Origin of the sequence: Janibacter indicus (genome assembly GCF_900176385.1) — a bacterium.
GTDB classification, from domain to species: domain Bacteria; phylum Actinomycetota; class Actinomycetes; order Actinomycetales; family Dermatophilaceae; genus Janibacter; species Janibacter indicus.
In genome coordinates this window covers 167469-280140 of sequence record NZ_FWXN01000004.1, presented here as the reverse complement: position 1 = coordinate 280140, position 112672 = coordinate 167469, and the positions used below count along the sequence as shown (strand labels likewise).

Below are 112672 nucleotides of genomic sequence, written 5' to 3'. Positions count from 1 at the left end.
CCGACCGCCTGGACCGCACGCACCATCCGCTGCAGCCCCACGGGGTCGGCAGCACCGACGAGCAGGAGCTCGTCGGCCGCATCGAGCGCGGTGAGCGTCGCCGCATTGCGTCGCGGCGCCGTCGTGTCGTAGCTCAGCTCCTCGTCGTCCTCGATGCCGAAGCCGCAGTCGAGGACGACGAAGGCCGCGAGCGAGCGGCACAGGTCGATGACCTGCTCGACGGCGGAGCTGCGCACCTCGGTCCACCGGGTCGGCGTCGGGATGCCGGTGACGACGCGGAAGCGGGGTGCGACCTCGACGGCCAGCCGCGCCAGCGAGGCCAGGTCGAGGGTGCCCAGCTCGGACGCGCGGGCCGCGGCCGCGATGCCGGGGGCCTCGTCGAGGACGCTCAGCAGCTGGGCGACGGACGCGCCGTAGGTGTCGAGGTCGACGAGCACGACGGGCTGGCCGAGACCCGCGAGCTCGCTCGCGAGGTTGACCGCGAGGGTGCTGCGGCCGGGCGCTCCGGTGGGGCCCCACACGGCGACCACCCGCCCACGCTGCGGCTCGGGCGTCTCGTCGGTGACGGGGACGATGGGCGCGGTCGGCGGGTCCTCCCCCGGCAGCGGCTCCCCCGCCCCCGTGACGAAGGGGGCGGACGCTGCGGTCGTCGAGGTGAGGACGTCGACGAGTTCCTCCCGGGGCGTGCCCGTGTGGACGTGGCGCTCGACGCCCAGCTGACGCAGGTGCCGCTCCTGGGCCTCCTGGCCGTCACGGCTGGCCCCGACGACCGCGACCCCGTGGGCGCGCAGGTGCGCGAGGGCGTCCCGGTCGAGCCCGCGCAGGTCGGCGGAGACGAGGGCGACGTCGCCGAGACCGGCGGACGCGGCGGCGAGCAGGTCGGCGAGGTCGACGCAGCGTCGGCCGACGGTGACGCCGGGCAGCTGGTCGACGACCTGGACCATGCTGCCCTCCCAGTCGTGGCCGAGGGCGGTGAGGACGGTGGTCGCCATCAGTCCTGGCTCTCCGGGCTGCCGGACTCGATGGCCAGCCGGATCGGGGTCTCGGCGGTGTCGAGGGTGAGCAGCTCGGGCACCCGGTCCTTGGGGACGACGATGATCACCGACGTCCGGCTGCTCGACCCCATGACCCCGCCGCCGCGTGGCAGGGAGTGGACCGTGGCCCGGCTGATGAACTCCTCGTACTGAGGCTCGTCGCCGGCGGGGGCGCCGTCCGCCCCCTTCGTCGGGGGTGCGGCCGTGAAGACGGTGACCCGCGAGCCCTTGACGAGGTTGCTCGTGTAGGCGGGGTCGACGTGCACGGCGACGCGCTGGACGTCGAGGTCGACGGGGTTGACGACCGCAGCGCGTGGCACGAGCTCGCCGGGGCGGACCTCGCGGTCGATGACGGCGCCGTTGGGCAGGCGCTCGTTGGACATGAGGTAGTCGCCCTGGGCGTCGCCGAGCTGGACGTCGACCCGCTCGAGGTCGCTCGTCTCGATCGTCTCGCCGGGGGTGAGCTGCTCGGAGGCGACCCACATGCCGACACGGTCGTCCGCGGCCCGCATCGCCAGCGCGCCGATGATGATCGACAGCAGGACCAGCAGGACCCCGACGAGCAGCCGGGTGTCCTTCCACGAGGGCTTGGTCAGGCGGCGGGCAGCGGGTGTGGGCAGGTCGCTCACGGCGGTCCTTCGAGGGTCGGGTGCGGCTGACCTGCATCATGCCCCGCGCGGGGCGACCGCGCGCGTCGTCTGTCCACAGGGCCTGCTCGGGAGCACGGCCTCCCGGTGGCAGACTGGCCCCATGCCGCGCAAGTTCGTCCCGCTCACCGAGGTCTCCGAGGTCCTCGGCGTCTCCGCCGCGCAGGCCTATGCCCTCGTCCGCAGCGGCGACCTGCCGGCGATCAAGGTCGGCGGTCGTGGCCAGTGGCGGGTCGAGGTCGACGAGCTCGACGCCTACATCGAGCGCATGTACGCCCAGACCCGCGAGTTCGTCGCCAAGGGCGGCCGCGAGGAGTGACCCGGCTCAGGCCGAGCCGACGACCGCAACCGCGGCGAAGGGGATGACCCGCTCGCCCAGCAGGTGCTCGGCCCGGCGGGGGCTGTCCAGCGGGTGCTCGGCGATGTCGAAGGCATCGGCACCGACGGCGTCGATCGTGCCGTGCACCGACCCGCCGTCGACGTCCACGACGACGACGGCCCGGCGGTCGCGGCTGATGCCGCGCAGGGCCGAGCCGATGCCGAAGCGGCGCGCCCTGGTGTCGTCGCGCGGGCGCCCCAGGCCCGAGATGCCGAGCACGGCAGCGGTCGCGACGAGCGACTGACGACCGGTGGGTTCGACGAGCAGCAGCCAGCCGTCACCACTGTCCTCGAGGACACCGCGCACGACGGTGGCACCCCGCAGCCGGACGACGAGCGCCGAGCCGGTGGCGCCGACGACCCGCTCCCCCAGCGTGATCTTGGAGCGCTCGGTGCGGGTGCGCTCGGCCACCTCGGCGTCGAGCTCAAGCCGTGCGCGGGCAGCCAGCTGCGCCTCGAGGTCGTCGAAGAGCCGGTCCCAGCGCACCGGCCCAATGTAGACCCTGTTGCCAACCTTCGTTTGACGTGGTTTGCTGTCAATCAACACCAAACGACATCGAATGATGCGTTTCGACATCAGACGAGCACGAGCGAAGGGGGACCCGGTGGCAGCAGGTCGAGCAGTCCGGGCACGCGAGGCACTCCTCGCCCTCGGCATCGGGTGCGCCCTGCCGGGAGGCGTGGCCCTCACTGCCGCGACCGCCACGGGCGCGCAGCGGCTGCTCGCGACGGCGGGCGCCCCCGGCGGTGACCCCGCCGCCGCGATCACCGGGCTCGCCGCCCTCGTGGCCGCCGGCATCGCCGGGTGGCTCACCCTCTCCCTCGCCCTCGTCCTGCTCGCCCGGCTGCCCGGGCGACTGGGGGCGCTCTCCCGCCGGGCACGCGACCGGGTCACCCCGGCGATCGTGCGCCGGTGGGCCGCGATCGTCCTGGGGGCCTCCGTCACGGCCTCGGTCCTGCCCGGCACCGCCGTGGCCGCGGTCCGGGTCGTCGACGCCAGCGAGCCCCCCGCGCCGGGGTGGCGCCCATCCCCCGGCGCGGGTGACGCCCCGTCCCCGAGCACCCGAGCCGAGAGCGCACCTGCTCCAGGGTGGCTCCCCAGCCCGACCACCTCAACCGGTGCCGGTCCGCGCGTGGCCGTGACACCCCCTTCGCCCGGGTGGACGCCGAGCCGGCCGCGCGCCCGACAGCGCACCGACCCGACGCTGCTCACCGGCCGCCAGCGCCCCAGCTCGACCCGCGAGGTCGTCGTGCGCCGCGGCGAAACGCTGTGGTCGATCGCCGCCACGCACCTGGGCCCGGGCGCGACCGACGCCGAGGTCGCCGCCGCCTGGCCGCGGTGGCACGCCGCCAACTCCGCCGTGATCGGACCCGACCCGCACCACCTGCTTCCGGGCACCCGCCTGACGCCACCCAGCCACGACCACGACCCGGGCACCGTCCCGGCCACGAGGGGGACCCCATGACCAGCACCGCACCCAGCGCCCCGCTGCGCGTCCTGCCAGCACCCCGGATCAGCCCGCCGGGAGTGCCGCTGCCCACCCACGCCGAGGGCGCCGCCGAGCAGGCGGGTCGGGCCACGCCCTACGTCCAGGACGCCCTGGCCGTCGACTTCGCCGCGGCGAGCGACGAGCAGATCTTCGGGCAGCAGGCCACCCGGGCCCGCGACCTGCCCGACCCACGCCAGTGGGCGGCACACATCGCCCAGGGGCTCGTCGAGGTCATGCACGGGGTCCGGCCGCCGAGCCAGGTGATGCGCTGGACGAGCCCAGAGGTCTACGCCGTCGTGGCCCGTCGCGGCTCACGCGCCGGCCGTCGTCGCACCTCGACCGGCGCGGCACACCGCACCCGGGTGCTGCGCGTCCACCTGTGCGAGCCGGCCGACGACATCGTCGAGGCCTCGGTCGTCCTCGTCGACGGCGGCCGGGTGCGCGCCCTGGCCCTGCGGCTGGCCGGGCGCGACCACCGCTGGGTCGTCCAGGCGCTGCAGGTCGGCTGAGTCGCCGGCGGCGACCGCGGTCAGCGGCCCTTCTTGGCCGCCTTCTTCGCCTTCTTGGCCGCGGCCCGACGCTCCGAGCGGGACCCACCGGAGGCGGACCCCCCTTCGTCGTGCTCCTCGACCCCGCCGTCCTCCGACGGCGCGGAGTAGTGCAGGTTGCGCTGACGGGGGCCGTCCTCGAGGCCCTTGGCGGTGACCTGCGGGCGAGCGGCCGGCTCACCGTCGGCGTCACCAAACATCTCGGCGGCGCTGCGGGGCTGGGTCGAGGACTGCGGCACCTCGGGCACCTGGACCTCGCTGTTGAAGAGGTAGGCGACCGACTCCTCCTTGATCGCCTCGTTCATCGCCTCGAAGAGCTGGAAGCCCTCGCGCTGGTACTCGACGAGCGGGTCGCGCTGGGCCATCGCACGCAGGCCGATGCCCTCCTTGAGGTAGTCCATCTCGTAGAGGTGCTCGCGCCACTTGCGGTCCAGGACCGAGAGCACGACGCGACGCTCGAGCTCGCGCGCGACCGGCTCGCCGAGCTCGGCCTCGCGGCGGTCGTAGGCCTCGTGGATGTCGGTGACGATCTCCTCGCGCAGGCTCGCGGCGGTCAGTCCGGCGCGGGAGCCGGCACCGTCGATGAGCTGCTCGGGCGTGACCGTCGCCGGGTAGATCGCCTTGAGGGCGGTGAAGAGACGGTCGAGGTCCCAGTCCTCGGAAAATCCGCCGGCCGTCTCGGCGTCGACGTAGCCGCTGACGACATCGGTCATGAAGAGGCGGATCTGCTCCTCGAGGTCCTCGCCCTTGAGCACCCGACGCCGCTCGTCGTAGACGACGGTGCGCTGGCGGTTGAGGACGTCGTCGTACTTGAGGACGTTCTTGCGGGTCTCGTAGTTCTGACCCTCGAGCTGGCTCTGCGCGCCCTCGATCGACTTGGTGAGCATCTTGCCGGCGATCGGCGTCTCGTCGTCGATCTTGGCCGTCTGCATGACCCGGTCGACGAAGCCGGCGTTGAACAGGCGCATCAGGCTGTCCTCGAGGGAGAGGTAGAAGCGCGACTCCCCCGGGTCACCCTGACGACCGGAACGACCGCGCAGCTGGTTGTCGATGCGGCGCGACTCGTGCCGCTCGGTGCCCAGGACGTAGAGACCACCGAGCTCGGTGACCTCCTCGTGCTCGGCCTCGACCGCCTTCTCGGCGGCGGCGAGCGCGTCGTCCCACGCCGCCTCGTACTCCTCCGGCGTCTCCTCCGGGTCGAGCCCGCGCTTCTTCAGCTCGGCGACGGCACGGAACTCGGGGTTGCCACCGAGCATGATGTCGGTGCCTCGACCGGCCATGTTGGTCGCGACGGTGACGGCGCCCTTGCGGCCGGCGTCGGCGACGATCGCGGCCTCGCTCTCGTGGTGCTTGGCGTTGAGCACCGCGTGCGTGATCTTGCGCTTGCGCAGCTCCTGCGAGAGGTACTCGCTCTTCTCGACGCTCGTCGTGCCGACGAGCACCGGCTGGCCGGTCTCGTGGCGCTCGGCGATGTCGTCGACGACGGCGTTGAACTTCGCCTGCTCGGTCCGGTAGACGAGATCGGCCTGGTCCTTGCGGATCATCGGCTTGTTGGTGCGGATCGGGACGACGCCGAGGTTGTAGATCGAGTTGAGCTCGCCCGCCTCGGTCTGGGCGGTACCCGTCATGCCCGAGAGGGTGTCGTACATGCGGAAGTAGTTCTGCAGGGTGATCGTCGCCAGGGTCTGGTTCTCGTTCTTGATCTCCACACCCTCCTTGGCCTCGATCGCCTGGTGCATGCCCTCGTTGTAGCGGCGGCCCGCGAGCATGCGGCCGGTGTGCTCGTCGACGATGAGGACCTCGCCGTTGATCACGACGTAGTCCTTGTCGCGGGTGAAGAGCTCCTTGGCCTTGATCGCGTTGTTGAGGTAGCCGATGAGCGGGGTGTTGACGCTCTCGTAGAGGTTGTCGATGCCGAGCAGGTCCTCGATCTTCTCGATGCCGGGCTCGAGGATGCCGACGGTGCGCTTCTTCTCGTCGACCTCGTAGTCGCCCTCGGCCTCGATGCCGCGCATGAGGTCGGCGCCGTGGCCGCGCTCGAGCTTGCGGACCATCTTGGCGAACTCGACGTACCACTTGGTGGGCTGGTCGGCGGGGCCGGAGATGATGAGCGGCGTGCGGGCCTCGTCGATGAGGATCGAGTCGACCTCGTCGACGATGGCGAAGTTGTGGCCGCGCTGGACGAGCTCGTCGGTGTTCCACGCCATGTTGTCGCGCAGGTAGTCGAAGCCGAACTCGTTGTTGGTGCCGTAGGTGATGTCCTTGGCGTACTCGGCACGGCGCTGCTCGGGGTTCATCGAGCCGAGGATCACGCCCGTCTCCAGACCCAGCGCACGGTGGACACGCCCCATGAGCTCGGCCTGGTACTCGGCGAGGTAGTCGTTGACCGTGACGACGTGCACGCCCTTGCCCTCGATGGCGTTGAGGTACGAAGGGAGGGTCGCGACGAGGGTCTTGCCCTCACCGGTCTTCATCTCGGCGACGTTGCCCTGGTGCAGCGCCGCGCCACCCATGATCTGCACGTCGAAGTGCCGCTTGCCGATCGTGCGGCGGCTGGCCTCACGGACCGCCGCGAAGGCCTCAGGAAGGATGTCGTCGAGCGTCTCGCCGTCCTTCAGGCGCTTGCGGAAGACATCGGTCTCCGCCCGCAGCTCGGCATCGGTCAGCTTTTCGAAGTCCTCCTCGATGGCGTTGACCTGGGCGGCGATGCCTTCGAGCCGCTTGACGGTGCGGCCCTCTCCGGCGCGGAGGATGCGCTCGACGATCTTCACGAACCTGAACTCCTGACGTGGTCGATCCGGGCACGGCACAGCGTCGCCGACCCAGAGCAGTCTGACCACAGGCTAATCGTTTGCGGGCCCGGTGACCGACCGGGCACTCTGACCCGGGTGAACGAGCACCCCGCCGACGAGGTTCCGCACGGCCAGTTCCCCGGCATCGTGCCGGTCCTCGCGGACGGTCACGTGCGGCTGCGGGCGATGACCGGTGCCGACCTCCCCTTCGTCGGGGTCGTGGACCTGCGCCCCGGCGAGCGGGAGGGGCTGCCGTGGGAGATCGGCTTCGCCCTGCACCCGGCGGCACGTGGACGCGGTTGAGGCCGCCGAGGCACCCGACGGATCCGTGGGGCCGGCGATCCACTGGGAACGCCTGGCGTGACCGACGCCGCCGGGTCGGCTCAGGCGCCGACGACCTCGCCCAGCCCCAGCCAGGTCGCCATCTGACCCATCTCCTCGGCGAGCTCGCGCCGGTCGTCGGCTCCCCCACGGCCGGGCTCCCACGAGATCTGGCGGGCCAGCAGCGCCCCGCCGGTGCGGTCGGCCTTGAGGTCGACCCGACCGACGAGTTCGTCGCCGAGGAGGAAGGGCAGCACGTAGTAGCCGTGGACCCGTTGCTCGGCCGGCGTGTAGATCTCGATCCGGTAGTGGAAGTCGAAGATCCGCTCCACCCGCGGCCGGCACCACACGAGGCTGTCGAAGGGGGACAGCAGCGCCCGGGCTTGCACGGCCCGGGGCCGACGCGCCTCGGCGTGCAGCCAGGCCGGCTCGGCCCACCCTCGGACGTCGACCGGTTCGAGCTCACCCGCGGCGACGAGCCGCTCGATCGCCGGACGCACGTGGACCCGCTTGAGCCGAAAGTAGTCGGCGAGGTCGGCCTCGGCCGCCACACCCATGGCACGCGCGGAGATGCGCACGAGCTCGGTGTAGGCCTCGTCGGCCGCGGGCCGCGCGGCGGGGTCGAGCCAGAGTGGCGCGTGGGCGGGCGGCACGACGCGCTCGAGGGCGGCATAGCGTCGCTCGAACTGCGAGGTCCGCCCGGCAGAGCTGATCTCGCCCGCCCAGAAGAGGTGCTCGAGGGCGTGCTTGACCTGCGACCAGTTCCAGCCCCAGTGCTCCTTGTCGCCCGTGCGCTCGTGTCCCAGCGCGGCCTCGATCTCCCGGGCCGTGCGCGGACGGCCGGCGCGGACCTCGGCGAGCACGGCCGAGACGACATCGGGCTGGTCGCGCGCGACCGCCTGCATGCCGCCCCACGACTCCTCCCTGGCCCGGCGCATCCGTGGGTGCTCCATGAGGGGCCAGGTGCTCGGCGGCAGCAGGCTGGCCTCGTGGGCCCAGTACTCGACGAGCCGCCGCGGCGCCCGGTCGCGCATGCGGTCGAGCAGGGCGGTGTCGTAGGGGCCGACGCGGGAGAAGACGGGCAGGTAGTGGCTGCGCGCGAGCACGTTGACGCTGTCGATCTGGATGAGCCCGACGGTGTCGACCACCCGCTGCAGGTCCCGCGTCGTCGGCTCCCGCTCCGGCCGCGGACGAGCCAGCCCCTGGGCGGCCAGGGCGATGCGACGAGCAGCGGCCGGGGTCAGTGTGCGCACGAGCCCAGACTGCCCCACCCCACCGACAACCGCGCTCGCTCGGCTGGCACGATCCGCGGGACGAGCTGGCGCGGGACGAGTCGAAGGGGGCCCGCCTCGCCCGTCACAAGCGCGGGCGAGGGCTCGGGGCGGCCCGACTCATGGAAAAGTCCGGACTGCCTGCTCGACGTGAGGTCGAAGACCAAGCGGTCCGGACTTTTCCTTAGGGCCGTCCGAGCCTTCGTCCGCGCCACCCGACCACGCGGGTCGTGCCGGACGAAGAGAGGCTCAGCGGACGGAGACGGGCTCGTCGACGCGGGTGCCGTTGACCGCGGCCCCGTCGACGGAGGTGCCGTTGACGGCGTCCTGGACGTCGAGGTGGATCACGCCGTAGGACCAGCCGCGCCGGCGGTAGACGACACTCGGCCGGTCGTTGTCGGAGTCGTGGAAGAGGAAGAAGTCGTGGCCGACGAGCTCCATGCGACGCACGGCCTCGGCGAGGGTCATCGGCGCCGACTCGTGGACCTTTTCGCGGACCTCGATCGGGCTGTCGCCGATCGTGCCGAACTGGTCGGGGGTCTCCTCGTCCTCGGTCGGCAGGTCGGTCTGCAGGGGCTCGGTGAGGTCGGCCGTCGCGGCGGCCACCGACGTGCGACGGCGGCCCCGCAGGACGTGCCGCTTGTCGTGGGCGCGGCGCAGGCGCTCGAGCAGCTTGTCGACGGCGAGGTCCACGGCCGCCTGACGGTCGTCGTGGCAGGCCTCGGCGCGGATGACCGGCCCCTTGGACCGGCAGGTGATCTCGACGCGCTCGCTGACCTTGGACTGCCGGGGGTTGGGCTCGTGACTCACCATGACCTCGATCCGCTGCACGCGGGGATCGAGCTGCGGCACCTTCGACAGCTTGCTGTCGAGGTAGTCACGCAGTCGGTCGGAGACGGTGACATGGCGTCCGGTGATGGCAATTTCCACGGAGTCCTCCTGGGGACGTCGGGTGGTGCTTGGGGTAAGCGCCTGGCGAGGGCCTCACAGCCGGGGCACCACCTCCCGTCGGGGCCCGGGGTCGTCCTCGGGCCGCCGCCCGAGGACGCGGAAGGCCCCTGCGTCTCTCCGGCCGTGCCGGTCGAACGAGGGACCCATGACGACACGTTAGTCCGAGCGCGGATGGAAAGATAGGTGAACGGCCGATGACCTGCGCGGGGTCACCATCGCGACGGCCAGGCGCACGTCGGCCGCCCCCGCGGCGAGCAGCGCGCGGTGCGCCTCGGCGAGCGTGGCACCGGAGGTCAGCACGTCGTCGACGACGAGGACGTGCCGACCGCGGACCCGGCGGGGGTCGGTCACCCGCATCGCCCCGTGGAGGTTGGCCCGCCGCGACGCCTGGTCGAGACCGGCCTGGTCGGCGGTGCGCCGGATCGTCGTCAGCGCCGTCGACACCTGCACGGTGGGCCCCACGACGCGGGCCGCCCGGCGGGCGAGCAGGAGCATGGGTTGATCTCCTCGTCGGCGGATCGCCGCCCGCGAGGAGGGCACGGGGACCAGGAGCACCGGCAGCCCTGCGGGCGGGGAGGTCGTGGCCAGCGCCCGGGCCACGGCATCGGCGAGCAGGCGGCCCATGGGTGCAGCCAGATCTCGCCGCCCCTCGTCCTTGAAGGCCGTCGCCAGCCGCGCGGCGACCCCGTCGTAGCGCAGCGTGCCGTGACACCCCGGCCAGCCGGCCGGGACGGGACGTGGCGCCAGGGGGCCGAGGTCGTCGAGGGCCAGGTCGGCCAGCTCGAGACGGCACCCGGGGCACAGGCCGACGTCGGGCGCACCACAGCCCGCGCACGTGCGGGACAGCACGAGGTCGACCGCCGCGCGCAGCACCCCACCGATCGCAGATCCCACGACGGCAGTCTTGCTCCGTCGTACGCCGGCGGTCGTCGGTGGTGACCTCCTGTGGACGGCGCGGGTCACTCCCTTCGGGCTGTGGACGAAGGGAGGGTCACACGCCTCCCGCAGCCACACCGGTGAGGGCGGGCAAGGACTGCCACCGCCCACCCGAGCGCTGGAACACCTTGTTCCCCTCGGTGATGAGCACGATGTCGCGCTCGTCGCCGGTGGTCGTGATCCGCGCGGCGCCGGGTCGCTCGGCCACCTCGTCGACCGTCCCCCCGACGTGGACGAGATAGGGCTGGAGCACCGACTGCTTGTCGCGCCGACCTATGACGGCCAGCGTCGTCGGGTCAACCCACACGGCATCGACCATCTCGACCAGCTGGGCGCCGACACGGAAGGTCTGCGGCGAGGTCTTGAGCGGCAGGCCGTTGGCCCGACGCACCACGCCGGCCACCTCGAGGGTGCTGCCGGTGCCCAGCGACTCCTCGGAGATCACCGCGATCCGGCTGCCCTCCGGTGACACGACGGCCGCGCGCACGAAGCGCCGACCCAGCCACGGGGTGGGGACGTGCTTGGGCGCCGAGGCCGAGGTGTCGTCGGTGTCGGCGGTGGCGTTGACGGCCCAGAGCCGGTGTCCCGTCTCGCGGCCCAGCCCCGAGCCGCCGACCCACAGCACCCCGAAGTAGTCGTAGCAGGGGCGGGTCATGTCGGCGGCGAAGGTCGGCACCGCGACGTGGGTGCCGTTGTCGCGGTATCGGGTCAGCTCGCGCCGGGTGCGGTCGAGCACGCCCAGCTCCTGACCGTCGAGGCGCGCACCCATGATCCGGGAGCCGTCAGGGATCGGCTCGAACTTCGTCGCGGCGGTGCGCATGTGCTGCTCGGAGACCGCGGACAGCCGGTCGCCGACCTTGACGACCTTGTCCTCGGCCCGGGCGAAGACCGACGGGGTGCCCGTCTGCGTGCGGTCGACGAAGCCGAGCTGCTCGGGCGTCGTCAGCGGTGCGTCGATCCCCAGCTCAAGGGCGTTGCCCGAGAGGGTGATGCTCACCTCGGTCGCCTGCGGCACGGACATCAGGGTGGCCACGAGCTGGGCCGCGAGCTTCTTGCGGGTCGTCGTGTCGTCGGCGACGGACTCGACGTCGAGGTCGACGCGGGCGACCCCGTCGCGCACCGGGACGGCGTCGACGACCAGTCGCGCGCCGTTGTCCGTGGAGACCGCGTCCTCGAGATAGTCGGGCACGCGCCCCAGCTGCGCCCGCACGAGTCGGGTCGCCAGCTGGTCCTGGGGGAACCACCGCTGGTCGACGACGAGGGTGTTCCACCCGATCGCCGGGTAGTGCACCGGGAAGTCGCGGAAGATGTAGCCGACCTCCTGGTCCTGCAGCAGGCGCCCGAACCCGTCCTCGAGCTTGTCGATGCGCCACTCGCCCTCGACCTGGGTCATCTCGAAGTCGAAGACCTCCCACAGGTTGGGCGGCGCGACGGTGTAACGGCCCTCGGTGTCGATGATCGCCGCGACATGGACCTTGATCCGGTAGGCATTGCGGCGTCCCTTGATGGGCCGCACCTCCGGCTCGCCGTCGTCGTAGATCACCGTCTGGCTGTCGGGGAGCCAGCCGCGGGCCATGGCGTCGGTGAGGTAGGAGCGGGTGATGTCGAGCCGCTCGCCGCTCGTGGCCCCGGCATGGAGGAAGCCGAGGATGATCTCGTCGGCGCTGGCGCCCTCCTCCGGGCGGTTGGGGATGCGGTTGAGGGGCACGGGCGGCTCACCGTCGACCTCGAGACCCGGGCGGATCGTCGAGTCGGTGCCGAGCCCGCAACCGGCCAGGGCGCCGGCCGCCGCGATCCCGAGGAAGCCCCGGCGGGACAGGTCGCCGGGGCTCATGCCTCGTCCCGGGGCAGGTCGCCCTCACGCGGGGTGAGCGGCAGCGGCGAGGAGGCCAACTGGCCACCTGCGGTGCGGGGCACGGTGAGCCGGAACCGCGACCCCTCCCCCGGCTCGCCCCACGCCTGCAGCCAGCCGTGGTGGAGCCGCGCGTCCTCGATGGCGATCGCCAGCCCGAGGCCGGACCCGCCCGTGGTCCGGGTGCGGGCCGGGTCGGCCCGCCAGAAGCGGTTGAAGACGAGGGAGGCCTCGCCGGCCTTGAGCCCGACTCCGTGGTCGACGACCAGCACGGCCGCGGCATCGTCGTCGGCGGCCACCCAGACGTCGACCGGACGGCCTTCGCCGTGCTCGATGGCGTTGACGACGAGGTTGCGCAGGACCCGCTCGATGCGCCGGGAGTCCACTTCGGCGACGGCGCTCTGGCCCGGCTGGCGGTGGATGGTGACCTCGCTGCCCCGCGTGTCGGCGATCGACGCCGTGGAGTCGACGACCCGGTCGACGATGGCGAAGAGGTCGACGGGGTCCTGCTCGAGGACGGCCGCACCCGCGTCGTAGCGGCTGATCTCGAGCAGGTCGGCGAGCAGCTCCTCGAAGCGGTCGAGCTCGTCGTGGAGCAGCTCGGCCGACCGGCCGGCGACCGGGTCCATCTCGTCGCGCGAGGAGTGCAGCAGGTCGGCCGCCATGCGGATCGTCGTCAGCGGCGTGCGCAGCTCGTGGGAGACGTCCGAGACGAAGCGCTGCTGCACCCTCGACAGCCCCTCGAGCTGGCGGATCTGGGTCTGCAGGTTGTCGGCCATGTCGTTGAAGGACTGCCCGAGCAGGGCGAGGTCGTCGTGCCCGCGCGCTGACATGCGCTCGTTGAGGTGCCCGGAGGAGAGCCGCTCGGCGGCGGCCGCGGCCCGACGGACGGGGGTGACGATCATGCTCGTCACGATGTAGGCGATGGCGGAGACGAGCGCGATGAGGAAGAGCGCACCGAGGATGAAGGAGCGCGAGATCGTGTCGAGGGTCGCCTCCTCCTGGTCCATGGGGTAGATCAGGTAGATGTCGTAGGTGCCGGCGCTCGGCAGCTCGACCTGCGACCCGACGACGACGGCCGGCACGGTGTCGGCCGTGGTGGCCGTGCCGGGCAGGTCGGAGCCGACGTCGTCGTGCGTCGGTCGCGCCAGCTCGATCGTCGTCGTCGACTGCCTCGTCGGGTCGGCCGAGACCGACTGGCGCAGCGAGCTCGGGACCGCCTCGAGGCTGACGTCGTCCGACTCCTCGGAGGGGATGCGCACGTCGGTCGTGTTGTTGAGGCTGCGGGTGAAGACGACGTAGCGGCTGTCGTCGCCGGCCGGCGCCTTGAGCGTGCTGTTGACGACGGTGTTGGCGAAGACCGACAGCTCGCCGGCCGCCGCGGCGCCGGTGTAGCTGTTGAAGCGGGCCTGGGCATCGTTGGTCAGGTCACGCGACTCGGCCTGGGCGCGGTTGATCCGGTCGTCGATCAGCCCGTCGGCGATCGAGCGGTACATCGTCAGGCTGATGATCGAGACGACGACGAGGCCGAGGATCAGGGTGCTCGTCACGACCCGGAAGCGCAGCGAGCGCCGCCAGTGCCCCACGAGCTGCTTGACCTGCCGCACGAGCCAGCCGTCGGTGGGCTGCTCGGGCTCGGCCGGCTGCCCGGCGCGCGCCGCGTCCGGGGCCCCGGCCTCCTCGGTGTCGAGGGCCGAGGTCATCGTCAGGACGGCCCTGCCTTGTACCCGACCCCGCGGACGGTGACGACGATCTGGGGGTTCTCCGGGTCGTGCTCGATCTTCGAGCGCAGCCGCTGGACGTGCACGTTGACCAGGCGGGTGTCACCGGCGTGGCGGTAGCCCCAGACCTGCTCGAGGAGCACCTCGCGGCTGAAGACCTGCCACGGCTTGCGGGCGAGCGCGACGAGGAGGTCGAACTCGAGAGGGGTCAGGCCGAGCGACTGGTCGCCACGCTTGACCGAGTGACCGGCGACGTCGATCGTCAGGTCGCCGATCGTCAGCCGCTCGGGCTCGGGCTCGTCGCCACGGCGCAGCCGCGCGCGCAGGCGGGCGATGAGCTCCTGCGGCTTGAAGGGCTTGACGATGTAGTCGTCGGCGCCGGACTCGAGACCGACGACGACGTCGACGGTGTCGGTGCGGGCGGTGAGCATGACGATCGGCACCCCGGACTCCTGCCGCAGCCGGCGGCAGATCTCGATGCCGTCCATGCCGGGCAGCATGACGTCGAGGAGCACGAGGTCGGGTCGCGACTCGTGGAAGGCGTCGATCGCCCTCGCACCGTCGCCCACGTGCGCGACGTCGAGGCCCTCCTTGCGCAGGACGATCCCGAGCATCTCGGCCAGCGCCTGGTCGTCGTCGACGACGAGGACACGTCCCTTCACGGTCTTGCCTTCCCACGGGGTGTGCAGCTGCCTGCTCATCATCACACAGGGGCCCGGCCGGCCCCGTGAGCCACGGCCGGTAGCCTCGGACCAGAGGTCCGGCGATCGGGCCTGCGGACGACGGAGCCGTACCCGCACCACGACACGACGAACTCATCGAGGAGTTGTCATGTCCTGGCTCGTGCTCGTCGTCTCGGGGATGCTCGAGGCCGTCTGGGCGGCGGCGCTGTCCGCGTCCCACGGCTTCACCCGCCTGCGTCCCACCCTGCTCTTCCCTCGTCGCCCTCGCCCTGAGCATGGGCGGCCTCGCCTTGGCCGTGCGCACCATCCCCATCGGCACCGGCTATGCCGTGTGGACCGGGGTCGGGGCCGCCCTCACGGTCACCTGGGCGATGGTCACAGGAGCCGAGACCTTCACCCCGCTCAAGGCCCTGCTGCTGATGGGCATCGTCGGCGCGGTCATCGGGCTGAAGCTGCTCCCTTCGCCCTCCGATGCCCACGACACCGGGCCAGCCTAGGCTCGATGGGTGACCACCCGGCCCGTCCCGATCAGCCTGCTCGACCGCTCACGCACCCGGGCGGGGGAGCCGACCGCCCTCGCGCTGCACGACACCGTGGAGCGCGCCCGCCGGGCGGGGTCATGCTGCCCAACCACCGGCCGATCGTCGTGGCCGAGCAGGCGAAGATGCTCGCCGCCCTCCACCCCGGCCGCGTCGACCTCGGGGTCGGGCGGTCGCTCGGCTTCACCGCGCCGGTCCGGGACGCGCTCGGCGTGCACGACTACGGCCCGGACGACTTCGCGGGCGACGTCAGCGCCCTGGCCGACCTGCTGGCCGATGCCGGTCCCGTCACCGCGATGCCGAAGGGGGTGCCCGCTCCCCCGCTCTTCGTCCTCGCGACCGGGTCGGGTCTGGCCGTCGCGGCGCGGCTGGGGCTGCCGGTGGTCGTCGGTGGGCCGCTGGTTCACGGTGATCTGACGCCGTTGGCGGACTACCGCGCCGCCTTCCGCCCGCGCCACCCCGACGACGCGCCGCGGGTGCTCGTCAGCGTCGACGTGCTGGTCGCCGACGCACCCGCACGCGCCCGCGACCTCGTGCTGCCCGAGGCCTGGGCCATGGTGGAGTCGCGCACGACCGGGGCCTTCCCTCCCCTTCGTCCGGAGCCTGCGCTGCGCCTCACCGCCCGCCAGCAGGAGCAGGTCGAGCGGCACCTCGACCAGGCGGTCCACGGCACCGCCGGCGACGTCGCCGAGCAGCTCACCGCGATCGTCGAGCGCACCGGCGCCGACGAGGTCCTCGCCTTCTCCTCCACCTACGACCGCGCCGCCCTGCGCGACAGCGACGCCGCCCTCGCCACGCTCCACCCCTGACCGACCGGGGGCCTGCGACGCTCCTGCGTCGTACCTCAGCCACCGGACGCAGCGAGGCCCGGAGACGGGTGTCTCCGGGCCCCGCTGTGACTGGGCTCAGTAGCGGTAGTGCTCCGGCTTGTAGGGCCCTGCGACGTCGACGCCGAGGTACTCGGCCTGACCCTTGGTCAGCTCGGTCAGCTCGACGCCGAGGGCGTCGAGGTGCAGGCGGGCGACCTTTTCGTCGAGGTGCTTGGGCAGGGTGGTGACGCTCGGCCGACCCTCCTCGTCGACGTACTCATCGGCCTTGTCGAAGAGCTCGATCTGGGCGATCGTCTGGTTGGCGAAGGAGTTGGACATGACGAAGCTCGGGTGACCCGTGGCGTTGCCGAGGTTCATCAGGCGGCCTTCGGACAGCACGATGATCGAGTGGCCGTCGGCGAAGGTCCACTCGTGGACCTGCGGCTTGATCTCGGTCTTGGTGACGCCGTCGATGCGGGCGAGGCCGGCCATGTCGATCTCGTTGTCGAAGTGGCCGATGTTGGAGACGATCGCCTTGTTCTTCATCGACGACATGTGCTCGGCGGTGATGACGTCGTAGCAGCCGGTCGTCGTGACGAAGATGTCGCCGTAGGTCGCGGCCTTGTCCATCGTCGTGACCTCGAAGCCCTCCATCGCGGCCTGGAGCGCGCAGATCGGGTCGACCTCGGTGACGACGACGCGGGCGCCCTGACCGGCGAGTGCGCTGGCGACGCCCTTGCCGACGTCGCCGTAGCCCGCGACGACGGCCACCTTGCCGCCGACGAGGACGTCGGTGGCGCGGTTGAGACCGTCGAGGACGGAGTGACGAGTGCCGTACTTGTTGTCGAACTTGCTCTTGGTGACGGCGTCGTTGACGTTGATCGCCGGGAAGAGCAGCTCGCCGGCCTCGGCGAGCTGATAGAGGCGGTGCACGCCGGTCGTGGTCTCCTCGGTGACGCCCTTGATGCCGGCGGCGACCGTGGTCCACTTCTGCGGGTCGGTCTCGAAGGTGCGGCGCACGAGCGCCTTGAAGACGCCGAACTCCTCGGAGTCCTCGTCGGTCGTGGGCGGCACCTGACCGGCGGCCTCCCACTCCTTGCCCTTGTGGACGAGCATCGTGGCGTCGCCACCGTCGTCGAGGATCATGTTGGGCCCGCCGTCGGCCCAGGTGAGGATCTGCTCGGTGCAGTCCCAGTACTCCTGCAGGCTCTCGCCCTTCCACGCGAAGACCGGGACGCCCTGCGGGTCCTCGGGGGTGCCGGCGCCGACGACGATCGCCGCGGCGGCCTCGTCCTGCGTCGAGTAGATGTTGCAGCTGGCCCAGCGGACCTCGGCGCCCAGCGCCGTGAGGGTCTCGATGAGCACGGCGGTCTGGACGGTCATGTGCAGCGAGCCGGCGATGCGCGCGCCCTTGAGCGGCTGGCTCTCGCCATATTCTTCGCGCAGGCTCATCAGGCCGGGCATCTCGTGCTCGGCGAGGCGGATCTGGTGACGGCCGGCCTCGGCGAGGCCCAGGTCGGCGACCTTGTAGTCGAAGGACACGTGAAAACTCCTGTGACAGGTGTGGGATCGGACCCGGCGCGACCCTTCTGGGCCTGTCGCGGGTCATCACCCACGCCGGCGCCGACAGTCTAGTGCCCGCGGTCCACCATCTTGCCCCAACCCTTGACGTTCTCGAACACATGTTCGATACTGGGTGGTGGGGAAAGGGGGCCGCGATGACGCAGCCGACGACAGCGTCGACCACTGACGACGAAGGGGGCGTGCTCGCGGGTCTGCGGGCGACACTCGCCGAGCTGTCGGGCACCGACGTCACCGGCCTGGGCGAGGCGGACCTCCTCGAGGTGGTCGCCGTGCTCGAGGAGGCGAAGGGAGCCGCGTCCGCGGTGCAGGCCCGAGCCACCGCAGCCTTCGTGGCCGACCGCGACGAGCGTGCCGGGCAACAGCGGGCCAGCGGTGAGATCACCCGACGTGAGGCCGCCGTCCTGCGCAGAGCTTCGCGGACCGAGGTCGCCCTGGCGCGACGTTGCTCCCCCGGCCAGGCCGACCGCCACGTGGGCGTGGCCCGCGCGCTCGTGACCGACCTGCCCCACACCATGGCCGCCCTGACCTCGGGTCGGATCAGCGAGTGGCGCGCCACCATCGTCGCTCGCGAGACCTCGTGCCTGTCCCCGGCCAACCGCCGCGAGGCCGACCGCCGCCTGACGAAGTGCCTGACCACCCTCGGTGACCGAGGTCTGGCAGCGGCCGCGCACCGCGCCTGCATCGACCTCGACCAGGCCGCCATCGTCGAGCGGCGCCGGCGCGCCGCAGCCTCCCGACACGTCTCTGCGCGACCGGCACCCGATGGCATGGCCCGGCTGAGCATCCTCGGCCCCGTCGTGCAGGTGGTCGGTGCCCTGGCCGCGCTCAAGTCCGCCGAGGCAGCCCGACGCACCGCCACCGGTGACCCGGTCATGGACGCCGAGCGAGCCGCCGACGAGCGCGGCGCGGGGGCGTGGCAGGCCGATACAGCGCTCGAGCTGTTGTCCGGACGAGCTTCCGGGCAGCCCCAACCCGTCGAGATCGGGATGGTCATGGACGCCGCGGTCGTCGACCCCACGCGTGGTCCGGGCGGCGGCCGGGGCGTCGGCGAGCGCGTCGAGGTCACCGGCTTTGGGGCCGTGCCCGCCGCGCAAGCTCGCGAGCACCTCCTCACCGTGTGCGCCGCCGAGGGCGACGATGGGGCCGGCACCTGGTTGCGCCGGCTGTGGACCGGGGCAGACGGACGCGACCTGGTTGCCATGACCTCCCGGCAGCGCGTGCACACCGGTGGGCTGCGACGCCTCATCGAGCTGCGCGACCAGACCTGCCGCATCCCGTGGTGCGATGCCCCCATCACCCAGATCGACCACGCCCTCCCCGCAGCACGCGGCGGACCCACCTCCGCGGGCAATGGTCTCGGGGTCTGTCAGCGCCACAACCTCGACAAGGAGGCCCCGGGGTTCACCGTCCGGATCGAGTCGACCGGCCTCGATGCAGACGGTCCCGACCCCGGCGGAGGGCCCCACGCGATCACGCTGTCCACGCCCACCGGGCGCACGGTCCATTCGCACGCGCCGCCGATCCTCGGCCACGGCCGAGACGTCCACACCACGTCCCGCGTCGAGATCCTCCTCGAGGAGTGGCTCAGGGCCGCGTAAGCGGGTCAGTGGGCCCCGGCGGTCTCCCCTTCGTCCTTGCCGAAGGGCAGCACGTGCATGACCGCCACGACGAGGGCGCCGACGAGCAGGCCGAGGATCGCCGACGCAACGGTGTTGGTCAGCCAGCCGAGCACGCCGCCGAGGGCGCCGGTCGCGTGGTGGACCTGCTCCTCGAGGTGGTGGACGAACTCGTAGGGCTGCGGGAGCCAGCCGGTCTCCTCGAGGCCGACGAGGATGATGTGGCCACCGACCCAGAGCATCGCGGCGACACCGACGACGGAGAGCACGGTGAGCAGCTTGGGCATGCCGGAGACGAGGCCCTGCCCGACGGTCTGCGAGAGGCCGGACTCGCGCCGGGAGAGGGACAGGCCGATGTCGTCCATCTTGACGATGAGCGCGACGGTCCCGTAGACGACGAGCGTGATGAAGACGGCGACGACGACCATCACGGCGAGCAGGTACCAGAAGGAGTCGTTGAGCCCCTCGTCGAGCACCGCCTTGAGCGAGATGACCATGATCTCGGCGGAGAGGATGAAGTCCGTCGTCACGGCACCCTTGACGATCGTGTCCTCGTCGCCGACCTGCTCCTCCTCCCCGGCGTGGTGGCCGTGGCCGGAGACCTTCTCCCAGATCTTCTCCGCGCCCTCGAAGCACAGGTAGGTGCCGCCGAGCATGAGCAGCGGGGAGAGCAGCCAGGGGATGAAGGCGTTGAGCAGCAGGATCGCGGGCACGATGAAGACGAGCTTGTTGCGCAGCGACCCGACGGTGATCCGCTTGATGATCGGCAGCTCGCGCTTGGGGTCGAGCCCCTCCACGTAGCGCGGGGTGACGGCCGTGTCGTCGACAACGACCCCGGCGGCCTTGACGCTGGCCCGGCCCGAGGCTGCGGCGACGTCGTCGATGGACGCGGCTGCGGCCCGCGCCAGCACCGAGATGTCGTCGAGCAGGGCGAAGAGACCGCCGCTCATCGCCGGGATCCGGTCATCGTGTGGGTCATGTGCACGGGGACAGCGTATGGGAGCCGGACGGTCGGTGCGCTCAGGCGAGCGGCGGCGACTCCACGTGGTCCTCGGGCGGGTTGAAGTCGAGCCCGAGCAGCGCATTTTCGACGACCTCGGTGAGTGCCGGGTGGATCCAGTACTGGCCACGGACCATGTCGGCGACCGGTTGGTCGAAGGCCATCATCTGGATGAGCGGCTGGATGAGGGTCGACGCCTGCGGGCCGACGAGGTGCCCACCGACCAGACGCCCGGTGCGACGGTCGGCGATGACCTTGCAGAGGCTCGAGGTGTCCTCCATCGCCCAGCCGTAGGCGGTGTCGCCGTACCGCTGCACCTTGACGCTGATGTCGAGCCCCTGCGCGCGGGCCTCCTCCTCGGTGAGCCCGACGGAGGCGATCTGGGGGTGGGTGAAGACCGCGGCCGGGACGGCCGTGTGGGTGTAGGACTGCAGGTCGTCGGGGTGGGCGAGGTTGTGGGCGACGACGCGCGCCTCGTGGTTGGCGACGTGCTTGAGCTGGAAGGGGGATGACGCGTCGCCCAGGGACCACACCCCGTCGGCGGTGGTCCGGCCGTGCTCGTCGACGACGACCCGGTCGTCGTCGTGGACCTCCACCCCGGCGACGTCCAGCCCCATGTCCTGGGTGCTCGGCCGGCGGCCCGTGGCCACGAGCACGACGTCGGTGTCGACCGTCGACCCGTCGGAGAGGGTGGCCGTGACGCCGCTGCTGGTCCGACGCATGTCGGTGACGGTGGTCCGGAAGCGCACGTCCCACTGCTCCGCCGCGGCCGCGGTGAAGGCCGCCGAGATGTCGCCGTCGAGGTGGCGCAGCAGGCGGTCTCCACGGGCGGAGACGACGACCTCGGTACCGAAGGCGGAGAAGACGTGCGCCATCTCCATGGCGATGTAGCCGGCCCCGACGACGAGCATCCGCGCCGGCAGGTCAGGCAGCCGCATCACGGTGTCGGAGGTGTGCAGCTCGACGCCCTCGCGCTCGGCGGCAGCCGCCAGCTCGTCGGGGATCACGGCGTGGGACCCGGTGGCCACGACCACCTGGCGGGCACGGACCTGCTCGGTCCCACCGTCGAGCAGCGCCACCTCGAGCTCGCGCGGCCCGGTGAAACGCGCCCGACCGCGCAGCAGGTGCACCCCTTCCTCGTCGCGGCGATAGGCCTCACCGGCCGCGGAGATCGGGTCGATCCGCCCGAAGACGCGGTCGCGCACGTCGGTGAAGCGCACCCGCTCGAGCGTCGCATCGACACCGAGCCGCCCCCCTTCGCGCACCGCGGTGGCGATCTCGGCGACGTGGACGTACATCTTCGTCGGGATGCAGCCAACGTTGAGGCAGGTACCGCCGAAGACGGCACCGCCCTCGATCATCGCGAAGGTGCGGTCCGACAGGTCGTCGGTGAGCAGGCTGTTGCCGGATCCGCTGCCGATGACAGCGATGTCGACGTCGATCACTCGGGGGCCTTCCTGGGCAGGTGGAGGTCGGAGATGCCGGGGGCGGTCGCGGGGTCGAGCCCGTGACCGATGGCGAGATAGGTGGCCGCGAAGTCGGTGAGCGCGACGAGCTCGGCGAGCCGCTCGAGCGGGTGGCCGGGCGAGGCCGTGTGCTCGAGGACCCGGACCCCGCTGGCCCCGGCGTGGTCGGCGACCGACTGTGCGGTGTTGTGCCGCTCGACCTCGCTCGGGCCGTCGCCGGTCGCCGGGACCGGGTCGCGCAGCAGGAGCAGCCCGAGCTGTGGACCAGCGGGGCCGTCGAGGTAGGGGTCGGCGAAGACGTCTCGCCCGCCGTCGGGCGCCTGCTGGCCACCGGCGTAGGGCCCGGACAGGCAGGCGACGACCTGGGCCGCCGCATCGGGCAGCCGGCCCCAGGTGGCGGGCGTGCGCGCCGTGCGGGCGAGCATCGCGCTCGTGCGGTGCGCCGCGACGCCCGTCACCGGTCCGTCGCCGAGGACGACGGGCGCCAGCTCGGACAACTCCAGGGCCAGGGTCTTGGCGGGGTTGACGAAGTACTCCGCATCGGGCCGGAAGCGCTCGGCCTGATCGTCGAGTCGGTCGGCCACGGCGGCGAGCACCTCGGGTGGGACCTCGGCGACCCCGCAGGCGGTGGCGGCGAAGAGCGCGGGGGTGACCAGCCCCCACATCGCCGTGCGCGAGTGCCCACCCGGTACCTCGACGGGCACGTGCACCCCGCGGGCGTGCGCGGCCGCATCGGCGAGCGGGCTGTCAGGAGCGCCGATCGTCAGCAGCTGGGCGCCGCGCCGGGCGGCTTCGCGCGCCTGGCGGACGGGGCCCTCGGCCCGCCCCGAGAGGGAGACTGCGATGACGAGGTCGAGGGTGCCGACCCAGCCCGGCAGCGGGCCGGAGCCGTCGGCGCTCAGCAGGACGGGACCGCTGCGCGAGACGAGCAGGTCGAGGACCGCGCCGACCGCCTCCGCTCCCCCGACCGCGGCGACGTGCACCGCCCGGGGACGGTCGCGCGAGATGCGGGCCAGGTCGGTCTCGGCGCAGACGGTGCGCGCCCGTCGCACCTGGGCTCCGGCGCCTGCCAGGGCCCGCAGCATGTCGGTGGTGTCGACGGCGCGACGGTGTCCCTCGTCGTCGAGCAGCATCTCGTCGAAGGGGGTCATGATCGCCTCAGCCCCGGGGCCGGGCCTCGTCGACGAGAAGGACGGGGATGCCGTCGTCCACCCGGTAGGCCAGACCGCAGTCGGCGCCGGTGCACACCAGCTCCGGGCCGGCGGCGCCGGTCTCGTCGCGCAGCTCGGCGCGGCACGCGGGGCAGCGCAGGATCTCGCGCAGCCAGGGCTGCATCGTGGACTCGCTCATGTCAGGCCTCTCGGATCGTCGTCAGGACATCGTCGCGCACCCGCGCCATCGTCGCCTCGTCGGCGGCCTCGACGTTGAGCCGCAGCAGCGGCTCGGTGTTGCTCGGGCGCAGGTTGAACCACCACTGCGGAGCGCCATCGGCACCGGGCAGGGTGACGGTGAGCCCGTCGAGCTCGTCGACGCTCGTCCCCTCGGTGGCATGCCGCGCTCGCACGACCTCGGTGACGGCGGCGGCGTCCGCGACGGTGGAGTTGATCTCGCCGGAGGCGACGTAGCGCTCGTAGGGCGCCATGACCTCGCTCAGCGGAGCGTCGCTCTCGCCGAGCGCGGCGAGCACGTGCATCGCGGCGAGCATGCCGGTGTCGGCGAACCAGAAGTCGCGGAAGTAGTAGTGCGCCGAGTGCTCCCCGCCGAAGACCGCGTCGTGCTCACTCATGTCGGCCTTGACGTAGCTGTGGCCCACCCGCGTGCGCACGGGACGGGCTCCCGCCTCGGCGATGATCTGCGGCACCGCGGCCGAGGTGATCGCGTTGTGCACGATCGCCACGTCCCCCGGGGCGCGCCCGGCGGCGACCTCACGGGCGATCTCGCGGCTGGCGATCATCGCGGTGATCGCGCTCGGGCTCACCGGGTCGCCGTGCTCGTCGACGACGAAGCAGCGGTCGGCGTCGCCGTCGAAGGCGATGCCGATGTCGGCGCCGTGGCTGCGGACCCGCTCCTGGAGATCGACGAGGTTGGCCGGGTCGAGGGGGTTGGCCTCGTGGTTGGGGAAGGTGCCGTCCAGCTCGAAGTACATCGGGTCGATCGTGAGCGGCAGGCCCGGCAGCCCCGAGTCGGTGCCGAGGACGGCCGGGACGGTCAGCCCACCCATGCCGTTGCCGGCGTCGACCGTGACCCGAAGGGGGCGGCAGCCCGACAGGTCGACCAGGCCGCGGAGGAAGGCCGCGTAGTCGGCGAGGACGTCGCGTCGGGAGATGGTGCCGGGGCGGACCCCGTCGAAGGCCGACACCCCGGCATCGAGGTGGGCCTGGGCGAGGTCGCGGATCTGCGCCAGACCGGACTCCTGCCCGACCGGGCGGGCGCCGGTGCGGCAGAACTTGATGCCGTTGTAGCGGGCCGGGTTGTGGCTCGCGGTGAACATCGCGCCCGGCAGCCCGAGCGCCCCGCTGGCGTAGTAGAGGCCATCGGTGCTGGCCAGCCCGATGAGGATCGCGTCGACCCCACGTGCGGTGATCCCGCGGGCGAGGGCGTCGACGAGCTCCGGGGAGCTGGGCCGCATGTCATGCCCGATGACGACCGCGGACGCGCCCTCCTCGAGGGCGACGACCGCGGCGAAGGCGGCACCGAGGGCGTGCGCCACGTCGATGTTGAGCTGCTGCGGGACGAGGCCGCGCACGTCGTAGGCCTTGACGAAGTCGGAGAGCGTGGTGGTCACCGCGCCAGCCTAGTTCGCCCGGCGGGGGCGTCGGGGGCGGGATCAGTCGCGGTCGCGCAGCACGCGCAGGTGGCCACGACGCCCGGTCTCGGTGACGCTCGTCGGCTCCGGTCGCGCGCTGGTGGCGACGTGCCGGGTGCGCTCGGAGTCGGTCTGGGGCTCGGGGCGGCGGCGCACGACCTCGGCGAGCGCGACGAGGTCGTCGTGGGTGGCCGGCGCCGGCTGGTCGGCGGCCAGCCGCACGACGTCCCAGCCGCGAGGAGCGGTGAGCCGGTCGGCGTGGTCGTCGCACAGGTCGTAGGCGTGGGGCTCGGCGTAGGTGGCGAGCGGGCCGAGGACGACCGTGGAGTCGGAGTAGACGTAGGTCAGGGTCCGCGCCGCCGGTCGCGGGCACGCGGCACGGGAGCACTGGCGAGAGACGGACACCCGTGCAGGCTAGGCCACGATCGCCGCGATGTGCGACGCCACGCCGTCGGCGCCCACCTACGATCGGGAGGGTGAGTCGTCATCGAGATCGTCGTGGCCGGGGCCTGCGCGGCCCGCTCGCGCACCCTGCCGTCCCGGCGATGGCGACCCGGGCGGAGGCCTTCGACGACCTCGTCATCGACACCGCACAGCGCTTCCGCGGCGTGCTCGGGCGCCGGTGGGGCGACGTGGAGTTCGCCGTCGAGGACATCCCTCCGTCGGACCCCGCCGGCTGGGAGGAGGGCGTGCCGCTGGCCCGGCTGTGGCCGGCACACGGGCCCCTGCCGGCGCGCATCGTCGTCTACCGCCGCCCCGTCGAGACGATCTCCCGCGGCACCGACCAGGCCGAGGTCGTCCACGAGGTCATGGTCGAGCAGGTCGCGCGCCTGCTCGGGGTCGACCCCGACGAGGTCGATCCGCCCCGCTGAGCCCAACCCTGCGAAGGGAAGTCAGCGGGCCTGGACGACCGGCACGTCGCGCACGGCGACGCGCGAGGGCAGCAGCGGCAGCGAGGCGGCCTGGGCCTCCTGGGCGCCGGGCGCGCTCAGGACGAGCGCTGCGGAGTGCACGCGTCCGCTCACCGGCCGCACCCACACGGCATCGGCCCGTCCCACCGGCAGTGCCTTGCTGCGCGCCTCGTCGAGGCTCACCTCCTCGGTGCTCACCTCACCGTCCCGGGAGACGAGCACCTCCACCTCGGCGGGACCGTCGGCCGCGGTCACCTCGACGAAGGTCCGGGCGTCGTCGGCGCTCGCGCTCGGCAGCGCCACCCCGGCCAGTCGCCCGATCGCGGGCGTGGCGACCGACCAGGCCATGTCGCTGCGCCCCTGCGTGCCCTCGGCCCGGGTCCAGGAGGCGGCGACGACGGGTTCGTCGGACTCGACGACCCAGGAGCGCATGCCGTCGGAGGTCTCGAGGTCGACGTCGACGACCTCACCGGCCGGGACGGTGACGACCTCGGCGCTGCGGGCGGCATCCTCGCTCAGCCGGCGGACCTGGACGACGGCGTCGCGATCGCCGGGAGCCGCGATGACCAGACCGCGGTCGGAGCCGTTGGCATTGCCCGGGAGGACCAGGCGCGTGCCCGGCTGCGCGGTCGGGCCCACGACGTCGACGCCTGCCGGGGTCAGCCCGTCGAGATGCTGGTCGACGATCACCGGGGCCACGAGACCGCCGGTCGTCGTCACGTGCACGGCCTGCGGCGCCTCGGTGCCGCCGAGGCTGTCGAGCAGCACGGTGCTGCGGCCGCCGGCCGGCACGACCACCGAGCGGTCCTTGGCGTCCCCGCCGCCATCGGCACCGAGGGCCTCGACCCGGGCGCTGACGGCATTGCCGCCCGGGTTGGTCAGGACGAGCCGCTCCTGCCGGCCGCGGTCGCCGCCGCCGGCGACGAGCCACGCATCGGCCGTGGGAGCGGCGCACGGGAGGGCGGCCAGACCCTGGACGTCCTCACCGGAGACGGTGAAGGACTCGGTCGCGACGAGGCCCGGAGCCCGCTCGCCGGTGCCCCGCACGCGCACCGACTCGGCGCCGAGCTCGTCGCGCGACACCTGCGTCGGGCCGCTCTCCGAGGAGTCCTTGGGGTCGGTGGCGCTCGCCTTCGACACCTCCTCGACGGTGATCCGGCCCGGGTCCTCCGAGGGGCTGACGACACCGTCGAGCACCTCGCCGGGAGCGGCCATCGCGTCGATCGCCCCCGTGACGTCGACGGCCGGGGAGTCCTCTCCCCCACCCGCGAAGGGGTCCCCCGCACAGTAGGAGGTCGTCATGGTGGTCGCAGCGCTCGACGCGCCGTCCGGGGCGGAGGTCGCCTCGGGCGCGGCCCCGATGCGGTCGGCACCGACCACGCCGGCACCGGCGACGACCGCGACGGCGAGCACCCGCGAGACCGGGGTCAGCCAGGGGCGGGATGGGCTCATCGGGCATCCTCCTCCTCGGGGTCGATCCGCCGCTCGGTCGGCAGGGCCAGGTAGAGGGCCAGGACGAGCGCGAGCCCCTGCCCGAGCTTCCACCACGGGTGGCCGGCCCCGAAGGAGACGCTCACCTCGTCAGTGCGCTCCGGCAGCTCGTAGGTCGGGACCGCGCTGTGCGTCTGGGCGGTGAGGAGGCGCCCGTCGGCGCGCACCTGCGCGCGATCGCTCCAGTCGAGCGACTCGGCGATGGTGAGCGTGTCGGCTCGGGGGACGGACACGTCGCCGGCGGTGTCGGCGTGCGGACCCTCGACGGCGACGGCCTCGCTGGTCCGCTCGGTGGAGACCCGCACGCGCGAGGGCACGGACTCACGGGTGAGGTCCGAGCGCACCGCCCAGGTCGTGGTCCCGGCGCTGGAGCCGAGTCGGCTCAGGCCCGGTGAGGCGTCGACGAGTCGCCGCTGGGCCTCGCTCGGCTCGACCACGACGAGGTGGGAGACGCCCTGCTCGGCGAGCACGTCGGCCGGCAGCTGCTGCCCCTCGCCGGCGCCGAGGAGCTGCGCGACGGCGGCGGCGACGTCCTCCTCCCCGGGCACGGGGGTCGAGCCGGCGGCCAGGTCGCGCACCAGGTCACCGGGCTCGGCCCCGACGAGGCGGTAGGTCACACCCTCACCGGCGGCCTCGACGACGAGGGTCCTGGCGCCCAGATCCCCCTCGGCAGCGGCGGTCGCAACGAGCGGGCGCGGGTCGCGCCAGGTCGTCAGCCCGTCGCCGTAGGAGTGCTGGCCGACGACGACCCCGCTGCCGACGGCCGCCACGGTCAGGCCGACCGCCGGCACGAGGAGCCACAGTCGACGGCCGGCACCACGCAGCCGGTCCGGCAGCGTGTCGGAGGCGAGGAGCACCGCGACGAGGGCACTGCCGACGAGCACGATCTGGCCGAGGCCGGCCCACGCGGTCACGGCGGCCCCCGGGTCCGCGGCACCGGCCGGACGGTGGCCGAGGACGAGGTGCGGCGCCCCGAGGGTCCAGGCCAGACCGACCAGACCGACTCCGGCGGCGACCCACGAGCCGGGGCGCCGGCCGGGCACGGCCAGGGCGAGGACCCCGAGGGCGAGGACCGCCGCGGTCCACCACGTCGTCGGGGCTCCACCGGGCAGCTGCCCCAGGGCGAGCCGGGTCGCGGGCGTCGCGATCTGCAGGTCGGTCAGGCCCCACCCGGTGAGCAGGCGGGCGGGCTGCGCCTGGAGCGCGAGCAGCCATGGCCCGGCGAGGACAAAGGGGGTGAGCGCGAGGGTGATCCCGCGGGCCCGACGGCGCGCGTCACCGACGAGGAGCAGACCGAGGCCGACGACGACCGTCACCACTCCGAAGACGGGGGCCACGGTCGCGAGCAGGGTCGCCCACAGCGCCGTGCGCACGGTGTCGCTGTAGGCGGTGTGACGGCGCGTCGCCCGCACGAGACCGGCGGCGATGCGCGGCAGCAGGACCAGCGCGAGGAGGGCACCGATCCTCCCTTCGCCCACGGCCAGCGCGGCCGGCGCAGTGGTCACCCACGCCAGGGCGGCCGCGGCACGCACCCACCGGTGCGTCGAGAAGGTGCGGCTGGCGCCCCAGGCGGTGGCCGCCGCGACCGGCAGGGCCGTGACGACGAGGAGGGCCAGGACGACGCCGGCGGGCGAGTGGCTCGCGCCGAGGCCGGGGAGCCAGGAGACGAGCGCCGACAGCCCGGCGAGCACGACGAGAGCGGGGCTCTGCTCGCCCGCGGCCCCCCAGCCCTGACCGTGCCAGCCGGTCCACCAGGCGTCCCAGAGCTGGCCGGCGGTCGCGCGACCGCCGAGCAGCTCGCCGCCGACCAGACCCGAGTCGACGCGGTGGCGCAGCTCGCCGGTGATGTGGCGGGCCGACCACGCGGACAGCCCCGCGGCGAGCAGGACGAGCCACAGCAGCGGGTGGGCGAACCACCCTCCCCTGCGCTCGACCTCGAGGGAGCGGGCCTCGACGCCAGGATCGCGCCCGACGCCGCTGCGGGCGTCGTCGACGATCCGACGACGGGCGTCGGCGGGGGTGACGAAGAGCGCGTCGAGGTCGGCGCGCGCGACCTCGCGCGGGGCTCGCCCCCGCAGCCGGGACCGGAGGGTCCGCAGGTCGAGAGCGGCGGGGATGCTCGCGAGCTCGTCGGCCCCCATGCCGGGGCGCTTGAGGACGACGAGCGCCAGCCCCGTGACGAGGCTGCTCAGCAGGACCCACAGCGCGAGCAGTGGCGCGGTCGCGACGTGCGCCCGGGTCAGCGCAGCCCGGCGGGCCTGACGCCGGTGCTCGTGGGACGGGTGCCGCTCGGCCGCCGTGGGCTGCACCGCGACGGCGGCCGTGGGGACGACGACGACCCGGCGGCCGGCCCGCTGCGAGCGCCAGCCGAGGTCGAGGTCGCCACCGAAGTCGCCCAGGGAGGGGTCGTGCCCGTCGAGCCGCTCGTAGGTGTCACGGTCGATGAGCAGCCCCTCGAGGGGCGCGGCGATGGCGTCGACGTCGGCGTCGTGCTGGCCCTGGTCGGTCGTGCCGGCCTCGGGGTGGGGGACGATGCGGCCGGAGCGGGTCACCTGCAGGCCCATCCGCACGAGGCGGCTCGGGTCGCGCTCGTCGACGAGCTTGGGTGTGGCGAGGCCGACGCCCCGGCCGCTGGCGGCGACGAGACGACGCAGCGCCTGCGGGTGCGGTCGGGTGCGCGAGGTGAGGACCCACACGAGGTCGTGGCCCACGTCGGCGCGGGGCAACCGGTCGATCATCGCCGGCAGGATCCGGCGGACCCCGCGTCGGGGGCCGAGGGTCGTGGTGAGGACCTCGATGTCGGCCTCGCCGACCGGAGCGAGGAGGTCACTCGTGTCGCCGAGTCCGTCGATCGCGCCGTCGACGAGGAGGATGCGGTCGGGCAGACGGTCCTGGGCGAGGAGGGCGCTCAGGACCTGCCCGGTCCCCTCACGGTCGCGCGCGACGACGACTGCGGTGACGGTCGCCGGGGGCGCCGTCGTCCGCCGAGAGGGTGTGGCGGTGGAACTCGCGGGGGTGGGCTGCGTCACGACCTCGCCGACAGTCAGACTGCGCGCTTCTTGAGCTTGCGTCGCTCGCGCTCGGACAGGCCACCCCAGATGCCGAAGCGCTCGTCGTGCTCGAGGGCGTACTCGAGGCACTCCTGTCGCACCTCGCACCCGACGCAGACCTTCTTGGCCTCGCGCGTGGATCCTCCCTTTTCGGGGAAGAACGCCTCGGGGTCCGTCTGGGCGCAGAGCGAACGCTCCTGCCAGGACAGCTCCGTGGATTCGTCGGCGAGCTCTCCACCGGTGATCAGCTGAAGTTCGTGCATGGTCCCTCCTCGACCTCGGCACTCGACCCTGTACTTCACGCCACACCGATGGTTCTTCGGCCTGACATGTCTGTAATTACATGCGTGTCATGCGTGCGTCGTCAAGCCGAGCAGGCTATGGAAGCGTCGAACGGTCCACTGGGGGCGGCGCCCCCTTCGTGGGCTGAGAGCATGTCCTCCATGCGCATCACCGTGATCTCCGGCGGCCCCGCCGGCTCCCGACTCGTCCGCGGCCTCGTCGACCACCCCGGGGACCCCACCCCGGCACCCGAGGTCACCGTCATCGCCAACACCGGCGATGACATCTCCCTGTGGGGACTGCGGATCTCCCCGGAGATCGACGGGCTGCTCGCCGACCTCTCCCCCGACGACCCCGGCACGGCCGGCGCCGCCCCCTCCCTCGTCACCGACGAACTGCACGCCCTCGGCGTCCAGCCCCAGTGGTACCCGGTCACCGACCGCGAGATCGGCACCCACCTGGCCCGGACCGCATGGCTCGGCCAGGGCGCCACGCCCAGCGAGGTCACCCAGCGCCTCGCCGAGCGCCGCGGCCTGCCGGCGAAGGGGGTCCGGCTGCTCCCCATGAGCGACGTCCCCGTCGAGACCCACGTCGTCCTCGACGAGCAGGAGGAGCAGCGAGCCGTCCACGTCCAGCAGTGGCGCCACGAGCTCGGCTCCCCCGCCGCGACCCGCTTCGTCGTCGCGGGCATGGACCGCGCCGCGGCGGCCCCGGGCGTCCTCGACGCGATCCGTGAGGCCGACGTCGTCGTGCTCCCCGGGGGCGACCCGGTCCTGTCGATCGGCATCGTGCTCGGCGTCCCCGGCGTCCGCGACGCCCTCCGCGGGACCTCGGCGAAGATCGTCGGCATCACCCCGGACCTCACCGACCTCGGCCCCTCGCTGGCCGCCGTCGGCATCGACCCCACAGCCTCCGGTGTCGCCGGCCTCTACCGCGACCTGCGCGTCACCTGGCTGCCCACCGACGCCTCCCCCGCCGACGTCCTCGCCCACGCCTGACGCGCCGGCCGGCCGCCTCAGAAGCGCGTCGGCAGGTGCGTCGGCAGGGACCGTCGGGGGCCCCGGCGGGGACGGTGGCCGGCGGTGGCGGTGATGACCACCTGGGCGCGATAGCGCTGACCGGCATAGGGCTCGAGCAGCTCGGCCATGCGGGCGTCGTCGCCGACGACCCCGTCGAGCGCGAGCGTCACGTCCTTGGCGACGTGGTAGTCACCGAAGCTCGGTGAGTCGGCATCTCCCAGCGCCCGCTGGGCGACCTCGGCGGCGGTCCAGACACCGATGCCGGGGAGCGAGCGCATCCGCGCGTGTGCCTGCGCCAGCGTCAGGTCGGCGCACTCGTCGAGCCGTCCGGCCACGCGCATCGCACCGACGACGACCCGCGACCGGGCACCGTCGACGCCCGCCCGCAGCCAGGCCCACGAGGGGATGTGGGCCCACTCGGCGGGCGTGGGCGGGCAGATCAGCCCGAGCTCCTCGCCGGGCCCCGGGGCGGGCGAGCCGTAGCGGCGCACGAGCTGGCGCTGGCTGCTGAAGGCCTCGCGCCCCGTGACCCGCTGCTCGAGCACGGAGCACACGAGCATCTGGGCGACGAGGCCGTTGGCGGGGACCCGCCAGCCGTGCATCCGTGGCCACCCGCGGGCGACGAGCTCGTGGTGCGGGACGAAGGCCTCGGGGTCGTCGCGGCCGCCGACGAGGTCAGGGAGCCGGTCGAGCACCCAGTCGCCACCGTCTCCCCAGGCCGAGGCGACGACATCGCTCCCTTCGGCCCTGAGGTGGAGAGTCACGGTGCCGGCCGGCGTGGTCCAGCCGAACCACCAGCCGTCGCGGGCGCGGTGGCTCGTCGGGTCCCCGGCACCACGGACGAAGGGGGGCAGCACCAGCCCGAGGTCGACGGGCACCGGCGGGCGGTGGCGCCGGGTGATGGGTGCGGAGGTCACGCCGTCGATTGTGCCGCCGTACGGTGACAGGCATGCGACCGACGGAGCACGTGCTCGACATGTTTGCGGTCCCGGGCGACATCGAGCCCCTCACCGGCGGGCAGGGCGGCAGCGTCCGCGCCGGCGACCTCGTGCTCTCCCCCGGGCGTGGGCCACGGGTCCAGGACCTGCTCAGCCCGGTGCTCGCCCGGCTGGCGGTCGACCTCGACACGCGCCCCGGGCGCGACCACCGCGACCTGCGGATCGCGATGCCGGTGCCCGCACGCGACGGCAGCTGGGTCGTCGACGGCTGGGCCGCCTCGCGCTTCGAGCCCGGGACCCGACAGCTCACCGACCTCGCCGCCACCCGGGCCGTCGGCGCCGTGCTGCACGCGGAGCTCGCCCGGGTCGTCACCTCCTGGCCGCCGGCGCAGGAGCCTCCGGTGGGGCGGTGGGCCGAGGCCGAGCGGGTGGCCTTCGGCGAGCGCCCCCTCCCCGACGACGGGCTCGACCCCGAGGTGCAGGGACTGCTCGCGCACCTCGCCGCGGCACGCGACGACACCGACCTCGGGCCCGCGCAGCTCGTCCACGGCGACCTCGCCGGCAACATCCTGCTCGACCCGCGAGGTGCTCCGGTCGTCGTCGACCTCGCGCCGTACTGGCGGCCGGCCCTGTGGGCGGAGGCGACGGCGGTGCTCGACTGCGTCGTGGGCGGGCACGCGGACCCGCTCGTCATGCACGCATGGGTCACCGGCCCGCACGGGCAGGCGATGCTGCGAGCGGCGATCTTCCGCGTCGTCAGCGACCGCCCGGTGGACCTGCCCGCCTACGAGGCGGCACTCGCCCCGCTGCTGGCGCGGATCCGGCCCTGAGGCCTCAGCGCCTGCGGAAGGTCAGCAGGATGAAGGTGTAGTCGAGGTCGACCCTCGCCCAGTGGACCGGTCGCTCGCTGTGCGCCAGCGTCGCCTCGTCGATCGTGCCGACGAGCTCGAGGCCGTGGCGGTCGGCCATGGCCACGAGGTCACGGATCTCGTCCGGCGAGAAGATGTGGACCTGCGAGCCGTAGATCACCTTGCCCGTCGTGTCCGGCGGGTCCTGGTCGTAGTCCGTCGAGACGACGAGCACACCGCCGGGGCGCAGCAGGCGCGCCGACTCGGCGACGAAGCCCTCGAGCGGGACGCCGTGCTCGATGACCGACATGCAGGTGATGGCGTCGAGGTGCCCGGTCGGCAGGCCGGTGTCGGTGACGTCGCCGTAGCGGAAGACCACCCCGTCGCGGGTCACCTGCCGGCCGAACTCGAGGTTGATGCCGATGAGCGACCCGGGCGCGGCGCCGAAGCCGAAGAGGCGCAGCCACGGCAGCACCGGTGAGTACCGGGCGCTGCCGGCGTCCATGACCCGCGCGCTGCGGGTGCCGTCGTCGACGAGGTCGAGCACGGCGGCGACGGCCCCGAGGGCGTCCCAGTTCTTCGGCAGATCGCGGTGGAGCGGCAGGCGGAGCCGGCGTGCCTCCTCGGTGGCGCGCCGCCACGTCGCCTCGTCGGTGAGCACGCCGGTCGAGGGCACGCTCGTGGGGACGGGGCGGGCCCCCTTCGTGCGGGGCTCGAGGCGACGTTGGACGGCGACGCGGCCCCACAGCAGGTGCTCGGCACCCCGCTTGGCGAGGGCGAGCAGGCGGCCGCCGGGAGGAGCCGCGACCTGGCCGGTCGGCATCGGGTCGGTCATCAGCGATCTCCTTGCGGGGCGGCGCCCGGGCCGGCGGGCGAAGGGAGCAGGTCGTGCGTCTTCGCCCAGAGCCACCCGACGGCGGCCCAGACGACATCGGCCAGGACGGTGAGGAAGCGGGCCACGACGACGACCGCGGTCGCCGCCGAGACCGACATCGACGTGGCGAGCAGCAGGATCATCACGCCGTCGCGCACCCCCACGCCGGCCGGCACGACAATGCTGAACATGCCGATGCCGGCGGCGAGGAGATAGCCCGAGACGGCGACGAGCAGCAGGCGCGAGGCGTCGGCGTCGTCGGGTGCGAGGTTGCGTGCCATGACCCACACCGACAGCCCACCGACGAGCCAGGAGCTGGCGAACCACAGGCTCGACAGGCCGACGGCCGCGTGGGTGAGGTCGTGCTCGAGCGGGTCGCGGCGCAGCAGCCGCAGCATCGTGCGGATGCCGCGGTTGAGCACCGGCGGCCAGAGCAGCACCCCGAGCACGCCGATGATGAGCACGAGCGACCACCACGGCACAACCGCATCCCCGCGGGTGAGCAGCACGGGCAGCGCCGGCAGCCCGAGGATCATGCCGGTGAGCGCGGAGAGGGCGATCGTCAGCAGCCCAACGACCGCCGTGCGTCGCCTCGGCACGCCCAGCCGGTGGGCCATGTCGGTCTGCACGACGACCGACCACACCGACCCGGGCAGGTACTTGCCGAGCTGCCCGACGAAGAAGACCCCGCTCGCGGGCGCGATGTGCAGACGGGACCCGAGGTCGGCGAGGAGCACCCGCCAGCCGAGCACCGTGACGAAGGGCGAGAGCATCGCGAGCGCGGTGGCGGCGAGGAGGGTCACCGGGCCGATCCGCCCGAGGTCACCGCGGACCTCCTCCCAGTTGGACCACAGGGCGGCCCCGACGGCGACGAGCACGAGGACGAGGAAGCCGATGCGCAGCACGTCGAGGACCCGCTTGCGCCGGGTCCGCCGCGGCCTCCCGGGCGCTCCCGCCTCGACCCGGCTCATCGGCGCCGCAGCGTGAGCCGGACGAGCGCGTGGGCGGCGTCGGGGTCGGCACTCACCCGGGAGGCGTGCCGCAGCCGGGCGGTGAGGTCGCCGTCGACGTCGCCCACGAGCGCGAAGCCCGCGTCGGCCGCGCGGGCGACGACCGCCCGCAGGTCGGCCGCTCCCCCGATGACGTCCTCGCCCGTGCCCCCGACGGGGAGGGTGAGGCAGAGCAACCCGCCGGACCGAAGGGCCCAGCCGGCCTGGGTGAGCGTCTCGTCGATGTCGGCGGCGGTCGCGTCGTCGGGGTGGAGCCGGGTGACGACGTCGAGCGTGGCGGTGTCGACGTCGAGCAGGGTCATCGACGAGCGGGCTCCGGTGAGCTCGACCTCGACGGGCACGTAGCCCGCGGCCCGGGCCCACCGGCCGAAGGGGGACCCGCTGCCGGAGGCGTCGATGATCAGTGCCTCACGCCGCCCGCCGTCGTCCTGCATCCCGACGAGCACCTCGAGCGCCCCGAGCGCCGCCCACTCGGCGAGCTCGTCACCGCCCCGGGGCAGCCCGAGGTCGCGCGCCAGCTCGCGGGCCCGCCGGGCCTCGTCGTCGTGGGCGAGGACGTCGGTGGCGCGCACCCACGCCGGGAAGTCGCTGCGGCTCAGCTCCAGCCGGGGGCGACGACGGTCACGGGCGAGGCGGGCGAGGGCGACGACGTCCTCGGCCCGGTCGGCGATCCGCCCGAGTCGCGACTGGCGGCGCGCCGGCGCGGCGAGGGTCGGGTCGGCCAGGACGTCGGGGGCGCTCAGCGCCTCGAGGGTGCCGACGTAGCGGGCCCATGGCGCGTGCAGGTCGGGCGGCGTGACGCCCCCGCGGATGCGCGCGACCTCGTCGGGATCGACGAGCCGCTGGAGCACCTCGACGATCGCGTCCTCGTCCTCGGGTGGCACGAGGTAGCCGTCGACGCCGTCGCGCACCTGGTCGCCGAAGGTCCCCACGTCGGAGGCGAGCACGGCCAGCCCGTGCTGGTGGGCGAGCAGGACGTTCTGGCTCGCGGTCGCGCTGCGGTAGGTGAGCGAGAGCACGTCGTGCTGGGCGAGCAGGGGCGCGATGCGCTCGGCGGGGACGTAGCCGCTGTGGATCTCGACCCGGTCGCGCAGGCTGCGGTGCTCGGCGAGCCGTCGGATCTCGTCGCCGGCGTCGCCCCAGATCTCGCCGGCCACCGTGAGGGTCACGTCGGGCACCCGCAGCATCGCGCGCAGGAGCACGTCAATCCCCTTGTAGCCGCGCACGAGACCGAGGGCCAGGAGCCGGGCCGGGCCCCGGTGGTCCGGTCGCTCCGCGGGGTCGCCCCCGGGCAGGTGCGGCGGCAGGTCGGTGACGACGACGTGCTCGGCGTCGAGCTCGCGGGCCAGCCGCGACTGCTCGGCCGAGTGGACGACGACGGCGTCGACCCGGCGGAAGAAGGTGCGCATCAGGGCCGCGTCGCCGGGGTGCGGCTCGTGCGGCAGGACGTTGTGGGCGATGACGACGCTGCGCGGCCCACGGCCGGTCATGGCCGTGCGGCCGACGCCGGCGGCCCGCAGCAGCGTCAGATGCAGGGGGACGACCGGTGGGATGACGTGGACGACGATGATGATGTCGACCTCGCGCAGCCGGCGCCCGGCGCGCACCAGCGAGTCGGGACGGGCCCAGGACAGCGCGCGGACGGTGCGGGGGAAGGGCGGGACGTCGGGGTCGCCGGAGCTGGGCACCGACTGCTCCCCCGGGTAGAAGAAGCTCGGGTAGAGGTGGCTCCAGGACACCAGGGTCACGTCGTGACCGGCCGCCTCGAGCTCGTGGGCGAGCGTCGTGGTGTGCGAGGCCACGCCGCCCTTGTAGGGGTGGGTCGGCCCGACGACCGCGATCTTCAACGTGGCGTCATCCATGTCGTGGGCAGCCTATGCGACGTCCGGCCGGCTCATCGGCCGACACGGCCGGTCCACACGGTGAGGTGAAGGGGGTCGAGTCGCTCCGGTCGGGTCTCCAGCACGTGCGGGTCCTCGGGGATCGTCGTGTCGAGCACCTCCTGCACGTCGCGGGCACCGATGTCGGTGAGGCTGGAGCGTTCGCGGTGTGCGACGAGGAGCACCCGGCCACCGCGCGCCCGGACCCGCTCGTCGAGCCGCTGCGCCGCCGCCCGCACCCGGTCCGGGTCGTCCCGCAGCCGCCCGGTCGTGGCGACGGCCGGCACACCGCACATGCCGCGGGTCACCTGGGTCCAGTGGTTGACCGCCCAGTCGTCGACGGCGAGGACGACGTCACCGGGCTCGAGGGCCCGGCAGTAGTCGGCCGCCGCGGCCAGTCCCCCGGCCTCGACCCGCTCCGCGCGGTGCGGCCAGGTCGCCAGCGCCGTCGGCACCGCCGTCACCGCGAGGAGCCCGGTGGCGACCACCCCGGCGGCGAGGGTGCCGTGGCGACGACGAACCCACCGTCCGGCCCATGCCGCGGCCGCGACGGCGAGCACGATGACGAGCGGCAGGGCGACGAGCAGTCGCCGGTCGGCCCACGGGTGGTCGGGCGTGATGCCCGGGCGCCACAGCGTGAGCAGGGTCGATCCGGTCGTCACGAAGAGCGCGGCACCCCACGACGGGACGGGTCCCCCCTTCGCCCACCAGGTGCCGAGCGCGCGCCAGAGGAGCGCCAGCGCGACGAGGGCGACGACCAGTGCGGCTGGCCCCACCCACCAGGCGAGCCAGTCGACGGAGTGCTCGGCATAGGTGCGGCCGCCGTCGACCGGCAGGCCGAGCTCGGCCTGCATCCGGGCGACGTACATGGCTCCGGGGTCGCGAGGATCCTGCCGCACCGTCATCACCAGCGGTCGAAGGGAGAGCCCCACCCCGACGACGACCACGGCGACGGCGAGGGCGGCGGGCAGCCGCGACGCGAGCGCGGCGGGCAGGGACCAGCCGCGTCGCGAGCGCCGCAGCAGCCACCAGCAGACGAGCGACATGAGGACCACGAGAGCGACGAGCGGCACGAGGGAGGAGCCGATCTCGCCGAGGTAGCGCCAGCTCATGACCCCCGCGACGGCGAAGCCCGCCAGCGTGGTCGCCCCGGCGCCGACGAGCAGGCCGCGCGCCCAGCCGCGGCCACGGGCCAGCAGCAGGGCGGCGACCGGGACGAGCAGCATCGTCTCGCGCAGGGCGTCGATGCGCACGATCGAGGTGCCACCGACGAGAGCGCCCGCGAGCAGCGCGGCCCCGGCCCACGTGCCGGCGCGCCCGCCCTCCGTGGACCGCCGGTCCTCGGCGGCACGCACGAGCAGGGTCAGGGCGAGGAAACCGGCGGCGAGGGTCAGCCCGGCGAGGGGTTCGGAGTAGGTCGACCGGGCGGTGTGCAGCCACGGGAAGCAGGCGCCCACAAGGACCGCCGCCGCCGCGGCGGCCCACGGCGAGATGGTGCGGGCGACGAGGAGGCCGATCGCCAGCAGCGCGAGCCCGCCGAGGACCGCGGGGGCCCACAGCGTGGCCGTCGCGCCCCCGGCCCACCAGGGCAGCGAGTAGACGAGCGCCGGGCCGGGCATGAACTGCGGCTGCACGACCGGCTCCTGCGGCGACCCGGTCTCGTAGAAGGCAGGCGCCTCGAGGGTCAGGCCCTCCTCGGCGAGGGTCTCGGGTCCGCCGATCGTCTCGGCGTCGATCGCCACCGGCCGCACGCCGTTCTCGGCGAGGTAGATCGTCGCCTGCAGATAGCTCGCCGAGTCGCGCCGAGGCAGCACCTGCTCGGAGTGCGTGAGGCCCGTCCAGACGGTCACCGCGAGGACGCCCACGACGAGCGCCGCCGCCGGCACGGGACGAAGGGGGGTCCCCCCGGGCCGCGGGAGCCGTCCGGAGATGCGCCAGGCGAGTGCCGCCGCGATGACGGCGGTCAGCGCGCCGACGAGCGGCACCCAGGCGCCGACCCACGCGATGAGCGACCCGGCCAAGCCGAGGACGACGACCCACAGAGCCGCCGCGACCACGCATCGCTCGAGAGCCGGGGCGAGGTCACGCGGGGCGTGCGTCGACGGGTCCACGGCGGCCACGCTATCCGGCGGACGGACTCCCCTTCGTAGGGTGGAGGCATGCCCACCCCTGCCGAGGTCCTGACGACGATCAACCGCACCGACTCCGCCGCCCCGCGGGTCACCTGCTACGACGACCTGCCGGGGCCGACGACCGGCGAGCGGGTCGAGCTGTCCGGCCGCGTCCTCGGCACCTGGGTCAGCAAGGCGGCCAATGCCCTGCAGGAGGAGTGGGATCTCGAGCCCGGCTCCGTCGTCCGCCTCGCCCTGCGCCCCCACTGGCGGCTGCTCTACTGGGCCTGGGCCGTCTGGTCAGTCGGCGCGGTCGTCGACCTCGACGGTGGCGCGGGGGCCGACCTCGTCGTCACCGATGACCCCGAGCGGCTGCCCGACGACGGCCCCGCCGTCCTCGTCACCCGGGCCGCGCTGGCCCGACGGTCCGACCACGACCTGCCCGACGGGGTCATGGACGAGGCGGCCGACCTGTCGACCTTCGGCGACCTCTTCAGCCCGTGGGCCGAGCCCGAGGACGACGACGTCGCGCTGCGCCTGGCGGGCGAGGAGACCGGCTACGGCGAGCTCGTCGCCCTCGCGCGGGCCGGGGCCACGAGCCCGCCGGGCTCCCGGGTGCAGCTCGTCGACCCCTCCGCCGAGGCCCTGCTGCGCACCGCGCTGGCGGTGTGGGCCGACGGCGGCTCGCTCGTCGTGCACCTCGGCCAGACCGACGAGGCGACCCTCGACCGCCGGGCACGCACGGAGGGCGTCACCGCCTGAGCTGTGACGCCCTCCGTCGCGGGCCGTGCAGCCCCCGGACCCCTGCCCGGTCAGCCGCGGCGGGCGCGGACCTCGCGCTCCAGGGCCTGCCAGGTCACGGCACCGACATAGCCCGTGCGGGCCAGCCCGTGACGACCCTGCAGCGCACGCACCGCGTCCTGGGTCGCCGTGCCGAACTTCCCGTCGGCCTTGAGGCCGAGGTAGGTCTGCACGACCTGCACCGGGTAGCCGGTCGAACCCGGCTTGAGCACCGTGCGGCGGTAGGCGAGGAAGGGGTAGTCCCGGGCCTCGAGCGCCGTCCACGTGCGGTCGTCGACGATGCCCGTCGCGGACAGCCCGGCCGAGCGCTGGAAGCTGCGCACCGCCTTGGCGGTACCGCTGCCGAAGGCGCCGTCCACGGCGACGCCCCCGAGGGCACGCTGCAGCACCTTGACGGTCGCACCGCGCGCGCCGTTCGCCAGGACCGTCGAGCGCACCTTGTCGAACTCGGTCTTGGTGACGACGACGGCGCTCGACGGGGGCGCCGGCGCCTTGGGCGAGGCCACCGGCGGGTGGTCGTGCTCGGGCTTGGGCTTGGGCTTGGGCTTGGTGCCGTTCTTGACGTACGGCACGCCGGCGAGCGCCTTCCACACGTTCTGCGTGACGAAGCCGTCGACCCGCAGCTGCTTCTCCTCTTGGAAGGCACGCACCGCCTTGTCCGTCGCGGGACCGAAGGTGCCGTCGACCGAGATCTTCAGCGTGCGCTGGAGCGCCTTGACCGCCTCGCCGGTCGAGCCGAGACGCACCGAGGTCTTCATGTGCTTGGCCAGGTCGCCGCCCTGGTCGTCGCCGCGGGCAGGGATCTCGCCGAGCAGGACCATGCGGTTCCACGTCGCCTCGTCGAGGACACCGGTGGCCGGGACGCCGTTCTTGCGCTGCCACGAGATGAGAGCCGACTTCGTCGCCGGACCGAAGGCGCCGTCTGCGGTGACGCCGATGACCTTCTGCGCCAGCTGCACGTCCGGGCCGGAGGCCCCCTGCCGCAGCGTGGGGTAGGAGTCCGGGTCCGGGATCGGCACCGAGGGCCCACCGGGAGTGGTCGTCACGCCGGTCCACGCCTTGCCCGTCCACCACGACGTGCGCTGCATCGCGCCGTCCCAGCTGAAGGAGAAGTGGATGTGGTCGGTGTGCGGGCTGACGCCGTTGTAGGGGCGCCAGCCGGCGCTCATGTTGTAGGTGCCCCAGATCTGGCGGTTCCAGATGATGTACATGATCCCGAAGCGGCGCGCCATCGCCGCGGGTCGGCCCTCTGAGTCGGGGGCGAGCAGCCAGCTGATGACCCCGTCGGCGACGGCGCGCTCGTGCGAGTCGTAGGCATTGAGCATCCAGTCCAGAGCGCGACCCTCGGAGTGCTCGGTCAGCCCGTAGTTGCAGGCCCGGGAGATGCCGTAGTTGAACTCGCTGTAGTGGTTGGCCATGAGTCGGGCGAAGGCCGTGACGCCCGGCTTCGGGTCGGGGTCGCACACCGACTGCGGGATGTAGGGCGAGGCGACGTCCAGCTCCTTGGGCAGGTTCCGGTTCGTCGGCGGCTCGGGGACGGCGCTGGGCCGAGCGGCGGCGGTGCTGGCGATGGGCAGGGTGAAGGCCGGGATGAGAGCAGCACCGACCAGGCGGACGGAACGTGACACGCAGGAGCTCCTTGGGTGGGACGCGGGCAGGGGAACCCGATCAGGGGTCGGCCTCCCCGTCCCGTCACACCAGTCACAGTGCTCCCAGACATCAAGGCCAGTCACTCTTATTCCACGAGTCACACAGAACACGCCAGACCCATTGGGGTAATTACGTCCCTGTGGTTCACCAGCGGTTCCGGCCCTGTCGCGAGGACGCGACCCGCGCGCAGGTGGCGAGTCACCCCCTTCGTCCCGGGGAGGCATGTGGCGGGGGCACACCGGTGCACCGTCGACGACCGTCTACCGTGGCCGTCATGGACAAGGTCGTCTCCTCATCTGCTGAGGCCGTCGCGGACATCCCCGACGGCGCCACCCTGGCGGTGGGCGGCTTCGGGCTCTGCGGGATCCCGAGCGTGCTCATCGCCGAGCTGCAGTCGACGGGGGTGCGTGACCTGGAGTGCATCTCCAACAACTGCGGCGTCGACGACTGGGGTCTGGGCCTGCTGCTCGCCGGCGGCCAGATCCGGCGGATGGTCTCCTCCTACGTCGGGGAGAACAAGGAGTTCGCCCGCCAGTACCTCTCCGGCGAGCTCGAGGTCGAGCTGACGCCGCAGGGCACCCTCGCGGAGAAGCTGCGTGCCGGCGGCGCCGGCATCGCCGGCTTCTGGACCCGCACGGGCGTCGGCACGCAGATCGCCGACGGCGGCCTGCCGTGGCGCTACGACGACGCCGGCAACATCGCGGTCGCCTCCCCCGCCAAGGAGACGCGCACCTTCGCCGTCGCCTCCCGCCAGGCCGACGGCACGACGGTGACCGAGGACCACGAGTTCGTCCTCGAGGAGGCCATCGCCACCGACTTCGCGCTCGTGCGCGCGTGGAGGGGCGACCGGCACGGCAACCTCGTCTTCCGCACCACCTCCCGCAACTTCAACCCCCTGTGCGCCATGGCCGGCCGCGTGACGATCGCCGAGGTCGAGGAGCTCGTCGAGCCCGGCGACCTCGACCCCGACGCGATCCACCTGCCGGGCATCTACGTCCAGCGCGTCGTCCCGCTCACCCCCGAGCAGGCCGCCGACAAGCGGATCGAGAAGCGCACCGTCACCGACAAGACCGACTCGACGAAGGCAGGTGCCTGACATGGCGCTCACCCGTGAGCAGATGGCCGCTCGTGCGGCTGCGGAGCTGACCGACGGCGACTACGTCAACCTGGGCATCGGCCTGCCGACGCTCGTGCCCAACTACGTGCCCGACGACGTCGAGATCGTCCTGCAGTCGGAAAACGGGATCCTCGGTGTGGGCGCCTACCCGCTCGACGAGGACGTCGACGCCGACCTGATCAACGCCGGCAAGGAGACGGTCACCCTGCGCAAGGGCGCCTCGATCTTCGACTCGGCCACGAGCTTCGGCATGATCCGCGGCGGCAAGGTCGACGCGGCCATCCTCGGCGCGATGCAGGTCGCGGCCAACGGGGACATCGCCAACTGGATGATCCCCGGCAAGATGGTCAAGGGCATGGGTGGCGCCATGGACCTCGTCCACGGCGCGAAGAAGGTCATCGTCCTCATGGAGCACGTCGCCAAGGACGGCTCGCACAAGATCGTGCAGGAGTGCGCCCTGCCCCTGACGGGCAAGGGCGTGGTCCAGCGGATCATCACCGACCTGGCCGTCATCGACGTCACCCCCGACGGGCTCGTCCTGCGCGAGCTCGCTCCCGGCGTCACCACCGAGGAGGTCGTCGACAAGACGGGTGCCGAGCTGACCGTCGACCTCGTCTGAGGAGCCGGGTCAGGCTCGACGGACCTTGGTCAGGCTCGCGGAGCTGACCCGGGTCGTCGGGCCGAGCGCCCGCACGGCCGGCCAGTGCGGGCTGCGCTGCACGAGAGAGGTCACCGACCCCGGGGCGCTCGTCGTGACGACGAGCACGGGCGCGCGCTGCCCGGCGGCGATGGCCGGATCGCTCGTGCGGCCCCCACCCGTGCGGGCCAGCACGACCCGGGTGCCGGTGTAGCTGTTGCGGAAGTAGTCGGCGAGCTGGGCCGAGACGAGCGAGGAGCTCGACCCGGTGAAGCGCATGGTCCGGAAGCCGCTGGCGACCAGGTCGCTCGCGACGGCAGACGGGACCCGCGTCGTCGGGCCGATGAGCCGCACGGTGCGCACGCCGGCGCGCGTCAGAGCCGCCTTGGACCGCCAGCCGACCCGTGTCGAGCCCGCCCACACGATCGGCTCGCGCCGCGGCCCGGCGACGGCGGCGAAGGCACCGGCCTCGGGGACACTCGCCTGGGTCGAGGCCGCAGCCACGGTGACCGGGCCCTGCTGACGCATGAGGTCGACCACGGCGGCACCCGTGGCGTCCTTGTCGGACAGGCCGACCCGGGTCACGGCGATGCCGCGCGCCCGCAGCTGGTCGACGACGCTCGAGGTGACCATCGGTGACCCGGCGACGACGTAGGCCCGCGTCACCTGCGAGCCGCGACGGTCCAGCTCGCGCACGGTCGCCCCGGTGAGCTGGTTGCGCCCGCTGAGCAGCAGCGGTGCTCCCAGCGAGCCGGCCAGCGGCCGGGCCATGACGAGGTGCGCCACGTCGCTCTCGTAGCTGCTGGCGATGACGACGCTCCGCGCCGAGACCGGGACGCTGCTGCGTGAGACCTCTGCGGCGAGGTCTGCGGCGCTGGCACCGGCGGTCCGGGAGATCGGCCGCTGGGTGGCGGCGGACGACAGGCCGAGCGCCCGACGCATGGCGTCGCCACCCATGCTGCGGGTGGCGCCCGTCGACGAGGTCGCCACCGCGGTGCGCACGGTGCCCGCGGAGGTGCGGTCGGAGAGGTTGAGCGCGGCGACGTCGGGCAGACCGAAGGCGCTGGCCAGCTTGGTGCCGGTGACCGTCGTCGTCCAGCTGCGCCGGGGGTTGTCGGCCGTGGTGCTCCACGGGTCGGAGACGCTGCGCAGGTAGGGCACCGGCGCACCGAGGAAGACATCCTCGTTGTTGACCGTGCGGCCGCTCGACGACGAGGAGTACAGCGCCTCGATGATCTGCCCGCCGTAGCGCGGGACGTAGCCCGTCGTGCTGCTGCCGCCCGCGGCGACGGCGGCCCGCCACTGCGGCCAGGCGCTCGCCTCGGCCCCCTCGGGCACCGGCCCGTAGACCTGGTCGCTGATGCTGTCGTGGACGTGGCAGGCGCACGCGGACCGCACGCCGGCGGAGACCTTGCGCAGGGCGTAGCTACGCGCGGCGGCCGCTTGGGCCTCGAGCGCGGCGCGCGGCCAGCTCCACGGCACCTCGCGGATCTGGTCGAGGTACTCGTCGGCCAGCCGCAGGTGGAGCACGCCCTGCAGGGTCGCGGCGCCCGGGGTCGGCGTGATGACGAAGGGGGCGTGCCGGTACCTCTTCGCGCCGAGGCCGAGGTCGGTGCGGGACTCGTCCCACGTCACCTGGACCGACGAGCCGGTGACCGAGGTCGGCGAGCACCCGCTGCACGAGGCGACGACGGAGGATCCGCTGCGGCGCAGGGTGAGGGTCTGGCCGGCACCCGTCGTCAGGGTGCGTCCGCCAGCGGTGACGGTGAGCCGCCCGCCGTTGGTGCCGGTCGCGCGCCCGCTGACGCTCGTCGTCGTGGCACCGGAGACGATGTTGACCCGGATCGTCTGGGTGTCGGGCACCTGGTCGTAGGTCGTGCCGGTGTAGTAGCTCGCGAGGATCTGCTGGGCGCTGCGCCCGGCCTTGGCCTGGGCGAGTGCACCGTACTGGCTCATGCCCACGCCGTGCCCGAAGCCGCTGCCGGAGAAGGACCACGAGGCGGGGACCGCGGCGGCGGCGGTGGTCGTTGTCGGCGCCGCACCGGCCCGGTCCGTGTCGGCACCGGCGGCACCGACCCCGACGAGGGTCATCGCGAGCGCGCTCGTCATGGCGACGAGGGCACGCAGGCCTCGACGGGTCACCACCCTGATCATGTGGGTGATTGTCCTCCCGTCAGGCCCCATCGGGAAGGCCCTGGGAGAGGTGTGAGGGACTCGTGAGGAAGCCGACGCCCCACGACCAGTGCATCGTCGCGATCGCGGCGGGGACGCGCACGCGCACGGCCGGGTCCTCCCCCTTGGAGATGAGCCATCCGCCCGCCGTGACGGCCGCGGCGTACCCGGTGGGCACGAGCAGGGCCGGGCGCCAGGCGAGGCCCAGTGCCGTCGCCGCGAGCGTCCCGACGACCATCGTCGGCGGGGCGAGGTAGCGGGCATTGGCCGTGCCCGGGTGCCGGCGGGCGACGACCCGGCGCCACCGGCCGTAGTTGAAGTACTGGTCGGCGAGCCGGCCCAGCGTCGAGCGCGGCCGGTAGGTGACGACGAGGTCGGGGGTGAACCACACCCGGCCGCCGGACGCGCGGATGCGGTGGTTCATCTCCCAGTCCTGGGCTCGCTCGAAGTGCGGGTCGTAGCCACCGACGCGCTCCAGGGCCGAGCGGCGGAAGACCCCGAGGTAGACCGTGTCGGCCTCGCCGGCGCCGCCACCGGTGTGGAAGCGGGCACCACCGACGCCCAGGGGGCTCTTCATCGCGCAGGCGATGGCCCGCTCGAGCGGGCTGACCCCGACGGCGTCCATGATCCCGCCGACGTTGTCGGCGCCGGTCTCCTCGAGGGCCGCGACGGCTCGGCTGAGGTAGTCGACGGGGATCTCGGCGTGGGCGTCGACGCGGGCCACGATGTCACCGGTCGAGGCGCCGATGGCGGCGTTGAGGGCGTCCGGGGTCCGCCCGGAGGGGTTGGGCACGGTGCGCACCCGGGGGTCCGCGGCCGCCAGGTCGGCGGCGACGGCGTCGGTGCGGTCGTGCGAGGGGCCGAGCGCGAGGACGACCTCGAGCTCACCGGGCCAGTCCTGGCCGAGGACCATCCGGACCGAGTCGGCGAGGTGCCGTTCTTCGTTGAGCACGGGCATGACGACGCTGACTCGGGGGGACACGCGCTCCAGTATGAACGTCGTCACCGTCGCCTCATCTCGGACTCGCCGCTCTCGTCCGGCGACCTGCCAGCCTTTGCTCTTATCCTCGTCGGCATGCCTGAACGCCCCCACCGCCCACGTCGGCCCTCCGACGACCGCTCCACAGGTCGTCGGGGCGACGACGACGCGATGACCTTCGACGTGCGTCGCGGCCGTGCCGACGACGAGAGCGCTCGGGCCATCCCCACCGGCCGGCGGCAGGCCCCACGCCGCTCCCCCGCAGCGGCCGCCGAGCGGCCGACGCGGCCCCGTCAGGCGGCGTCTCGCCCCCGCCAGCCCACCGAGGAGCCCCGGACCCGGGTCATGCCCGCCGGGACTCCCCCTTCGCGCCCGTCGCCCGAGCGCCCACGTCGCCCCTCCGCGCGTGACGGTGGACCCCGCCGCCCGGCAGGCGGTGGCGGCGGCCCCCGCCGGCCTGCAGACCGCCCCGTCGGCACCGGAGGACCGAAGGGGGGAGGTCGCCGCAACCCGCTGCGCACCGTGGGCATCTGCCTGCTCGTCCTCGCCCTGCTCTGGGGCGGCGGGATGATCTGGGCGGTCAACAGCGCCTGGTCCAATGTCGCCAAGGTCGACGCGACCCCCGAGGGCGAGCGCCCCGACAGCGAGGGCCGCAACGTCCTGCTCGTCGGCAGCGACTCCCGTGAGGGCCTGACCGACGAGCAGCGTCGGGAGTTCGGGACCGGCTCCGACACCGGCGGGGCTCGCACCGACTCGATCCTCGTGCTGCACACCGGCGGCGGGAAGTCCACGCTGCTGTCGATCCCTCGCGACTCCTACGTCGAGATCCCGGGCAATGGCATGAACAAGATCAATGCCGCCTTCAGCATCGGCGGGCCCAAGCTGCTCAGCCAGACCATCGAGCACAACACCGGGCTGAAGATGGACGGCTACATGGAGATCGGCTTCGGCGGCTTCGCGCAGGTCGTCGACGCGGTCGGCGGGGTCAACATCTGCGTCAAGAACGACATGGACGACCCCAAGGCGCACATCGACCTCAAGAAGGGCTGCCAGGACATGGACGGCAAGACCGCCCTGGGCTACGTGCGCGCCCGCTACTCCGACCCCGAGGGCGATCTCGGTCGCGCCAAGCGCCAGCGCCAGTTCCTCGGTGCGCTCATGGGCAAGGTCGTCACCCCGAGCACCATGCTCCAGCCGTGGAAGATCCACTCCCTCGGCAAGGACAGCGAGGGCGCCCTCACCGTCGGCGAGGACGACTCGATGATCGGCACGGCACGGGCCTTCTGGGCCTTCCGCAGCATCGCCAAGGGCGACGGCAACTCGGTGACCGTGCCGGTGTCCAACAACAACCTACCGACGCCGGTGGGCTCGGCCGTCCAGTGGGACGAGACGCAGGCACCCAAGCTCTTCGAGGACCTCAAGGCGGACCGGCCGATCACCGTCGAGCCCGACGACAGCTGACCGCTCAGTCGCTCACGAGCAGCACGACGAGGGTGCGCGGGCCGTGCACGCCCTCGACCCGGTCGAGCTCGATGTCGCTCGTCGCGCTGGGTCCACTGATCCAGGTCTGCGGGCGCAGCGGGTCGAGGCGACGCACGGCGTGCGGCACGTCGGGGACGATCTGGCCGGCGCGGACGATGACGACGTGCCGATCGGGCAGCAGGGTGAGCGCCCGCCGCCCCTGCCCGGTGCCGTGGTCGAGCACGACCGTGCCGGTCGCGGCGATGCCGACCGCGCAGGTCGTGACGACGCTGTCGAAGTCCTCGAGCTCGTGGTCACCGACGTCGCCCGTGGAGACGGCGGCTGCGCCGAGGCGCTCGACGACGGCGTCGTGGACCGCGTCGGGCACCCCCTCGGGCACGAGGACCTGCTTGCTCTCGCGCAGGGCGGTGAGCACGTGGACCGGTACCTCGTGGGGGCGGCAGCGCACGACGGTGGCCCGGTAGTCCGACACGAGCTCAGCGAAGCGGTCGAGCATCTGCCCGGGATCGGCGGGCGGCAGCGTCGGCTGCGGCTCGGGGGCCGCGACCGGCTCGGCGCCACGGACCGCCTCGCGGACCGCGGCCAGGATCTCCTCACGCGCGCTGCTCATCGCGACCTCGCCTTCCACCACTGCCGGAACGACTGTCGGGGCGGGACGGGCAGGTCCCTCGCCTCGGTCCACTTGTGCCCGACCGCGGGCAACCAGCCGAGCACCGCTCTGCCGGAGGCGTTGTCGCGTCGGCTGACCCGGTCGAGCACGCGGCCGGTGAGGCCGCTGGCACGCTGGCCGAGCGAGAGGCGACGGGCGTCCGACAGGGCCCAGGCGGCCGCCTTCATCGCGGCGGCCTCGGGCGCGGGGACGCGGTCCTCGCGGTGCGCGTCGACGACCTGCGAGCGCAGGTCGACGAGCACGGTCGGGATGTCGATCTTGACCGGGCAGACCTCGTAGCAGGCCCCGCACAGGCTCGAGGCGAAGGGGAGGGAGTCCACCTGGTCGCTCTCGCCGACCCCCTTGAGCAGGGGGTTGAGGATCGCGCCGATGGGGCCCGGGTAGACCGAGCCGTAGGCGTGGCCGCCGGTGCGCTCGTAGACGGGGCAGATGTTGAGGCAGGCGGAGCAGCGGATGCACCGCAGCGCCTGCCGGCCGACCTCGTCCGCCAGGGCGCGGGAGCGGCCGTTGTCGAGCAGGACGACGTGGCACTCCTGCGGGCCGTCACCCTCGGTGACACCGGACCACGTCGAGGTGTAGGGGTTCATCCGCTCCCCCGTGCTCGAGCGCGGGAGCAGCTGGAGGAAGACGTCGAGGTCGTCCCAGGTGGGCACGACCTTTTCGATCCCGACGACGCTCACGAGCACCTCGGGGAGCGTGAGGCACATGCGGCCGTTGCCCTCGGACTCGACGACCACGAGCGACCCCGTCTCGGCGACGGCGAAGTTGGCTCCGGAGACAGCGACCTTGGCCCGCAGGAACTTCTCCCGCAGGTGCAGGCGGCTCGCCTCGGCCAGGGCCGCCGGGTCGTCCGTCAGGTCGTCGGGGGCGGGCCGTCCGACTTGGCCCATCTCGCGGGTGAAGATGTCGCGGATCTCGGTGCGGTTGCGGTGGATCGCGGGCACGAGGATGTGGCTCGGCAGGTCGTGCCCGAGCTGGACGATGAGTTCGGCGAGGTCGGTCTCCCAGGCGGAGATGCCTCGCCGCTCGAGGGCCTCGTTGAGCTCGATCTCCTGGGTGGCCATCGACTTGACCTTGACGACCTCGTCGACGCCGTGGCCGGCCGCGATGTCACCGACGATCTGGCAGGCCTCGTCAGCGGTGTGCGCCCAGTGGACGGTGACGCCGCGCGCGGTCAGCTGCTCCTCGAGCTGAACGAGGTGCTCGTCGAGCCCGTGGAGCGCCCGGTCCTTGAGGCTGGCGGCGCGAGTGCGCAGACCCTCCCAGTCGTCGAGCTCGCCGATGACCCCGGCGCGCTTGTCCCGGATCGTGTGGGTGGCGTTGTGGAGGTTGCGGCGCAGCTGGTCGTCGGCCAGGGCGTCGACGGCCGCCTCGGGGAAGGGCGGCATGCCGAGGAAGGTGGCGTTGCTCATGCCGGCACCTCCTCGGTCGCGGCGAGGACCTCGGCGAGGTGCATGGTCCGCACGCCGGAGCCCTGGCGCGAGAGGATCCCGCCGATCTGCATGAGGCACGAGGAGTCGCCGGCGACGAGGACCTCGGCACCCGACGCGACCGCGTGCGCCGCCTTGTCCTGCCCCATGGCGGCAGAGACGTCGGCGTTCTTGACCGCGAAGGTCCCGCCGAAACCACAGCACTCCCGCTCCTGCGGCAGGTCCACCAGCTCGAGGCCCCGGACCGCCTCGAGCAGGCGGCGGGGCCGGTCGCCCACCCCGAGCATGCGCAGGGAGTGGCACGTCGGGTGGTAGGCGACCGCGTGCGGGAACGATGCGCCGACGTCGGTCACCCCGAGCACGTCGACGAGGAACTCGGACAGCTCGTAGGCACGCGGGCCGTGGCGGTCGACGGCCGCGACGAGGTCGGCGTCGCCGGAGCGGCGGGCGATGATGCCGTGCTGGTGGCGGACGGAGCCGGCGCACGATCCCGAAGGGAGGACGACGGCCTCGTGGTCGGCGAAGGTCTGCGCGTACGAGCGCACGACCGGCTCGGCCTCGTCGAAGTAGCCGGTGTTGATCATCGGCTGGCCGCAGCAGGTCTGCGCCGGCGGCACGTCGACCTCCACCCCCAGCCGCTCGAGCAGTCGGACGGTGGCCTGCGCGACGTCGGGGAACATCGTGTCCCCGATGCACGTGGCCATGAGAGCGACTCTCATGCTGCTGCCTCCTCGACGGTGGTGCCGGTGCCATCTGCAGGCTATGCCACGGACCCGCCCCGGTGACGCCCATCACACGCCGGATACGCTCGGCCCATGAACACGCTGCAGAGGATCGGGGTCGTCGGGTGCGGCCTCATGGGTGCCGGAATCGCCGAGGTCTGTGCCCGGGCGGGCTCGGACGTCGTCGTCGTCGAGTCGAGCCAGGAGCGCGCCGACGCCGGTCGCGGACGGCTGGAGAAGTCACTGCGCCGCGCGCAGGAGCGCGGCCGGCTCGAGAGTGCCGACGCGGTCCTCGAGCGGATCCGGGTGGTCACCGAGCTCACCGAGCTCGCCGACCGCGACATGGTCGTCGAGGCGATCGTCGAGGACGAGGGCGCCAAGGTCGACCTCTTCAAGCAGCTCGACGAGATCGTCGAGTCGCCGGACGCGATCCTCGCCTCCAACACCAGCTCGATCCCGATCATGAAGCTGGCGACCGTCACCAAGCGTCCGGCGAACGTCCTGGGCGTCCACTTCTTCAACCCCGTGCCGGTCCTCAAGCTTGTCGAGCTCGTCCCGTCGCTGATGACGGCCGACGAGACGGTCGAGCGGGCCCGCAGCTACGTCGACGGCGAGCTCGGCAAGCACGCCATCACCTGCCAGGACCGCGCCGGCTTCGTCGTCAACAGCCTGCTCATCCCCTTCATCCTCAGCGCGATCCGCATGTACGAGTCGGGCTTCGCGACCGCCGAGGACATCGACCAGGGCTTCGTCCTGGGCGCGGCCCACCCGCAGGGCCCGCTCGCCCTCGCCGACCTCATCGGCCTCGACACGACGATGGCCGTCGCCCAGTCGCTCTACGAGGAGTTCAAGGAGCCGCTCTACGCTCCCCCGCCGCTGCTCGCCCGCATGGTCGACGCCAACCTTCTCGGCCGCAAGGCCGGTCGCGGGTTCTACACCTACGACGGCTGAGCTCACCCGTCACTCGATTCTCGGGTCACCCGGAAACCTCCCCTTCGCAAGGGTTTGAAACCCTTGCGAAGGGGAGGTTTCTCGTGCTGAGTCCGACGCGGGTCAGCGCGCGGTGGGCAGACCCTTGAGCAGCTGGCGCGCCATGACGACCCGCTGGACCTGGTTGGTGCCCTCGTAGATCTGGGTGATCTTGGCGTCGCGCATCATCCGCTCGAGCGGGAAGTCACGCGTGTAGCCGGCGCCACCGAGGAGCTGGACCGCATCGGTCGTCACCTTCATCGCGACGTCGGAGGCGAAGCACTTGGCCGCGGCACCGAAGAAGGACAGGTCGGCGTCGTGGCGCTCGGACTTGGCTGCGGCGACGTAGACCATCTGGCGCGCGGCCTCGAGCTCCATCGCCATGTCGGCGAGCATGAACTGGATGCCCTGGAAGTCGGCGATGTGCTTGCCGAACTGCTGGCGCTCCTTGACGTAGGCCAGCGCCTCGTCGAGGGCGCCCTGGGCGATGCCGACGGCCTGCGCGCCGATCGTCACGCGGGTGTGGTCGAGGGTGCGCAGAGCGATCTTCAGGCCCTCGCCCTCGGCGCCGACGATGCGGTCGCCGGGGATGCGGCAGTTGTCGAAGTGCAGCTCTCGCGTCGGGCTGCCCTTGATGCCGAGCTTGCGCTCCTTCTCCGAGAAGCCGAAGCCCTCGTCGGACTTCTCGACGACGAAGGCCGAAATGTTGTTGCCTCGGGGGCCGTCGGGGTCGGTGACCGCCAGGACGGTGTAGAGCTCGGACTCACCGGCATTGGTGATCCAGGCCTTCTGGCCGTTGAGGACCCAGTCGTCGCCGTCCTTGGTGGCCTTGCACTTCATGCCCGCCGTGTCGGACCCGGCCTCGCGCTCGGAGAGGCCGTAGCTGAAGCCCTCCCCCTTCGCCAGGCGCGGCATGTACCGGGCGTTGATCTCCTCGGACCCGCCGAGGATCACCGGCATCGAGCCGAGCTTGTTGACGGCCGGGATGAGCGAGGACGACGCGCAGACGCGCGCGACCTCCTCGATGATGATGCACACCGCGAGGGCGTCGGCACCGACGCCGCCGTGCTCCTCGGCCACGTGGGCCGCGTGGAAGTCCGAGGCGATGAGGGCCTGGTTGGCCTCGCTCGGGAAGCGGGACTCCTCGTCCACTTCGGCGGCGAAGGGCTTGATCTTCGCCTCCGCGACGGCCCGGACGGCCTCACGGATCGCCTCGTGGTCCTCGGAGGTACGGAACATGTCGAAGTCAGGGTTCGCGCTCACGGCCGTGATGCTACCGGCCGCCCCACCGGCCTTGCACAGGTGTTCAACGACAAGACGCACACCCATGGTCTGTCGCCTGCCCACACAGTCACGATCAGGCACAGGTCAACCGGAGCCGACCGGACCAACCGGAGCCGACCCGAAGCTGGCCGGAGCCAGCCAGACGAGACTCAGCTGTCGGTGCCGAAGAGGTCGCGGGTGTAGACCTTGTCGGCGACGTCCGCGAGGTCCGCGGTCTGCCGGTTGGCGATGATGACGTCGGCGACCGCCTTGAACTCCTCGAGGTCGCGGTAGACCTTCGACCCGAAGAACTCGTCCTCGTCGAGCGCCGGCTCGAAGATGACGACCTGCACGCCCTTGCCCTTCAGGCGCTTCATGATCCCCTGGATCGAGGAGGCCCGGAAGTTGTCCGACCCGGCCTTCATGATCAGGCGGTGGACGCCGACGACCTTGGGCTGGCGGCGCAGGATGTCCTCGGCGACGAAGTCCTTGCGGGTGCGGTTGGAGTCGACGACGGCCTGCATGAGGTTCTGCGGGACGTCCTGGTAGTTGGCCAGCAGCTGCTTGGTGTCCTTGGGCAGGCAGTAGCCGCCGTAGCCGAAGGACGGGTTGTTGTAGTGCGTGCCGATGCGCGGGTCGTGGCCGACGCCGTCGATGATCTGGCGGGTGTTGAGCCCGTGCGTGGCCGCGAAGGTGTCGAGCTCGTTGAAGTAGGCGACGCGCATCGCGAGGTAGGTGTTGGCGAAGAGCTTGATCGCCTCGGCCTCGGTGGAGTCGGTGAGCAGCACCGGCACGTCGGTGTCCTCGGCGCCCTGTACGAGCAGGTCGGCGAAGCGGCGGGCGCGGTCGCTGACCTCGCCGACGACGATCCGGCTGGGGTGGAGGTTGTCCTGCAGGGCCTTGCCCTCGCGCAGGAACTCGGGGCTGAAGATGAGGTTGTCCGTGCCGAGCTTGTCGCGCAGCCCGCTGGTGAAGCCGACGGGGATCGTGGACTTGACGACCATGACGGCGTCGGGGTTGATCTCCATGACGTCGCGCGCGACGCCCTCGACCGAGCTGGTGTTGAAGTAGTTGGTGTCCGGGTCGTAGTCGGTCGGCGTCGCGATGACGACGAAGTCGGCCCCCGCGTAGGCGGTCTGCTTGTCCAGCGTGAAGGTCAGGTCCAGGTCACGGTGGGCGAGGAAGTGGATGATCTCCTCGTCCTGGATCGGGCTCGTGCCGGCACCCAGCATCTCGACGCGGCGAGCGTCGATGTCGAAGCCGACCACCTCGTTGTGCTGGGCCAGCAGGACGGCCATGGACAGGCCGACGTATCCGGTCCCGACGACGGCGATCTTGGTAGTCACGTGCTTCCTCACTGCTCGGGTCTGGGGTGGGCTCCCCGGCGCATTATGGCCGACGAAGACGGACATTCCGTGACAAGGCGTGGCGTGGGCCGTTGATTCCCCGGCCACGGGGGCGTTGGATGGTCTCCATGAGCCTGACGCACAAGAACGACACCGAGACCATGCGGCGCCTCATCGCCGACCCCGGCACGTGGGTCGTCGTCGGACTGAGCAACAACACCGAGCGCGACGCGCACCGCGTGGCTCGCTGGCTCAAGTACGAGATGCACAAGGCGATCATCCCGGTGCACCACGAGGCCGAGGTCGTCGACGGCGATCAGGGCTACGCCACCATCTCCGACATCCCTGACGGCGACGTCAAGGTCATCGACCTCTTCGTCAACAGCGGCGAGGTCGGCGCGCTCGTCGACGAGGCCATCGCCCACAAGGACCGCCTGAAGATCGACGCGATCTGGATGCAGCTCGGCGTCGAGGACCCGGCCGCGGCCGACCGCGCCAAGGAGGCCGGCCTGCAGGTCGTCATGAACACCTGCCCCAAGATCGAGTGGCGCCAGCTGCGCAACGAGGGCGCCGCGCGCTGAGCTCAGCCGCCGGCGACGCGCTGGCGCAGCCGCTCCCCCTTCGCGTGGGCCTGCGCCGACAGGTCCTCGGCAAACCGGGCCAGCTCCTGACGCAGCCGCTGCGGCTCCTCCTCCTCGCCGGCGGCGAGGATGCGCACGGCCATCAGGCCGGCATTGCGCGCTCCCCCGACGGCCATGGTCGCGACGGGGATGCCGGCGGGCATCTGCACGATCGACAGCAGCGAGTCCATGCCGTCCAGGTGCTTCAGCGGCACAGGCACGCCCACGACCGGCAGGGGCGTCACCGAGGCGAGCATGCCGGGCAGGTGCGCGGCGCCGCCGGCACCGGCGATGATCACCCGCAGGCCCCTCCCTTCGGCCTGCTGCCCGTACTCGACCATCTCGGTGGGCATGCGGTGCGCGGAGACGACGTCGGCCTCGAAGGCGATGCCGAACTCCTCGAGCACGTCGGCGGCCGCCTCCATCGTCGGCCAGTCGCTGTCGCTGCCCATGACGAGCCCGACACGTGGACCCTCGGTGCTGCTCACCCTGCTCATTCCACGATCACTCCCTGGATGTAGTCGGCCGCGTGCCGTGCCCGCTCCCGCAGGTCCGTCAGGTCGGTGCCGCTGACGTTGACGTGGCCGATCTTGCGACCGGGGCGCACGCCCTTGCCGTAGAGGTGCACCTTGAGCTCGGGGTCGCGGGCCATGAGGTGCCGGTAGGTGGGGTAGAGGTCTTGGTGCTCGCCGCCGAGCACGTTGCCCATGACGGTCCACGGCTCGCGGGCCCAGGGCGAGCCGAGCGGCAGGTCGAGGACGGCGCGCAGGTGCTGCTCGAACTGCCCGGTCACCGCGCCGTCCATGCTCCAATGGCCGGAGTTGTGCGGGCGCATCGCGAGCTCGTTGACGACGACCGAGCCGTCGGCGAGCTCGAAGAGCTCGACGGCCATCACCCCGGTGACGCCCAGGGCGGCCGCGATGTCGAGCCCGACGAGGGTCGCCGCCTCGGCGGCCTCGGGGGCCAGGTCGGGGGCCGGCGCGATGACCTCGGTGCAGATGCCGTCGGTCTGGACGGTCTCGACGACCGGCCACGCCGCGGCCTGGCCGGAGGGGCTGCGGGCGAGCAGCACGGCGAGCTCGCGGACGAAGGGGACGGCCTCCTCGAGGAGCAGCTCCTCGTCACGCTCCGCCGCGGCGGCGAGCCAGTCGCGCACGTCGTCGACGGTGTCGGCCACGAGCACCCCCTTGCCGTCGTAACCGCCGCGCGGGGTCTTGACGACGAGCGGCCAACCGGTCTCGTCGCCGAAGGCCACGACGTCGGCCTCGGTCCGGGCCGCAGCCCACCGGGGGCACGGGACGCCGGCACCGGTGAGGGCGCGCCGCATGACGAGCTTGTCCTGGGCGTGCCGCAGCGCCTGAGGGGTCGGGTGGACCGCGACGCCGTCGGCGACCAGGGCCTCGAGGACGTCGGCCGGCACGTGCTCGTGGTCGAAGGTGACGACATCGCAGTGCCGGGCGAAGTCGCGCACCGTCGCGACGTCGGTGTGGTCACCGACCGGGGCGAAGGGGGTGACGAGCGCGGCTGCGGCGTCGGGCCCCTCGGCGAGAACCGCGAGGGTGATGCCGAGCTCGGCGGCCGGTCCGGCACACATCCGGGCGAGCTGACCACCACCGATCACACCGACGACGGGGAATCCTCCGGGGGCACGTGGGGGTGTCGACACCTGCCCGAGGATACGTGGCCGACAGCGCCGGCCGTCGCGGATTACGCTGCTCGGGATGCCAGACACCACACGGACGGCCTCCGAGGCCGCAGACGACGTCACGCCGCCCCATCGCCGCGGCGGGTTCGGGCGCCTCGTCGACACGATCTGGCACGAGGTCGCGAAGTTCGGGCTCATCGGCGCAATCAGCTTCGTCATCGACCTCGGCGGCATGAATCTCCTGACCCACACCGTCCTCGAGGGCAAGCCGACGACGGCACGCATCCTGAGCGGCGTCGCCGCGACGCTCTTCGCGTGGTTCGGCAACCGCAGCTGGACCTTCGCGCACCGACGCTCCCGCCCGGTGCACCACGAGGTCACCCTCTTCTTCGTCGTCAACGGCCTCGCGCTGGTCATCTCGACGCTGTGTCTGGTGATCTCGCACTACGTCCTCGGCTTCGAGTCCCGGCTGGCCGACAACATCGCGACCGTCTTCGGCATCGGTCTGGGCACGCTCTTCCGCTTCTGGACCTACCGCCGCTTCGTCTTCGCGCACGAGCCGATGGACGTCGACACCTCTCCCCTGTCGGACGAGGACCCCCGGGGCTGACCCGCTCAGCGGCTGCCGGGGCCGGAGAGGAAGATCGAGAAGACGGCCGGCTGGGCCTGGACCAGCTCGAGCCGGCCACCGTTGCGCTCGGCGAGCTGCCGGGCCAGCCCCAGGCCGAGCCCGGAGCCGTGCGAGGTCACCGACCGTTCGAAGATGTGCGGGGCGATCGCTGCGGGGATCCCCTCGCCCTCGTCACGCACCTCGATGACGACCGAGGTGCCCGAGCCGCGCACCTCGATCTCGACCCGACCGGCGCCGTGGGCGAGCGCATTTTCGATGAGGGTCTGCAGGATCTGGGAGAGGTCGACCGGCGAGGCTCGCACGGCCAGTCCGGGCGGGCCGACGACCCGCATCGTGCGGTGGGCCGCGGAGAAGGCCGGCTGGTACTCGCGCTGCAGCCCCGCGAGGACCGAGTCGAGGGAGATCTCGGGCAGCTGCGCCGCCTCCCCCTTCGAGCGTGAGCGCATCGTGTCGACGACGCCGGTGAGCCGCTCGACCTGGGTCACCGCCACCGCCGCCTCGTCGCGGATCGCGTCGAGGTCGTCGGTCTGGCCGATCTCCTCCAGGCGCATGAGCAGGGCGGTCAGGGGCGTGCGCAGCTGGTGCGAGGCGTCGGCGGCGAAGTCCCGGTCGAGGGCGCGCTGCTGGGCGAGCTCACCGGCCAGCCGCGCGAGGTCGCCGGTGACCTTGTCGATCTCGGTGAGGCCGACGAGCGGGCGGGGCAGGGCCCCCTCCCCCTCGCGGATCGCCCGGACCTGCCGGTCGAGGAAGGCCAGACCGCGCTGGCGCCGTCGCTCGAGGACGCGCAGGACGAGCAGCGCCACCCCGCCGACCGTCACCACGGCGACGAGCGGTGAGATGACGGTCCAGGCGACGAGGTCGAGGCCCAGGACCGCGTCGTGCGGCGACCCCGAGACCATCGCCACGCTGCCCAGGACGAGCGCGGTGACGACGGCCACCCCGACGATCGCCGCGACGAGGAGGCGGCGCACCCGGCCCGAGCCGGTCACGAGTCGAAGCGGAACCCGACGCCACGGACGGTGGCGATGTGTCTCGGGTCGGCGACGTCGTCACCGAGCTTGCGGCGCAGGACGCTGATGTGCATGTCGAGGGCCTTGGTCGAGCCGTACCACTCCGTCTCCCAGACCTCACCCATGAGCTGCTCGCGGGTGACGACCCGACCGGCCTCGCGGACGAGGACGCTCAGCACGGCGAACTCCTTGGCCGTCAGGGCCAGCTCCTCGCCGTGGAACCACACGCGGCGGCTGTCGCCGTCGATGCGCAGCGGGCCGGTCGGCTCGACGGCGTCGTCGGAGCGACGGCGCAGGAGCGCGCGCACGCGCGCCATGAGCTCGGCGAGGCGGAAGGGCTTGGTGACGTAGTCGTCGGCACCCGCGTCGAGCCCCACGACCGTGTCGACCTCGTCGGCGCGGGCGGTGAGGATCAGGACGGGGACGTCGGAGCCGGTCGCGCGCATCCGACGGCAGACCTCGAGCCCGTCGAGCGTGGGCAGACCCAGGTCAAGGACCAGCAGGTCGGGCGGGGCACCGGTCGCCGCGTCGAGCGCGTCACGCCCGTCCTCGTGGACCGTCACCTCGTATCCTTCGCGGACGAGGGCCCGGGCCAACGGGTCGGAGATCGCGGCGTCGTCCTCGGCCAGCAGCACTCGTGTCATGGCGCGATCATAGGAACTCGAGCTCAGACGTGCGCGGTGACATCCGCAGGACGCCGCACACCGGTGACGCGCACGAGGCGACTCGGGGCCACCTCGCCGATGCCGCGCAGCTCGCGCGGGCGGGTCGGCAGGGTCGAGAAGCCGCTCAGCGGCTCGAGGAGGCGGGCGAGCGCGTCGTCGACGAAGACCCCACCGGGCGGGGCCACCGCGGTCAGCCGGCTCGCGCGGTTGACCGTCGTGCCGAAGACGTCGCCGAGGCGACGCACGACCGGCCCGTGGGCCATGCCGACCCGGGCCGAGGGCAGCAGGTCGTCCTCGCCCATCGCCTCGACGAGGTCGAGCGCGATGGCCGCCGCGGGCGCCACCTCGAAGGTCTGGAAGAGCACCTCGTCACCGACGGTCTTGACCACCCGGCCGCCGTGGGCGGTGACGACGTCGGTGCACAGGTCCTCGAAGCGCTGGACCATGCGGGCGAGGTCGCGCTCGGTGAGCCGGCGCACGACCGAGGTGAAGTTGACCAGGTCGGCGAAGCCGATGACCGAGGCCCGGCTGCCGTCCTCCTCGACGGTGAGCAGCCGCTGGATCGTCGCGGTGAGCTGGCGACGCCACACGTAGACCAGCAGCGGCTCGAGCTCGTCGGACAGCTCGGCGAGCCAGGCGGCCGCGGCCTCGGCGTCGCGGGTCGAGGTGGCCGCGGCACCGCGCGGGGTCGTGTCGTCGGCCGGCTCGTCGGGGTCGCCCTCGAGGGCGTCACCGCGGCGCAGCCGGGCGATCTCCTCGCTGACCAGCTGGCCCTGCCAGGCCGCCAGGCGGTCCATGGTGCGGGCGATGGCCCGGGTCATCGCGAGGGCGAACTCCTCGGGGATGTCCCCCTCACGGACCATCGCCGCGACGCGGCTCAGCGCGTCGAGGTCGGCCTCGGTGAACATCGCGTCGCCCTCCTGGACGACGGGGAACCCCATGGCGTGCCAGAACTTGCGGGCCGAGCGGATCGAGACGCCCGCGCCGCGGGAGACCTCACGGCGCCCCATGCTCGCGGGGCGGCCGAGCATGGCGCGCTCGAAGGCCTCGAGGGCCGGGTCAGGGGCGAGCTCGGGAAGGGGCGACGGACCATCAGGCGGGCTGCTCGACAAGGCCACCTCCGTGCGCGTGTGGGGTCGGGTGACCGGTCGCGGTCACGGGCGAGGTGGCGTGCCCGCGGGGCGGATGTGCTGCACGTCACCTGCCGCCACCGTATCGAAGCGACCGTCAACGCTGATGACCAGCCTGCCGTCGGCGTCGACGTCGACGGCCCGCGCCGTCTCCACGGACCCGTCGGGCCGATGCACGTCGACGAGCCGACCGATGGTCCCGCACGCGGCGCGGTAGGCGAGGTGGACCCCCTTCGCCCGGTCGCTGCCGTCGGCGAGGTCAGCGTGGAGGGCCCGCAGCCGGGTGAGGACCGCGGCGGCCAGCTCGGTGCGGTCGGCGGCAACGCCGGCGAGGCGAAGGGAGGTCGCCGTCGCCACGGGGAGCTGGTCCCGTGCGTGGTGGACGTTGATGCCGATGCCCACGACGACCCCCTCCCCGGTGGGCAGCATCTGGCACAGGATCCCGCAGACCTTGCGCCCGTCGTCGGCGGGGAGCAGGACGTCGTTGGGCCACTTCAGCTCGGTCTCGACGCCGAGGGCGGCCACGGCGTCGCGGACGGCCAGGCCGGCGGCGAGGGGCAGCCAGCCGGGGTCGGGCACGCGGGGCACGACGACGGACATCGCCAGTCCCGCGCTGCGGGTCTCCTGCCAGGCCCGGCCCAGACGACCGCGCCCGGCGGTCTGCAGCTCGGCGATGACGGGAGCCCACGGCCGGGCCCGGTCGAGGGCCTCGGCGTTGGTCGAGCCGACCTCGTCGAGATGGGCGACGGGGGCCCACCCGTGTGACGTGGGCAACGCCTCGGTCAGTCGGTGGACGTCGATCGGAGGGAGCATGGCGGCAAGGCTAGGCTGCGCCCCATGTCCCAGAGCACCGAGACCACTGACGCTCAGGCGATCGGTGGCACCGACGTCCCCGCCGACATCGACATCCACACGACGGCCGGCAAGCTCGCCGACCTGAAGCGTCGGGTGGCCGAGGTCGCGCATGCCGGATCGGAGCGCGCGATCGAGAAGCAGCACGCGCGCGGCAAGAAGACCGCCCGCGAGCGCCTCGACCTCCTCCTCGACGAGGGCAGCTTCGTCGAGATGGACAAGTACGCGCGGCACCGCTCGACCGCCTTCGGCCAGGAGGCCAACCGCCCCTACGGCGACGGCGTCGTCACCGGCTACGGCACGGTCGACGGTCGGCAGGTCGCGGTCTTCGCGCAGGACTTCACCGTCTTCGGTGGGTCCCTCGGCGAGGTCTTCGGCGAGAAGATCACCAAGGTCATGGACTTCGCGATGAAGATCGGGTGCCCGGTCATCGGTCTCAACGACTCCGGTGGGGCGCGCATCCAAGAGGGCGTCGTCTCACTGGGTCTCTACGGCGAGATCTTCAAGCGCAACGTCCACGCGTCGGGTGTGATCCCGCAGATCTCGCTCATCATGGGCCCCTGCGCCGGCGGTGCCGTCTACTCCCCCGCCGTCACCGACTTCACCGTCATGGTCGACCAGACCTCGCACATGTTCATCACCGGCCCCGACGTCATCAAGACCGTCACCGGCGAGGACGTCGAGTTCGAGGACCTCGGTGGCGCCCGGTCGCACAACACCAAGTCGGGTGTCGCGCACTACATGGGCTCCGACGAGGAGGACGCCATCGACTACGTCAAGGCGCTCCTGTCGTACCTGCCGAGCAACAACCTCGAGGACGCCCCGCGCTTCGGTGAGGAGCTCGACCTCGCGGTCAACGACACCGACCTGGTGCTCGACACGATCATCCCCGACTCGGCCAACATGCCCTACGACATGAAGCAGGTCATCGAGACCATCGTCGACGACGGTGAGTTCCTCGAGGTGCACCCGCTCTTCGCGCCCAACATCATCTGCGGCTTCGCCCGCGTCGAGGGCCGCTCGATCGGTGTCGTCGCCAACAACCCGATGCAGTTTGCAGGCACCCTCGACATCGACGCCTCGGAGAAGGCCGCGCGCTTCGTGCGCACGTGCGACGCCTTCAACGTCCCGGTCCTCACCCTCGTCGACGTCCCAGGCTTCCTGCCCGGCACCGACCAGGAGTGGAACGGCATCATCCGCCGCGGCGCCAAGCTCATCTACGCCTACGCCGAGGCGACCGTCCCGCTCGTCACGGTCATCACCCGCAAGGCCTACGGCGGCGCCTACGACGTCATGGGCTCCAAGCACCTCGGTGCCGACATCAACCTTGCGTGGCCGACCGCCCAGATCGCGGTCATGGGTGCGCAGGGCGCGGTCAACATCCTTTACCGCAAGCAGCTCGCGGCCGCCGAGGCCGAGGGGCGCGACCTCGACGAGGCGCGTCAGGAGTTCATCACCGCCTACGAGGACGCGCTGGCCAACCCCTACGTCGCCGCCGAGCGGGGCTACATCGACACGGTCATCACGCCGAGCAACACGCGCATGAACGTCTCCAAGGCGCTGCGGGCCCTGAGCACCAAGCGCGAGAGCCTGCCGGCCAAGAAGCACGGGAACATTCCGCTGTGACGGCTTCGCAGGCTCAGCCCACCCAGCGGCTCCACGCTGTGACGGCTTCGCAGGCTCAGCCCACCGAGCAGTCCGAGGCCACCGAGCAGGCCGAGACCCCTGCCGGCCCGCGCATCGAGGTCCTCGGCGACGCCTCCCCCGAGCAGGTCGCGGCCCTCGTCGCGGTCCTGTCCGGGCTGGGTGGCGGCGAGGACGAGGCCCCGGCGGCTCCCCCTTCGCGCTGGGCCTCCCGCGAGCGCCTCGTGCGTGGCCCGGTCCACCCCTCGCGCGGCGGCTGGCGAGCCTCGGCCCTCCCCCGCTGACCCGCTGCCCCTCCGGCGGTTGAAATACACCCCGCGTGTTCAGACACGCGGGGTGTATTTCATTCGTCAGCCCCGATGGTCACCCAGCCGCTCGCAGGCTGAGCAGGCGGTGTGCCTCGACGATCTGGTCGAGGAAGGCGTCGGGCTCGAGACGCAGCCCGAGCAGGGGGACGCGCAGGATCATGTCGCTGCGCATCGCGATGTCGTTCTGGCGCAACATGTCCTCGACGGGTGAGTCACCCTCCAGATGGTGCCGTCCGTCGACCTCGACGACGAGGCCGATCTTCCAGCGGACATCGAGGTAGTAGCGGCCGCCACGCCCGTCGACCACGACCTGTCGCTCCGGTGACGGCAAACCCCGGGCCCGGCACAGGGCCGCGAGGTCGAGCTCCCCGAGCGCCTGGGCGCCGCCGACGATGTCGTCGATGAGCCGGGCGACGAGGGCACGACGCCGCCGACCCACGTACCACTGATGGGCCTCCTTCAGGTGCTCGCCGGTCACGATGCGCTGCTGGACCGGCATCACCAGGAACAGTGCCGCCTGGCGATCGCTGACCGCCCACTGCGCCGCGCGGAGGGCGGCCAGTGCAGGTCGGGTCCGTGGCAGGCCGGTCGGCATATCGTCGTCGCACAGTCTGCGCGCGAGCTTGTGCACCTCCACGCCTTCGACGTCCGGAGCCCTTTTCAGCTTGTGCACCGAGACGTGCACGATCTCGTCGGCCAGCCCGCGCAACCCTGCGGCCTGCAAGGCGCTCACCCCGTCGACGAGGGCACCACCGCCCACCTCGTGGACCGCTCGCCAACGCAAGCCGATCGGATCGATCGGCCCGCAGTGAGTCACCACCGACCGGGTGCCGCACCGGGCCCATCTACGATCGCGAACGAGCCTCGCCACGACGTCGCGGTGCAGGCCGAACTCCGTCGTCTGGCGCCGGCTCAGCACTCCCCCGGAGTCGAGGGCGGCTTCCTCGACTCGAGCCACCTTCGCCAGCGTCGAGGCTCTCAACATGCGTACAGGCTGGATCGGACATCGCCGCCGGACGACTCACCCAGCCCGGCTGTGGATGAGGTCAGCCCTTCCGTCCCGGATGTGGACAGCGGTTGAAATACACCTCGCGTGTTTGGGCACGCGGGGCGTATTTCAACCGCGGGGGCGGAGCGAAGGGGGCGACGTAGGCTCGCCCGGTGAGTGAGCCCCGCGTCCGCAGCGTCAACATCGGCCGACCACTGCTCCAGCGTGTGCCGAAGGGGAGGCCCACCGGCATCGGCAAGCAGCCGGTCGACGTCATCACCGTCGCCGACCCGGGCCCCAAGCGCGTCGAGGACGGCTCAGGTGTCTCGGGCGTCGCGGGTGACCACATCGGTGACGGGCGCCACCACGGCGGGAGCGACCAGGCCGTCTACGCCTTCGCCCGCGAGGAGCTCGACGCCTGGGCGCAGACCCTCGGCCGAGAGCTGCCCGACGGCATGTTCGGCGAGAACCTCACGACGAGCGGCCTCGACGTCGACGCGAGCGAGGTCGGCGACGTCTGGCACGTCGGGGCCGCCGTGCTCGAGGTCCGCGGGCCGCGCGTGCCGTGCGCGACCTTTGCCGAGCGCATGGGCGAGCGCGGCTGGGTCAAGCGCTTCGCCGCGCACGGACGCAGCGGGGCCTATCTCCAGGTCAACCACCCCGGCGAGATCCGCCCGGGTGACCCGATCACCGTCACCCGGTCAGGTTCCGGGCTCAGCGTGCCGACCCTGCTGCGGGCCTTCCTCGGGGATCGGGACGCCGTCCGGCTCGCCATCGAATCCGGGGCCCTCGCCGAGCACCGTCGCGAGGAGCTGCTCGCCCGGCTCTGACCCGCACCCCTCAGAAGAGCGAGAGCGGACCCTCGTCCTCGGCCGCCGACCGGCCTGACGCCGCCCCGAGCACCGGGGCCGGGGGCGTCGCACCACTCGACCGGGCACCCGGGATGCCGGGGCCGGGCTCGGGGGCGGCCCCCTTCGACCATGCCGCGGCGGCACTCGTGGCGAGCCGGTCGGCGTGCTCGTTGAGCTCGTGGCCGGCGTGCCCCTTGACCCACTCGAAGCTCACCCGGCGCCCCTGCATCGCCGCGTCGAGCGCCTGCATGATCTCGACGTTGAGGACCGGCTTGCCGTCCTTCTTGCGCCAACCCTTGCGCTTCCAGCCGGGCATCCACTGGGTGATCGAGTTGATGACGTACTTGCTGTCGCAGATGACGTGCAGCTCCTCGTCGAGGTGCGCCGTCTGCTGGAGCAGGTCGAGGACGGCGGTCAGCTCGCCCATGTTGTTGGTGCCGTGCGGCCAGCCGCCGCAGGCCCAGCGCTCGTCGTCGATGTACCAGCCCCAGCCGGCGGGGCCGGGGTTGCCGAGGGCGGAGCCGTCAGCGGCGGCGGTGATCGTCATGCAGGCACTCCAGGCGAAGGGGGGTCACGGGCGGCCCCGAGTATCGCACCGGGGTCGTCAGTCGGCGGCAGGCACCCGGGCCAGCACTTCGCCATGCACCACGACGAACCATCCGTCGGGCGAGCTCGTCCACGCCCGCCAGCCCTCGACGACGTGGGCGATGCTCCCTTCGTCGGCCAGGCCCTGGCGCAGGACCTCGTCGTGGAACCCGGACTCGACCGCACGTCGCTGCCACTGCCCGCCCCACCACTGCCGGGCGGCCTCGTCGGCGTAGCACCAGACCGAGGCCGTCGCGGCGACGTCGGTGAGGCCGGCGGAGTGGCACCAGCCGAGCAGGTGGCGGCCCGCGTCGGGCTCGGCGCCCGTCCCCCGCGCTGCCGTCCGGTAGAGCTCGAGCCAGCTGGTCAGGCCGGGGTGCGCGGGCGCCCAGGTCATCGCCTCGTAGTCGGCGTCGCGAGCGGCGACGAGACCACCCGGCCGGGTGACCCGGGCCATCTCGCGGAGCAGGCCGACGGGGTCGGTGACGTGCTGGAGCACCTGGTGGGCGTGCACGACGTCGAAGGAGTCGTCCGCCCAGGGCAGCGCCATCGCATCGGCGACCTCGAAGGTCGTGCGCTCGTCCCCCGCCTCCCGGGCGGCGCTGCGCGCCTGCGCGACGACCTGCGCCGAGGCGTCGACGCCCACGACCTCGCCCGGGGAGACGCGTCGCGCGAGGTCGAGCGTGATCGAGCCCGGCCCGCACCCGACGTCGAGCACCCGCAGCCCCGGACGCAGGCGCGGGAGGAGGTAGGCGGCCGAGCTCTCGACGGTCCGTGCTGCGTGCGACGCGACGACCGGCTCGGCATGGCCGTGGAGGTAGCGGTCCATGCCGCGATCGTGGCACCGGCGCGCCTACCAGCCGCGGTGCCGTCGGATCGCGAGACGCTCGTGGCCGGCGCGGGGGCCTCCTTCGTCCCGTGGTTCCCCGAGATCACCCTCTCCTCCGAGGTCGTGCTCATCGGGTTGCTGCCGCCCCTGCTCTACGCCACGGCGATCTCCACCTCGCTCGTCTGACGGCCGACGCCTCGGAGTAGCGTCCGCAGGGTGACCCAGGACCAGCGCCGACCCCAGACCGACGTCGACCGGATCGCCGAGGCCCACCTCGACCGCGAGGTCGCCCTGTCGCCGATCACCGCGACCTACCTCGGCCTGCCCGGCCACGATGGCGAGCTCGACGACCTGTCCCCTGAGGGCTTCGCCGCGCACTCCCGGCTGCGGCGGGAGACGCTCGCCGCGCTCGACCGGGCGACCCCCGTCGACGACGTCGACCGGGTGACCGTCGAGGCGATGCGCGAGCGGCTCGGGCTGGCCGAGGAGTTCCACGACGCCGGCCTCGACCTCGCCGAGCTCAACGTCATCGCCTCGCCGCTGCAGGCGGTGCGCGACGTCTTCGACCTCATGCCGACGGCGAGCGCCGACGACTGGGCCACGCTCGCCACCCGCATGGGCCGGGTGCCCGACGCGCTCGACCAGTGGACCGCCTCACTCACCGCCGCCGCGACGAAGGGGGAGATCGCTCCCCTTCGTCAGTACGAGCGGTGCATCGAGCAGTGCGCCGACCTCACCGCCCCCGACGGCTACTTCGCCGGCCTGCTCACCGACGCGCGCACCGACGACGGCCCACTCCCCGACTCCGTCGCGGCTGACCTCCGGCGATCGGTGGAGGCCGCCGCCAGTGCCTACCGTGACCTCGCGTCACGCCTGGCGCCCCTGCGGGACCGGGCACCCGAGGCCGACGCCTGCGGTCGCGAGCGCTACGCGCTGCACTCGCGCGCCTTCCTCGGTGCGCGCATCGACCTCGAGGAGACCTACGCCTGGGGGCAGGAGGAGCTCGCGCGCATCACCGCCGAGATGACGGCCGTGGCCGAGCGCATCCAGCCCGGCGCGAGCGTCAAGGAGGCCGTCGCGGCCCTCGACGCCGACCCGCGCTACCAGCTGCACGGCACCGACGCGCTGCGCGAGTGGATGCAGCGCACCGCCGACGAGGCCATCGAGCTGCTCTCGCCGCACCTCGACATCCCCGAACCGGTGCGCACCATCGAGTGCCGCATCGCGCCGACCGAGACCGGCGGCATCTACTACACGGGCCCGAGCGACGACTTCTCCCGTCCGGGCCGCATGTGGTGGTCGGTGCCCAAGGGGGTCACCGACTTCGGCACCTGGCGCGAGCTGACGACCGTCTACCACGAGGGCGTCCCCGGCCACCACCTCCAGATCGGCCAGACCGTCCACCGCAAGGAGCTGCTCAACCGGTGGCGCCGCCTGGCGTCGTGGACCTCCGGGCACGGCGAGGGCTGGGCGCTCTACGCGGAGTGGCTCATGGCCGAGCTCGGGCACATGGACGACCCGGGCAACCGCATGGGTCTGCTCGACGGGCAGTCGCTGCGCGCGGCCCGCGTCGTCCTCGACATCGGGGTGCACTGCGGCTTCGAGGCGCCGGCCGAGGTCGGTGGCGGCGCGTGGACCTATGACAAGGCGTGGGACTTCCTCTCGGCGCACGCCAACATGGACGAGGGCTTCCTGCGCTTCGAGCTCGACCGCTATCTCGGGTGGCCCGGCCAGGCGCCAAGCTACAAGATCGGCGAGCGGCTGTGGCTGCAGCTCCGCGAGGAGACCGCCCGGCGCGAGGGGGCGGCCTTCGACCTGCGGGCCTTCCACCGGCGGGCACTCGACGTGGGCGGGGTGGGCCTCGACACCCTGCGCTCGGCCGTCCTCGGCTGAGCACCCTTGCCCACGATGTCGTCCCCGGCCGGGGCCTACGATGCTGGGCGTGAAGCACTTCAGGGGGTCCGTGTCCGTCCTCGCCGTCACCGCACTGCTCGCGGCGGCGCTCGCGGGGTGCTCGTCGGGGTCCGACGAGCCCACCGAGACCGACGGCACGGTGACCGTCACCTACTCGAGCTCGACGAGCAATGCACCGACGACGCAGACGGTCACCTCCTCCCCCTCCCCGGGCGACGGGGGCACGAGCCGGGCCACGGGCGACGGGGGCACGAGCCGGGCCACGGGCGACGGCTCGGCCGGTGACCCGAGTGGCTCGTCCTCCCCCTCGTCCACGTCGTCGGGTCCGGGCGCGAGCGCCCCGACCTCCCCGCCCAAGGACATCGGCGCCTACGCCGACACCTTCGTGCGCGCCTGGGGCCGGGGTGACCGGTCGGTCGCCTCGACCTACGCCTCGGCGAGCGCCGTGAGCTCGCTCTTCGGCCAGCGCGCGGTCGGCGGTGGCGGGTGGCAGCGGCAGGGCCTCACCCACGACGGCGGCTCCGTCGAGGTCCGCTACAGCGACGGGACCGACACGCTCACCGTCCGGCTCGACGCCGGCGACGCCGCCTCCGGCACCGAGCACGCGGTGAGCAGCGCGACGCTCAGCGCCGACGCACCGCAGACCGGTGACGGCCTGCCGACCTCGCTCACCGACTACGCCGACGCCTTCGTGCGCGCCTGGGGCAAGGGCGAGTCCGGCGCGTGGACCTACACGAGCGACGCGGTCGAGCTGACCTTCGGCTCGACCAACCCGTCGGGCGGACCGCGGTGGTCGCGGACGTCGAGCGGCACCACGACCGTCACCTACGGCAACCGCGACGGTGGCACCCTCGTACTCACCCTCGACCTCGAGCGCGTGGGCTCCGGCTCCGCCGGGGCGATCACCGGGGCTTCGCTCTCCTGACGGCATGACGAAGGGGGTGTGGCCGGGTCCAACCGGCCGCACCCCCTTCGTCACGTCCTGGTCAGAGGCGCCAGCAGGAGCTCAGCTGGTTGCGACCGGCGAAGCGGTCCTCGAAGAACACCATGGACTTGGCGATGTGCCCCGGCATCCCGCCGACGTGGGTCGGGACCACGCCCGCGTTGAAGGTGACCCGGGTGCCCTTGTCGCACCAGTCGCTCCCGAGCTGCTTGCCCACCCCGTAGGGGATGACGTCGTCACCGATGGAGTGGTTGATCTGCACCGGAGCATTGGGCTTGAGCTTGCCGATGCGCTGCTTGCCGACCGCGGTGGCGAAGGGCTCCTCGGTGAGCAGCTGCCCGAGCTTTTTGCCGCTCACGGTGTACTTCGACGTGTCGAGGTTGGCGTACGAGAAGAGGTCGAAGACGCAGGCGCTCTCGACCCTGCCTGCGAGCTCCTTGCCCTCGGCGTTGAACACCGTGCCCGGGTCGATGTGCTCGCTGGTGGCCAGGCCGAGCGTCGCGAAGAGCGCGAAGAGGGTATAGGTCGTGCCGTCGATGTTGGCCCCGACCTTGGCGAGGTCGGCCGGCGGTGCACCGATGGCCGAGCCCTTGATGTTGAGCTCGGGTGCGTAGCTGGCGGCGAGCTCGGAGGCAGCCGCTGCGGCGCCGCCACCCTGCGAGTAGCCCATGAGGCCGATGGGGGTCTGGGCGTCCATACCGCTGCCCTCGAGGTTCTTGACGGCGCGGGCCATGTCGAGGGAGGCACGGCCCTGGGCCTCACGCATCATGTAGGTGTGCGTGCCGGGGGTGCCGAGGCCCTGGTAGTCGGTGACGCCGACGGCGTAGCCGCGGCCGACGGTGCGGGCGATGCCCAGCCCCTCGTACTCGACGAGGCTCTCCATCTGACGGGAGGGGGCGCAGGAGTCGCCCATGCCCTGGGTGCCGGCGGTGTAGGAGATGAACGGACGCCGCGACGCGCCGACGTACGGAGTCTTGGGGACGAAGACCGTGCCGGTCACCGCGATCGGTGTGCCCTCGCCATCGGTGGACGAGTACATGATCCGGGTGGCCGTGACGACACTCGATGAGAGGTTGAAGGGGTCGAGCAGCAGCGGGGCCGGCTCGCTGCGGATGATCGTGCCGGGCGTGCTCGGGATCGTCGCCGGCGGCTCGTAGAAGGCGGGGCGCGCGGCCTCGGGGGTGTCGGTGAGGGTCGCGGCACCTGCGGTGCCCGGGGTGTCGTCGGGTCCGGCGGATGCGGTCCCGGCGAGGGGGAGGCCCACGGCCACCGCGAGGGTGGCGGCCGCGACGGCACGCTTCGTCATTGAAAACATGCGAGTCCTGTCTGTCAGGAGAGGTGGCGGTCCCCCGGACAGGTGTGGTGCTCCTGGGCCGGACGACGTCGTCTCAGTGGCGGTGGAAACCATAGTTCCCTACCGGTCACGTGCCCACAACCGGAGATGATGTGGTCGTGCACTCACTCGTCCTCGCCTCCGCCTCCCCCGCCCGCCTCGGTCTGCTGCGCGCCACCGGCATCGACCCCCGCGTCGTCGTCAGCGATGTCGACGAGAAGGCCGTCGAATCCGCTGCGCGGCAACGGGATCCGCAGCTGTCACCCGCTCAGCTCGCGCAGCTGCTGGCCGACGCGAAGGGCGCCGTCGTCGCCTCTCACCTGCGCGACGAGTCGGGAGGGACCGCGGCTGGCGAGGCGGACGCCGAGCAGCCCCGCTGGGTCCTCGCGTGCGACTCGGTCCTCGAGGTCGACGGGCAGGTCCACGGCAAGCCCGGCACGCCCGAGGTCGCCCGCGAGCGGTGGCAGCAGGTGCGTGGCCGCTCGGCGGTGCTGCACACCGGCCACCACCTCGTCGACCTGCGGGACGGCCGCACCGCCGGGGCTCCGGCGAGTGCGACCGTCCACTTCGCATCCGTGACCGACGCCGAGATCGACGGCTACGTCGCGACGGGCGAGCCGCTCCACGTGGCCGGCGGCTTCACCCTCGACGGGCTGGGCGCCCCCTTCGTCGAGTCGATCGAGGGCCACCCGAGCACCGTCATCGGTCTCTGCCTGCCGCTGCTGCGGCGCCTGCTCGCCGACCTCGGGGTCGACTGGTGGCAGGTCGCGTCCGCTCAGTCCCTGGGGTAGGCGACCGCGGCCTGCGCGTCGACGATGCCGCGGCCGTAGAGCGCGCTGTAGCCGCCGCGGGCGCCGAGCAGCGGGTGCCGCGAGGTCGACAGGATCGCCCGCTCGACGTTCGCCATGCTGCGGTCCTGGCCGAAGAGGATCGCAGCGACCCCGGCGACGTGCGGGGTGGCCATCGAGGTGCCGGCGAAGGCCGCGTAGTCCTTGCCCTCACCGCACTCGTCGGTGCCGGTGCCGCGCGGCACGGTCGAGAGGATGTCCTCGGAGCAGTCGCCGCCGAGGAGTCGGCCGGAGCCACCCGGCGCCGCGACGCCCTTGCCGCGGAAGGTCACGGGCAGCTCGGAGAAGTAGGACTTCATCTCGTTCTTGTCCGTGGCCCCGACGCAGATCGAGTCGCTGCTGAAGGCCGGGTCGTTGCACAGCAGGGTCGTGGTGTTGCCCGCCGCGGCGACCGTGAGGGTGCCCTTGTCGCGGGCGTACTGGATCGCGTCCTTCATCGTCGTGTCGAGACCGAGGATGGAGAAGATCTGGGTGCCCGGCAGGCCACCCAGGCTGAGGTTGATGACGTCGGCGCCGTGGTCGGCCGCGTAGCGGATGCCCTCGGCGATGTCCTCGTTGGTGCCCGACCCGTCCTCGAGGACCTTGATCGGCATGACCTTGGCGTCGGGAGCGACACCGGCGACGCCGATCCCGTTGTCAGCGGTGGCGGCGATGGTGCCCGCGACGTGGGTGCCGTGGACGTCGGGCTCCTGACCCTCGCCGTCCTGGCCCTTCCAGCTGCCGTCGCCGCACGAGCCCTTCTGCTCGCCGCAGACGAAGTCGGCGCCCGGCACGAGCCGGCCCTGCAGGTCGGGGTGACCGAGGTCGACACCGGTGTCGACGACGGCGACGACGGTGCCGGCACCGCGGCTGCTCGACCAGGCCTGCTCGGCGTGGACCTGGTCCAGCCCGTAGAGCTCGTCGCGCAGCGGGTCGTCGGTGGCGGCACCGGCCGAACCGGCGGTGACGACGAGGCCGACCGCGCAGGCAGCGGCGGCGAAGGGGGCGGTCCAGGTCTTCATCGAGGGGTCCTTCGTCAGGGAACGTTGGTTACCCAACGGTAACGACGAGGCGGCGCCCCCGCAGCGCGAGCGGGGTGGGAGACGGGTCACGCCCCCTTCGCCCTGCCTCGTCCGTCAGACCGGAGGGATCCCCCGACGACGCTCGGAGAAGCGGCGATCGCGACCGCGGGCGTGCCGCAGGCGGGCGAGCAGCTCCTCGCGCAAGGCCTCGGGCTCGATGACCTGGTCGATGACGAGGTCCGCGGCCAGCCGCTCGAGGTCGACGTCCTCGAGGTACTCGGCGCGACGCGCGGCGATGAACTCGTCACGAGCGGCCTCGCCTTCGTCGGCCTCGACCTGAGCGATCTTGTTGGCGTAGACGGCGTTGACCGCGGCCTCGGGACCCATGACGGCGATGCGCGCGGTGGGCAGCGCGATCGTCGCGTCGGGCGCGAAGCCCGGCCCGCCCATGGCGTAGAGACCGGCGCCGTAGGCCTTGCGGACCACGACGCAGAACTGCGGGACCGTGGCCGAGGCGACGGCCGAGACCATCTTGGCGCCGTGCCGGATGATGCCGCCGCGCTCGACCTCGGACCCGATCATGAAGCCCGGGACGTCGGCGAGGTAGATCAGGGGGATCGAGTAGGCATCGCAGAGCCAGATGAAGCGGGCGGCCTTGTCGGCGCTGTCGGTGAAGAGCACGCCGCCCTTGGCCATGGAGTTGTTGGCGACGATGCCGACGGTCTCCCCCGCCATCCGACCGAGGCCGACGACGAGCTCGGGGGCGAAGAGCTCCTTGACCTCGAAGAAGGAGTCGTCGTCGATGAGGCCGTCGATGACGTCGTGGACGTCGAAGGGCTGCGACTCGCGCTCGGGGATGGTCGCGGAGGTGAGCGCCGCAGCCGGCTGCTCCGGCTGGTACGAAGGGAGCTCGCTGCGCCAGTTCTGCGGCAGGTAGCTCAGCCACAGACGGGCCGCCTCGATCGCCTCCGTGTCGTCAGAGACGAGCACGTCGCCGACGCCGCTCACGGTGCAGTGCATGCGGGCCCCGCCCATCTCCTCGAGAGAGACCCGCTCGCCGACGACCATCTCGGCCATGCGGGGGCTGCCCAGGTACATCGAGGCATTGCCCTCGACCATGATGACGAGGTCGGTGAAGGAGGGGATGTAGGCGCCACCGGCCGCGCTCGGGCCGAAGAGGCAGCAGATCTGCGGGACCTTGCCCGACAGCGCGACCTGGTTGTGGAAGATGTGGCCGGCACCGCGACGACCGGGGAACATCTCGACCTGGTCGGTGATGCGCGCACCCGCGGAGTCGACGAGCCAGAAGACCGGCAGCTCCTCGCGCAGCGCGCTCTCGGTGGCGCGGACGATCTTCTCGACCGTGCGGGCGCCCCACGAGCCGGCCTTGACCGTCGGGTCGTTGGCGATGACGATGACCGGTCGCTCGTCGACGAGGCCGCGCCCGGTGACGACGCCGTCGGCCGGCAGGCCGGCGGCCAAGGCGTTGGCGTAGCGCCCGTCCTCGACGAAGCTGCCCTCGTCGACGAGCAGGGCGATGCGGTCGCGGACATAGAGTTTGCTCTGGGACTCGAGCTTCGCCGCGGCCTTGTCGGTCGGCCGCTCGGAGGCCTCGTGCGCCTCGCGGATGCGACGGCGGACGTCCTCGACCATGGGGTCCAGCGGGTAGCCGCTCATGCCGGCAGACCCAGGTGGCGGGCGATGACCATGCGCTGGACCTCGGAGGTGCCCTCGCCGATCTCGAGGATCTTGGCGTCGCGGTAGAAGCGCGCGACGGGGTACTCCTCCATGAAGCCGTTGCCGCCGAAGACCTGGGTGGCGATGCGGGTCGCGCTCACCGCGGCCTCGGAGGTGTAGAGCTTGGCGATCGACGCGGCCTTGGCGACCTCCTGGGTCGAGCGGCGACCGCGGTCGGCCTCGTCCTTGAGCCAGGCGGCCTTGTAGGTGAGCACGCGCGAGGTCTCGGCCATGACGGCGAGGTCGGAGACCTGGAAGCTCACGCCCTGGTTGACGCCGATCGGCCGACCGAAGGCGGTGCGGGTCTGTGCGTAGTCGGTGGCCAGCTCGAGCATGCGCTGGGTCAGGCCGGTCGCGAGCGCCGAGATCGCGATGCGGCCGTCGTCGAGCGTCTTGAGGAACTGGCGGAAGCCCTGCCCCTCGGCGCCGACGAGGTGGTCGGCGGGGACGCGGCAGCCCGAGAAGCTCAGGCCGTGGGTGTCGGAGATGTTCCACCCGAGCTTGTCGTAGGGCGCTTCGACGGTGAAGCCGGGGGTGCCGCTCGGGACGATGATCGCGGAGATCTGCGGGCGGCCCTCCGCGCTCGTGCCGGTGCGCGCGGTCACCGTGACGAGCGAGGTGATGTCGGTGCCAGAGTTCGTGATGAAGGACTTGGCGCCGTCGATGACCCACTCGTCGCCGTCGCGCTTCGCCGTCGTGCGGGTGCCGCCCGCGTCGGAGCCGGCGTCGGGCTCGGTGAGACCGAAGCCGGCGAGCGCGCGCCCGGCGACGAGGTCGGGGAGCCAGCGGTCGCGCTGCTCGTCGGACCCGTAGGTGAGGATCGGGTTGATGCCCAGGCCCACGCCCGCGGAGAGCGTGATGCCGATGGACTGGTCGATGCGGCCGAGTTCCTCGATCGCGACGCACAGCGCGGTGAAGTCGGACTGGACGACGCCGTCGACGGTCTCGGCGGACCCGCCCCAGCGCTCGGGGACGACGAGGCCGAAGAGGCCGAGGTCGCCCATGCGGCCGACGACCTCGAGCGGCAGGTGGTGGTCCTTGTCCCACTGGGCGACGTGCGGCTCGACCTCGCGCTCGGCGAAGTCGCGCACGCTCGCGCGGAAGTCCTCGTGGTCCTGGGAGAGCTCGAACATGACCTGTCTTCCTTGACGGCGGCTGCTTGACGTTGACGTCAACGTAAAGCATGATCTCGCTCCATGACAAGTGCCACCTGGACGATCCGCGAGATGGCGGACGAGTTCGGCGTGACGACCCGGACCATCCGGCACTACGAGGACCTCGGCCTGATCTCCCCCGAGCGGCAGGGCACGACGCGGATCTTCCACCGGCGCGACCGCACCCGGCTGAGCCTGGTGCTGCGGGGCAAGCGGCTGGGCTTCCCGCTCGACGAGATCGCGACGATCATCGACCTCTACGACGCCCCGCGGGGCCGCCGCAGCCAGTTGACCTACGTGCTCGCCCAGATCGACGAGCGGCGCGCCGACCTCGAGCAGCGCCGACGCGACCTCGACGAGGCACTGGCCGAGCTGGAGACCTTCGAGCAACGGTGTCGCGCCGAACTCGACGCCCGCTGACCCATCCGCTTCCCCCCTTCGCCCCGAACTCCCGGCACGAGGCCTCCGGTCATCCGAGATCGGCCGGCCACGACGAAGGAGTCAGGTATGCACACCCTCACCAAGGCCGCACTCGCCACCCCGGCCGCGTGCGCGATCCTCCTCGCGGGAGCCACCGGCGCCAGCGCCGACGAGAAGTGGACGATGAAGCTCACGGACACGATGGGCAACGACAGCGGGTCCTCGTCGACCGCACAGCTGTCGCTCGCCGGTGACCAGCTGACGATCGACATCACGGGCACGGGATTCACCCCCAACTCGCCCCACGCCCAGCACTTCCACGGCTCCTTCGACGAGAACAAGGACTTCACCTGTCCGACGTCGGCCGCCGACGCGGACGGCGACGGCCAGGTCAACACCGAGGAGGGCCTGCCCACCTATGGCGACATCATGATCTCGCTGACGACGAAGGGGGACACGAGCCCCGACAGCGGCCTCGCCGTCGACCGCATGCCAACCGCCGACGCGGACGGCAACCTGTCGTACTCGCGCACGATCACTCTGCCCGAGGGCGCGGGACCCAAGCTGAAGAACCTGCACATCGTGCAGCACGGCCTCGATGCCAACGGCAACGGCAAGTACGACCTCGATGCGCTCGGCGAGTCGAGCTTCGCGAAGTCCGTCGGGGTCGAGGGCATCCCGGAGGAGGCCACCAACCCGGCGACGTGCGGCACGGTCACCGGCGCGGCCGTCGGCGCTCCGCCCACGGGTGGCGTCGAGACGGGCGGCGGGAGCACCGAGGGTGTCGAGGCGAAGGGCGCCCTGGGCGCCGGCGCCTTCGCCATGGTCGGCGCCGTCGGTCTGCTCGCCTACCGCCGTCGCCTGACGCAGGAGAGCTGAGCCGGTCGTGCGAGAGCACACCCGGGGTCGCGACCGTCGCGCGCGGGGCGTGGCGGTCGCGGTCCTCGCCCTCGCCGTGGCGGGCACCGGCCTGACAGCCTTCGGCCTGTCGCAGCAGGAGACCCGCATGCCCCCGCCCGCCGCCATGTCCGAGGGCGGGCATGCCGGGCACGGCGGCTCGGCCACGGCGTCGGCCCCCTCAGGCAGCCCGACCTCCGGGTCCGGCCACGCCGGGCACCACACGGGCCCGGGCACGAGCAGCCCGACGAGCGCGGCCGCACCGGCCACGACCGAGCGGATGTCCCGCTCGCGGCCGACGTTGGTGTCCATCCCCTCGCTGGGGGTGACCAGCTCGGTCATCGACCTCGGCCGGCAGCCGGACGACACCATGGAGGTGCCCCAGGACGCCACGAGCACCGGGTGGTTCACCGGCAGCCCCACCCCCGGGGAGCTGGGCCCGTCCGTCCTCGCCGGTCACGTCACGTGGGACAAGAAGCCCGCGGTCTTCTTCGAGCTGGGCTCGATGCGCGACGGGCAGCGGGTCGAGGTCTCCCGCGCGGACGGGTCGACCGCGGTCTTCGAGGTGACCGACGTCGGTCAGTACCCCAAGACCGACTTCCCCACCGACAAGGTCTACGGCGAGGTCGACCACGCCGCCCTGCGGCTCATCACGTGTGGCGGCCACTTCGACGGCGAGACGGGGCGCCACGTCGACAACGTCGTCGTCTACGCGAAGCTGGTCGACGAGCGCCCCGCCGGCTGAGGAGGCCACCCGCGCGGGCGGCCCGCACCCCTCGATCGGCGTGCGCCCCGATCAACGTGCGGCGAGATAGGCGTCGATCTCGGCGGCCGTCGGGGCGGTCGTCGGACCCTTGCGGGTGACCTTGATGGCGCCCGCGGCATTGGCCCGGCGGCAGGCCTGCACCCAGTCGCTGCCCCGGGCCACCTCGGCGAGGAGCACGCCGGTGTGGGTGTCGCCGGCGCCGTTGGTGTCGACGGGCGTCTCGGGGAAGCCGGGGACGATCGTCGTCACCCCGTCGACCCGCACGGCGCACCCCCGGTCGCCGTCGCGGACGACGGCGACGGCACCCGGCTCCAGCAGTGCGGCGACGGCCTCGGCGGCCGGCCCCATCCCCTTCGCCCCACCGAAGTCCTCGGACTCCTCGGCATTGCCGGTCCAGACGTCGGTGAGCGCGACGACCCGGGAGCGAAGGGAGGGCTCCAGTTCCGCGAAGACGTCGCCGGGGTCGAGCACCACGACGACGCCCTCGGGCAGGGACTCCAGCCAGGCGACCAGCGGGTCCCGGGTGCGGCCGACGAGGCTGTAGCCGCTGACGCACACGAGGTCGCCGGCCACCGGGGCGCTCGTCGCGAGCGACTCGACGCTGATGTGCCGCTCGGCCTCCTGCGTCGTGACGAAGGTCCGCTCCGCGGAGGGCTCGACCATGACGATGCAGACGCCGGTGTCGAGGTCCTCGACGACGGGCGCCGACAGGACCACACCCTCGGCGGCGAGGGTCTCGCGCACGAGGTCGCCGTTGGGACCCCGCCCGTGGGCGCCAGCGTGGACGGCCTCGACACCCGAGCGCACCGCCGCGAGCAGGATCGTCACCGCTCCCCCGGCGTGGCGCGTGGCGACGTCGGCCATCACGTTGCCGCCGCGCCGCGGCAGGCCGGGCACCTCGGCGACGACGTCGACGAGCGCCTGTGCCGTGTGGATGACACGAGGGGCCACGTCAGGTCTCCCGGACCACGTGGACCTTGGCCCGGTGCTCGATGCGCCACCCGGGCCGGTCGGCGAAGTACTCGTCGGTGGCCGTGCGGGCACCGGACCAGTGGTAGTAGTCGTCGAGGACAATCCGGCCACCCGGCACGACCTGCGGGGCGACACGCTCCAGGCAGACCCGGGTCGAGGCGTACCAGTCACCGTCAAGATGAGCCAGCGCGACCGGGCCGTCGATGTGCACGGTGTCCTCGAAGAGACCACGCACGAGCTCGACCCCGCTCTCCCCCACCGGCACCCCGTGCCGCGCGAAGGACGCCGTGACCTCGCCGAGGAGGTCCTCGCGGTAGCCGTAATAGGTCTGCCCGCCGAGACCCGAGGACTCCCCGCGCCGGATCGCCTCGTAGCGGTCGTGGACGTCGCGACCGTCCTCCTGCGTGGGCGGTGGGATCATCCCGAAGACGTCGAAGACGCGCATCGGGCGTCCGCCCGCCCGAGCCGCGGCCATGACGATCGCGGAGCCACCGAGTGCTGTGCCGCACTCGACGACCACGCCCTCACGGCCGACCCGGTCCGCCTCGACGACGAGCTCGGCCAGGAGCCGCAGGTCGTCCTCACGCAGATAGGTCAGGTGCTCCTCGCGGACTGCGGCGATGACCTCCTCGACCCGCTGCGGCACCGTGATGTCGGCGAAGGGGTGCCGGGTGAAGTCGCGCAGCAGGTCCAGCTCCGCGCGCTGGGCCAGCATCCGGCTCTTGAATCGTCGGACCTGGTCGTCGGTCACGGTGGGGCTCCGTCCTGCCGAGGGTGCGAGGAATGTCGCCACCGTACCCACCGGGGAGCGCTCCCCATGCCCACCCGTCCCGGCACGCCGTAGGTTGGTCACTCGCCCGTGCCCGCTCTCTCCGCCGTGGTGAGTGCCACGCTATCCGGCGCGGGGCGGCCCGACCGGGTCCGGCAGACTGACGGCATGACGCACACCCCCCGGTTCGCCTCCGTCGACGACGTCACCGAGCGCCTCGCGGCGCACGGCTACCTCGCCTCCGACGAGATCGCGACGACGGTCTACCTCGCCGACCAGCTCGGCAAGCCGCTGCTCATCGAGGGGCCGGCGGGTGTCGGCAAGACCGCGCTGTCCGCGGCCGTGTCGGCCGCGACCGACGGCGAGCTCGTGCGTCTGCAGTGCTACGAGGGCGTCGACGAGGCGCGGGCGCTCTACGAGTGGAACCACGCCAAGCAGCTGCTGCGCATTACCGCGGCCGGCGCGCACCACGACGCCGCGGGCGCCGACGAGGCGGACTGGTCCTCGGTCAAGGAGGACATCTTCACCGACGAGTTCCTCCTCTCCCGGCCGCTGCTCACCGCGATCCGCAACGCGCACCCGACGGTGCTGCTCATCGACGAGCTCGACAAGGCCGACGTCGAGATCGAGGGCCTGCTGCTCGAGGTGCTCTCCGACTTCCAGGTGACCGTGCCCGAGCTCGGGACGATCAGGGCGAGCCAGACCCCCTTCGTCGTCCTGACCTCCAACGCGACCCGCGAGCTGTCCGAGGCCCTGCGCCGCCGCTGCCTCTACCTGCACATCGACTACCCCGAGGCCGACCTCGAGCTGCGCATCGTGCGCCTCACCGTGCCCGACCTCGACGAGACCCTCGCGGCCTCCGTGGTGCGGCTCGTCGGCGCGCTGCGCGAGATGCGGCTGCGCAAGTCGCCCTCCGTCGCCGAGACCATCGACTGGGCGCGCACCCTCGTCAGCCTCGGCACCGGCGGCGAGCTGCAGCCCGAGCTCGTCCGGGCGACCCTCGGCGTCGTCCTCAAGCACCGCGAGGACATCGAGCTCGCCGTGCAGACCCTGGACCTGGACCGTGCCCTCGCCTGACCCGCTCGGCGAGCGCCTCGTCGACCTGGCCCGGGCGCTGCGCCGGCACGGCGTGACGGTCGGGACCTCCGAGGTGGCCGACGCGGCCTCTGCCGCCACGACACTCGGCCTCGACGACCGCGAGCGCCTGCGCACCGGGCTCGCCGCGACGATGATGCGGCGGTCGGCGGACCGGGCGGTCTTCGACCAGCTCTTCGACATCCACTTCCCCCCGGCGGTGGGTCACCGCACGGGCGATGCGGCGCACCTGTCACCGACGGACACCGCGGGCGCCCGCGAGCGTGCCGCGGCCATCCGCGAGGAGCTCGTCGAGGCCCTCGCCCGCGGTGACCAGCAGGAGCTCGACCGCCTCGCGGCCCGCGCGGTGAGCGAGCTCGGCCGCCTGGCCAACGAGTCGTCGACCGGGGGCTGGTCGGCCAACCAGGCGATCGAGCGGCTCTCCCCGCAGACCGCGATCGCCGCTGCGCTGCAACGGGCTCGGGACGCCGGCGACGTCACCGGCGGGTCCGGCGAGGGCTCGGGCGGATCGGGCGAAGGGAGCGGCGGCGCCACCGGCAGCGGTGGCGGCGGCGCGGGCAGCGCGTGGCGGCCCGAGCAGCTCAGCGACCGCTACGACCGCGACGAGATCCGCCGCCGGGTGGGGGCCTTCCGGCGCAAGGTCGAGACCGAGTCGGCGCGGCGCAACGCCGAGGTCCGCGGACGCGACCGCATCTCCCGCTACGGCGTGCGAGACCCCTTGGAGCGCAAGGACTTCCTGCTCACCGGCAAGACCGAGGCGGCCGAGCTGCACGCGGTGATCGCGCCCCTGTCGCGCAAGCTCGCGGCCAAGCTCGCCGCCCGCCAGCGGCGGCAGTCGCGCGGCACCATCGACATCCGGCGCACCCTGCGCGCTGCGATGTCGACCGGGGGCGTGCCGGTGCGCCCGGCCTACAAGCGCCGCACCCGCAGCCGGGCCGACATCGTCCTGCTGTGCGACATGTCGGGGTCGGTGGCGGGCTTCTCGCGCTTCACGATGCTGCTGCTCCAGTCGCTCGCGGGGGTCTTCCGCCGGGTGCGGTTCATCGGCTTCGTCAACACGTGCGACGACATCACCGACCTGGTCCGCGAGGCGCAGGTCGGCGAGGACATCAGCGAGCGGGTGGCCCGCGAGGCGCAGATGACCCGCTGGCACGGGTCGAGCGACTACGGCGCGGCCTTCGAGGACGCGGTGGAGCACCACCTCGACGCCATCGGGCCGCGCTCGACGGTGCTGATCCTCGGTGACGCGCGGACCAACGGCACCGACCCGCGCATCGACCGCCTGCGCATCCTCGTCTCCCAGGCCCGCTACGCCGCCTGGCTCAACCCCGAGGCGGAGCGCATGTGGGACACCGGCGACTCCGTGGCCAGCCGCTACGGCGAGGTCGTCGACATGCACGAGGTGCGCAACATCGAGCAGCTGCGGCAGTTCGTCTCCCGCCTGCCGGTGGGCTGAAGCCACTCCCCCTTCGTCCGCATTGCCCTACGGCAATGCAACGTCTCGAGGTCAAGACACTGCATTGCCATAGGGCAATGCAACGTCTCGAGGTCAAGACACTGCATTGCCGTAGGGCAATGCAGTGTCCGGGTGTCGCCTGTCGCGTCCGGTCGTCTCCTCTCGGTTCGCCGAGATCTGCAGAGGATCTCCAGATCGCGCCCCGGGGATCCGCCGGTCCGGCTCCCTAGCCTGATCCCATGACCACCACCGCACACCGCGTGCTCGTCGTCGAGGACGACCCGACGATCAACCAGGCCCTGGCCGACCGCCTCGTGGCAGAGGGCTTCGAGGTGGTCCGGGCGCACGACGGCCCGGGGGCGGTCGCCGCCCACGCCGAGCATGACCCCGCGGTCGTCGTGCTCGACCTCATGCTGCCCGGGTACGACGGACTCGAGGTGTGCCGCCGGATCCAGGCCGACCGCCCGGTGCCGGTGCTCATGCTCACCGCCCGCGACGACGAGAGCGACATCATCGTCGGGCTCGGGGTCGGGGCCGATGACTACCTCACCAAGCCCTTCCGCATGCGCGAGGTCGTCGCCCGGGTCCGGGCCCTGCTGCGTCGCGTCGAGCGCGCCGCCGAGCTGGGTCGCCCCGACGAGACGATCACCCACCTCGACGGCCTGACGCTCGACGAACGCACCCGACGCTGCACGATCGACGGCCACGCCGTGCACCTCACGCCGACGGAGTTCGACCTGCTCGCGCTGCTGGTCCACGAGCCCGGCGCCGTGCTGCGGCGCGAGCGGATCGTCGCCGACCTGTGGGGATGGGACGACGGGCTCGGCCGCGGCAGCCTCGACAGCCACGTCAAGGCGCTGCGCGCCAAGGTCGGCGCCCACCGCATCCGCACCGTCCACGGCGTCGGCTACGCACTCGACGACGGGGCCGGGCGATGAGTCGCTCCGCTCCCCTGCTCGAGCTCACCTCGATCCGCACCCGGCTGGCCGTGCTCGTCGGCGCGAGCGTCGTCGTCGCAGCCGTCGTCGGGACGATCGGCACCGACGCCGGCGTCCCCCTGTGGCTCGGGCTGCCGGCGACCATCGGCCTCGCCCTCGTCGTGACCCGCTGGCTGGCGACCGGCATGACGACCCCACTCACCCAGATGACCGATGCCGCACGGCGGATGGCGAAGGGGGACTACGGCGCCCGGATCACGACGTCGAGCCAGGACGAGGTCGGCGAGCTGGCGCGTGCCTTCGCGAGCATGGCCGCCGAGCTGGAGCAGGGCGAGGAGCACCGGCGGCGTCTCGTCGCCACCGTCGCCCACGAGCTGCGCACGCCCCTGTCGGCCCAGCAGGCCCTGCTCGAGAACCTCGCCGACGGCGTCACCACCCCGGACGAGACGACCCTGCGGGCCGCCCTCGCGCAGTCCGAGCGCCTCGGCTCCCTGGTCACGGACCTGCTCGACCTCTCACGCCCCGACAGTCGTCAGATCCCCCTCTCCCCCAGTCGGATCCGCGTGGGTGAGCTGCTCGACGACGCCGTCGCCGAAGCATCGCTCCAAGGTCGCGACGTCACCCTCGTCGTCGACGTCGAGCCCACCGACCTCACCATCACGGGTGACCGCGACCGACTGGCCCAGGTGACCGCCAACCTCCTCGACAACGCCGTGCGACACAGTCCAGCCGGCGGCACCGTCACCCTCACCGCCCGCACCACCGACAACGCGTGGACCCTCACCGTCGCCGACGAGGGCCCCGGCCTGACCCCCGAGCGGGCCGAGCGGCTCTTCCACCGCTTCGGTCCCGGCGGGGACGAAGGGGGTGGCACCGGCCTCGGCCTGGCCATCGCCGCGTGGGTCGCCTCGATGCACGGCGGCACGATCCGCGCCCTGGACGCCGACGCCGGAGCCCGGCTCGAGCTCCACCTCCCGCTCACCCCGCCGACCTCCCCTTCGCCGGCACCGCTCACCACGACCACCACTCAGGAGCCCACGATGACTGCAGAATCCGCGCCCTCCCTTCGAGGCTCGGCCGCGAACGGCCTCGCACCTCTGGGAACGGGGCTCTCGTTGTCGCGGTGGTGGCCAGAGCGGGTCACGCAGGGGCAGCCGCGGCTGCTGCTCGCCGCCCTCGCCGTGGGGCTGCTCGCCGCGATCCTGTTGCCGGGCAACGCGATCGGGCTCGGGCTACTCGTCGTGCTCACCGCCGGTGGTGCAGCCCTCTGGCTCGCCTCGGCTCGGCGGGCGAGGCCGTGGTCGTGGGTCACCGCGGCCCTGGCCCTCCCCCTCGGCCTGACGACGATCCTGCGCGACGACCCGGTGATGAGCTTCTTCGCCGTCGCCGTCGCCGGGGTGCTCGCCGCCGCCGCGTGCACCGACGCGCGCACGGTCACCGGGATGATCGCCTCGGTCATCGCATGGCCGCTCTCGGCGCTGCGCGGGCTGCCGCTGCTCGACCGGACGATCCGCGTCCTCGCCCGCCGGGGCAGCGGTTGGTCCATCCTGCGCACGGCCGTCGTGAGCCTCGCCCTGCTGCTCGTCTTCGGCGGGCTGCTCGCCTCCGCCGACGCCGTCCTCGGCTCGTGGGCCGCGGCCCTCGTGCCCGACATCAGCGACATGGCGATCTTCCGCGTCTTCGTCCTCGTCTTCTTCGCCGGCGTCACGCTCGCCGGTCTCTACCTCGCGATCAACCCGCCGACCGTCGAGGGGGCCGGGCTGTCGCCGCGCATCCCGGAGCGCGAGTGGCAGGTGCCCCTCGGGGTCGTCATCGCGATCTTCGTCGCCTTCGTCGTCGCCCAGGCCGCGGCCGTCGTCGGCGGGCACGATTACGTCATGCGCACCGCCGGCGTCACCTACGCAGAGTCGGCCCGCCAGGGCTTCGGCCAGCTCACCCTCGCCACCGCGCTCGTCCTCCTGCTCGTCGCCGGGGTCCGCGCGCTCGGCCGCACCAGCACCGAGCGCGACCGCCGGGTCATGCGCGCCATGAACGCGGCCCTGTGCATCCTCACCCTGCTCGTCGTCGCCTCCGCGCTGCGCCGCATGGCCCTCTACCAGGAGGCCTACGGCTACACGACGCTGCGGGTCAACGCCGACCTCTTCGAGGTCTGGCTCGGGCTCGTCGTGCTCGCGGTGCTCGTCTCCCTCTTCACCCCCACCCGGCGCTGGCTCGGACGCACGGTGCTCGTCACCGCGACCGCCCTGACCATCGTCGGCACCGTCGGCAACACGAGCGCGTGGGTCGCCGACCGCAACATCGAGCGGTGGCAGGCCACGGGCAAGATCGACACCTGGTACCTCAGCAGCCTGCCCGCCGACGCCGTGCCGACCATCGAGTCGAGCGCCCTGCCCGCGCACATCAAGCAGTGCGCGCTGTCGATGCACCAGGTGTACGGCGCGGGCGATGAGGACACCCTCGCCGGGTGGAACCTCGCCCGCTCCCGCGCCGAGGAGATCCGGCAGCGCTACGACGACCCGACCGAGTGCACCGACTCCCGCGGCTGGTCGAGGTGACGGGCGCCCCCTTCGCCCCGGCAGGGGTGGGCGAAGGGGGTGTCCGGCGCCACGATGCGGGCGACCAGCGGGGGGCGACGGTCACGCAGTAGTCTGCGGCCCATGGCCATCAGCAAAGTCCTCATCGCGAACCGCGGCGAGATCGCCGTCCGCATTGCCCGTGCCTGCGCCGACGCAGGCATCGGCTCCGTCGCCGTCTACGCCGAGCCCGACCGTGACGCCCTGCACGTCAAGGTCGCCGACGAGGCGTACGCCCTCGGCGGGCAGACGCCGGCCGACAGCTACCTGCTCCAGGACAAGCTCCTGCAGGTCGCCAAGGACGCCGGCGCCGACGCGGTCCACCCGGGCTACGGCTTCCTCGCCGAAAATGCCGACTTCGCCCAGGCCGTCCTCGACGCCGGCCTGATCTGGATCGGCCCGAGCCCCCAGGCCATCGACGCGCTGGGTGACAAGGCCAAGGCCAAGCACATCGCCGTCAAGGCCAACGCGCCCCTGGCTCCCGGCACCAACGACCCGGTCAAGGACGCCGACGAGGTCGTCGCCCTCGCCGAGGAGTTCGGCCTGCCGATCGCCATCAAGGCCGTCTACGGCGGTGGCGGCCGCGGCCTCAAGGTCGCCTACACCATGGAGGAGATCCCCGAGCTCTACGAGTCGGCCGTCCGCGAGGCCGTCACGGCCTTCGGCCGCGGCGAGTGCCTCGTCGAGAAGTTCCTCGACAAGCCGCGCCACGTCGAGACCCAGTGCCTCGCCGACCAGCACGGCAACGTCGTCGTCGTCTCGACGCGTGACTGCTCGCTGCAGCGCCGCAACCAGAAGCTCGTCGAGGAGGCCCCCGCGCCCTTCCTCACCGAGGAGCAGCACGCCGAGCTCGTCCGCGCCTCCAAGGCGATCCTCAAGGAGGCCGGCTACGTCGGTGCCGGCACCTGCGAGTACCTGGTCGCCCAGGACGGCACCATCTCCTTCCTCGAGGTCAACACCCGCCTGCAGGTCGAGCACCCCGTGACCGAGGAGGTCACCGGCATCGACCTCGTCCGCGAGATGCTGCGCATCGCCGACGGAGAGGAGCTCGGCTACGACGACCCGATCGCCCGCGGCCACTCCTTCGAGTTCCGCATCAACGGCGAGGACGCCGGCCGCAACTTCATGCCGGCCCCCGGCACCGTGACCAAGATGCGCGTCCCCCACGGCCCCGGTGTCCGCTGGGACGCCGGCATCGAGGAGGGCGACACCGTCGCCGGGGCCTTCGACTCGATGATCGCCAAGCTCATCGTCACCGGCTCCACCCGCCAGCAGGCGCTCGAGCGCTCCCGTCGCGCCCTCGACGAGCTCGTCGTCGACGGCATGCCGACGGTCGTGCCCTTCCACCAGGCGATCGTCCGCGACCCGGCCTTCGCGCCCGAGGGTGACGCGCCCTTCTCCGTCTACACCCGGTGGATCGAGACCGAGTTCGACAACCAGATCGCCCCCTACGGCGGCGAGGTCGGTGAGGCGGCCGAGGACGACGGCGAGCGCCAGAAGATCACCGTCGAGGTCGGCGGCAAGCGCCTCGAGGTCGTCCTGCCCGGTGGCCTCTCGCTCGGTGGCGGCGGTGCCGCCAAGAAGAAGGCGCCGAAGCGCTCGGGCGGGGGTGGCGGCGGCGCCGCGGCCTCCGGCGACAGCCTCACCGCCCCGATGCAGGGCACGATCGTCAAGCTCGCCGTCGAGGAGGGCCAGGAGGTCGCCGAGGGTGACCTCGTCGTCGTCCTCGAGGCGATGAAGATGGAGCAGCCGATCAACGCCCACAAGGCCGGCACGATCACCGGCCTGCAGGCCGAGGTCGGGGCCACCGTGAGCAACGGCGCGGTCCTCGCCGAGATCAAGGACTGATGGGCGCCTCCCCCAGCAGCACCGACGCCGCCCCCGGCACGCCTTCCCGGCGTGCCGGGGGCGGCGTCGTCATCGCCGTCCTCGCCCTCTGCGGGACGATCGTCTCGCTCCAGCAGACGATGGTGCTGCCGCTCGTCCCCGAGCTGCCCGACCTCATCGGCACGAGCGCCGGCAACGCCTCGTGGCTGGTCACCGCGACCCTCGTCGCCGGCGCGGTCGCGACGCCGGTCATCTCCCGCATGGCCGACATGTACGGCAAGCGGCGGATGATCCTCGTAACCCTGGCCATCGTCGCGCTCGGTGCCCTCGTCGGGGCCTTCGCCCCCTCCCTGCCGTTCCTCATCCTCGCCCGCGCCCTGCAGGGCATGGGCATGGCACTCGTGCCGGTCGGCATCGCGACGATGCGCGACGAGCTCGATCCCGAGCAGGTGCCGCTCGCCGTCGCCCTGATGAGTGCCACCCTCGCGATCGGGGCCGGGGTGGGGCTGCCGCTCGGTGGCTACCTCGCCGAGGCCTTCGACTGGCACATCGTGCTGTGGCTGCCCGGCGTCCTCGCCCTGCTGATGATCGCGCTCGTCCTCCTCACGGTCTCGGAGTCGAGCGTGCGCACCGCGGGCGCCTTCGACGTGCGTGGTGCGGTCCTGCTCAGCCTGGCGCTCGTGCTGCTGCTCCTCGCGGTCTCCAAGGGCAGCGACTGGGGCTGGCTCGACGTGCGCACGCTCGGCTGCTTCGCCGCGGGCCTGCTGCTGTTCGGCCTCTTCGTCCCGCTCGAGCTGCGCATCCCCAACCCGCTCGTCGACATCCGCACCGCTTCGCAGCCGGTCGTCATCGCGGCCAACACGATCTCGGTCTTCATGGGCTTCGCGATGTTCGTCAACATGCTCGTGTCGACCCAGCTGCTGCAGACGCCGAAGGAGACCGGCTACGGGCTGGGGCTCGACGCGCTGCACGCCGGCCTGTGGATGGCACCCTCCGCCGTGGCCTTCGGCCTGCTCGCGCCGCTCTCAGGCTGGGTGACCCGCCGCTTCGGGCCCGAGATGGCGATCGGTGCGGGCGCGGCGATCATGGCGATCTCCTACCTCGCCCGCATCCCCTTCAGCCACTCGATCGGTCTCGTCGTGCTCGGCACGATCACCGTGACCATCGGGACCGCGCTGGCCTACTCGGCGCTGCCGACGCTCATCATGCGCTCGGTGCCCGTCACCGAGACGGCGGCGGCCAACGGCCTCAACACGCTGCTGCGCTCGGTCGGCACGTCGACGGCGAGTGCCGTGACCACCGCTGTGCTCGCGGCGACGATCACGGCCAGCGGGTTTCCCACCTACACCGGCATGGCCACTGTCTTCGGTCTCGCGACGGCCGCCTCGCTCATCAGCCTCGGGCTGATCCTGCCCTTCCTGCGGCAGCGCTCCGCCGAGGTCCCGGCCCGACCCGACGTCGAGGAGCAGAAGGCCGACCACGTCGTCCACGGCCGGATCACCGACGCCGCGGGGCAGCCGCTCCCCGGGGCCGTCGTCACGGTGCTCGGCGGCCAGGGCTCGCACGTCGACTGGTCGCACACCGACTCGGCCGGTGACTACTCGGTGGCGACGGGCGGCCCGATCAAGCACCTCTTCGTCGTCACCGCCCCGGGCTGGGAACCCGTGAGCGCCTACGTCGACCTGGAGCGGGGCCCGCAGGTGCCGCCTCTGGTGCTGCGCGACCGGATGAGCGTCTCGGGCACCGTGATCGGTGTCGACGGGCAGCCCGCGGCGGACGTCTCCGTCGTCGTCACCCGCCGGTCTGGTGGGTCGGTCGACTGGATGCGTACCGGCCCCGACGGGCGCTACGAGCTGCCGGTGCCCAAGGAGGGCACCTATGTCGTCACGGCCGTCGACCGGGCCACGAGCGCCATCGTCACGCGGACCGTCGTGCTCGGTGGATCCGCCGTGCGCACCGACCTGCAGCTGCAGGCGGCAACGGTGACCGCGCCGGCCGACTGACCGCGGCCGGCGCGCCCGCCGGATCAGCCGGGCAGGGCCCCGCCGCCGGTCGAGGAGTCGCCCTGCGGCTCCGGGTCCGCCTTGGGGCTGGCGTCGCCCTCGGGCTCCGCCTTCTTCTCCTCCGGCAGGCCGAGCTTGTCCTCGACGAAGTCACCGGCCTTGTCGATGATCGACCTGAACTTGCCGCCGGTGCGCTTGTCGACGGCCTCCTGGACCTTGTCGATCGCACCGCGCGCCTGGTCCGGGTGGTCCCGGGCCGCGTCGCGTGCCTTGTCGACGTACTCGCCGCCGTTGAACTGCTGCGGGCTGTTGCTCATCCTCGGCTCCTTGGTCGCGGGCCGCGGGTCGGCCCCTTCGACCCTAGCGGCGGCAGCGCGCCGGCGCGCCGGCCTGCGCTCACTCCCCGTGGAGGGGGTGCAGGCGGCGGGCCGCCTCGGCAATGGTGCCGGTGAGCGAGGGGTAGACGGTGAAGGTCGAGGCGACCTGGTCAACGGACAACCGGTTGGCCACGGCCAGGGCCACCGGGAAGATCAGCTCGGACGCCCGCGGCGCGACGACGACACCGCCGAGCAGCGTGCCGGTCCCCCGGTAGGCGAAGAGCTTGACGAAGCCCTCCTCGATGCCGAGCATCTTCGCCCGCGGGTTGCGCGAGAGCGGCATCATCACGGCCTCAACGTCGGAGTTGTCCGCGGCGTCGGCGGCGCTCATGCCGACCGTGGCGATCTCGGGGTCGGTGAAAACATTGGCCGACACCGCCGAGAGACGAAGGGGGGTCACCGCGTCACCCAGCGCGTGCGCCATGGCCGTGCGGCCCTGCATCGCCGCGACCGACGCGAGCGCGAAGACGCCGGTGCAGTCGCCGGCGGCGTAGACGCCGCGGGCCGAGGTCCGCGAGACGCGGTCGGTGACGATGTGGCCGGACTCGCTGAGCTCGACGCCGACCTCTTCGAGGCCGATCTCGCGGGTGTTGGGCACGGCACCCACGGCGATGAGCACGTGGCTGCCCTCGACCTCGCGGCCGTCCTCGAGGGTGACGACGACACCGTCGCCACGCCGCTCGGCCGACGCCATGCGCGAGCGGTTGAGCACGGTCATGCCCCGTCGGCGGAAGACGTCCTCGATGACGGCAGCAGCGTCCTGGTCCTCGCCCGGCAGCACGAGATCGCGCGAGGAGATGAGCGTGACGTCGGTGCCCAGGCCGAGGTAGGCCTGCGCGAGCTCGGCGCCGGTGACGCCGGAGCCGACGACGATGAGCTTGTCGGGGATCTCGGGCAGCTCGTAGATCTGCTGCCAGGTGAGGATCCGCTCGCCGTCGGGCTGCGCGCTCGGCAGGACCCGCGGCGTGGCGCCCGTGCTCAGCAGCACGACGTCGGCGCTGATCGTCTCGGTCGCGCCGTCGGCGCCCTCGACGACGACCTCGCTCGGCGAGGCGAGTCGGCCGGTGCCGGACACCACCCGCACCCCGACCTCCTGCAGCCGAGCGGTGATGTCGGCGGACTGCGCCGCCGCGAGGTTGAGCACGCGGCGGTTAATCGCGTCGAGCTCGGCGACCGTCTCGGTCGCGACGTCACCCTCGTGGTCCTCGAGGTGCACCCCGAGCTCGGAGGCCGTCTCGAAGCCACCGAGGTAGTCGGCCGTCGCGATGAGGGTCTTGCTCGGGACGCAGTCGGTGAGGACCGCGGCCCCGCCGATGCCGTCCCGGTCGACGACGGTGACCGACGCCCCCAGGTGCGCGGCCACGAGGGCCGCCTCGTAGCCGCCCGGGCCGCCGCCGAGGATCACAACAGAGTTCGTTCGAGTCACGCCTCCCATCCAACCACCCTTGTAGATTGCGCCTGTGACCCAGACCGCTGACACCCAGGACCCCTTCGTCCTCGCCCACGACGCGGCGGCCGTCATCGCCGAGCGCACCGGCGTGGCGACCCACGACGTTGCCCTCGTCCTCGGCTCCGGCTGGGGCCAGACCGCAGACCGGGTCGGCCGCACCGTCGCCACCGTCGAGCAGGCCGAGGTGCCGGGCTTCACCGCCGCGGCCGTCGCCGGCCACTCCGGGCAGCTGCGCTCCGTCGAGATCGCCGACACCGGCCGGCGGGCGCTGGTCTTCGGCACCCGCACGCACTTCTACGAGGGCCGCGGCGTGCGCGCCGTCGTCCACGCGGTGCGCACCGCCGCCGCGGCCGGGTGCCGCGCGATCGTGCTGACCAACGGCTGCGGCGGGCTGCGGCCCGAGTGGGGCCCGGGCACCCCGGTCCTCATCAGCGACCACATCAACCTCACCGCGACCTCGCCGGTCGAGGGCGCCAACTTCGTCGACCTCACCGACCTCTACTCCCCCCGCCTCCGCGAGCTGGCCCGCGAGGTCGACCCCGACCTCGACGAGGGCGTCTACGCGCAGTTCCGCGGGCCGCACTACGAGACCCCCGCGGAGGTGCGCATGGCCGGGGTCCTCGGCGCCGACCTCGTCGGCATGTCGACGACGCTCGAGGCGATCGCCGCGCGCGAGGCCGGCCTCGAGGTCCTCGGGGTCTCGCTCGTCACCAATGCCGCCGCCGGCATCAGCGAGACTCCCCTGGCGCACGACGAGGTCGTCGCCGCCGGCCAGGCCGCCGCCGAGCGCTGCGGCACGCTCCTCGCCAGCATCGTCGCCCGGATCTGAGGCCCCCCCATGAGCTACACCTCCCGCCACGCCGCCGACGTCCCCGACGACCTGCTCGTCGCAGCGCGCGAGTGGGCCGCCGACGACCCCGACCCCGTGACCCGCGACGAGCTGCTGGCGATCGTGGCCGCTGCCGAAGGCGCCGTCCTGAGGCGCGACGAAGGAGCCACGAAGGGGGGTGACCCGGCCGCCGTCGCCGACCTCGCCGACCGCTTCACCGGGCTGCTCCAGTTCGGCACCGCCGGCCTGCGCGGCGCCCTCGGCGCCGGCCCCCACCGGATGAACCGCGCCGTCGTCATCCGCGCCGCCGCCGGGCTCGTGGCCCACCTGCAGGAGGCGAGCGCTTCTCCCCTTCGAGGCGACTCCGTCGCACCTCAGGACGGCGCCTTCGTCGTCATCGGGCGCGACGCGAGGTACAACTCCGATGCCTTCGCCATCGACACGGCCGCGGTCGTCACCGCCGCCGGCGGGCGGGCGGCGCTGCTGCCGGAGCCGCTGCCGACGCCGGTGCTGGCCTTCGCCATCCGGCACCTCGGCGCCGACGCGGGCGTCATGGTCACCGCCAGCCACAACCCGCCGCAGGACAACGGCTACAAGGTCTACCTCGGCGACGGCAGCCAGATCGTGCCGCCGAGCGACGCGCAGATCGCCGCCCAGATCGACCGGGTCGCGAGCGTCGCATCGGTCCCGCGGGCCGAGTCGGGCTGGGAGGTGCTCGGCGACGAGCTGCTCGAGGCCTACCTCGACGCCGTCTCCGGGGTCGTCGGCCTCGACACGCCCCGCGACCTGCGGGTGCTGCACACCTCGCTCCACGGCGTCGGCGACACGACGGTGCGCCGGGCCTTCGAGCGGGCCGGCTTCGCCGCCCCCGAGACGGTCGGCTCGCAGGCCGAGCCCGACCCCGACTTCCCGACGGTGACCTTCCCCAACCCCGAGGAGGACGGCGCCCTCGACGCGGCCCTGGCCGCGGCCCGCGAGAGCGGCCCGGACCTCGTCATCGCCAACGACCCCGACGCCGACCGCTGCGCCGTCGCCGTGCCCGACGGCGACGTCGACGGCGGCTGGCGCCTCCTGCGCGGCGACGAGCTCGGCGCGCTCCTCGCCTCGCACCTGATCATGCGCGGCGTCCCCGAAGGACGCCGGATGGCCAACTCCATCGTCAGCTCGCGGCTGCTCGCCGCGATGTGCCGGCTGTCGGGGGTGGCGCACGAGGAGACCCTCACCGGCTTCAAGTGGATCGCCCGCGTCGACGACCTGCACTACGGCTACGAGGAGGCGCTCGGCTACTGCGTCGCCCCCGACCTCGTGCGTGACAAGGACGGCGTCTCCGCGGCGCTGCTCATCGCCGAGCTCGCCGCGATCCTCAAGGCCGAGGGCCGGACCCTGCTCGACGTGCTCGACGACCTGCACCGCCAGCTCGGCGTGCACGCCACCGACGCCTTCTCCATCCGGGTCGAGGACCTCGCCGACATCGGGCGGATCATGGCCCGGCTGCGCGAGACACCGCCCGCCGAGGTCGCCGGCTCTCCCGTCGCGAGCGCCGAGGACCTCTCGGCCGGCGCCGGTGGACTGCCGCCGACCGACGGGCTGCGCTACCTGCTCGACGACGACTCCCGGATCATCGTGCGTCCCTCCGGCACCGAGCCCAAGCTCAAGGTCTACCTCGAGGCGATCGAGCCGGTCGCCGACCAGGACGACCTGGGGCCGGCACGGGACCGGGCCGCCGAGCGGCTCGGTCGGGTGCGCGCGGCAATGGAGTCGCTCACGGCGCTCTAGGGTCTCGAGGCTCGTTCCTCGCACCTCGACCCACGTATTGTTGGCTCTCGTGCCGACGCCAGCCCAGCCCCCTTCGACCGGACGTGTCGTCGTCCTCGCCGGGCCGAGTGGCTCCGGCAAGTCCCGTCTCGCCGCCCGCCTGCATCGTGACCACGGGTGGCCGGTCGTGCGGCTCGACGACTTCTACAAGGACCTCGACGCCCCCGACCTGCCCCGCAGCGAGGAGCTCGGCATGGTCGACTGGGACCACCCCGACAGCTGGGACGAGCCGGCGGCCGTCGCCGCGATGAGCGCCCTCCTGGCGACCGGGACGGCGGCGATGCCGATCTACGACATCAGCGTCTCGCGGGCCACGGGCGAGCACACCGTGACGGCGCGACCCGACGACCTCGTCGTCGCGGAGGGCATCTTCGCGGCCGAGGCGATCCCCGCCCTGCGCGAGGCCGGGCTGCTCCACTCCGCCTGGTGCATACGCCACCACCGGCTCAAGACCTTCGTACTGCGGCTGGCCCGCGACCTCAAGGAGCGCCGCAAGCCGCCGCTCACCCTCGTCCGCCGCGGTCTGGTCCTCATGCGGGACGAGCCGCGCGTCGTCGCCCGGCACGTCGAGCTCGGCGCGCGCTGCGCCACCCCCACGCAGGCCGAGCGCGAGCTCGCCGGCGCCTGAGTGCCGTGGGCCCGACGTCGTACCGCACCATCGCCCGTGACGGCGAGGTCGAGCTCGAGGTCAAGCGGTCACGCTTCCGGTGCACCCTCGAGCGAGTCGAGGACGAAGGGAGTGCCCGGGCCGTCGTCGAGCGCCTGCGCAAGCAGCACTGGGACGCCCGGCACCACTGCTCCGCCTTCGTCCTGGGTCCCGACGCGGGGGTGACCCGCTCCTCCGACGACGGCGAACCCTCCGGCACGGCCGGAGCCCCGATGCTCGAGGTCCTCACCGGGCACGAGGTGAGCGATGTCGTCGCGGTCGTCACCCGCTGGTTCGGCGGGGTGCTGCTCGGCACGGGTGGGCTCGTGCGCGCCTACGGCGACGCGGTGCGGGCCGGGCTCGACGAGGTCGGTGTGCTGCGCCGTGAGCTCGTCGTCGAGCACGCGCTGACCGTCTCGCACGTCGAGGCCGGGCGGGTCGACAACGAGCTACGCTCACGAGGCGTGCACGTCGTCGACGCCGACTACGCCGCCGAGGTCACCCTGACGCTCGGGGTCCCGGCCACAGAAGTCGCCGCCCTGGGCCCCCTCGTGGCCGAGCTGACCGCCGGCTCCGGGCGGCTGCGCGAGGTGGGGTCGCGCTGGGTCGACGCCCTAGGCTGAGGGCATGACCCGCCGTCCCCCCTTCGCCCCCGGCACGACCCTGACCGTCCAGGACGTCGCCGACCTCATCGACCACGCCCTGCTCAAGCCCGAGCTGACGCCCGACGAGGTGTCCGCCTCGGTCCGCGAGCTCGCCGCCCAGCGCATCTGGAGCGTGTGCGTGCGGCCGAGCGACGTCGCGCTGGCAGCGCAGGCCATCGCCTCCGTCGAGGGCAGCCCGACCCGGGTGTGCACGGTCATCGGCTTCCCCCACGGCACGACGTCGACCGCGGCCAAGGTCGCCGAGTCCCGCCAGGCCCTCGCCGACGGAGCCACCGAGCTCGACATGGTGCTCAACATCGGCCGACTGCGCGGCGGCGACGTCACGGCCGTGCGCGACGACATCGCTGCGGTCGTCGAGGTGGGCCACGAGGCCGGCGTCATCGTCAAGGTGATCTTCGAGACCGCGCTGCTCGACGAGCGGGCCAAGATCGACGCCTGCCGGGCGAGCGCCGACGCGGGGGCCGACTTCACGAAGACCTCCACGGGCTTCGCCGGCGGGGGCACGACCCTGGCCGACGTCGCGCTCATGCGGGCCAACACCCCCGACTCCATGGAGGTCAAGGCCTCCGGCGGCGTCCGCGACATCCCCACCCTCCTGGCGATGCTCGCCGAGGGCGTCACCCGCATCGGCACCTCGAGCACCGCGGCGCTGCTCGCCGAGGCAGAGCAGGTCGGCGCGGCCGGTCTGCTCGTCCCGGAGCCGGGTCAGACCGCCGACGCCGGGCCGAGCGCCACCTACTGAGTCGCCCCTCCCACCGCTCCCTTGCCTTCGGGTGAAGGTAAACGCGCCGAGGACTCGTCGGCGTGTACACCTCCACCCCTGAGCAGTCGGTGTGCCGCGACGACCTGCTCCATGAAGGTGTCCTCGAAGAGCCGCAGGCCGACGGTGTCGATCTGCAGCACCAGGTCCCCGGACAGAGTGCCGGAATTGCGCCTCAGGTTGTCCTCCGACACCGCGAGCCCCCACCGGTGCCCGGCCCCGTCGATCTCGACGACCAGCCCGCAGGCCCACCTCACGTCGAGGTAGATCCGTCCACGGGGTCCCTGTCGGACGACCTGCCGGTCGGGCTCAGGCAGTGCATGGCGACGGCAGATCCGGGCGAAGTCGAGCTCACCGAGTGCCTGGGCACCCAACGCGATGTCGGCCGCGATGGTCTTGATGAACTTGCGTCGGGTCCGCCCCTGCACGCTGGTGGTCGCCGACAGGAGCTGGTCGCCCGTGACGAGCCGCTGCTGGACAGGGAGCACCAGGATCAGGGCCGCCTCGCGGTCGGATCTAGCCCAGTGGGCGGCCCGCACCGCGGCCGGGCCGGGGGTAGCGACGGGCAGGGCGCCCGGGGCCACGGGCCGCGGGGAGGGTCGGCGCACCTTGTGCTGGACCACGCCCTCGACCGCGTGCGGGGTCGCGGTGTGCGGGATCGAGACGTGGATGCCCTCGGTCGTGAACCCCTTGAGCCCGCGGTGGTGCAGGGCGCTGGCCCCGTCGATCACGGCGATGCGCTCACCGACCTCCCACACGGCCCGCCACCGTCGGGCCAGGGGGCTGAGGTCACCGGTGTGCACAGCGATGGTCCACCTGCCGTGTGATCGCCACCGACCGGCTCGCAGCTGACGGCGAACCTCGTTCCGGTCGACCCCCACGGCCCGGAGCAGCCGCCGGCTGACGACTCCGTCGTGATCGGCAGCCGCACGGGTGGCAACCTCGTGCACGGTCCTGGCGCGTTGGATCATCGCCACAGCACAGTCGACAGCCGACGGGCAGCACGGCTCCGCCCTTCGTCTGTGGAGGGTGGGACGCCTCGCCACCGATCTGTGGATGACCAGTGGAGGTCAACACGCCGAGGACTCGTCGGCGTGTTCACCTCCACCGCTCGCGGCGACGCGATCGACCGCGGAGCGAGTCAGCCGGCGGCTGCAGCGGCGGCGTAGGCGGGCTTGATCGTCCCTTCGATGAGCTCCAGACGCTCGTCGAAGGGGAGGAAGGCCGACTTCATCGCATTGGTCGTCACCCAGCGCAGGTCGTCGAGGTCCCAGCCCGCCTCGGTGACCAGGGCGTGCATCTCGCGGGTCATCGACGTGTCGGACATCAGCCGGTTGTCGGTGTTGAGCGTGATCCGGTAGCGCAGCTTGGCCAGCAGGGTGATCGGGTGCGCCGCGATCGACGGCGCCGCCCCGGTCTGGACATTGCTGTGCGGGCACATCTCGAGCGGCACCCGGGTGTCACGGACGAAGGCGGCCAGACGCCCGAGCCGCAGCTGCGAGGGGTCCTCGCGCGCTGCTTCGTTGGCCGCCAGGGGGTCGTCGGTCACCGTCGCGCCGCGGAAGCCGATGTCGTCGACGATGCGCACGCCGTGCCCGAGACGGTCGGCGCCGCACCACTGCAGCGCCTCCCAGATGCTCGGGAGACCGAAGGCTTCCCCAGCGTGGATCGTGAAGTGCGCATTCTCGCGGCGTAGGTACTCGAAGGCGTCGAGGTGCCGGCTCGGCGGGTACCCGGCCTCGGCGCCCGCGATGTCGAAGCCCGCGACACCCCGGTCGCGGTAGCGCACGGCCAGCTCGGCGATCTCCCGCGACTTCGCGGCGTGCCGCATGGCGGTGAGCAGCGACCGGACGACGATCGGGCGCCCCTCGGCGGCGGCCAGCTCCTCCCCTTCGCGGAAGCCGGCGTCGACCTCCTCGACGACCTGCTCGAGGCTCAGCCCACCCGCCAGGTGCTGCTCGGGGGCGTAGCGGGACTCGGCGTAGACGACGCCGTCGCGGGCCAGGTCGAGCACCGATTCACGGGCCACGCGCCGCAGTGCCGACGCGGTCTGCATGACGCCGACGGTGTGCGCGAAGGTCTCGAGGTAGCGCTCCAGCGACCCGGAGTCCGCGGACTCGCGGAACCACCGGGCCAGCCCCTCGGCGGTCCGGTCGGCACCGCTCACCGGCAGCTCGTGACCGACCTCGTCGGCGATCTCCAGGACCGTGGCCGGCCGCAGACCCCCGTCGAGGTGGTCGTGCAGCACGACCTTGGGCAGGGCCCGGATCGCGGCCTCGTCGAGGCTCATGCCTCATCCTCGCGGTGCACGGTGTCCGGGGCGAAGGCGGGGGCGCAGATCGCGACGTACTCGGCACCGGCGTCGCCGGTCGAGTAGCGCACCCGCTCCCCCGCCCGCGTGACGATGCTCTGCCCGGCGTGCACCTCGGTGGTGCCGGCGTCGTGCTCGACGAGGACCGTCCCCGCGACGACGAGCGTGACCTCGTCGAAGTCCGGCCGCTGGGCCGGCTCGGACCACCCGGCCGGGGCCTTCATGTGGGCCACCGACATCGCGGTGCTGCCGGTGGCGACCCGGCCGACGTGCTCGGCGATGACCTTGCCGCCCGGGACGTCGATGATCGAGGGCTCGGCGTTGAGCTCGGGCACGTCAGGCCTCCCGGGCGGTGATCCGGTCGAGCACGACCTCGCGCTGTGCCGGCGCCGCGTCGCTGATCCGCCACGCGCCCGCCAGAGACTCCTGCGCCCGCGCGAAGCGCTCCGGGGTGTCGGTGTGCAGCGTCATCAGCGGCTGGCCCGCGCTCACCCGCTCACCCGGGCGGACGTGCAGCTCGACGCCGGCGCCGGCCTGCACCGGGTCCTCCTTGCGGGCCCGCCCGGCACCCAGGCGCCAGGCGGCGACACCCACGGCGAGTGCGTCGACGTGCTCGAGGTGACCGTCGGCGTCGGCGGTGATCGTCTCGGTCTCGGCAGCGGTCGGCAGGTCGGCATCGGGGTCGCCACCCTGCGCCGAGATCATCCGGCGCCACACGTCCATCGCCCGCCCGTCGGACAGCGCGGCGCGCAGCTCGTCGGCACCGACCTCCTGGCCCGCGGCGCGGGTCATCTCGTCGGCCAGGGCCACGGTGAGGTCGACGACGTCCTGCGGCCCGCCGCCGGAGAGGACCTCGACGGACTCGCGCACCTCGAGGGCGTTGCCGGCGGTCAGACCGAGCGGCACGGACATGTCGGTGATGAGCGCGACGGTGTTGACCCCCGCGTCGGTGCCGAGGTCGACCATCGTGCGCGCGAGCTCGCTCGCGTCCTCGCGGGTCTTCATGAAGGCCCCCGAGCCGACCTTGACGTCGAGCACGAGCGCCCCGGTGCCCTCGGCGATCTTCTTGCTCATGATCGAGCTGGCGATCAGCGGGATCGCCTCGACGGTGCCGGTGACGTCGCGCAGGGCGTAGAGCTTCTTGTCGGCGGGGGCCAGCCCGGCACCCGCGGCGCAGATGACCGCGCCGACGTCCTCGAGCTGGGCGAGCATCGCGTCGTTGGTCAGGTCGGCCTGCCAGCCGGGGATCGACTCGAGCTTGTCGAGGGTGCCGCCGGTGTGGCCGAGACCGCGGCCCGACAGCTGCGGCACCGCGACGTCGAAGACCGCGACGAGGGGCGCGAGCGGCAGGGTGATCTTGTCGCCGACCCCACCGGTCGAGTGCTTGTCGGAGGTCGGCCGGCTCAGGCCGGAGAAGTCCATCCGCTCGCCGCTGGCGATCATCGCCGCGGTCCACCGGGCGATCTCGGGACGGGTCATGCCGTTGAGCAGGATCGCCATCGCGAGCGAGGACATCTGCTCGTCGGCGACGACCCCTCGGGTGTAGGCGTCGATGACCCAGTCGATCTGCTCGGGCGTCAGCTCCCCGCGGTCCCGCTTGGTCCGGATGATGTCGACGGCGTCGTGCTGCTCGGTCACGGTGCTCCCTTCGTCAGGTCATCGGCACCGAAGGCCTGGGGCAGGATCTCGGCGAGGCCCCGCTCGCCCTCCGGCGTCTGGATGCGGCACTGCGGCCCGCCGTGCTCCCACAGCAGCTGGCGACAGCGGCCGCAGGGCATGAGCGTCTCACCTCGCGCATCGACGCACCACACGGCGACGAGCCGGCCGCCCCCGGTGCGCACGAGGTCGCTGATCAGCCCGCACTCGGCGCACAGGCCGACGGCGTACGACGCATTTTCGACATTGCACCCGCTCAGCAGGCGCCCGTCGTCGGCGTAGCCGGCCACGCCCACGGGGAAGTTGGAGTAGGGCGCGTAGGCCCGCTCCATCGCCTCGACCGCGGCCTCGCGCAGTCGCTGCCAGTCCGTCGCGGCGGGGCCGGCCACGTCAGTGGCCCTCTCCGCGGCGGTAGACCTTGCCGTTGGCCGCCGGCATGCGCAGGCGTTGGCTGGCGAAGGCGAGGACGAGCAGGGTCGTCAGGTGCGGCGCAAACCGGGTGACGTCGCCGGGGACGGTCTCGGTGATCACGAACATCACGCCGACGGCGACACCGATGGCGACGGCGATGGTGCCCTGGACGTAGCGCTGGCGGCGCAGGACCTGCCACAGGCCGAGACCGACGAGCAGCACCGCGATGAGCAGGAGCAGCGCGTGGATCGCGTCGCCGCCACCGCGCAGCTGCAGGGCGTCCATGAAGCCGAAGAGTCCAGAACCCATGAGCACCCCGCCGGGGCGCCAGTTGCCGAAGATCATCGCCGCGAGACCGATGTAGCCGCGGCCGTCGGTCTGGCTCTCGCGGTAGGCGTTGGACGCGACCATGGCGAGGAAGCCGCCGCCGAGACCGGCGAGTGCACCGGAGGCCGTCACCGCGACGTACTTGTAGAGGTAGACGTTGACGCCGAGGGTCTCGGCGGCGACCGGCGACTCACCGCACGAGCGGACCCGCAGGCCGAAGGGGGTGCGCCACAGCAGCCACCACGTGCCGACGATGAGCAGCAGGGCGATGACGGTGAGGATCGACAGGTTGGTCGTGGCGGCCCGCAGCAGCGCGGCGAGCTCGGAGACGAAGAACCAGCCCTTGTCCTCGACGGACTTCAGCGGGTCGGAGATGCCGGGGATGCCCACCCGCGGGAGCGAAGGGAGTGGCGGCGACTGCACGTCGCTGCCGCCCTCGAGCTCGCCGAAGAAGCGGGCGGCGAGGTAGCTCGCGACGCCCAAGGCGACGATGTTGAGCGCGACACCGGAGACGATGTGGTCGACGCCGAAGGTCACGGTCGCCAGGGCGTGGACGAGCCCGCCGACCGCGCCGCAGACCATGGCACCGACGATGCCCATCCACGGGCCGCCGTGGATCGCGCCGAAGGCGGCCCCCCACGTACCGAGGATCATCATGCCCTCGAGGCCGATGTTGATGACCCCGGCCCGCTCGGACCACAGGCCACCGAGACCCGCGAGGGCGAGGGGCATGGCGAGCGCCAGGGTGGCACCGAGGGTGCCGGAGGAGGAGATGTCGCTGATCCCCGTGACCAGACGGATCGCGGAGAGCGCGACGAGGACGCCGGCGAGGGCGAGCGGCCAGGCCCAGAAGGGGATGCGGCGGGCAGTCGTGGACGGAGCGATCTCGGTCTCGGTGCCGACACTCAGGCTCATGCCGTGGCTCCTTCCGTGGTGACGCCGGCATCGAGCTGGCGGGTGACCTGCTTCTGCTCGAAGCGCCGCTCGAATCGGGCGACGACCTCGTAGGCGATGACGACGGCCAGCAGGATGACGCCCTGGATGATGTAGACGAGCGCCGGGGAGACGCCGGCCTGCAGCTGCAGGCCGTCGCTCGCCTTTTCCAGCCACGACCACAGGAGCGCGGCGAAGGCGATGCCGACCGGGTGGTTGCGACCCAGCAGGGCGATGCCGATGCCGATGAAGCCGACGCCCTCCTGGAAGTTCAGCCCGTAGCTGTGGTCGGCCCCGAAGAAGGCCGGCATGCTGATGAGGCCGGCGACGGCGCCGGAGGCGATCATCGCGATGAGCACCATGCGCGGCACCTTGACACCGCTCGCGACGGCGGCCGACTCGGACTCACCCGTGGCGCGCACGTCGAAGCCGAACCGGGTGCGGTTGATGACGAACCAGTAGGCGATGCCGATCGCGATCGCGAGCACGAGCAGCGTGTAGACCCGGTTGGGTGCGTCGGCGAAGACCGCGAAGCCCTCGAGCTGGCTCGACTCGGGGATCTCCTGCGTGTTGCGGGTGTTGCTCCCCTCGGCGCGCTGGCCCCAGGTCCGCAGCCCCCAGCCGACGAGTCCGGCGGAGATCGTGTTGAGCATGATGGTCGAGATGACCTCGGAGACTCCGCGGCGGACCTTGAGCCAGCCGGCGATGCCTGCCCAGAAGCCACCGACGAGCATCGCGACGAGCATCGCGAGCACGATGTTGAGCACCCCGGGCAGCCAGCCCTGACCGGCGATGAGCGCCGCGGCGAAGGCGGCGATCCGGTACTGACCGTCGACGCCGATGTTGAAGAGCTTCATCTTGAAGCCGACGGCGACGGCGACGGCCGCGATGTAGTACGTGATCCCGCTGTTGATGATGTTGACCATCGTGCGCGGGCGCGGCTCGGACAGGAGCGTCGACCACACCTTGCCGACGGGGTCACCGACGAGCACGAGGACGAGCGAGGTCACGACGAAGGCGACGACGATGGCGAGCGCGGGGGCGGCCAGCGTCAGCAGGAGGCGACGGAGGCTGAGCTTCATGAGGCGTCCTTCCCGGCGCCGGTCATGGCGCTGCCGAGCTCCTGGCTCGTGACCTTGTCGGGGTCGAACTCCCCGGTGATGCGTCCGCGCAGGATGACCTTGATCGTGTCGGAGAGGCCGATGAGCTCCTCGAGGTCGGCGCTGATGAGCAGCACCGCCAGGCCCTCGCGACGGGCCTCCCGGATGAGGTCCCAGATCGCGGCCTGGGCTCCGACGTCGACGCCACGGGTCGGGTGCGAGGCGATGAGCACCTTGGGTGCATGGCTCATCTCGCGCCCGATGATGAGCTTTTGCTGGTTGCCGCCGGACAGCGAGCCGACGGTGACGTGGATGCCGGGTGTGCGCACGTCGTACTCGGCGACGATCCGCTCGGTGTCCGCGCGCGCGTCCGACGGGGTGAGGATCCCGCGGCGGGAGGCAGGGGCCTGGGTCTGGTGACCGAGCATCCGGTTTTCCCACAGCGGGGCGTCGAGCAGCAGGCCCTGACGGTGGCGGTCCTCGGGGATGTAGCCGACGCCTGCCTCGCGGATGCGGCGCACGTCCCAGTCGGAGATGTCGGTGCCCTCGAGCTCGATGCTGCCGCTGACCGGCTCGCGCATGCCCATGAGCACCTCGACGAGCTCGGCCTGGCCGTTGCCCTCGACGCCCGCGATGCCGACGACCTCGCCGGCGTGGATGTCGAGCGTGACGTCCTCGAGGGCGTTGCGCCCGGCGCCGGCGAGGGTGATGTCCCGGACGGAGAGCACGACGCGGTCGGTGACCGTCGACTCCTCGGTCTCCGGGGTGGGCAGCTCGGACCCGACCATGAGCTCAGCGAGCTGGCGGGCCGTGACGTCCTGGGGCAGGACGGTGTCGACGGTGGTGCCGCGGCGGATGACGGTGACCCGGTCGGCGACGGACAGCACCTCGTCGAGCTTGTGCGAGATGAAGAGCACCGTGATGCCCTCGCGCTTGAGCTCGCGCAGGTTGTCGAAGAGCTCGTCGACCTCCTGCGGCACGAGCACCGCGGTGGGCTCGTCGAGGATGATCGTGCGCGCACCCCGGTAGAGCACCTTGAGGATCTCGACGCGCTGCCGGGCTCCGACGCCGAGGTCGGCGACGAGCTCGCGGGGGTCGATCCCGAGGCCGTACTCGTCGGAGATCCGGGTGATCTCGGCGCGGGCCGCGGCACCGATGCCGTGCGGCTTTTCGGCGCCGAGCACGACGTTTTCGGCGACGGTGAGGTTGTCGGCGAGCATGAAGTGCTGGAAGACCATGCCGATGCCGTGCTTGATCGCGTCGGCCGGGCTGTGCAGGGTGACGGGCTCGCCACCGACGGAGATGGTCCCCTCGTCCGGCCGCTGGACCCCGTAGAGAATCTTCATCAGCGTCGACTTGCCGGCACCGTTCTCACCGACGATCGCGTGGACCGTGCCCCGCTCGACGCCGAAGGAGATGTCCCGGTTGGCGACGACGCCCGGGAAGCGCTTGGTGATGCCCTCGACCGCGACCGCGAGGTCACCGGTGGGTGGGCTCGAGGCCGAAGGGGGGTCTGGGACGGTCGTGCTCATGGTGCCTCCGTGGGACGTCCGCGGGTTGGTGCCGCAGGCGAAGGGTAGCGATCCCGGACGGGCCGGGGCCCGGTCGCACGCAGTGCGTGCGAACGGGCCCCGGGGTGCCGGTCGGCGTCACTTGGACGGGACGGTGATCTTCCCGTCGACGATCTGCTGCTTGTAGTCGTCGAGCTCCTTGGTGATGTCGTCGATCTTGCCGCCGGTGGTGGCGTACGAGACACCGCCGTCCTTGAGGTCGAACTCCTGGAGGCCGGTGAGCGGCTCACCCTCGGTCGAGGCCTTGATGTAGTCGAAGACCGCGACGTCCACGTTCTTGACCATCGAGGTGATGATGACGTCCTGGACGTCCTTCTCCGCGGTCTTGGCCTGGTCGGAGTCGACGCCGATGGCCATCTTCTTGTTGGCCTTGGCGGCCTCGAAGAGGCCCGATCCGGAGCCGCCGGCCGCGTGGTAGATGACGTCGGCGCCCTTGTCATACATGCCCTCGGCGGCGGTCTTGCCCTTCGCCGGGTCAGCGAAGCCCGAGCCGTCCTCGGCCAGGTACTTGGTCTGGATGTCGATCTTGGGGTCGACGGCCTGGGCGCCGGCCTTGAAGCCCGCCTCGAACTTGTTGATCAGGGGCACGTCGGTGCCACCGATGAAGCCGACCTTGCCGCTCTTGGACTTCAGCGCCGCGGCCGCGCCGACGAGGAAGGAACCCTCGTGCTCGGCGAAGACGAGCTGGGCGACGTTGTCGCCCTCGGAGTCGGCCGAGGCGTCGTCGATGATCGCGAAGGAGACGTCCGGGTTGTCCTTGGCCGCCCCGCCGATCGCCTTGGCGTAGATGTAGCCGACACCGATGATGTTGGTGCAGTCGGCGTCGACGAGCTGGTTGAGGCGGTCCTCGCGGGCAGCGTCGTTCTCGCCCTGGCTGGCCTCGACCTCCTCGATCTCGACGCCGAGCTCCTCCTTGGCCTGGTCCAGGCCCTTGGCGGCCGAGTCGTTGAAGGACTGGTCGCCGCGGCCACCCACGTCGTACGCGAGGCAGGCCTTGACGTCGCTGCCCTCCCCGGACGTGGCGTCACCACCCGAGTCGCTGCTGCCGCAGGCGGTCAGGGCCAGGGCGGCGACGGACATGATCGATGCGGCCTTCACGGTGTGACGCAAGGCGCTCTCCTTCTCGAGCAGGGGTACGAGTGACGCACGAGCGCCATCGCGGGATGCTACGTCGCGGCAGCCCCCACGTCAGGAGTCCGTGTGATCGGTGGGACCAACTGTTATGAGACCGCGACCGAAGGGGGAAAACCCTCACCCGGGTGCAAGGTTGCGGGTCAGGCGTCCTCGACGCGGGTCCACTCCCCCGCCGCGGCCAGGGTGAGCAGCGCGGTGCCGCCCCGCACCGCACCCTCGTCGACGACGAGGTCGCCCTGGTGCAGGTCGAAGGTGCGGCCGCCGTGGGTGCGGGTCCCGAGCCGGGCCATCGCGCCCTCCGCCTCGTGGAGCATCCACGCGAAGTCCTCGCCGCCCAGGCTGTGCGGGGTCGGGACCGGGCGCAGGCCGGCGGCCATCGTCGCCCGGCCGAGCGCGGCGACGGCGGCCGAGTCGTTGACCACCGGGGGGACGCCCCGGACGTGGTCGACGGCCGCGGTGACGCCGTAGGGCCGCACGACGTCGGCGACGACCTCGTGGAGCAGCGGACCGATCTCCTCCCACAGGCCGACGTCGAGCATGCGCAGCGTGGCCTGCGCGACGCCGGTCGAGGGGATGACGTTGATCGCCTCGCCCGCAGAGACGCGTCCCCAGACGACGACGAGCCCGGCGCGGGGGTCGACCCGGCGGCTGAGGACGGCCGGCACGTCGGTGACGACCTTGCCGAGGGCGTAGGTCAGGTCCTCGGTGAGGAAGGGCCGCGAGGTGTGCCCACCGCGCCCCCTCAGGGTGACGGTCACCTGGTCGGCAGCCGCGGTGAGCGGACCCTCGCGCAGGCCGATCTCGCCGACGTCGAGCGAGGGGTCGCAGTGCACCGCGTAGACGGTGTCGACGCCCTGCATCACCCCGGACTGGACGAATTTGAGCGCCCCGCCCGGCATCTGCTCCTCGGCGGGCTGGAAGACGAGTCGCACACCGACGTGACGTGCCGCGAGCTCGTCGGCGACCTCGGCCAGCGCCAGCCCGGCACCGAGCAGCGCCGTGGTGTGCACGTCGTGGCCGCAGGCGTGGCAGACACCGTCGACGGTCGAGCTCCAGTCGAGGCCGGTGCGCTCGCGCACGGGGAGGGCGTCGATGTCGCCGCGCAGGGCGACGCGGCGACGCGGCTCGGCGGCCCCGAGGTCGACGACGAGCCCGGTCTCGCTCACCGAGCGCGGCTCGAGCCCGGCGGCCTCCAGCCGCTCGCGCAGACGCGCGGTCGTGCGGTGCTCCTGGAAGGAGATCTCCGGGTGGCGGTGCAGGTCTCGCCGGAAGTCGATCAGCTCGGGCACCAGCCGGTCGACGACACGCAGCAGCGTCGGGGCGAGGGGAGCAGTCATGGCGGTGCGACTCTACCGACGTCCACGGCCGGGGACGTGGAGGTGCCCACCGGGTGAACGCGCGGCGTCACACCAGGTCGGTGCGCCCGGCAGCCTTGAGGGCCTCGACGACGAGCTTGACGTCCTGGGCGCGCTCGCGGCTGGCGACGAGGAGGGCGTCGTCGGTCTCGACGACGACGACGTCCTCGAGGCCGACGACGGCCACCATCCGGCCCGATCCGGAGACGACGAGCCCGCCGGAGTCGATGGCCTGAACGCGCTCGGGGTCACCGACGACGGTCATGGCTCCGTCGCCGGCCGGCAGCAGGCAGGAGAGCGACTTGAAGTCGCCGACGTCGTCCCAGTCGAAGGTCCCGGGGACGACGGCCACGCGGCCCTCGTCGGCGGCCGGCTCGGCGACGGCGTGGTCGATGGCGATCTTCTCGAGCGTCTCCCACCGGCTCTCGAGCAGGCTCGGGTCGGCAGCGATCTCGCGCAGCCCCGCCGCCAGGTCGGGGTGCCACTCGGCGAGCAGGTCCAGCAGGGTCGTGGCGCGCACGACGAACATGCCGGCGTTCCACCGGAACTCGCCGGTGGCCAGGTAGGAGGCGGCCTTGCGCGCGTCGGGCTTCTCGACGAACTGGCGCACGCGCGCCGCGGTCGGGTGGGCGCGCAACCGCGGGCCCATCTGGATGTAGCCGAAGCCGGTGGACGGGAAGGTCGGCTCGATGCCGATCGTCACGAGCAGGTCGTCGCGCGCGGCGACGGCCACGGCCTCGGTGACCGCCGCGGCGAAGGCCTCCTCGTCGCTGATGACGTGGTCGGCGGCGAAGGAGCCGATGATCGCGTCGGGGTCGCGTCGCTCCAGCACGGCCGCGGCCAGGCCGATCGCCGCCATCGAGTCGCGCGGCGAGGGCTCTGCGAGCAGCAGGTCCTCCGGCAGGTCCGGCACCTGCTCGCGCACCGCGTCGGCGTGCGCGGCGCCGGTGACGACGAGCACCCGCTCGCCGGCCAGCACCCGCAGGCGGTCCACGGTCGCCTGGATGAGCGTGCGGCCGCTGCCGGTCAGGTCGTGCAGGAACTTCGGCGACTCCGCCCGCGAGACCGGCCACAGCCGCGTCCCGGCGCCGCCGGCGGGCACCACGGCCCACAACCGATCAAGATCCCCTGACGTCGTCATGGCGGCACGCTACCCGGTGAGAGGACTCACGCTCACCGCCGCGAGGGCACCGGGCATCGTGGTCGATAGCCTGACGCGATGGACGCCAACGCAGCTCAGACCACGACGACTCCGCGCCGCGTAATGGTGACGGGAGGAGCGGGGTTCATCGGGTCGCACATCACCGAGAGCCTGCTCGACCAGGGGCACGAGGTTCTCGTCGTCGACAACTACTACTCGAGCACGCGCCGCAACCTCGTCCACCTGCTCGACCACCCCAACATCGAGGTCATGCGGCACGACGTGACCTTCCCGCTCTACGTCGAGGTCGACGAGATCTACCACCTCGCCTGCCCGGCGAGCCCGATCTTCTACCAGCGCGACCCGGTCCAGACGACGAAGACGAGCGTGCACGGGTCGATCAACATGCTGGGGCTGGCCAAGCGGACCAGGGCCAAGATCCTGCTGTCCTCGACCTCCGAGGTCTACGGCGACCCACAGGTCCACCCGCAGACCGAGGACTACTGGGGCAACGTCAACCCGATCGGCATCCGCTCCTGCTACGACGAGGGCAAGCGCTGCGCCGAGACCCTCTTCTTCGACTACCGCCGCCAGCACGACCTCGGCATCAAGGTCGCGCGCATCTTCAACACCTACGGCCCGCGCATGCAGCCCGACGACGGCCGCGTGGTGTCCAACTTCATCGTCCAGGCGCTCGCGGGCGAGCCGATCACCATCTACGGCGACGGCAGCCAGACCCGCTCCTTCTGCTACGTCGACGACATGGTCGACGGTCTGAGGGGCCTCATGGCCACACCCCACGAGGTCACCGGGCCGATCAACATCGGCAACCCCGTCGAGTTCACGATGCTCGAGCTGGCCGAGCTCGTCCTGGACATCACCGGCAGCGGCTCACGAATCGAGCACCGCCCGCTGCCCCAGGACGACCCGACCCGGCGGCGTCCCGACATCACCCGCGCCCAGGACACGCTCGGCTGGCAGCCGCGCGCCCATCTGCGCGACGGCCTCGAGCGCACCATCGCCTACTTCGCGGACCAAGTCGTCACCTGATGATCACCGGACACCCCCCTGCACGACACCGAAGGGAGGTGGCGTCACCGTCACATTGGAGACCGTGCGAGTGGCTATTGCGACCGAGTCCTTCCTGCCCAGCCTCAACGGTGTCACGACGAGCGTCTGCCGGGTGGCCGAGAACCTGCGCGAGCAGGGCCACAAGGCGATGATCATCGCTCCCGGCCCGGCCCCGGCGACCTTCGCGGGGCACGTCGTGCGGACCCTTCCGGCGGTCCCGGTCCGCGGGTTCCGCGCCGGCCTGCCGACCCGGGGGGTGCGCCGGGCGCTGCGCGACTTCAGGCCGGACGTGGTCCACGTCGCCTCCCCCTTCCTCGTCGGGGCACGCGGCCTGCACAACGCCGAGACCTTCGACCTGCCGACCGTGGCGATCTACCAGACCGACATGCCCAACTACGTCAAGCAGCACGGCCCCGGGGCTCTCGGGCGCGGGGTGTCCACACTGACGTGGGAGTGGGTGCGCCGACTGCACGAGCGCGCCGACCTGACGCTCGCCCCGAGCCGCCCGACGCTCGAGGAGCTGCGCGAGCACCGGATCCCGCGCACCGACCTGTGGGGTCGCGGTGTCGACACCCGCCTCTTCACGCCGGAGTGGAAGGACGACCCGGAGACCCTGGCCCTCAAGCAGGCGCTCGCACCCAACGGCGAGGTCATCCTCGGCTACGTCGGTCGGCTCGCCCCGGAGAAGGAGCTGCACCGCCTCGCCGAGCTGGCGCAGCTGCTCGGCACGCGCCTGGTCCTCGTCGGCGAGGGCCCGAGCCGCAACGAGCTCGGCGCGCGCCTGGCCGAGGCGGTCGCGGCCAGGCCCGGGCGTCCCAACCTGCCCCCGGCTTTCCTCGGTCCCCGCACGGGCGCCGACCTCGCCCGCGCCTACGCAGCCTTCGACGTCTTCGTCCACACGGGCACCAAGGAGACCTTTGGCCAGACGCTGCAGGAAGCGGCCGCGGCCGGCCTGCCGGTCGTCGCGCCCGCGGTCGGTGGACCGCTCGACCTCGTCGACCACGGCCGCTCCGGGTACCTCTTCGACCCCGAGGTGCGCGGCGACATCACCCGCTGGGTCGCCGAGCTCGTCGACAGCCCCAGCCGCCGCGAGGCGATGGGTGCGGCGGGTCCCGCCATGGTCGCCGAGCGCTCGTGGAGCAGCCTGACGAACCAGCTCGTCGGGCACTACGAGAGCGCCATCGGCAGGCACGCCGCCTGACGCTTCAGGGGCTCCCCGGCACCGGCCTTCGCCCCCGCAGGGCTATGGCGTCCATCGGGTGGGCGCTGGCATAGTTGCCGGTGCAGGCACCGGTGTCGATCCGGTGCCACTGGACAAGAGGACGTGTAGATGGACGCACCACCGTGTCGGCTCTGCTCCGCACCGTTGCGCGACACCTTCGTCGATCTGGGCTCCTCGCCGCCCTGCGAGAGCTTCCTGAGGGCAGACCAGCTGGACCAAGGTGAAATCTTCTACCCGCTCCACGTCCGCATCTGCTCCGAGTGCCTCCTCGTGCAGCTGCCTGCCTACATCCCCGCCGAGGAGATCTTCAGCGACTACGCCTACTTCTCCTCGTACTCCGACTCCTGGGTGCAGCACGCCAAGGACTTCGTCGACGGCGCGATCTCGCGCCTCGGCCTCGACAGCGACGCCTTCGTCGTCGAGGTCGCGAGCAACGATGGCTACCTCCTGCAGCACGTCGTCGCCCGGGGGCTGCGCGCCCTCGGGGTGGAGCCCGCCGCCAACATCGCCGAGGTGGCTCGCGGCAAGGGCATCCCCACCGAGACCACCTTCCTCGGGGAAGAGACGGGGGCGGCGATCGCCGAGGCTCACGGCCGCGCCGACCTGGTCGTCGCCAACAACGTCTTCGCACACGTCCCGGACATCGTCGACTTCGGCAGGGGGCTGCGCCGGCTGGTCGCCGACGACGGTGTCGTGAGCATCGAGATCCCCCACCTCCTTCGCCTGATCAAGGGCAACGAGTACGACACGATCTACCACGAGCACTACTCGTACCTCAGCCTGCTGACCACGCAGCGGGTGCTGGCGGCGGCCGGCCTGACCGTGGTCGACGTCGAGGAGCTCACCACCCACGGCGGCTCGCTACGCACGTGGTCCCGGCCCACGGAGTCGGCGGGAGCGCCCAGCGACGCCGTTGCCCGCGTGCTCGCCGACGAGGAGGCCGCGGGGCTGCACACCCTCGAGGGCCACGACGGGTTCGCCGACTCCGTCGCGATCGTGCGCAACGACCTGCTGGAGTTCCTCGTCGGCTGCTCCCGCGAGGGCCTCACCGTGGCCGGCTACGGGGCGCCGGGCAAGGGCAACACGCTGCTCAACCACTGCGGGATCCGCCGCGACCTGTTGGCCTTCACCGTCGACCGCAACCCCCACAAGCACGGGCTCTTCCTTCCCGGGACGCACATCCCGATCCGCCCGACCGAGGCCCTCGACGAGGAGCGTCCGGACGTCGTGCTCATCATGCCGTGGAACCTGCGCACGGAGATCGCTGCTCAACTGCAGCCGTTGCGCGACCGGGGCACCCGCCTCGTCGTCGCCCTGCCACACCTCGAGGAGCTGTGACGGTCCTTGGCCGTCCGGGAGGGAGCCAACCATGAAGGTCGTCCTCTTCTGCGGTGGTCTCGGCATGCGCATGCGCGCAGACAACCAGTCGCTGCCCAAACCGATGATGCCCATCGGCCCGCGCCCCGTGCTGTGGCACGTGATGCGCTACTACGCGCACTTCGGTCACACGGAGTTCGTCCTCTGCCTGGGGCATGGTGCCGAGGCGGTCAAGGAGTACTTCCTCAACTACCACGAGACCGGCTCCAACGACTTCGTGATGAGGCGGGGCGGTGAGGACATCCGGATGCTCGGCACGGACATCAGCGAGTGGACGATCACCTTCGTCGACACCGGCCTGAGCACCGCGATCGGGGAGCGCCTGCGCCGCGTGCGGCACCACCTCGGCGACGACGAGATCTTCCTGGCCAACTACGGGGACGTCCTCACCGATGCGCCGATGAACCAACTCATCGAGGAGTTCAGACGCACCGGTGCCGTAGGCCAGATGCTCGCCGTCAAGCCGCAGGAGTCCTTCCACGTCATCGACATGGACGAGGACGGCAGGGTCACCGGTCTCACTCCCGTCGCGGAGATGCCCTTCCCCATCAACGGCGGGTACTTCTGCCTGCGCCAGGGAATCTTCGACTACCTGCACGAGGACGAGGACCTCGTCATGGACGCGTGCGTGCGCGCGGCCGCCGACGGACGCATGCGGGCGGTCCGGTACGACGGCTTCTGGGCGCCGATGGACACCCTCAAGGAGCGCACGGCCCTGCAGGAGCAGTACCGCCTCGGCACCAGCCCGTGGGCCGTCTGGCGACAGAGCTCCCCCCGGCCGCCGGTGTCGTCGCCGCTTGCGGTCCCGACGGTCGAGCCGACTCCGTGATGGCTGGTCGTCGACACCAGAAGAGCGTGCTGTTCATCGGGTTTCTGGGGACGGGCAACCTCGGCAACGACATCTCGCTCGCCGTGGTTGCCGAGGCCTTCGCTCGGCTCCACCCGCGGTTGCCGATGGAGATCCTGTCCTTCGGGCCGGCGCAGACCACCACCACGGGGTTGCCGCTTACCTCCCTGTCCTTGTCCCGGACGACGGCCCTGCGCAGGTTCAATCGCACGGCAGATCGTGCCTGGGTCAAGCTGTGCGACCTCGTCGCCATGACGCGGCTGCTGCATCGGACCGGGCACGTCATCGTTCCCGGTTCGGGCACCCTCGAGAGCGGCATCGGCGACGGGGCATGGGGGCTGCCCTGGGCGCTGGCTGCCACGGCGGTCCTGGCTCGGCTCACCGGGACCAAGATGCATCTACTCGCCGTCGGCGCCGACCGCGCGAGCGACCCGCGCACCGCCTACCTCAACCGCGTGACGAGCACGCTGGCGGCGAGCCGCTCCTATCGGGACGAACTCTCACGGCAAGCGGTGGCGGGTCTGGGGGTCGACGTGGCTGATGACCCCGTCGTGTCGGACCTTGCCTTCAGCCGGGCCGACGCGTCCGCCCGCCGAGCACCTCGGGAAGGGCCACGCCGTCGGGTCGGTCTGGGTGTCCAGGCCTGGCCAGGTGACGACAGCGCTGGGCCGACCGGGTCGTCGGCCCAGCGGGACTACACCGAGGCGATCGGTCGGATCGCCGCGGGCCTGCTCGACGACGGGTTCGAGGTGACGCTCCTGATCGGAGATCGGGTGGACTCCACGACCTTCGAGCACGTTCGGCGGTCGGTGTCCGAGCACGGTCATGATCCGGAGTCCGTTCGCTCCCAGGCGTCTGCGACCTTCGACGACCTCGTCGAGGTCATGGCCGCGCAGGACGTCGTCGTCGCCAGCCGATTCCACAACCTCATCGGTGCCGCCGTGGCCGCGCGACCGATCATCGCGCTGGCCTACGGGCCCAAGCACCATGAGCTCATGGCCGGGCTGGGGTTGTCGTCATGGACCCACGACGTCTCAGCCATTGACGTCGAGGAAGTGATCAGTCAGGTCAACCACGCCGTGGTGTCGGCGGTGAGGACGGGCGAGCAGGTCAATCGAGAATCCCTTCGCCGTGGCGCACTCGTGGACGCACACCTTGACGACTTCATCGCCTC

Annotated in this window: 104 protein-coding genes and 1 riboswitch (2 of these 105 only partly in view); of the genes, 43 read left to right on the top strand and 61 right to left on the bottom strand. The window is 72.5% G+C overall.

Annotated features, from left to right (window positions below; translation table 11 throughout):
* A protein-coding gene (locus B9B60_RS06540; RefSeq protein ID WP_072625148.1) for a CpaE/TadZ family protein crosses the window boundary here: on the bottom strand, positions 1–992 show its 5' portion. The gene continues 304 nt to the left of window position 1, outside the view; 992 of the gene's 1296 nt are visible here — the first part of the coding sequence; it begins with the start codon at positions 990–992; its stop codon lies beyond the left edge, outside the window.
* Positions 992–1663, bottom strand: a complete 672-nt coding sequence (locus tag B9B60_RS06535) for a hypothetical protein (protein ID WP_072625149.1) — start codon at positions 1661–1663, stop codon at positions 992–994. The genes B9B60_RS06540 and B9B60_RS06535 overlap by 1 nt, the downstream gene beginning before the upstream one ends.
* Before the next feature lie 121 nt (positions 1664–1784).
* Between B9B60_RS06535 and B9B60_RS06530 the strand changes: the two genes are divergently transcribed.
* Positions 1785–2000: a helix-turn-helix domain-containing protein gene (locus B9B60_RS06530; RefSeq protein ID WP_072625150.1), complete on the top strand. Its 216-nt coding sequence runs from the start codon at positions 1785–1787 to the stop codon at positions 1998–2000.
* 6 nt (positions 2001–2006) lie between these two features.
* On the opposite strand, the gene B9B60_RS06525 is transcribed toward B9B60_RS06530, so the two are convergent.
* Positions 2007–2546 carry a hypothetical protein gene (locus B9B60_RS06525; protein ID WP_072625151.1) on the bottom strand — a complete coding sequence of 180 codons (540 nt, stop codon included), beginning with the start codon at positions 2544–2546 and terminating at the stop codon, positions 2007–2009.
* A 118-nt stretch (positions 2547–2664) separates the two neighbouring features.
* Here B9B60_RS06525 and B9B60_RS06520 point away from each other — a divergent pair, with 118 nt between their 5' ends.
* Together B9B60_RS06520 and B9B60_RS06515 are read left to right on the top strand one after the other, a co-directional pair.
* Positions 2665–3525, top strand: coding sequence for a LysM peptidoglycan-binding domain-containing protein (locus B9B60_RS06520; RefSeq protein WP_072625152.1), 861 nt, complete (start codon positions 2665–2667; stop codon positions 3523–3525).
* Positions 3522–4058: an Rv3235 family protein gene (locus tag B9B60_RS06515; protein WP_072625153.1), complete on the top strand. Its 537-nt coding sequence runs from the start codon at positions 3522–3524 to the stop codon at positions 4056–4058. Before B9B60_RS06520 ends, B9B60_RS06515 begins: the two co-directional genes overlap by 4 nt.
* A 20-nt stretch (positions 4059–4078) precedes the next feature.
* On the opposite strand, the gene secA is transcribed toward B9B60_RS06515, so the two are convergent.
* Positions 4079–6868, bottom strand: a complete 2790-nt coding sequence (gene secA / locus B9B60_RS06510; RefSeq protein ID WP_084450365.1) for a preprotein translocase subunit SecA — start codon at positions 6866–6868, stop codon at positions 4079–4081.
* Positions 6869–6985: 117 nt separating this feature from the next.
* Here secA and B9B60_RS06505 point away from each other — a divergent pair, with 117 nt between their 5' ends.
* Positions 6986–7192 (top strand): GNAT family protein, encoded by a 207-nt coding sequence (locus B9B60_RS06505; RefSeq protein ID WP_084450364.1) that lies wholly within the window; start codon positions 6986–6988, stop codon positions 7190–7192.
* An 80-nt stretch (positions 7193–7272) separates the two neighbouring features.
* Here B9B60_RS06505 and B9B60_RS06500 read toward each other — a convergent pair whose 3' ends face one another.
* From B9B60_RS06500 to mtrA, 6 genes are all read right to left on the bottom strand, one after another.
* Positions 7273–8463: a winged helix-turn-helix domain-containing protein gene (locus B9B60_RS06500; protein WP_084450363.1), complete on the bottom strand. Its 1191-nt coding sequence runs from the start codon at positions 8461–8463 to the stop codon at positions 7273–7275.
* Positions 8464–8730: 267 nt separating this feature from the next.
* Positions 8731–9411: a ribosome hibernation-promoting factor, HPF/YfiA family gene (gene hpf / locus B9B60_RS06495; protein ID WP_072625157.1), complete on the bottom strand. Its 681-nt coding sequence runs from the start codon at positions 9409–9411 to the stop codon at positions 8731–8733.
* A gap of 177 nt (positions 9412–9588) precedes the next feature.
* Complete coding sequence (locus B9B60_RS06490) at positions 9589–10326, bottom strand: ComF family protein (RefSeq protein ID WP_084450362.1); 738 nt, start codon at positions 10324–10326, stop codon at positions 9589–9591.
* A 97-nt stretch (positions 10327–10423) separates the two neighbouring features.
* Positions 10424–12202, bottom strand: a complete 1779-nt coding sequence (locus B9B60_RS06485; RefSeq protein ID WP_084450361.1) for an LpqB family beta-propeller domain-containing protein — start codon at positions 12200–12202, stop codon at positions 10424–10426.
* The gene (gene mtrB, locus B9B60_RS17680; RefSeq protein WP_084450360.1) at positions 12199–13923 is read right to left on the bottom strand and encodes an MtrAB system histidine kinase MtrB; all 1725 of its coding nucleotides are present in this window, start codon (positions 13921–13923) and stop codon (positions 12199–12201) included. Before mtrB ends, B9B60_RS06485 begins: the two co-directional genes overlap by 4 nt.
* A gap of 2 nt (positions 13924–13925) precedes the next feature.
* On the bottom strand, positions 13926–14603 hold the full coding sequence (gene mtrA, locus B9B60_RS06475) for an MtrAB system response regulator MtrA (protein WP_084450423.1): 678 nt from the start codon (positions 14601–14603) through the stop codon (positions 13926–13928).
* A gap of 91 nt (positions 14604–14694) precedes the next feature.
* A riboswitch (guanidine-III (ykkC-III) riboswitch) is annotated at positions 14695–14761 on the top strand.
* Positions 14762–14920: 159 nt separating this feature from the next.
* On the opposite strand from mtrA, the gene B9B60_RS17770 reads away from it, so the two are divergent.
* Both B9B60_RS17770 and B9B60_RS06465 read left to right on the top strand, forming a co-directional pair.
* Positions 14921–15121 (top strand): DMT family transporter, encoded by a 201-nt coding sequence (locus B9B60_RS17770; protein WP_327078575.1) that lies wholly within the window; start codon positions 14921–14923, stop codon positions 15119–15121.
* 122 nt (positions 15122–15243) lie between these two features.
* Positions 15244–15972, top strand: coding sequence for an MsnO8 family LLM class oxidoreductase (locus tag B9B60_RS06465; protein WP_234993769.1), 729 nt, complete (start codon positions 15244–15246; stop codon positions 15970–15972).
* Between the two features lie 96 nt (positions 15973–16068).
* On the opposite strand, the gene ahcY is transcribed toward B9B60_RS06465, so the two are convergent.
* Positions 16069–17514 carry an adenosylhomocysteinase gene (gene ahcY, locus B9B60_RS06460; protein WP_084450359.1) on the bottom strand — a complete coding sequence of 482 codons (1446 nt, stop codon included), beginning with the start codon at positions 17512–17514 and terminating at the stop codon, positions 16069–16071.
* Positions 17515–17690: 176 nt separating this feature from the next.
* On the opposite strand from ahcY, the gene B9B60_RS06455 reads away from it, so the two are divergent.
* Positions 17691–19154, top strand: a complete 1464-nt coding sequence (locus B9B60_RS06455; protein WP_159451165.1) for an HNH endonuclease — start codon at positions 17691–17693, stop codon at positions 19152–19154.
* 5 nt (positions 19155–19159) lie between these two features.
* Here the strand turns inward: B9B60_RS06455 and B9B60_RS06450 are convergent, their stop codons facing one another.
* The 6 genes from B9B60_RS06450 to B9B60_RS06425 form a co-directional block, all read right to left on the bottom strand.
* Complete coding sequence (locus tag B9B60_RS06450) at positions 19160–20122, bottom strand: DUF808 domain-containing protein (RefSeq protein WP_084450357.1); 963 nt, start codon at positions 20120–20122, stop codon at positions 19160–19162.
* Positions 20123–20192: 70 nt separating this feature from the next.
* The gene (locus tag B9B60_RS06445; protein WP_084450356.1) at positions 20193–21617 is read right to left on the bottom strand and encodes a mycothione reductase; all 1425 of its coding nucleotides are present in this window, start codon (positions 21615–21617) and stop codon (positions 20193–20195) included.
* Positions 21614–22789: an SIS domain-containing protein gene (locus B9B60_RS06440; RefSeq protein ID WP_072625165.1), complete on the bottom strand. Its 1176-nt coding sequence runs from the start codon at positions 22787–22789 to the stop codon at positions 21614–21616. Before B9B60_RS06440 ends, B9B60_RS06445 begins: the two co-directional genes overlap by 4 nt.
* Before the next feature lie 7 nt (positions 22790–22796).
* On the bottom strand, positions 22797–22988 hold the full coding sequence (locus B9B60_RS06435; RefSeq protein WP_072625166.1) for a Trm112 family protein: 192 nt from the start codon (positions 22986–22988) through the stop codon (positions 22797–22799).
* A gap of 1 nt (position 22989) precedes the next feature.
* Entirely contained in the window at positions 22990–24423 is a 1434-nt protein-coding gene (locus tag B9B60_RS06430) for a phosphomannomutase/phosphoglucomutase (protein ID WP_084450355.1), read from the bottom strand.
* A 42-nt stretch (positions 24424–24465) separates the two neighbouring features.
* Positions 24466–24849, bottom strand: coding sequence for a DUF3499 domain-containing protein (locus tag B9B60_RS06425; protein WP_072625168.1), 384 nt, complete (start codon positions 24847–24849; stop codon positions 24466–24468).
* Positions 24850–24920: 71 nt separating this feature from the next.
* On the opposite strand from B9B60_RS06425, the gene B9B60_RS06420 reads away from it, so the two are divergent.
* Complete coding sequence (locus B9B60_RS06420; protein ID WP_072625169.1) at positions 24921–25316, top strand: metallopeptidase family protein; 396 nt, start codon at positions 24921–24923, stop codon at positions 25314–25316.
* Between the two features lie 21 nt (positions 25317–25337).
* On the opposite strand, the gene B9B60_RS06415 is transcribed toward B9B60_RS06420, so the two are convergent.
* Genes B9B60_RS06415 through B9B60_RS06405 form a run of 3 tightly spaced genes read right to left on the bottom strand, consistent with a single transcriptional unit; the run spans position 25338 to position 30159 of the window.
* Positions 25338–26807 carry a DUF5719 family protein gene (locus B9B60_RS06415; protein WP_084450354.1) on the bottom strand — a complete coding sequence of 490 codons (1470 nt, stop codon included), beginning with the start codon at positions 26805–26807 and terminating at the stop codon, positions 25338–25340.
* On the bottom strand, positions 26804–29875 hold the full coding sequence (locus B9B60_RS06410; RefSeq protein ID WP_159451164.1) for a glycosyltransferase: 3072 nt from the start codon (positions 29873–29875) through the stop codon (positions 26804–26806). The genes B9B60_RS06415 and B9B60_RS06410 overlap by 4 nt, the downstream gene beginning before the upstream one ends.
* Before the next feature lie 14 nt (positions 29876–29889).
* A complete protein-coding gene (locus B9B60_RS06405; RefSeq protein ID WP_072625172.1) occupies positions 29890–30159 on the bottom strand; it encodes a WhiB family transcriptional regulator in 270 nt (89 codons plus the stop codon).
* A 180-nt stretch (positions 30160–30339) separates the two neighbouring features.
* Between B9B60_RS06405 and B9B60_RS06400 the strand changes: the two genes are divergently transcribed.
* The gene (locus B9B60_RS06400) at positions 30340–31176 is read left to right on the top strand and encodes a 2-phospho-L-lactate transferase CofD family protein (protein WP_159451163.1); all 837 of its coding nucleotides are present in this window, start codon (positions 30340–30342) and stop codon (positions 31174–31176) included.
* Between the two features lie 17 nt (positions 31177–31193).
* On the opposite strand, the gene B9B60_RS06395 is transcribed toward B9B60_RS06400, so the two are convergent.
* Positions 31194–32114, bottom strand: coding sequence for a DNA-3-methyladenine glycosylase family protein (locus tag B9B60_RS06395; protein WP_084450351.1), 921 nt, complete (start codon positions 32112–32114; stop codon positions 31194–31196).
* Between the two features lie 32 nt (positions 32115–32146).
* On the opposite strand from B9B60_RS06395, the gene B9B60_RS06390 reads away from it, so the two are divergent.
* Positions 32147–32965, top strand: coding sequence for an aminoglycoside phosphotransferase (locus B9B60_RS06390; protein ID WP_084450350.1), 819 nt, complete (start codon positions 32147–32149; stop codon positions 32963–32965).
* A gap of 4 nt (positions 32966–32969) precedes the next feature.
* Here B9B60_RS06390 and B9B60_RS06385 read toward each other — a convergent pair whose 3' ends face one another.
* Genes B9B60_RS06385 through B9B60_RS06370 form a run of 4 tightly spaced genes read right to left on the bottom strand, consistent with a single transcriptional unit; the run spans position 32970 to position 38858 of the window.
* Positions 32970–33818 (bottom strand): methyltransferase domain-containing protein, encoded by an 849-nt coding sequence (locus tag B9B60_RS06385; RefSeq protein ID WP_084450349.1) that lies wholly within the window; start codon positions 33816–33818, stop codon positions 32970–32972.
* On the bottom strand, positions 33818–34828 hold the full coding sequence (locus B9B60_RS06380; protein ID WP_084450348.1) for a lysylphosphatidylglycerol synthase domain-containing protein: 1011 nt from the start codon (positions 34826–34828) through the stop codon (positions 33818–33820). Before B9B60_RS06380 ends, B9B60_RS06385 begins: the two co-directional genes overlap by 1 nt.
* A complete protein-coding gene (locus B9B60_RS06375; protein WP_084450347.1) occupies positions 34825–36729 on the bottom strand; it encodes a glycosyltransferase family 4 protein in 1905 nt (634 codons plus the stop codon). Before B9B60_RS06375 ends, B9B60_RS06380 begins: the two co-directional genes overlap by 4 nt.
* A 32-nt stretch (positions 36730–36761) precedes the next feature.
* Positions 36762–38858: a PDZ domain-containing protein gene (locus B9B60_RS06370; RefSeq protein ID WP_084450346.1), complete on the bottom strand. Its 2097-nt coding sequence runs from the start codon at positions 38856–38858 to the stop codon at positions 36762–36764.
* Between the two features lie 48 nt (positions 38859–38906).
* Between B9B60_RS06370 and B9B60_RS06365 the strand changes: the two genes are divergently transcribed.
* Positions 38907–39620: a TIGR03089 family protein gene (locus tag B9B60_RS06365; protein ID WP_084450345.1), complete on the top strand. Its 714-nt coding sequence runs from the start codon at positions 38907–38909 to the stop codon at positions 39618–39620.
* A gap of 50 nt (positions 39621–39670) precedes the next feature.
* Here the strand turns inward: B9B60_RS06365 and B9B60_RS06360 are convergent, their stop codons facing one another.
* Complete coding sequence (locus tag B9B60_RS06360) at positions 39671–41287, bottom strand: peptidoglycan-binding domain-containing protein (RefSeq protein WP_084450344.1); 1617 nt, start codon at positions 41285–41287, stop codon at positions 39671–39673.
* 296 nt (positions 41288–41583) lie between these two features.
* Between B9B60_RS06360 and B9B60_RS06355 the strand changes: the two genes are divergently transcribed.
* Positions 41584–42405 (top strand): CoA transferase subunit A, encoded by an 822-nt coding sequence (locus tag B9B60_RS06355; protein ID WP_084450422.1) that lies wholly within the window; start codon positions 41584–41586, stop codon positions 42403–42405.
* A 1-nt stretch (position 42406) separates the two neighbouring features.
* Complete coding sequence (locus B9B60_RS06350) at positions 42407–43045, top strand: CoA transferase subunit B (RefSeq protein WP_084450343.1); 639 nt, start codon at positions 42407–42409, stop codon at positions 43043–43045.
* 9 nt (positions 43046–43054) lie between these two features.
* On the opposite strand, the gene B9B60_RS06345 is transcribed toward B9B60_RS06350, so the two are convergent.
* On the bottom strand, positions 43055–45205 hold the full coding sequence (locus B9B60_RS06345; protein ID WP_143445463.1) for a SpoIID/LytB domain-containing protein: 2151 nt from the start codon (positions 45203–45205) through the stop codon (positions 43055–43057).
* Between the two features lie 31 nt (positions 45206–45236).
* Positions 45237–46217: a glycosyltransferase family 2 protein gene (locus B9B60_RS06340; RefSeq protein ID WP_268766700.1), complete on the bottom strand. Its 981-nt coding sequence runs from the start codon at positions 46215–46217 to the stop codon at positions 45237–45239.
* A 93-nt stretch (positions 46218–46310) separates the two neighbouring features.
* Between B9B60_RS06340 and B9B60_RS06335 the strand changes: the two genes are divergently transcribed.
* Positions 46311–47675 (top strand): LCP family protein, encoded by a 1365-nt coding sequence (locus tag B9B60_RS06335; RefSeq protein WP_234993768.1) that lies wholly within the window; start codon positions 46311–46313, stop codon positions 47673–47675.
* A gap of 4 nt (positions 47676–47679) precedes the next feature.
* Here the strand turns inward: B9B60_RS06335 and B9B60_RS06330 are convergent, their stop codons facing one another.
* Genes B9B60_RS06330 through B9B60_RS06320 form a run of 3 tightly spaced genes read right to left on the bottom strand, consistent with a single transcriptional unit; the run spans position 47680 to position 50500 of the window.
* Positions 47680–48306 carry a LutC/YkgG family protein gene (locus B9B60_RS06330; RefSeq protein WP_084450419.1) on the bottom strand — a complete coding sequence of 209 codons (627 nt, stop codon included), beginning with the start codon at positions 48304–48306 and terminating at the stop codon, positions 47680–47682.
* Positions 48303–49778: a LutB/LldF family L-lactate oxidation iron-sulfur protein gene (locus B9B60_RS06325; protein ID WP_084450341.1), complete on the bottom strand. Its 1476-nt coding sequence runs from the start codon at positions 49776–49778 to the stop codon at positions 48303–48305. Before B9B60_RS06325 ends, B9B60_RS06330 begins: the two co-directional genes overlap by 4 nt.
* Complete coding sequence (locus B9B60_RS06320; RefSeq protein ID WP_083546135.1) at positions 49775–50500, bottom strand: (Fe-S)-binding protein; 726 nt, start codon at positions 50498–50500, stop codon at positions 49775–49777. Before B9B60_RS06320 ends, B9B60_RS06325 begins: the two co-directional genes overlap by 4 nt.
* A gap of 111 nt (positions 50501–50611) precedes the next feature.
* Between B9B60_RS06320 and B9B60_RS06315 the strand changes: the two genes are divergently transcribed.
* Positions 50612–51469: a 3-hydroxybutyryl-CoA dehydrogenase gene (locus tag B9B60_RS06315; RefSeq protein ID WP_084450340.1), complete on the top strand. Its 858-nt coding sequence runs from the start codon at positions 50612–50614 to the stop codon at positions 51467–51469.
* A gap of 102 nt (positions 51470–51571) precedes the next feature.
* Here the strand turns inward: B9B60_RS06315 and B9B60_RS06310 are convergent, their stop codons facing one another.
* Positions 51572–52750: an acyl-CoA dehydrogenase family protein gene (locus tag B9B60_RS06310; RefSeq protein WP_200811169.1), complete on the bottom strand. Its 1179-nt coding sequence runs from the start codon at positions 52748–52750 to the stop codon at positions 51572–51574.
* Between the two features lie 170 nt (positions 52751–52920).
* Positions 52921–54096, bottom strand: a complete 1176-nt coding sequence (locus B9B60_RS06305; RefSeq protein ID WP_223277618.1) for a nucleotide sugar dehydrogenase — start codon at positions 54094–54096, stop codon at positions 52921–52923.
* Positions 54097–54224: 128 nt separating this feature from the next.
* On the opposite strand from B9B60_RS06305, the gene B9B60_RS06300 reads away from it, so the two are divergent.
* Entirely contained in the window at positions 54225–54677 is a 453-nt protein-coding gene (locus tag B9B60_RS06300) for a CoA-binding protein (protein WP_072626292.1), read from the top strand.
* A 2-nt stretch (positions 54678–54679) separates the two neighbouring features.
* Here B9B60_RS06300 and purE read toward each other — a convergent pair whose 3' ends face one another.
* Both purE and B9B60_RS06290 read right to left on the bottom strand, forming a co-directional pair.
* Positions 54680–55168: a 5-(carboxyamino)imidazole ribonucleotide mutase gene (purE, locus tag B9B60_RS06295; RefSeq protein ID WP_407656461.1), complete on the bottom strand. Its 489-nt coding sequence runs from the start codon at positions 55166–55168 to the stop codon at positions 54680–54682.
* Positions 55169–55209: 41 nt separating this feature from the next.
* Positions 55210–56382 (bottom strand): 5-(carboxyamino)imidazole ribonucleotide synthase, encoded by a 1173-nt coding sequence (locus B9B60_RS06290; protein ID WP_084450337.1) that lies wholly within the window; start codon positions 56380–56382, stop codon positions 55210–55212.
* A gap of 55 nt (positions 56383–56437) precedes the next feature.
* On the opposite strand from B9B60_RS06290, the gene B9B60_RS06285 reads away from it, so the two are divergent.
* On the top strand, positions 56438–56971 hold the full coding sequence (locus B9B60_RS06285) for a GtrA family protein (protein ID WP_084450336.1): 534 nt from the start codon (positions 56438–56440) through the stop codon (positions 56969–56971).
* A gap of 5 nt (positions 56972–56976) precedes the next feature.
* Here the strand turns inward: B9B60_RS06285 and B9B60_RS06280 are convergent, their stop codons facing one another.
* The 4 genes from B9B60_RS06280 to B9B60_RS06265 are packed head-to-tail and all read right to left on the bottom strand — an operon-like array spanning position 56977 to position 60610.
* Positions 56977–57981, bottom strand: a complete 1005-nt coding sequence (locus B9B60_RS06280; RefSeq protein ID WP_234993767.1) for a sensor histidine kinase — start codon at positions 57979–57981, stop codon at positions 56977–56979.
* Positions 57978–58646, bottom strand: coding sequence for a response regulator transcription factor (locus B9B60_RS06275; protein ID WP_084450335.1), 669 nt, complete (start codon positions 58644–58646; stop codon positions 57978–57980). The genes B9B60_RS06280 and B9B60_RS06275 overlap by 4 nt, the downstream gene beginning before the upstream one ends.
* Positions 58647–58669: 23 nt before the next feature.
* On the bottom strand, positions 58670–59779 hold the full coding sequence (locus B9B60_RS06270) for an adenylate/guanylate cyclase domain-containing protein (RefSeq protein WP_234993766.1): 1110 nt from the start codon (positions 59777–59779) through the stop codon (positions 58670–58672).
* A 42-nt stretch (positions 59780–59821) separates the two neighbouring features.
* Positions 59822–60610, bottom strand: coding sequence for a biotin--[acetyl-CoA-carboxylase] ligase (locus B9B60_RS06265; protein ID WP_084450334.1), 789 nt, complete (start codon positions 60608–60610; stop codon positions 59822–59824).
* 24 nt (positions 60611–60634) lie between these two features.
* On the opposite strand from B9B60_RS06265, the gene B9B60_RS06260 reads away from it, so the two are divergent.
* Both B9B60_RS06260 and B9B60_RS06255 read left to right on the top strand, forming a co-directional pair.
* Positions 60635–62275, top strand: a complete 1641-nt coding sequence (locus B9B60_RS06260; RefSeq protein WP_072625195.1) for an acyl-CoA carboxylase subunit beta — start codon at positions 60635–60637, stop codon at positions 62273–62275.
* 38 nt (positions 62276–62313) lie between these two features.
* Positions 62314–62577, top strand: a complete 264-nt coding sequence (locus B9B60_RS06255) for an acyl-CoA carboxylase subunit epsilon (RefSeq protein WP_084450416.1) — start codon at positions 62314–62316, stop codon at positions 62575–62577.
* Between the two features lie 79 nt (positions 62578–62656).
* Here B9B60_RS06255 and B9B60_RS06250 read toward each other — a convergent pair whose 3' ends face one another.
* Positions 62657–63586, bottom strand: coding sequence for a hypothetical protein (locus tag B9B60_RS06250; protein WP_143445462.1), 930 nt, complete (start codon positions 63584–63586; stop codon positions 62657–62659).
* 176 nt (positions 63587–63762) lie between these two features.
* On the opposite strand from B9B60_RS06250, the gene B9B60_RS06245 reads away from it, so the two are divergent.
* A complete protein-coding gene (locus B9B60_RS06245) occupies positions 63763–64419 on the top strand; it encodes an MOSC domain-containing protein (protein WP_200811168.1) in 657 nt (218 codons plus the stop codon).
* 10 nt (positions 64420–64429) lie between these two features.
* On the opposite strand, the gene B9B60_RS06240 is transcribed toward B9B60_RS06245, so the two are convergent.
* Both B9B60_RS06240 and B9B60_RS06235 read right to left on the bottom strand, forming a co-directional pair.
* Positions 64430–64987, bottom strand: a complete 558-nt coding sequence (locus B9B60_RS06240) for a ribonuclease H family protein (RefSeq protein WP_084450332.1) — start codon at positions 64985–64987, stop codon at positions 64430–64432.
* Between the two features lie 57 nt (positions 64988–65044).
* Positions 65045–65854 carry a methyltransferase domain-containing protein gene (locus B9B60_RS06235; protein ID WP_084450331.1) on the bottom strand — a complete coding sequence of 270 codons (810 nt, stop codon included), beginning with the start codon at positions 65852–65854 and terminating at the stop codon, positions 65045–65047.
* 9 nt (positions 65855–65863) lie between these two features.
* Here B9B60_RS06235 and B9B60_RS17125 point away from each other — a divergent pair, with 9 nt between their 5' ends.
* Genes B9B60_RS17125 through B9B60_RS06225 form a run of 3 tightly spaced genes read left to right on the top strand, consistent with a single transcriptional unit; the run spans position 65864 to position 68693 of the window.
* A complete protein-coding gene (locus B9B60_RS17125; protein WP_159451162.1) occupies positions 65864–66040 on the top strand; it encodes a hypothetical protein in 177 nt (58 codons plus the stop codon).
* A gap of 30 nt (positions 66041–66070) precedes the next feature.
* On the top strand, positions 66071–67747 hold the full coding sequence (locus tag B9B60_RS06230) for a DUF885 domain-containing protein (protein ID WP_084450330.1): 1677 nt from the start codon (positions 66071–66073) through the stop codon (positions 67745–67747).
* Between the two features lie 49 nt (positions 67748–67796).
* On the top strand, positions 67797–68693 hold the full coding sequence (locus B9B60_RS06225) for a hypothetical protein (protein WP_143445461.1): 897 nt from the start codon (positions 67797–67799) through the stop codon (positions 68691–68693).
* A gap of 61 nt (positions 68694–68754) precedes the next feature.
* Here B9B60_RS06225 and B9B60_RS06220 read toward each other — a convergent pair whose 3' ends face one another.
* Positions 68755–70017, bottom strand: coding sequence for a lipase family protein (locus B9B60_RS06220; protein ID WP_226282622.1), 1263 nt, complete (start codon positions 70015–70017; stop codon positions 68755–68757).
* Between the two features lie 146 nt (positions 70018–70163).
* Between B9B60_RS06220 and B9B60_RS06215 the strand changes: the two genes are divergently transcribed.
* Complete coding sequence (locus B9B60_RS06215; protein WP_370543534.1) at positions 70164–70835, top strand: Maf family protein; 672 nt, start codon at positions 70164–70166, stop codon at positions 70833–70835.
* Here the strand turns inward: B9B60_RS06215 and B9B60_RS06210 are convergent.
* From B9B60_RS06210 to B9B60_RS06200, 3 genes are all read right to left on the bottom strand, one after another.
* On the bottom strand, positions 70820–71893 hold the full coding sequence (locus B9B60_RS06210; RefSeq protein ID WP_084450326.1) for a S8 family serine peptidase: 1074 nt from the start codon (positions 71891–71893) through the stop codon (positions 70820–70822). The genes B9B60_RS06215 and B9B60_RS06210 overlap by 16 nt on opposite strands.
* A 114-nt stretch (positions 71894–72007) precedes the next feature.
* Entirely contained in the window at positions 72008–73570 is a 1563-nt protein-coding gene (locus B9B60_RS06205) for an acyl-CoA carboxylase subunit beta (RefSeq protein ID WP_084450325.1), read from the bottom strand.
* On the bottom strand, positions 73567–74763 hold the full coding sequence (locus B9B60_RS06200; RefSeq protein WP_084450324.1) for an acyl-CoA dehydrogenase family protein: 1197 nt from the start codon (positions 74761–74763) through the stop codon (positions 73567–73569). Before B9B60_RS06200 ends, B9B60_RS06205 begins: the two co-directional genes overlap by 4 nt.
* Positions 74764–74826: 63 nt before the next feature.
* Between B9B60_RS06200 and B9B60_RS06195 the strand changes: the two genes are divergently transcribed.
* From B9B60_RS06195 to B9B60_RS06185, 3 genes are all read left to right on the top strand, one after another.
* The gene (locus B9B60_RS06195) at positions 74827–75204 is read left to right on the top strand and encodes a MerR family transcriptional regulator (RefSeq protein ID WP_084450323.1); all 378 of its coding nucleotides are present in this window, start codon (positions 74827–74829) and stop codon (positions 75202–75204) included.
* 87 nt (positions 75205–75291) lie between these two features.
* The gene (locus tag B9B60_RS06190) at positions 75292–76083 is read left to right on the top strand and encodes a hypothetical protein (RefSeq protein WP_084450322.1); all 792 of its coding nucleotides are present in this window, start codon (positions 75292–75294) and stop codon (positions 76081–76083) included.
* A 7-nt stretch (positions 76084–76090) separates the two neighbouring features.
* Positions 76091–76846 carry a class F sortase gene (locus B9B60_RS06185; protein ID WP_200811167.1) on the top strand — a complete coding sequence of 252 codons (756 nt, stop codon included), beginning with the start codon at positions 76091–76093 and terminating at the stop codon, positions 76844–76846.
* Positions 76847–76897: 51 nt separating this feature from the next.
* Here B9B60_RS06185 and B9B60_RS06180 read toward each other — a convergent pair whose 3' ends face one another.
* Together B9B60_RS06180 and B9B60_RS06175 are read right to left on the bottom strand one after the other, a co-directional pair.
* Positions 76898–77818 carry a PfkB family carbohydrate kinase gene (locus tag B9B60_RS06180; RefSeq protein WP_084450321.1) on the bottom strand — a complete coding sequence of 307 codons (921 nt, stop codon included), beginning with the start codon at positions 77816–77818 and terminating at the stop codon, positions 76898–76900.
* 1 nt (position 77819) lies between these two features.
* Entirely contained in the window at positions 77820–78590 is a 771-nt protein-coding gene (locus tag B9B60_RS06175; protein ID WP_084450320.1) for a TylF/MycF/NovP-related O-methyltransferase, read from the bottom strand.
* Positions 78591–78776: 186 nt separating this feature from the next.
* On the opposite strand from B9B60_RS06175, the gene B9B60_RS06170 reads away from it, so the two are divergent.
* From B9B60_RS06170 to B9B60_RS06145, 6 genes are all read left to right on the top strand, one after another.
* Positions 78777–79685 (top strand): AAA family ATPase, encoded by a 909-nt coding sequence (locus B9B60_RS06170; protein WP_084450319.1) that lies wholly within the window; start codon positions 78777–78779, stop codon positions 79683–79685.
* Positions 79672–81159 carry a VWA domain-containing protein gene (locus B9B60_RS06165; RefSeq protein ID WP_084450318.1) on the top strand — a complete coding sequence of 496 codons (1488 nt, stop codon included), beginning with the start codon at positions 79672–79674 and terminating at the stop codon, positions 81157–81159. Before B9B60_RS06170 ends, B9B60_RS06165 begins: the two co-directional genes overlap by 14 nt.
* Before the next feature lie 239 nt (positions 81160–81398).
* The gene (locus B9B60_RS06160; RefSeq protein ID WP_084450317.1) at positions 81399–82097 is read left to right on the top strand and encodes a response regulator transcription factor; all 699 of its coding nucleotides are present in this window, start codon (positions 81399–81401) and stop codon (positions 82095–82097) included.
* Complete coding sequence (locus B9B60_RS06155; RefSeq protein ID WP_084450316.1) at positions 82094–84652, top strand: DUF4153 domain-containing protein; 2559 nt, start codon at positions 82094–82096, stop codon at positions 84650–84652. Before B9B60_RS06160 ends, B9B60_RS06155 begins: the two co-directional genes overlap by 4 nt.
* A 102-nt stretch (positions 84653–84754) precedes the next feature.
* On the top strand, positions 84755–86518 hold the full coding sequence (locus tag B9B60_RS06150; RefSeq protein ID WP_084450315.1) for an acetyl/propionyl/methylcrotonyl-CoA carboxylase subunit alpha: 1764 nt from the start codon (positions 84755–84757) through the stop codon (positions 86516–86518).
* Positions 86518–88500, top strand: coding sequence for an MFS transporter (locus B9B60_RS06145; RefSeq protein WP_084450314.1), 1983 nt, complete (start codon positions 86518–86520; stop codon positions 88498–88500). Before B9B60_RS06150 ends, B9B60_RS06145 begins: the two co-directional genes overlap by 1 nt.
* A 23-nt stretch (positions 88501–88523) precedes the next feature.
* Here the strand turns inward: B9B60_RS06145 and B9B60_RS06140 are convergent, their stop codons facing one another.
* Together B9B60_RS06140 and B9B60_RS06135 are read right to left on the bottom strand one after the other, a co-directional pair.
* Positions 88524–88817, bottom strand: a complete 294-nt coding sequence (locus tag B9B60_RS06140; RefSeq protein WP_084450313.1) for an antitoxin — start codon at positions 88815–88817, stop codon at positions 88524–88526.
* 79 nt (positions 88818–88896) lie between these two features.
* Positions 88897–90312, bottom strand: a complete 1416-nt coding sequence (locus tag B9B60_RS06135; RefSeq protein ID WP_084450312.1) for an NAD(P)H-quinone dehydrogenase — start codon at positions 90310–90312, stop codon at positions 88897–88899.
* 25 nt (positions 90313–90337) lie between these two features.
* Here B9B60_RS06135 and B9B60_RS06130 point away from each other — a divergent pair, with 25 nt between their 5' ends.
* Genes B9B60_RS06130 through deoC form a run of 5 tightly spaced genes read left to right on the top strand, consistent with a single transcriptional unit; the run spans position 90338 to position 95024 of the window.
* Positions 90338–91156, top strand: a complete 819-nt coding sequence (locus B9B60_RS06130) for a purine-nucleoside phosphorylase (protein WP_084450311.1) — start codon at positions 90338–90340, stop codon at positions 91154–91156.
* 9 nt (positions 91157–91165) lie between these two features.
* Entirely contained in the window at positions 91166–92932 is a 1767-nt protein-coding gene (locus B9B60_RS06125; protein WP_084450310.1) for a phospho-sugar mutase, read from the top strand.
* Between the two features lie 49 nt (positions 92933–92981).
* Positions 92982–93599, top strand: coding sequence for a uridine kinase family protein (locus B9B60_RS06120; protein WP_084450309.1), 618 nt, complete (start codon positions 92982–92984; stop codon positions 93597–93599).
* Positions 93600–93604: 5 nt separating this feature from the next.
* Positions 93605–94240, top strand: coding sequence for a YigZ family protein (locus B9B60_RS06115; RefSeq protein WP_084450308.1), 636 nt, complete (start codon positions 93605–93607; stop codon positions 94238–94240).
* 4 nt (positions 94241–94244) lie between these two features.
* Entirely contained in the window at positions 94245–95024 is a 780-nt protein-coding gene (gene deoC / locus B9B60_RS06110) for a deoxyribose-phosphate aldolase (protein WP_084450307.1), read from the top strand.
* On the opposite strand, the gene B9B60_RS06105 is transcribed toward deoC, so the two are convergent.
* From B9B60_RS06105 to B9B60_RS06055, 11 genes are all read right to left on the bottom strand, one after another.
* Positions 95018–95845, bottom strand: coding sequence for a hypothetical protein (locus tag B9B60_RS06105; RefSeq protein ID WP_185220629.1), 828 nt, complete (start codon positions 95843–95845; stop codon positions 95018–95020). The two genes, deoC and B9B60_RS06105, sit on opposite strands and share 7 nt — an antisense overlap.
* 338 nt (positions 95846–96183) lie before the next feature.
* Positions 96184–97332 carry an adenosine deaminase gene (locus tag B9B60_RS06100; RefSeq protein ID WP_084450305.1) on the bottom strand — a complete coding sequence of 383 codons (1149 nt, stop codon included), beginning with the start codon at positions 97330–97332 and terminating at the stop codon, positions 96184–96186.
* A complete protein-coding gene (locus B9B60_RS06095; protein WP_084450304.1) occupies positions 97329–97688 on the bottom strand; it encodes a cupin domain-containing protein in 360 nt (119 codons plus the stop codon). Before B9B60_RS06095 ends, B9B60_RS06100 begins: the two co-directional genes overlap by 4 nt.
* 1 nt (position 97689) lies before the next feature.
* Positions 97690–98991, bottom strand: coding sequence for a thymidine phosphorylase (locus B9B60_RS06090; protein ID WP_084450303.1), 1302 nt, complete (start codon positions 98989–98991; stop codon positions 97690–97692).
* The gene (locus B9B60_RS06085) at positions 98988–99398 is read right to left on the bottom strand and encodes a cytidine deaminase (RefSeq protein ID WP_084450302.1); all 411 of its coding nucleotides are present in this window, start codon (positions 99396–99398) and stop codon (positions 98988–98990) included. The genes B9B60_RS06090 and B9B60_RS06085 overlap by 4 nt, the downstream gene beginning before the upstream one ends.
* A gap of 1 nt (position 99399) precedes the next feature.
* Complete coding sequence (locus B9B60_RS06080) at positions 99400–100662, bottom strand: ABC transporter permease (protein WP_084450301.1); 1263 nt, start codon at positions 100660–100662, stop codon at positions 99400–99402.
* The gene (locus B9B60_RS06075; protein ID WP_072625236.1) at positions 100659–101762 is read right to left on the bottom strand and encodes an ABC transporter permease; all 1104 of its coding nucleotides are present in this window, start codon (positions 101760–101762) and stop codon (positions 100659–100661) included. Before B9B60_RS06075 ends, B9B60_RS06080 begins: the two co-directional genes overlap by 4 nt.
* The gene (locus B9B60_RS06070) at positions 101759–103312 is read right to left on the bottom strand and encodes an ABC transporter ATP-binding protein (protein ID WP_084450300.1); all 1554 of its coding nucleotides are present in this window, start codon (positions 103310–103312) and stop codon (positions 101759–101761) included. Before B9B60_RS06070 ends, B9B60_RS06075 begins: the two co-directional genes overlap by 4 nt.
* Positions 103313–103429: 117 nt before the next feature.
* Positions 103430–104461: a BMP family lipoprotein gene (locus B9B60_RS06065; RefSeq protein WP_084450299.1), complete on the bottom strand. Its 1032-nt coding sequence runs from the start codon at positions 104459–104461 to the stop codon at positions 103430–103432.
* A 164-nt stretch (positions 104462–104625) separates the two neighbouring features.
* Positions 104626–105822 carry an amidohydrolase gene (locus B9B60_RS06060; RefSeq protein ID WP_084450298.1) on the bottom strand — a complete coding sequence of 399 codons (1197 nt, stop codon included), beginning with the start codon at positions 105820–105822 and terminating at the stop codon, positions 104626–104628.
* A gap of 67 nt (positions 105823–105889) precedes the next feature.
* Positions 105890–106981 carry a mannose-1-phosphate guanylyltransferase gene (locus tag B9B60_RS06055; protein ID WP_084450297.1) on the bottom strand — a complete coding sequence of 364 codons (1092 nt, stop codon included), beginning with the start codon at positions 106979–106981 and terminating at the stop codon, positions 105890–105892.
* 78 nt (positions 106982–107059) lie between these two features.
* Between B9B60_RS06055 and B9B60_RS06050 the strand changes: the two genes are divergently transcribed.
* The 5 genes from B9B60_RS06050 to B9B60_RS06030 form a co-directional block, all read left to right on the top strand.
* Positions 107060–108031 (top strand): UDP-glucuronic acid decarboxylase family protein, encoded by a 972-nt coding sequence (locus B9B60_RS06050; protein ID WP_084450296.1) that lies wholly within the window; start codon positions 107060–107062, stop codon positions 108029–108031.
* Between the two features lie 70 nt (positions 108032–108101).
* On the top strand, positions 108102–109253 hold the full coding sequence (locus tag B9B60_RS06045; protein ID WP_327078574.1) for a glycosyltransferase family 4 protein: 1152 nt from the start codon (positions 108102–108104) through the stop codon (positions 109251–109253).
* A gap of 129 nt (positions 109254–109382) precedes the next feature.
* Positions 109383–110612: a class I SAM-dependent methyltransferase gene (locus B9B60_RS06040; protein ID WP_084450295.1), complete on the top strand. Its 1230-nt coding sequence runs from the start codon at positions 109383–109385 to the stop codon at positions 110610–110612.
* 31 nt (positions 110613–110643) lie between these two features.
* Entirely contained in the window at positions 110644–111480 is an 837-nt protein-coding gene (locus B9B60_RS06035) for a sugar phosphate nucleotidyltransferase (RefSeq protein ID WP_084450294.1), read from the top strand.
* Positions 111480–112672, top strand: partial view of a polysaccharide pyruvyl transferase family protein gene (locus B9B60_RS06030; protein ID WP_143445460.1) — the 5' portion only. 46 nt of this gene lie beyond the right edge of the window; the window shows 1193 of its 1239 coding nt (coding positions 1–1193); the start codon lies at positions 111480–111482; the stop codon falls past the right edge of the window. Before B9B60_RS06035 ends, B9B60_RS06030 begins: the two co-directional genes overlap by 1 nt.

What these genes read in the sequence shown, in the direction of transcription:
- B9B60_RS06220 (WP_226282622.1), bottom strand. Translation starts at nt 70,017, where the DNA reads ATGACGAAGCGTGCCGTCGCGGCCGCCACCCTCGCGGTGGCCGTGGGC.
- B9B60_RS06455 (WP_159451165.1), top strand. Translation starts at nt 17,691, where the DNA reads ATGACGCAGCCGACGACAGCGTCGACCACTGACGACGAAGGGGGCGTG.
- B9B60_RS06195 (WP_084450323.1), top strand. Translation starts at nt 74,827, where the DNA reads ATGACAAGTGCCACCTGGACGATCCGCGAGATGGCGGACGAGTTCGGC.
- B9B60_RS06380 (WP_084450348.1), bottom strand. Translation starts at nt 34,828, where the DNA reads ATGAGCCGGGTCGAGGCGGGAGCGCCCGGGAGGCCGCGGCGGACCCGG.
- B9B60_RS06320 (WP_083546135.1), bottom strand. Translation starts at nt 50,500, where the DNA reads ATGGCCACGTGCATCGGGGACACGATGTTCCCCGACGTCGCGCAGGCC.
- B9B60_RS06390 (WP_084450350.1), top strand. Translation starts at nt 32,147, where the DNA reads ATGCGACCGACGGAGCACGTGCTCGACATGTTTGCGGTCCCGGGCGAC.
- B9B60_RS06315 (WP_084450340.1), top strand. Translation starts at nt 50,612, where the DNA reads ATGAACACGCTGCAGAGGATCGGGGTCGTCGGGTGCGGCCTCATGGGT.
- B9B60_RS06150 (WP_084450315.1), top strand. Translation starts at nt 84,755, where the DNA reads ATGGCCATCAGCAAAGTCCTCATCGCGAACCGCGGCGAGATCGCCGTC.
- B9B60_RS06100 (WP_084450305.1), bottom strand. Translation starts at nt 97,332, where the DNA reads ATGAGCCTCGACGAGGCCGCGATCCGGGCCCTGCCCAAGGTCGTGCTG.
- B9B60_RS06265 (WP_084450334.1), bottom strand. Translation starts at nt 60,610, where the DNA reads ATGCTCCCTCCGATCGACGTCCACCGACTGACCGAGGCGTTGCCCACG.
- B9B60_RS06140 (WP_084450313.1), bottom strand. Translation starts at nt 88,817, where the DNA reads ATGAGCAACAGCCCGCAGCAGTTCAACGGCGGCGAGTACGTCGACAAG.
- B9B60_RS06515 (WP_072625153.1), top strand. Translation starts at nt 3,522, where the DNA reads ATGACCAGCACCGCACCCAGCGCCCCGCTGCGCGTCCTGCCAGCACCC.
- B9B60_RS06355 (WP_084450422.1), top strand. Translation starts at nt 41,584, where the DNA reads ATGGACAAGGTCGTCTCCTCATCTGCTGAGGCCGTCGCGGACATCCCC.
- purE (WP_407656461.1), bottom strand. Translation starts at nt 55,168, where the DNA reads ATGGGCAGCGACAGCGACTGGCCGACGATGGAGGCGGCCGCCGACGTG.
- B9B60_RS06200 (WP_084450324.1), bottom strand. Translation starts at nt 74,763, where the DNA reads ATGTTCGAGCTCTCCCAGGACCACGAGGACTTCCGCGCGAGCGTGCGC.
- B9B60_RS06465 (WP_234993769.1), top strand. Translation starts at nt 15,244, where the DNA reads ATGCTGCCCAACCACCGGCCGATCGTCGTGGCCGAGCAGGCGAAGATG.
- B9B60_RS06055 (WP_084450297.1), bottom strand. Translation starts at nt 106,981, where the DNA reads ATGACGACGTCAGGGGATCTTGATCGGTTGTGGGCCGTGGTGCCCGCC.
- B9B60_RS06350 (WP_084450343.1), top strand. Translation starts at nt 42,407, where the DNA reads ATGGCGCTCACCCGTGAGCAGATGGCCGCTCGTGCGGCTGCGGAGCTG.
- B9B60_RS06415 (WP_084450354.1), bottom strand. Translation starts at nt 26,807, where the DNA reads ATGAGCCCATCCCGCCCCTGGCTGACCCCGGTCTCGCGGGTGCTCGCC.
- B9B60_RS06400 (WP_159451163.1), top strand. Translation starts at nt 30,340, where the DNA reads ATGCGCATCACCGTGATCTCCGGCGGCCCCGCCGGCTCCCGACTCGTC.
- B9B60_RS06155 (WP_084450316.1), top strand. Translation starts at nt 82,094, where the DNA reads ATGAGTCGCTCCGCTCCCCTGCTCGAGCTCACCTCGATCCGCACCCGG.
- B9B60_RS06080 (WP_084450301.1), bottom strand. Translation starts at nt 100,662, where the DNA reads ATGAGCCTGAGTGTCGGCACCGAGACCGAGATCGCTCCGTCCACGACT.
- mtrB (WP_084450360.1), bottom strand. Translation starts at nt 13,923, where the DNA reads ATGACCTCGGCCCTCGACACCGAGGAGGCCGGGGCCCCGGACGCGGCG.
- B9B60_RS06365 (WP_084450345.1), top strand. Translation starts at nt 38,907, where the DNA reads ATGCCCACCCCTGCCGAGGTCCTGACGACGATCAACCGCACCGACTCC.
- B9B60_RS06125 (WP_084450310.1), top strand. Translation starts at nt 91,166, where the DNA reads ATGAGCTACACCTCCCGCCACGCCGCCGACGTCCCCGACGACCTGCTC.
- B9B60_RS06060 (WP_084450298.1), bottom strand. Translation starts at nt 105,822, where the DNA reads ATGACTGCTCCCCTCGCCCCGACGCTGCTGCGTGTCGTCGACCGGCTG.
- B9B60_RS06170 (WP_084450319.1), top strand. Translation starts at nt 78,777, where the DNA reads ATGACGCACACCCCCCGGTTCGCCTCCGTCGACGACGTCACCGAGCGC.
- B9B60_RS06205 (WP_084450325.1), bottom strand. Translation starts at nt 73,570, where the DNA reads ATGAGCGGCTACCCGCTGGACCCCATGGTCGAGGACGTCCGCCGTCGC.
- B9B60_RS06160 (WP_084450317.1), top strand. Translation starts at nt 81,399, where the DNA reads ATGACCACCACCGCACACCGCGTGCTCGTCGTCGAGGACGACCCGACG.
- B9B60_RS06325 (WP_084450341.1), bottom strand. Translation starts at nt 49,778, where the DNA reads ATGAGCAACGCCACCTTCCTCGGCATGCCGCCCTTCCCCGAGGCGGCC.
- B9B60_RS06240 (WP_084450332.1), bottom strand. Translation starts at nt 64,987, where the DNA reads ATGACGATCACCGCCGCCGCTGACGGCTCCGCCCTCGGCAACCCCGGC.
- B9B60_RS06145 (WP_084450314.1), top strand. Translation starts at nt 86,518, where the DNA reads ATGGGCGCCTCCCCCAGCAGCACCGACGCCGCCCCCGGCACGCCTTCC.
- B9B60_RS06135 (WP_084450312.1), bottom strand. Translation starts at nt 90,312, where the DNA reads ATGGGAGGCGTGACTCGAACGAACTCTGTTGTGATCCTCGGCGGCGGC.
- B9B60_RS06075 (WP_072625236.1), bottom strand. Translation starts at nt 101,762, where the DNA reads ATGAAGCTCAGCCTCCGTCGCCTCCTGCTGACGCTGGCCGCCCCCGCG.
- deoC (WP_084450307.1), top strand. Translation starts at nt 94,245, where the DNA reads ATGACCCGCCGTCCCCCCTTCGCCCCCGGCACGACCCTGACCGTCCAG.
- B9B60_RS06300 (WP_072626292.1), top strand. Translation starts at nt 54,225, where the DNA reads ATGAGCCTGACGCACAAGAACGACACCGAGACCATGCGGCGCCTCATC.
- B9B60_RS06235 (WP_084450331.1), bottom strand. Translation starts at nt 65,854, where the DNA reads ATGGACCGCTACCTCCACGGCCATGCCGAGCCGGTCGTCGCGTCGCAC.
- B9B60_RS06050 (WP_084450296.1), top strand. Translation starts at nt 107,060, where the DNA reads ATGGACGCCAACGCAGCTCAGACCACGACGACTCCGCGCCGCGTAATG.
- B9B60_RS06450 (WP_084450357.1), bottom strand. Translation starts at nt 20,122, where the DNA reads ATGAGCGGCGGTCTCTTCGCCCTGCTCGACGACATCTCGGTGCTGGCG.
- B9B60_RS06260 (WP_072625195.1), top strand. Translation starts at nt 60,635, where the DNA reads ATGTCCCAGAGCACCGAGACCACTGACGCTCAGGCGATCGGTGGCACC.
- B9B60_RS06440 (WP_072625165.1), bottom strand. Translation starts at nt 22,789, where the DNA reads ATGACCCCCTTCGACGAGATGCTGCTCGACGACGAGGGACACCGTCGC.
- B9B60_RS06190 (WP_084450322.1), top strand. Translation starts at nt 75,292, where the DNA reads ATGCACACCCTCACCAAGGCCGCACTCGCCACCCCGGCCGCGTGCGCG.
- B9B60_RS06485 (WP_084450361.1), bottom strand. Translation starts at nt 12,202, where the DNA reads ATGAGCCCCGGCGACCTGTCCCGCCGGGGCTTCCTCGGGATCGCGGCG.
- B9B60_RS06530 (WP_072625150.1), top strand. Translation starts at nt 1,785, where the DNA reads ATGCCGCGCAAGTTCGTCCCGCTCACCGAGGTCTCCGAGGTCCTCGGC.
- B9B60_RS06335 (WP_234993768.1), top strand. Translation starts at nt 46,311, where the DNA reads ATGCCTGAACGCCCCCACCGCCCACGTCGGCCCTCCGACGACCGCTCC.
- B9B60_RS06040 (WP_084450295.1), top strand. Translation starts at nt 109,383, where the DNA reads ATGGACGCACCACCGTGTCGGCTCTGCTCCGCACCGTTGCGCGACACC.
- B9B60_RS06435 (WP_072625166.1), bottom strand. Translation starts at nt 22,988, where the DNA reads ATGAGCGAGTCCACGATGCAGCCCTGGCTGCGCGAGATCCTGCGCTGC.
- B9B60_RS06405 (WP_072625172.1), bottom strand. Translation starts at nt 30,159, where the DNA reads ATGCACGAACTTCAGCTGATCACCGGTGGAGAGCTCGCCGACGAATCC.
- B9B60_RS06385 (WP_084450349.1), bottom strand. Translation starts at nt 33,818, where the DNA reads ATGACCGACCCGATGCCGACCGGCCAGGTCGCGGCTCCTCCCGGCGGC.
- B9B60_RS06275 (WP_084450335.1), bottom strand. Translation starts at nt 58,646, where the DNA reads ATGACACGAGTGCTGCTGGCCGAGGACGACGCCGCGATCTCCGACCCG.
- B9B60_RS06210 (WP_084450326.1), bottom strand. Translation starts at nt 71,893, where the DNA reads ATGAAGACCTGGACCGCCCCCTTCGCCGCCGCTGCCTGCGCGGTCGGC.
- B9B60_RS06330 (WP_084450419.1), bottom strand. Translation starts at nt 48,306, where the DNA reads ATGAGCAGCGCGCGTGAGGAGATCCTGGCCGCGGTCCGCGAGGCGGTC.
- B9B60_RS06285 (WP_084450336.1), top strand. Translation starts at nt 56,438, where the DNA reads ATGCCAGACACCACACGGACGGCCTCCGAGGCCGCAGACGACGTCACG.
- B9B60_RS06375 (WP_084450347.1), bottom strand. Translation starts at nt 36,729, where the DNA reads ATGGATGACGCCACGTTGAAGATCGCGGTCGTCGGGCCGACCCACCCC.
- B9B60_RS06250 (WP_143445462.1), bottom strand. Translation starts at nt 63,586, where the DNA reads ATGTTGAGAGCCTCGACGCTGGCGAAGGTGGCTCGAGTCGAGGAAGCC.
- B9B60_RS06070 (WP_084450300.1), bottom strand. Translation starts at nt 103,312, where the DNA reads ATGAGCACGACCGTCCCAGACCCCCCTTCGGCCTCGAGCCCACCCACC.
- B9B60_RS06035 (WP_084450294.1), top strand. Translation starts at nt 110,644, where the DNA reads ATGAAGGTCGTCCTCTTCTGCGGTGGTCTCGGCATGCGCATGCGCGCA.